The 115,343-nt window shown below is 65.5% G+C and carries 95 protein-coding genes, 5 tRNA genes, 1 pseudogene and 1 riboswitch (2 of these 102 only partly in view); of the genes and pseudogenes, 36 read left to right on the forward strand and 65 right to left on the reverse strand.

Annotation, left to right across the window (positions count from 1 at the left end; genetic code table 11):
• Window positions 1-671, forward strand: the 3' portion of a protein-coding gene (locus QPC17_RS07635; protein WP_068538587.1) for an inorganic phosphate transporter. 334 nt of this gene lie to the left of the window's left edge; only the last 671 of its 1,005 coding nucleotides appear in the window; its start codon lies beyond the left edge, outside the window; it ends in the stop codon at window positions 669-671.
• A 221-nt stretch (window positions 672-892) separates the two neighbouring features.
• On the opposite strand, the gene pstB is transcribed toward QPC17_RS07635, so the two are convergent.
• From pstB to QPC17_RS07700, 13 genes are all read right to left on the reverse strand, one after another.
• A complete protein-coding gene (gene pstB / locus QPC17_RS07640) occupies window positions 893-1,672 on the reverse strand; it encodes a phosphate ABC transporter ATP-binding protein PstB (protein WP_062613203.1) in 780 nt (259 codons plus the stop codon).
• Between the two features lie 23 nt (window positions 1,673-1,695).
• The gene (gene pstA / locus QPC17_RS07645) at window positions 1,696-2,739 is read right to left on the reverse strand and encodes a phosphate ABC transporter permease PstA (RefSeq protein WP_068538586.1); all 1,044 of its coding nucleotides are present in this window, start codon (window positions 2,737-2,739) and stop codon (window positions 1,696-1,698) included.
• Complete coding sequence (gene pstC / locus QPC17_RS07650) at window positions 2,736-3,848, reverse strand: phosphate ABC transporter permease subunit PstC (RefSeq protein WP_068538727.1); 1,113 nt, start codon at window positions 3,846-3,848, stop codon at window positions 2,736-2,738. Before pstC ends, pstA begins: the two co-directional genes overlap by 4 nt.
• Window positions 3,849-3,907: 59 nt before the next feature.
• Window positions 3,908-5,044: a phosphate ABC transporter substrate-binding protein PstS gene (locus tag QPC17_RS07655; RefSeq protein ID WP_062613199.1), complete on the reverse strand. Its 1,137-nt coding sequence runs from the start codon at window positions 5,042-5,044 to the stop codon at window positions 3,908-3,910.
• A 120-nt stretch (window positions 5,045-5,164) separates the two neighbouring features.
• Complete coding sequence (locus QPC17_RS07660; protein WP_070446210.1) at window positions 5,165-6,121, reverse strand: NUDIX hydrolase; 957 nt, start codon at window positions 6,119-6,121, stop codon at window positions 5,165-5,167.
• Between the two features lie 9 nt (window positions 6,122-6,130).
• Window positions 6,131-8,560, reverse strand: coding sequence for an RNA degradosome polyphosphate kinase (locus QPC17_RS07665; RefSeq protein ID WP_210382979.1), 2,430 nt, complete (start codon window positions 8,558-8,560; stop codon window positions 6,131-6,133).
• A gap of 215 nt (window positions 8,561-8,775) precedes the next feature.
• Window positions 8,776-9,390, reverse strand: a complete 615-nt coding sequence (locus QPC17_RS07670) for a hypothetical protein (protein WP_285347190.1) — start codon at window positions 9,388-9,390, stop codon at window positions 8,776-8,778.
• Window positions 9,391-9,573: 183 nt separating this feature from the next.
• Window positions 9,574-9,650 (reverse strand) — tRNA-Lys (locus QPC17_RS07675).
• 213 nt (window positions 9,651-9,863) lie between these two features.
• Window positions 9,864-10,901: an EamA family transporter gene (locus tag QPC17_RS07680; RefSeq protein WP_285347191.1), complete on the reverse strand. Its 1,038-nt coding sequence runs from the start codon at window positions 10,899-10,901 to the stop codon at window positions 9,864-9,866.
• Window positions 10,894-11,403, reverse strand: a complete 510-nt coding sequence (locus QPC17_RS07685) for an AEC family transporter (RefSeq protein WP_068538583.1) — start codon at window positions 11,401-11,403, stop codon at window positions 10,894-10,896. The genes QPC17_RS07680 and QPC17_RS07685 overlap by 8 nt, the downstream gene beginning before the upstream one ends.
• A gap of 9 nt (window positions 11,404-11,412) precedes the next feature.
• On the reverse strand, window positions 11,413-12,378 hold the full coding sequence (locus tag QPC17_RS07690; RefSeq protein ID WP_285347192.1) for an endonuclease/exonuclease/phosphatase family protein: 966 nt from the start codon (window positions 12,376-12,378) through the stop codon (window positions 11,413-11,415).
• On the reverse strand, window positions 12,362-12,763 hold the full coding sequence (gene msrB, locus QPC17_RS07695; RefSeq protein WP_101923540.1) for a peptide-methionine (R)-S-oxide reductase MsrB: 402 nt from the start codon (window positions 12,761-12,763) through the stop codon (window positions 12,362-12,364). The genes QPC17_RS07690 and msrB overlap by 17 nt, the downstream gene beginning before the upstream one ends.
• On the reverse strand, window positions 12,760-14,286 hold the full coding sequence (locus QPC17_RS07700) for a mechanosensitive ion channel family protein (RefSeq protein ID WP_276787517.1): 1,527 nt from the start codon (window positions 14,284-14,286) through the stop codon (window positions 12,760-12,762). Before QPC17_RS07700 ends, msrB begins: the two co-directional genes overlap by 4 nt.
• A 260-nt stretch (window positions 14,287-14,546) precedes the next feature.
• On the opposite strand from QPC17_RS07700, the gene QPC17_RS07705 reads away from it, so the two are divergent.
• The 4 genes from QPC17_RS07705 (at window position 14,547) to QPC17_RS07720 (ending at window position 18,988) form a co-directional block, all read left to right on the forward strand.
• Window positions 14,547-14,619: transfer RNA gene (locus QPC17_RS07705), tRNA-Glu, on the forward strand.
• Between the two features lie 35 nt (window positions 14,620-14,654).
• A tRNA-Asp gene (locus QPC17_RS07710) sits at window positions 14,655-14,728 on the forward strand.
• A gap of 35 nt (window positions 14,729-14,763) precedes the next feature.
• Window positions 14,764-14,839 (forward strand) — tRNA-Phe (locus QPC17_RS07715).
• A 396-nt stretch (window positions 14,840-15,235) separates the two neighbouring features.
• Entirely contained in the window at window positions 15,236-18,988 is a 3,753-nt protein-coding gene (locus tag QPC17_RS07720) for an exo-alpha-sialidase (RefSeq protein WP_285347193.1), read from the forward strand.
• Between the two features lie 142 nt (window positions 18,989-19,130).
• On the opposite strand, the gene QPC17_RS07725 is transcribed toward QPC17_RS07720, so the two are convergent.
• Entirely contained in the window at window positions 19,131-20,468 is a 1,338-nt protein-coding gene (locus QPC17_RS07725; RefSeq protein ID WP_083281095.1) for a carboxylate--amine ligase, read from the reverse strand.
• A 12-nt stretch (window positions 20,469-20,480) separates the two neighbouring features.
• Window positions 20,481-22,031 carry a murein biosynthesis integral membrane protein MurJ gene (gene murJ / locus QPC17_RS07730; protein ID WP_285347194.1) on the reverse strand — a complete coding sequence of 517 codons (1,551 nt, stop codon included), beginning with the start codon at window positions 22,029-22,031 and terminating at the stop codon, window positions 20,481-20,483.
• A gap of 280 nt (window positions 22,032-22,311) precedes the next feature.
• Here murJ and QPC17_RS07735 point away from each other — a divergent pair, with 280 nt between their 5' ends.
• Both QPC17_RS07735 and QPC17_RS07740 read left to right on the forward strand, forming a co-directional pair.
• Window positions 22,312-23,574, forward strand: coding sequence for a lipid II:glycine glycyltransferase FemX (locus tag QPC17_RS07735; RefSeq protein WP_068538579.1), 1,263 nt, complete (start codon window positions 22,312-22,314; stop codon window positions 23,572-23,574).
• Between the two features lie 77 nt (window positions 23,575-23,651).
• Window positions 23,652-24,602, forward strand: a complete 951-nt coding sequence (locus tag QPC17_RS07740; RefSeq protein ID WP_068538578.1) for an L-lactate dehydrogenase — start codon at window positions 23,652-23,654, stop codon at window positions 24,600-24,602.
• 45 nt (window positions 24,603-24,647) lie between these two features.
• Here the strand turns inward: QPC17_RS07740 and QPC17_RS07745 are convergent, their stop codons facing one another.
• A complete protein-coding gene (locus tag QPC17_RS07745; RefSeq protein WP_285347195.1) occupies window positions 24,648-26,279 on the reverse strand; it encodes a BCCT family transporter in 1,632 nt (543 codons plus the stop codon).
• A gap of 162 nt (window positions 26,280-26,441) precedes the next feature.
• Here QPC17_RS07745 and QPC17_RS07750 point away from each other — a divergent pair, with 162 nt between their 5' ends.
• Both QPC17_RS07750 and QPC17_RS07755 read left to right on the forward strand, forming a co-directional pair.
• Complete coding sequence (locus QPC17_RS07750; RefSeq protein ID WP_062614039.1) at window positions 26,442-26,888, forward strand: phage holin family protein; 447 nt, start codon at window positions 26,442-26,444, stop codon at window positions 26,886-26,888.
• Window positions 26,885-27,211, forward strand: coding sequence for a DUF3618 domain-containing protein (locus QPC17_RS07755; RefSeq protein ID WP_062614040.1), 327 nt, complete (start codon window positions 26,885-26,887; stop codon window positions 27,209-27,211). Before QPC17_RS07750 ends, QPC17_RS07755 begins: the two co-directional genes overlap by 4 nt.
• 63 nt (window positions 27,212-27,274) lie before the next feature.
• Here QPC17_RS07755 and QPC17_RS07760 read toward each other — a convergent pair whose 3' ends face one another.
• Window positions 27,275-27,463, reverse strand: coding sequence for a BldC family transcriptional regulator (locus QPC17_RS07760; protein ID WP_062614041.1), 189 nt, complete (start codon window positions 27,461-27,463; stop codon window positions 27,275-27,277).
• 409 nt (window positions 27,464-27,872) lie between these two features.
• Between QPC17_RS07760 and QPC17_RS07765 the strand changes: the two genes are divergently transcribed.
• Window positions 27,873-28,070 carry a DUF3073 domain-containing protein gene (locus QPC17_RS07765; RefSeq protein ID WP_062614042.1) on the forward strand — a complete coding sequence of 66 codons (198 nt, stop codon included), beginning with the start codon at window positions 27,873-27,875 and terminating at the stop codon, window positions 28,068-28,070.
• Window positions 28,071-28,169: 99 nt separating this feature from the next.
• Here QPC17_RS07765 and QPC17_RS07770 read toward each other — a convergent pair whose 3' ends face one another.
• The 7 genes from QPC17_RS07770 to QPC17_RS07800 all read right to left on the reverse strand — a co-directional run bounded on the left by QPC17_RS07770 (window position 28,170) and on the right by QPC17_RS07800 (window position 39,370).
• Complete coding sequence (locus tag QPC17_RS07770) at window positions 28,170-29,711, reverse strand: RNB domain-containing ribonuclease (protein WP_101923536.1); 1,542 nt, start codon at window positions 29,709-29,711, stop codon at window positions 28,170-28,172.
• Between the two features lie 10 nt (window positions 29,712-29,721).
• Window positions 29,722-30,162, reverse strand: a complete 441-nt coding sequence (locus QPC17_RS07775) for a sterol carrier family protein (protein WP_070446006.1) — start codon at window positions 30,160-30,162, stop codon at window positions 29,722-29,724.
• 70 nt (window positions 30,163-30,232) lie between these two features.
• Window positions 30,233-33,067, reverse strand: a complete 2,835-nt coding sequence (locus tag QPC17_RS07780; protein ID WP_285347196.1) for a bifunctional metallophosphatase/5'-nucleotidase — start codon at window positions 33,065-33,067, stop codon at window positions 30,233-30,235.
• A 246-nt stretch (window positions 33,068-33,313) separates the two neighbouring features.
• The gene (gene gdhA / locus QPC17_RS07785; RefSeq protein ID WP_062614045.1) at window positions 33,314-34,651 is read right to left on the reverse strand and encodes an NADP-specific glutamate dehydrogenase; all 1,338 of its coding nucleotides are present in this window, start codon (window positions 34,649-34,651) and stop codon (window positions 33,314-33,316) included.
• 146 nt (window positions 34,652-34,797) lie between these two features.
• Window positions 34,798-35,697, reverse strand: coding sequence for a phosphoribosylaminoimidazolesuccinocarboxamide synthase (locus QPC17_RS07790; protein ID WP_083281099.1), 900 nt, complete (start codon window positions 35,695-35,697; stop codon window positions 34,798-34,800).
• Window positions 35,698-35,985: 288 nt separating this feature from the next.
• Complete coding sequence (locus tag QPC17_RS07795) at window positions 35,986-37,851, reverse strand: phosphoenolpyruvate carboxykinase (GTP) (RefSeq protein ID WP_285347197.1); 1,866 nt, start codon at window positions 37,849-37,851, stop codon at window positions 35,986-35,988.
• A 235-nt stretch (window positions 37,852-38,086) separates the two neighbouring features.
• Window positions 38,087-39,370 (reverse strand): adenylosuccinate synthase, encoded by a 1,284-nt coding sequence (locus QPC17_RS07800; protein WP_062614048.1) that lies wholly within the window; start codon window positions 39,368-39,370, stop codon window positions 38,087-38,089.
• Window positions 39,371-39,752: 382 nt separating this feature from the next.
• On the opposite strand from QPC17_RS07800, the gene QPC17_RS07805 reads away from it, so the two are divergent.
• The gene (locus QPC17_RS07805) at window positions 39,753-40,355 is read left to right on the forward strand and encodes a hypothetical protein (protein WP_285347198.1); all 603 of its coding nucleotides are present in this window, start codon (window positions 39,753-39,755) and stop codon (window positions 40,353-40,355) included.
• 106 nt (window positions 40,356-40,461) lie between these two features.
• On the opposite strand, the gene fbaA is transcribed toward QPC17_RS07805, so the two are convergent.
• A complete protein-coding gene (gene fbaA, locus QPC17_RS07810; RefSeq protein ID WP_062614050.1) occupies window positions 40,462-41,484 on the reverse strand; it encodes a class II fructose-bisphosphate aldolase in 1,023 nt (340 codons plus the stop codon).
• 224 nt (window positions 41,485-41,708) lie between these two features.
• Between fbaA and QPC17_RS07815 the strand changes: the two genes are divergently transcribed.
• The 3 genes from QPC17_RS07815 (at window position 41,709) to QPC17_RS07825 (ending at window position 45,674) form a co-directional block, all read left to right on the forward strand.
• On the forward strand, window positions 41,709-42,533 hold the full coding sequence (locus QPC17_RS07815) for a Sir2 family NAD-dependent protein deacetylase (protein WP_143601969.1): 825 nt from the start codon (window positions 41,709-41,711) through the stop codon (window positions 42,531-42,533).
• Between the two features lie 224 nt (window positions 42,534-42,757).
• On the forward strand, window positions 42,758-44,407 hold the full coding sequence (locus QPC17_RS07820) for an inorganic phosphate transporter (RefSeq protein WP_236698694.1): 1,650 nt from the start codon (window positions 42,758-42,760) through the stop codon (window positions 44,405-44,407).
• A 259-nt stretch (window positions 44,408-44,666) separates the two neighbouring features.
• Window positions 44,667-45,674: a type IV toxin-antitoxin system AbiEi family antitoxin domain-containing protein gene (locus QPC17_RS07825; RefSeq protein WP_285347199.1), complete on the forward strand. Its 1,008-nt coding sequence runs from the start codon at window positions 44,667-44,669 to the stop codon at window positions 45,672-45,674.
• 128 nt (window positions 45,675-45,802) lie between these two features.
• On the opposite strand, the gene QPC17_RS07830 is transcribed toward QPC17_RS07825, so the two are convergent.
• From QPC17_RS07830 to QPC17_RS07845, 4 genes are all read right to left on the reverse strand, one after another.
• A complete protein-coding gene (locus tag QPC17_RS07830; protein ID WP_082661227.1) occupies window positions 45,803-46,267 on the reverse strand; it encodes a (deoxy)nucleoside triphosphate pyrophosphohydrolase in 465 nt (154 codons plus the stop codon).
• 10 nt (window positions 46,268-46,277) lie between these two features.
• Entirely contained in the window at window positions 46,278-46,964 is a 687-nt protein-coding gene (locus tag QPC17_RS07835) for a TrmH family RNA methyltransferase (protein ID WP_070448005.1), read from the reverse strand.
• Complete coding sequence (locus QPC17_RS07840; protein WP_285347200.1) at window positions 46,961-47,443, reverse strand: orotate phosphoribosyltransferase; 483 nt, start codon at window positions 47,441-47,443, stop codon at window positions 46,961-46,963. The genes QPC17_RS07835 and QPC17_RS07840 overlap by 4 nt, the downstream gene beginning before the upstream one ends.
• A 580-nt stretch (window positions 47,444-48,023) precedes the next feature.
• Entirely contained in the window at window positions 48,024-48,791 is a 768-nt protein-coding gene (locus tag QPC17_RS07845; RefSeq protein ID WP_062614056.1) for an SDR family NAD(P)-dependent oxidoreductase, read from the reverse strand.
• A 54-nt stretch (window positions 48,792-48,845) separates the two neighbouring features.
• On the opposite strand from QPC17_RS07845, the gene QPC17_RS07850 reads away from it, so the two are divergent.
• Entirely contained in the window at window positions 48,846-49,670 is an 825-nt protein-coding gene (locus QPC17_RS07850; protein WP_070446029.1) for an exodeoxyribonuclease III, read from the forward strand.
• Window positions 49,671-49,695: 25 nt separating this feature from the next.
• Here the strand turns inward: QPC17_RS07850 and QPC17_RS07855 are convergent, their stop codons facing one another.
• Window positions 49,696-50,499 (reverse strand): serine hydrolase domain-containing protein, encoded by an 804-nt coding sequence (locus QPC17_RS07855; RefSeq protein ID WP_276787586.1) that lies wholly within the window; start codon window positions 50,497-50,499, stop codon window positions 49,696-49,698.
• An 84-nt stretch (window positions 50,500-50,583) separates the two neighbouring features.
• Between QPC17_RS07855 and QPC17_RS07860 the strand changes: the two genes are divergently transcribed.
• Both QPC17_RS07860 and QPC17_RS07865 read left to right on the forward strand, forming a co-directional pair.
• Window positions 50,584-51,084, forward strand: a complete 501-nt coding sequence (locus tag QPC17_RS07860; protein ID WP_062614058.1) for a TM2 domain-containing protein — start codon at window positions 50,584-50,586, stop codon at window positions 51,082-51,084.
• 67 nt (window positions 51,085-51,151) lie between these two features.
• Complete coding sequence (locus QPC17_RS07865) at window positions 51,152-52,582, forward strand: mycothione reductase (protein ID WP_285347201.1); 1,431 nt, start codon at window positions 51,152-51,154, stop codon at window positions 52,580-52,582.
• Here the strand turns inward: QPC17_RS07865 and clpB are convergent.
• Entirely contained in the window at window positions 52,579-55,212 is a 2,634-nt protein-coding gene (gene clpB, locus QPC17_RS07870) for an ATP-dependent chaperone ClpB (RefSeq protein WP_285347202.1), read from the reverse strand. The genes QPC17_RS07865 and clpB overlap by 4 nt on opposite strands.
• 166 nt (window positions 55,213-55,378) lie before the next feature.
• On the opposite strand from clpB, the gene QPC17_RS07875 reads away from it, so the two are divergent.
• Both QPC17_RS07875 and QPC17_RS07880 read left to right on the forward strand, forming a co-directional pair.
• On the forward strand, window positions 55,379-56,377 hold the full coding sequence (locus tag QPC17_RS07875; protein ID WP_285347203.1) for an Fpg/Nei family DNA glycosylase: 999 nt from the start codon (window positions 55,379-55,381) through the stop codon (window positions 56,375-56,377).
• A gap of 108 nt (window positions 56,378-56,485) precedes the next feature.
• Window positions 56,486-56,698 carry an antitoxin gene (locus tag QPC17_RS07880; protein WP_062614062.1) on the forward strand — a complete coding sequence of 71 codons (213 nt, stop codon included), beginning with the start codon at window positions 56,486-56,488 and terminating at the stop codon, window positions 56,696-56,698.
• A 78-nt stretch (window positions 56,699-56,776) separates the two neighbouring features.
• Here the strand turns inward: QPC17_RS07880 and gluQRS are convergent, their stop codons facing one another.
• Window positions 56,777-57,685: a tRNA glutamyl-Q(34) synthetase GluQRS gene (gene gluQRS / locus QPC17_RS07885; RefSeq protein WP_062614063.1), complete on the reverse strand. Its 909-nt coding sequence runs from the start codon at window positions 57,683-57,685 to the stop codon at window positions 56,777-56,779.
• A gap of 250 nt (window positions 57,686-57,935) precedes the next feature.
• Complete coding sequence (locus QPC17_RS07890) at window positions 57,936-61,526, reverse strand: ExeM/NucH family extracellular endonuclease (RefSeq protein WP_285347204.1); 3,591 nt, start codon at window positions 61,524-61,526, stop codon at window positions 57,936-57,938.
• A 169-nt stretch (window positions 61,527-61,695) separates the two neighbouring features.
• On the opposite strand from QPC17_RS07890, the gene QPC17_RS07895 reads away from it, so the two are divergent.
• From QPC17_RS07895 to QPC17_RS07905, 3 genes are all read left to right on the forward strand, one after another.
• On the forward strand, window positions 61,696-62,367 hold the full coding sequence (locus tag QPC17_RS07895) for an NADPH-dependent F420 reductase (RefSeq protein ID WP_101923526.1): 672 nt from the start codon (window positions 61,696-61,698) through the stop codon (window positions 62,365-62,367).
• 55 nt (window positions 62,368-62,422) lie between these two features.
• The gene (locus tag QPC17_RS07900; protein WP_285347205.1) at window positions 62,423-64,531 is read left to right on the forward strand and encodes an alpha/beta hydrolase family protein; all 2,109 of its coding nucleotides are present in this window, start codon (window positions 62,423-62,425) and stop codon (window positions 64,529-64,531) included.
• Between the two features lie 123 nt (window positions 64,532-64,654).
• Window positions 64,655-65,419, forward strand: a complete 765-nt coding sequence (locus tag QPC17_RS07905) for a glycerophosphoryl diester phosphodiesterase (protein ID WP_062614111.1) — start codon at window positions 64,655-64,657, stop codon at window positions 65,417-65,419.
• Between the two features lie 138 nt (window positions 65,420-65,557).
• On the opposite strand, the gene QPC17_RS07910 is transcribed toward QPC17_RS07905, so the two are convergent.
• From QPC17_RS07910 to dnaK, 5 genes are all read right to left on the reverse strand, one after another.
• Window positions 65,558-66,319, reverse strand: a complete 762-nt coding sequence (locus QPC17_RS07910; RefSeq protein ID WP_246783064.1) for an NUDIX hydrolase — start codon at window positions 66,317-66,319, stop codon at window positions 65,558-65,560.
• A gap of 12 nt (window positions 66,320-66,331) precedes the next feature.
• Window positions 66,332-66,850: a heat shock protein transcriptional repressor HspR gene (locus QPC17_RS07915; protein ID WP_062614068.1), complete on the reverse strand. Its 519-nt coding sequence runs from the start codon at window positions 66,848-66,850 to the stop codon at window positions 66,332-66,334.
• Between the two features lie 48 nt (window positions 66,851-66,898).
• Window positions 66,899-67,885 (reverse strand): DnaJ C-terminal domain-containing protein, encoded by a 987-nt coding sequence (locus QPC17_RS07920; RefSeq protein ID WP_068538556.1) that lies wholly within the window; start codon window positions 67,883-67,885, stop codon window positions 66,899-66,901.
• Between the two features lie 35 nt (window positions 67,886-67,920).
• Window positions 67,921-68,529 (reverse strand): nucleotide exchange factor GrpE, encoded by a 609-nt coding sequence (locus QPC17_RS07925; protein WP_168160562.1) that lies wholly within the window; start codon window positions 68,527-68,529, stop codon window positions 67,921-67,923.
• Window positions 68,530-68,598: 69 nt separating this feature from the next.
• A complete protein-coding gene (gene dnaK / locus QPC17_RS07930) occupies window positions 68,599-70,470 on the reverse strand; it encodes a molecular chaperone DnaK (RefSeq protein WP_062614071.1) in 1,872 nt (623 codons plus the stop codon).
• A 379-nt stretch (window positions 70,471-70,849) separates the two neighbouring features.
• On the opposite strand from dnaK, the gene QPC17_RS07935 reads away from it, so the two are divergent.
• Window positions 70,850-71,941, forward strand: a complete 1,092-nt coding sequence (locus QPC17_RS07935) for a quinone-dependent dihydroorotate dehydrogenase (protein ID WP_251769581.1) — start codon at window positions 70,850-70,852, stop codon at window positions 71,939-71,941.
• Window positions 71,942-72,111: 170 nt separating this feature from the next.
• Here the strand turns inward: QPC17_RS07935 and pyrE are convergent, their stop codons facing one another.
• The 6 genes from pyrE to QPC17_RS07965 form a co-directional block, all read right to left on the reverse strand.
• Window positions 72,112-72,681 (reverse strand): orotate phosphoribosyltransferase, encoded by a 570-nt coding sequence (gene pyrE / locus QPC17_RS07940; protein WP_062614072.1) that lies wholly within the window; start codon window positions 72,679-72,681, stop codon window positions 72,112-72,114.
• Entirely contained in the window at window positions 72,671-73,417 is a 747-nt protein-coding gene (gene pyrF / locus QPC17_RS07945) for an orotidine-5'-phosphate decarboxylase (protein ID WP_285347536.1), read from the reverse strand. The genes pyrE and pyrF overlap by 11 nt, the downstream gene beginning before the upstream one ends.
• 5 nt (window positions 73,418-73,422) lie before the next feature.
• Window positions 73,423-74,790 carry a dihydroorotase gene (locus tag QPC17_RS07950; RefSeq protein WP_070448146.1) on the reverse strand — a complete coding sequence of 456 codons (1,368 nt, stop codon included), beginning with the start codon at window positions 74,788-74,790 and terminating at the stop codon, window positions 73,423-73,425.
• Window positions 74,783-75,760 carry an aspartate carbamoyltransferase catalytic subunit gene (locus tag QPC17_RS07955; protein WP_201783176.1) on the reverse strand — a complete coding sequence of 326 codons (978 nt, stop codon included), beginning with the start codon at window positions 75,758-75,760 and terminating at the stop codon, window positions 74,783-74,785. The genes QPC17_RS07950 and QPC17_RS07955 overlap by 8 nt, the downstream gene beginning before the upstream one ends.
• Entirely contained in the window at window positions 75,757-76,329 is a 573-nt protein-coding gene (gene pyrR / locus QPC17_RS07960; RefSeq protein WP_062614075.1) for a bifunctional pyr operon transcriptional regulator/uracil phosphoribosyltransferase PyrR, read from the reverse strand. The genes QPC17_RS07955 and pyrR overlap by 4 nt, the downstream gene beginning before the upstream one ends.
• Window positions 76,330-76,543: 214 nt before the next feature.
• Complete coding sequence (locus tag QPC17_RS07965) at window positions 76,544-77,215, reverse strand: TetR/AcrR family transcriptional regulator (RefSeq protein ID WP_062614076.1); 672 nt, start codon at window positions 77,213-77,215, stop codon at window positions 76,544-76,546.
• A gap of 284 nt (window positions 77,216-77,499) precedes the next feature.
• On the opposite strand from QPC17_RS07965, the pseudogene QPC17_RS07970 reads away from it, so the two are divergent.
• The 3 genes and pseudogenes from QPC17_RS07970 to QPC17_RS07985 form a co-directional block, all read left to right on the forward strand.
• Window positions 77,500-79,902: pseudogene (locus QPC17_RS07970) on the forward strand (molybdopterin-dependent oxidoreductase); the annotation flags it as partial.
• A 17-nt stretch (window positions 79,903-79,919) separates the two neighbouring features.
• Window positions 79,920-80,570, forward strand: coding sequence for a DMSO/selenate family reductase complex B subunit (locus tag QPC17_RS07980; RefSeq protein ID WP_062614114.1), 651 nt, complete (start codon window positions 79,920-79,922; stop codon window positions 80,568-80,570).
• Complete coding sequence (locus QPC17_RS07985) at window positions 80,570-81,595, forward strand: dimethyl sulfoxide reductase anchor subunit family protein (RefSeq protein ID WP_062614078.1); 1,026 nt, start codon at window positions 80,570-80,572, stop codon at window positions 81,593-81,595. Before QPC17_RS07980 ends, QPC17_RS07985 begins: the two co-directional genes overlap by 1 nt.
• Before the next feature lie 125 nt (window positions 81,596-81,720).
• On the opposite strand, the gene QPC17_RS07990 is transcribed toward QPC17_RS07985, so the two are convergent.
• Complete coding sequence (locus QPC17_RS07990; protein ID WP_162839030.1) at window positions 81,721-81,876, reverse strand: DUF8730 family Cys-rich protein; 156 nt, start codon at window positions 81,874-81,876, stop codon at window positions 81,721-81,723.
• Between the two features lie 94 nt (window positions 81,877-81,970).
• Window positions 81,971-83,632 (reverse strand): FAD-dependent oxidoreductase, encoded by a 1,662-nt coding sequence (locus tag QPC17_RS07995; protein ID WP_285347206.1) that lies wholly within the window; start codon window positions 83,630-83,632, stop codon window positions 81,971-81,973.
• A gap of 113 nt (window positions 83,633-83,745) precedes the next feature.
• Here QPC17_RS07995 and QPC17_RS08000 point away from each other — a divergent pair, with 113 nt between their 5' ends.
• The 8 genes from QPC17_RS08000 to QPC17_RS08035 all read left to right on the forward strand — a co-directional run bounded on the left by QPC17_RS08000 (window position 83,746) and on the right by QPC17_RS08035 (window position 93,606).
• Window positions 83,746-84,009 (forward strand): metal-sensitive transcriptional regulator, encoded by a 264-nt coding sequence (locus QPC17_RS08000; RefSeq protein WP_062614080.1) that lies wholly within the window; start codon window positions 83,746-83,748, stop codon window positions 84,007-84,009.
• 164 nt (window positions 84,010-84,173) lie between these two features.
• Window positions 84,174-86,831 carry a DMSO/selenate family reductase complex A subunit gene (locus QPC17_RS08005; RefSeq protein ID WP_285347207.1) on the forward strand — a complete coding sequence of 886 codons (2,658 nt, stop codon included), beginning with the start codon at window positions 84,174-84,176 and terminating at the stop codon, window positions 86,829-86,831.
• Window positions 86,831-87,469 carry a DMSO/selenate family reductase complex B subunit gene (locus QPC17_RS08010; RefSeq protein WP_285347208.1) on the forward strand — a complete coding sequence of 213 codons (639 nt, stop codon included), beginning with the start codon at window positions 86,831-86,833 and terminating at the stop codon, window positions 87,467-87,469. Before QPC17_RS08005 ends, QPC17_RS08010 begins: the two co-directional genes overlap by 1 nt.
• Window positions 87,469-88,500 carry a dimethyl sulfoxide reductase anchor subunit family protein gene (locus tag QPC17_RS08015; RefSeq protein ID WP_285347209.1) on the forward strand — a complete coding sequence of 344 codons (1,032 nt, stop codon included), beginning with the start codon at window positions 87,469-87,471 and terminating at the stop codon, window positions 88,498-88,500. The genes QPC17_RS08010 and QPC17_RS08015 overlap by 1 nt, the downstream gene beginning before the upstream one ends.
• 162 nt (window positions 88,501-88,662) lie before the next feature.
• Window positions 88,663-90,810, forward strand: coding sequence for a prolyl oligopeptidase family serine peptidase (locus QPC17_RS08020; RefSeq protein WP_285347210.1), 2,148 nt, complete (start codon window positions 88,663-88,665; stop codon window positions 90,808-90,810).
• Between the two features lie 33 nt (window positions 90,811-90,843).
• Window positions 90,844-91,485: a TorD/DmsD family molecular chaperone gene (locus tag QPC17_RS08025; RefSeq protein ID WP_062614084.1), complete on the forward strand. Its 642-nt coding sequence runs from the start codon at window positions 90,844-90,846 to the stop codon at window positions 91,483-91,485.
• A gap of 69 nt (window positions 91,486-91,554) precedes the next feature.
• On the forward strand, window positions 91,555-92,610 hold the full coding sequence (locus QPC17_RS08030) for an ABC transporter permease (RefSeq protein WP_285347211.1): 1,056 nt from the start codon (window positions 91,555-91,557) through the stop codon (window positions 92,608-92,610).
• Window positions 92,611-92,667: 57 nt separating this feature from the next.
• A complete protein-coding gene (locus tag QPC17_RS08035; RefSeq protein ID WP_276787076.1) occupies window positions 92,668-93,606 on the forward strand; it encodes an ROK family glucokinase in 939 nt (312 codons plus the stop codon).
• Window positions 93,607-93,898: 292 nt separating this feature from the next.
• On the opposite strand, the gene mobA is transcribed toward QPC17_RS08035, so the two are convergent.
• The 3 genes from mobA to QPC17_RS08050 all read right to left on the reverse strand — a co-directional run bounded on the left by mobA (window position 93,899) and on the right by QPC17_RS08050 (window position 96,508).
• The gene (mobA, locus tag QPC17_RS08040; RefSeq protein WP_062614086.1) at window positions 93,899-94,471 is read right to left on the reverse strand and encodes a molybdenum cofactor guanylyltransferase; all 573 of its coding nucleotides are present in this window, start codon (window positions 94,469-94,471) and stop codon (window positions 93,899-93,901) included.
• Between the two features lie 237 nt (window positions 94,472-94,708).
• Window positions 94,709-95,137 carry a cupin domain-containing protein gene (locus QPC17_RS08045; RefSeq protein ID WP_251769590.1) on the reverse strand — a complete coding sequence of 143 codons (429 nt, stop codon included), beginning with the start codon at window positions 95,135-95,137 and terminating at the stop codon, window positions 94,709-94,711.
• Between the two features lie 90 nt (window positions 95,138-95,227).
• On the reverse strand, window positions 95,228-96,508 hold the full coding sequence (locus QPC17_RS08050; RefSeq protein WP_062614088.1) for an MFS transporter: 1,281 nt from the start codon (window positions 96,506-96,508) through the stop codon (window positions 95,228-95,230).
• A 95-nt stretch (window positions 96,509-96,603) separates the two neighbouring features.
• On the opposite strand from QPC17_RS08050, the gene QPC17_RS08055 reads away from it, so the two are divergent.
• A complete protein-coding gene (locus QPC17_RS08055) occupies window positions 96,604-97,929 on the forward strand; it encodes a DUF4921 family protein (RefSeq protein WP_285347212.1) in 1,326 nt (441 codons plus the stop codon).
• Window positions 97,930-98,025: 96 nt separating this feature from the next.
• Here QPC17_RS08055 and QPC17_RS08060 read toward each other — a convergent pair whose 3' ends face one another.
• From QPC17_RS08060 to dcd, 13 genes are all read right to left on the reverse strand, one after another.
• Complete coding sequence (locus QPC17_RS08060) at window positions 98,026-99,594, reverse strand: isopeptide-forming domain-containing fimbrial protein (RefSeq protein ID WP_285347538.1); 1,569 nt, start codon at window positions 99,592-99,594, stop codon at window positions 98,026-98,028.
• Complete coding sequence (locus QPC17_RS08065; RefSeq protein WP_285347213.1) at window positions 99,594-100,772, reverse strand: hypothetical protein; 1,179 nt, start codon at window positions 100,770-100,772, stop codon at window positions 99,594-99,596. The genes QPC17_RS08060 and QPC17_RS08065 overlap by 1 nt, the downstream gene beginning before the upstream one ends.
• A 228-nt stretch (window positions 100,773-101,000) precedes the next feature.
• The gene (locus QPC17_RS08070) at window positions 101,001-101,705 is read right to left on the reverse strand and encodes an ABC transporter ATP-binding protein (RefSeq protein WP_062614094.1); all 705 of its coding nucleotides are present in this window, start codon (window positions 101,703-101,705) and stop codon (window positions 101,001-101,003) included.
• Window positions 101,706-101,742: 37 nt separating this feature from the next.
• Window positions 101,743-103,365 carry an ABC transporter permease gene (locus QPC17_RS08075; RefSeq protein ID WP_070446368.1) on the reverse strand — a complete coding sequence of 541 codons (1,623 nt, stop codon included), beginning with the start codon at window positions 103,363-103,365 and terminating at the stop codon, window positions 101,743-101,745.
• Between the two features lie 3 nt (window positions 103,366-103,368).
• A complete protein-coding gene (locus tag QPC17_RS08080; protein ID WP_062614096.1) occupies window positions 103,369-104,382 on the reverse strand; it encodes a thiamine ABC transporter substrate-binding protein in 1,014 nt (337 codons plus the stop codon).
• A gap of 35 nt (window positions 104,383-104,417) precedes the next feature.
• A riboswitch (TPP riboswitch) is annotated at window positions 104,418-104,518 on the reverse strand.
• 211 nt (window positions 104,519-104,729) lie between these two features.
• On the reverse strand, window positions 104,730-104,969 hold the full coding sequence (locus QPC17_RS08085) for a DUF4235 domain-containing protein (RefSeq protein WP_062614097.1): 240 nt from the start codon (window positions 104,967-104,969) through the stop codon (window positions 104,730-104,732).
• A 144-nt stretch (window positions 104,970-105,113) separates the two neighbouring features.
• The gene (gene mnhG, locus QPC17_RS08090; RefSeq protein ID WP_068538540.1) at window positions 105,114-105,473 is read right to left on the reverse strand and encodes a monovalent cation/H(+) antiporter subunit G; all 360 of its coding nucleotides are present in this window, start codon (window positions 105,471-105,473) and stop codon (window positions 105,114-105,116) included.
• A complete protein-coding gene (locus QPC17_RS08095) occupies window positions 105,470-105,907 on the reverse strand; it encodes an MrpF/PhaF family protein (protein ID WP_083200525.1) in 438 nt (145 codons plus the stop codon). Before QPC17_RS08095 ends, mnhG begins: the two co-directional genes overlap by 4 nt.
• Window positions 105,904-106,569: a Na+/H+ antiporter subunit E gene (locus tag QPC17_RS08100; protein WP_062614099.1), complete on the reverse strand. Its 666-nt coding sequence runs from the start codon at window positions 106,567-106,569 to the stop codon at window positions 105,904-105,906. Before QPC17_RS08100 ends, QPC17_RS08095 begins: the two co-directional genes overlap by 4 nt.
• Window positions 106,562-108,142: a Na+/H+ antiporter subunit D gene (locus tag QPC17_RS08105; RefSeq protein WP_062614100.1), complete on the reverse strand. Its 1,581-nt coding sequence runs from the start codon at window positions 108,140-108,142 to the stop codon at window positions 106,562-106,564. Before QPC17_RS08105 ends, QPC17_RS08100 begins: the two co-directional genes overlap by 8 nt.
• Window positions 108,139-108,666: a Na(+)/H(+) antiporter subunit C gene (locus QPC17_RS08110; protein WP_062614101.1), complete on the reverse strand. Its 528-nt coding sequence runs from the start codon at window positions 108,664-108,666 to the stop codon at window positions 108,139-108,141. The genes QPC17_RS08105 and QPC17_RS08110 overlap by 4 nt, the downstream gene beginning before the upstream one ends.
• Window positions 108,663-111,929 carry a Na+/H+ antiporter subunit A gene (locus QPC17_RS08115; protein WP_285347214.1) on the reverse strand — a complete coding sequence of 1,089 codons (3,267 nt, stop codon included), beginning with the start codon at window positions 111,927-111,929 and terminating at the stop codon, window positions 108,663-108,665. The genes QPC17_RS08110 and QPC17_RS08115 overlap by 4 nt, the downstream gene beginning before the upstream one ends.
• A gap of 177 nt (window positions 111,930-112,106) precedes the next feature.
• The gene (gene dcd / locus QPC17_RS08120) at window positions 112,107-112,697 is read right to left on the reverse strand and encodes a dCTP deaminase (RefSeq protein ID WP_070448193.1); all 591 of its coding nucleotides are present in this window, start codon (window positions 112,695-112,697) and stop codon (window positions 112,107-112,109) included.
• Between the two features lie 199 nt (window positions 112,698-112,896).
• On the opposite strand from dcd, the gene QPC17_RS08125 reads away from it, so the two are divergent.
• Window positions 112,897-112,970 (forward strand) — tRNA-Gly (locus QPC17_RS08125).
• Between the two features lie 138 nt (window positions 112,971-113,108).
• On the opposite strand, the gene QPC17_RS08130 is transcribed toward QPC17_RS08125, so the two are convergent.
• The 3 genes in view from QPC17_RS08130 to QPC17_RS08140 are tightly spaced (each overlapping or abutting the next) and all read right to left on the reverse strand, a layout consistent with a single transcriptional unit that may run on beyond the window.
• Window positions 113,109-114,500, reverse strand: a complete 1,392-nt coding sequence (locus QPC17_RS08130; protein WP_285347215.1) for an ABC transporter ATP-binding protein — start codon at window positions 114,498-114,500, stop codon at window positions 113,109-113,111.
• Window positions 114,497-115,183, reverse strand: a complete 687-nt coding sequence (locus QPC17_RS08135; protein WP_070448233.1) for an energy-coupling factor transporter transmembrane component T family protein — start codon at window positions 115,181-115,183, stop codon at window positions 114,497-114,499. Before QPC17_RS08135 ends, QPC17_RS08130 begins: the two co-directional genes overlap by 4 nt.
• Window positions 115,176-115,343: the end of an MptD family putative ECF transporter S component gene (locus QPC17_RS08140; protein WP_016444300.1), read on the reverse strand. It continues 429 nt past the right edge of the window; the window shows 168 of its 597 coding nt (coding positions 430-597); its start codon lies beyond the right edge, outside the window — the gene reads right to left on this strand; its stop codon occupies window positions 115,176-115,178. Before QPC17_RS08140 ends, QPC17_RS08135 begins: the two co-directional genes overlap by 8 nt.

Here is a 115,343-nt window from a genome sequence, read left to right on the forward strand (position 1 = left end):
CGCTTATCGGCGGCCTGGCCGGCGCAGGCTTGGCGGCCGCGTTTACAGTGCACTGGTCGGTGATCGGCATGAAGGTCATCGTGCCGATGTTCGTCTCACCGTTCGTCGGATTTGGGCTGGCCTACCTGCTGATGTCGCTCATCCGGCGTACCTTCCAGAATGCCACCTACAAGACCACGATGAAGCGCTTCCGCGTGGCCCAGACCGTGTCCGCGGCAGCCGTGGCGCTCGGTCATGGCCTACAGGATGCACAAAAGACCATGGGCGTCATCGTCATCGCGCTCGTGGCCGGCGGGTACCACGAGGGCAGCTCGGTGCCGCTGTGGGTCAAGCTCGGCGCGGCCACCGCGATCTCGCTCGGCACGTACTCGGGCGGGTGGCGCATCATGAAGACGCTCGGCACCAAGATCGCCGACCTCAACCCCGCCCAGGGCTTCGCCGCCGAGGCCGTGGCCGCCTCGGTTCTATACACCACCGCGTACTTCTGGCACGCGCCTATTTCCACCACGCACACTATCACGTCCTCAGTCATGGGCGTGGGGGCCACCACACGCCGGTCGGCCGTTCGCTGGTCCACTGCCGGCAACATCGTGGGGGCCTGGTTCATCACCTTCCCCGCGGCCGGCCTGGTGGCGGCGGCCGTCAGCTACGTGCTGCACCTCTTCGTTTAGGTCCGCGGCCTGGTGCCGCCAGGCGCGGCCAGGCCGCTGCCGATTTGAAAACACTGGACGAATCCGGGCCGATCTCCTCATATACGAAGACCGGCCCGAAAACGTCCAAAGAATTTCAATCCGCGGGGCCCGCCCGGCCCGCCTGGCCAGGTTGGCCCGCCTCCGGGGCCCATAAAAAGGCGGCGCCACCCGAAGGTAGCGCCGCCTTTCGCCGCCGGTCGTCACCCGAAACGACCGGACACATAGTCTTCCGTCTCCTTGTGAGTCGGATTGGAGAAGATCTTTTCCGTGTCATCAAACTCGACGAGGTGGCCGGGCTTGCCCGTCCCCTCAATGTTGAAGAAGCCCGTCTTTTGCGAGACGCGGGCCGCCTGCTGCATGTTGTGCGTGACGATCACGATCGTGTAATCGGAGCGCAGTTCCTGCATGAGGTCCTCGATCGCGAGCGTGGAGATCGGGTCGAGCGCGGAGCAGGGCTCGTCCATGAGGAGCACCTCGGGCTTGACGGCGATCGCGCGGGCGATGCACAGGCGCTGCTGCTGGCCGCCCGATAGCGAGGAGCCGGGCCGGTCGAGCCGGTCCTTGACTTCTTCCCACAGGTTCGCGCCGCGTAGGGACTCCTCCACGATGCGCTCGCCCTCGGCCTTCGGCAGCTTCTTGTTGTTGAGGTGCATGCCGGCCAGCACGTTGTCGGCAATCGACATCGTGGGGAACGGGTTGGGGCGCTGGAACACCATGCCCACATGCTGGCGCACCTGCACCGGGTCCACGCCCGGCCCGTAGATGTTCTGGTTGTCGATCTCCACCAGGCCCTTGACGTGGGCGCCCTGGATGACCTCATGCATGCGGTTGAGGGAGCGCAGGAAGGTGGACTTGCCACAGCCCGACGGGCCGATGAGGGCGGTGATGGAACGGGGCTCAATATCGACGTTGACGTTCTCCACGGCGAGGAAGTCGCCGTAGTAGATATTGAGGTCACGCACCTTGATGCCTTCAGACATAAGAATCCTTTCTTTCCCAGCGGCTACTTTTCGCCCTTGGGGGCGAACCGCTTTGCGATCCAGCGAGCCAACAGGTTGAGGATGAGAACCACCAGGATGAGCAGGAGGGCTCCGGCCCATGCTTCAGCCGAGTTACCAGAAACGTACTGGTTATAGACGTAAACCGGCAGGGTGTACATCTGGTTCTGGAAGATATTGTAGTTGTAGAAGTCGGTGGTTCCGGCGGTGATCATGAGCGGTGCGGACTCGCCAATGATGCGGGCGATGGCGATGAAGATGCCGGAGATAATGCCCGACACGGCGGTGCGGAGCACCACGCGGATGATCGTGCCCGCCTTGGTGACGCCGAGCGCGTAGGAGGCCTCGCGTAGCTCGTTGGGCACCAGGCGGAGCATTTCTTCGGTGTTGCGCACGACGATCGGGGTCATGAGCACCACCAGGGCGATCGCGCCGGCGAAGCCGTTTTTGAACTGGGCCTGGCCGAAGAGTGCCTGGTTGATCATGGGGATCATGGCGGCGGCGAAGAGGCCGGCCACGATCGAGGGGATGCCGGTCATGATGTCCACCATGAAGGTGATGAAGCGCTTGAGCTTCCCCTTGCCGTATTCGACTAGGTAGACTGCGGTGAGCACACCGAGAGGCACGGAGATGAGCGCGGCGAAGCCCGTGATCAGCAGGGTGCCGACCACGGCGTGGCCCGCACCCGTCACCGAGTCGGCCATCGACTGGCCGAAGGTGGTGGAGGTGAAGAAGCCGGCGGCTGACATGCGCGACCAGCCCTGTGCGAGCACGGTCCACAGCAGCGACAGGAGCGGGATGACGGCGGCGACGAACGCGCCGATGATCATCGACGTCATCACCCGGTCGGTGCCGTAGCGGCGGCCCTCGACACCGAATCCGGCGCCGGCCACGATGGCCAGGTAGAGGAAGAGGAAAACGATGACGCCCACCGCGCCAGAATCGAAGATCTGGGCGCCGACGACACCGATAACCACGGACGCGACCAGGGCCGCGGCGGTGAACCATGCGGGCAGGCGCTTTTGAGTGGTGGCAACAGCGGTACTCATGCGTTCGCTCCTGAGAACTCGGCGTAGCGGGCAACGATCGCGCGGGCGATGAAGTTGACCACGAACGTGATGACGAACAGGATCAGGCCGAGCGCAATGAGGAAGTCAGACTCGATGCCGGAGGCTTCGGGGAAGCGCAGGGCGATCTGCGAGGCGATCGTGGAGTGCTGGCCGGGGCTCATGAGCTTGAAGTTGATCATCATGCCGGGCGAGAGCACCATGAGCAGGGCCATGGTTTCACCGAGTGCGCGGCCGAGGCCCAGCATGGAGGCCGACACGATGCCGGAGCGCCCGTGCGGGAGCACCACCATCTTGATCATTTCCCAGCGGGTGGCGCCAAGCGCCAGGGAGGCTTCCTCCTGCAGGCGCGGGGTCTGCACGAAGACCTCGCGGGCCAGGGAGGTGATGATCGGGAGGATCATGATGGCGAGGATGATCCCGCCCATGAGGATGTTACGTGCCGGCGGGACGAAAGCCGCGGCGGTGCCGTCGGGAAACCACTCGTAGTGCTCGGCGAGCCAGGACAGGCCGGGAAGGCCGCCCTCCCAAGCGCCGTCGGCACCGGGCTTGCCGTTGAGGAAGGTGAAGATCGGGGTGAGCACGTCGGAGATCCAGCTGAAGACCGGGCGCATGAGCGGCTCCAGCGTCCACATACCCCACAGGCCGAACACCACGGAGGGGATGGCTGCAAGGAGATCGATGACGTAGCCGAAGGCGGCGGCGAGCTTGCGCGGGGCGTAGTGCGAGATGAAGAGTGCGATCCCCACGGCGAAAGGCACGGCGATCACCAGCGCGATAATGGCGGCGAGTAGCGTGCCAAAAACGGTCGTGCCGGCGAACTGCCAGAAGTTCTGGCCCCGGGCGAAGCCGACCTGCTCCACGATCTCATCGTTCGGCGTGATGAGCACGTTGCCGGACGACAGCAAGAGGAATATGAAGACGGCGGCCAGCAGGGCAAGGATGCTGATGCCGGAAAGGTTAGAGATTCCGCGGAAGACGCGGTCGCCGTACCGGGCACGGCCCGACGCCGGAGCCCAGGCTCCCGGCGCCGCGACTGCTTTCTCCGTCTGGTCAGCCGGCTCGGCCGCCGGCTCAGAGGTTTGTAACACCACAGCTCCGATCCTGGCGTGGGCCAGCCCCCGAGGGGCTGGCCCACGCTGGTCAACTCTTAGTTAGTCTTGATCTGGTCGACCGCGGCCATGACCTGCTCGCGCAGGGCGTCCGAGATCGGGGCGTTACCGCCGTTAGCCTTCGCCGCGACGTCCTGACCTTCCTTCGAGGCCATGTAGGTGAAGTACTCCTTGACGATGTTCGCGGTGTCCGCGTTGTCGTACTGGGTGCAGGCCACCAGGTAGGAGACCAGGACCACCGGGTAGGCGCCCGCGACCGTGCCGTCACGCTTGAGGTCAACCGTCAGGATGCGGTCGGTGGCGTTAGAAGCCGGGGCCGAATTGTCAACGATGGCGGCAGCGGCCTCGGGCGAGTAGGCGAGGAACTCACCAGCAACCTCGACGGCGACGGTCCCAAGATCACCGATCTGGGAGGCGTCGGCGTAGGTGATGGCGCCCGGGGTGGAGCTGACCAGGTTGACCACACCGGAGGTCTTCTCAGCGGACTGGGTGCCGGTGATCGGCCAGGTGTCCTCGGGCTTGAAGTCCCACTCACCGGAGGACTCCACGAGGTACTGCTGGAAGTTCTTCGACGTGCCGGAATCATCAGCGCGGTTGACCGGGATGATCGGCATGTCGGGCAGCTCGACGCCCTCGTTGAGGGAGGCGATCGCCGGGTCGTTCCACTTGGTGATCTCCTGCTTGAAGATCTTGGCGATCACGTCGGCCGACATGTTGACCGAGTCGATGCCATCAAGGTTGAAGGCGATGGCGATCGGGGAGATGTAGAGCGGCACCTCGATCGGGCTCTCGCCGCCGCAACGCTCGGTGGCAGCGGTGAGCTCTTCTTCCTTGAGGGCCGAGTCGGTGCCGGCGTAGTCAACCTTGCCAGCGATGAACTGCTCGCGGCCGGTGCCGGAACCGGTGGCGTCGTAGTTCACGATCGCGCCGGTGTTGGCGGTGAAGTTGTCGCGCCACGCCTGCTGGGCGTTTACCTGCGACGAGGCACCAGAACCGTTGATGGTGCCGGAAAGCGAGCCAGAGCCGGTCTTATCGGCGCTCGTGGAGTCGGAAGCGCTGGGGGAATCTGTCGCCCCGTTGGTCTCCGAATCGCTGCCGCCGTTCGAGCAGGCGGCGAGAACGAGCGAAAGCGAAAGGGCAAGGCCGGCGGCTGCGCGGTGACGTGCAATCTTCACAGTATTCCATCCTTTGATGTAGAACTTGAGGGAGAACTCCCTTAAGTTCAACGCTAAGAGGGACACCTTTCTGCACAGCACACGTCCGGTTAACGCGAGGTGAACTGGCTGTCAAGTATTTCACATCGCTGGGCGGATCTTTTCAAAGGCGATGACGACGGCCTTGTCCTTCTTCTTCGCAACGTGCACCACCATGATTTCCCCGGTCTTCAGCCACGGGTCCTTCCCCGGCAGCTGGCGGCGAAGGTGGTGCGGGGTCACGCCCTTGAGCACGTCCAGCACGGTGGGCAGCGTGGGCCGGTGCACGCACACCGCGGTAGCCCTTCCCTTGCCCAGCACCTGGCTCAGCACGGCGGCCATCTTCTTCGGTTTCTTCACGTGCGCGGCCTCGGTCAGCGCCTCGCGGGTCTCGAGCTCCAGACCGGTGGCCTTCGCGTACGGGGCCACGGTGTCCAGGCACCGCTTCCACGGCGACGTCACCACCCTGTCCACCCCGTACACCGACAGCAGGGGCACCAACCTCTTGGCTCTCACCACCCCGGTAGTCGTCAGCGGCCGGGTCTGCTCCGGACCGTTGTAAACCGAGCGCTTGGTCGCCCGCGCATGACGCGTGACGAGCACCGGCGTCGCGCAAAGCACGCCCGCCTCCTCCAGATCCATCAGGCGCTGAAGCATCTTGCGGTCGCCCTTGTGGGTGAGCATCTTGTGGGCGTCCTTGACGGTGACCCACCGCGCGTCGTCGATCTCCTTCTTCGACGCCGGCTGCACCTTCCCCCGCGCCGCGAGCGCCGGATGCCCCTTATCCGCCACGGTGGCCGCCCAGTAGCGCACCTCCTTGCTCTTCCCGCTACTGACCGTGTAGTGCTGCCAGCCGAGCGGGACGCCGAGCACGACGTCGTGGCCCGTCTCCTCCTTCATCTCACGGATGCAACACTCATGCAACGTCTCCTCGCCCTTGACCTTGCCCTTCGGCAACGACCAATCCTTCCACGTGGGACGGTGGACAATGAGCACTTCAAGCGTGCGGGAACGCCGGCGCCACACAACGGCGCCGGCGGCCCGAATATCAACCGACACGCGCGGCCCCTAGCGACGATCCGCCACGGTGGCGCGGGCGCGCGCCATCAACTCCTCCTGGGTGTCGGCCAGCAGGTTGCCCTCGGCATCCCGGATAGTGTGCACCCAGCCGTCGGCCGTCATACGCCAGGAGCGCACGTCGTCCGACGTCGCCCGGCGCACCATCTCGATGAGGAACTCCTTCTGGTCCGGCTCCACGATCTTGATGAGCGCCTCGATGCGGCGGTCGAGGTTGCGGTGCATGAGGTCCGCCGAACCGATCCAAACCTCCGGGTCGTCGTCGTTGCAGAAAGCGTAGACGCGCGAGTGCTCCAGGTAGCGGCCCAAGATCGAACGGACGTTGATGTTCTCCGACATGCCCGGGATCCCCGCGCGAAGGCAACAAATCCCGCGCACCTGGATGTCGATCGGTACGCCGGCCTGCGAGGCGCGGTAAAGGGCGTCGATCACGCGCTCGTCCACCAGCGAGTTCGCCTTGAAACGGATCCACGCGTTGCGGCCCGCCTGCTTGTTCGCGATCTCGCGCTCGATGCGCTCGATCAGGCCCGAGCGGATGCCCGTGGGCGCCACCAGCAAGCGGTGGAACTTCACCTTCGGCGCGTAACCCGAGAGCTGGTTGAACAGGCGGGTGGCGTCCTGGCCTACATCGCGGTCGCACGTAAACAGGCCCAGGTCCTCATACCCGCGGGCGGTCTTCGGGTTGTAGTTACCCGTGCCCACGTGCACATAGCGGCGCAGCCCGTCCGACTCCTGGCGCACGACGAGCGACAGCTTGCAGTGCGTCTTCAGGCCCACGATTCCGTAGACCACGTGCACGCCCGCCTGCTCCAGCTTGCGCGCCCACTCGATGTTGTTCTCCTCGTCGAAGCGGGCCTTGATCTCCACGACCGCCAGCACCTGCTTGCCCGAGTTCGCCGCCCGGATGAGGGCATCGACGATCGGGGAATCGCCCGACGTACGGTAGAGGGTCTGTTTGATCGCCAACACCTTCGGATCGTCCGCCGCCTGGCGGATGAAGTGCTGGACCGACGTCGAGAACGACTCGTACGGGTGATGGACCAAGATCTCGCGGCGGCGGATCGCGGCGAAGATGTCGGCGGCACGGGAGGATTCGACGTCGGAAATCCCACGGGCCGTGACGGGCACGAACTTCTTGAACTTCAGCTGCGGGCGGTCCAAGTCATGGATGACGTTGAGACCCGTGAGGTCCAGCGGGGCCGGCAAGTGCAGCACGTTCTCCTCGCGCACGCCCAGCTCGCGGGTGAGCATCTGGAGAACGCGCTTCGAGATGTCGTTTTCCACCTCCAGGCGCACGGCCGGGCCGAAGCGGCGGCGCAGGAGCTCCTTCTCCAGGGCCTTGAGGAGGTTCTCGGCGTCGTCCTCCTCCACCTCCAGGTCCTCGTTACGGGTGACGCGGAACGTGGAGTACTCCACGATCTCCATGCCCGGGAACAGCGCATCCAGGTGGACGCCGATCACTTCTTCCAGCGGGATGTAGGAGGTCTTGCCCTGCTCGTCCGCCGGAACGTCCTCCGGGCGGTACGGGCGGCCCTCCGAATCCACCGCGATGAAACGCGGCAGCAACTGCGGGACCTTGACGCGGGCGAAGAGCTCCTTGTCATTCTTCGGGTTGCGCACCAACACCGCGAGGTTCAGCGACAGGCCCGAAATGTACGGGAACGGGTGCGCCGGGTCCACCGCCAGCGGGGTGAGCACCGGGAAGATCTGCTTGCGGAAGAACTTCGACAGGCGATCCTTCTCCGTCTCACCCAGGTCCGACCAGTGCTGGATCACGATGCCGACCTCCGCCAGCTTCGGCTGGACGTCCTCCGCGAACACGCGGGCGTGGCGCTCCTGCAGCTCCTTCGTGCGGACCGTGATGCCTTCCAACACCTGGCGCGGGGTCAGGCCCGACGCCTTCGTGACCGCCATGCCCGTGGCAATACGGCGCATGAGGCCGGCCACGCGGACCATATAGAACTCATCCAGGTTCGAGGCGAAGATCGCCAGGAACCACGCGCGCTCGAGCACCGGCAGTGTCTGATCCTCCGCCTGCTCCAGCACGCGCTCATTGAACGCGAGCCAGGACAGCTCGCGGTCAAGGAAGCGGCCCTCGGGGAGCATGCCCAGCGCTGAGTTGGAAGGATCGCCGGGCTCGCCGTCGGGCTGGTTGTGGCGCGCCTCCTCGGCAGCCTCGGTCTCGCGCACCAAGCGCTCGGCCTCCTCCACCAACGCGGCCGTGGACACCGACGCGCCCAGGCGCATCTCCTGAACGCGGGCGCGCAAGTTCGCCATTTCCTGGGAGGTCAGCTCGCTCACGTCCTCATCCTCGTCGAGGAATTCTTGGATGGCGGGCTCGGGAACGTCGTCAAAATCAAGGTGGTCACTCGGGGTGGATTCCACGAGAGCGGAATCGTCAGCAAGGTGTTCGTCGCTCATATCCGAATCGTCTCAGATCTCATGTGGGAGTATCAATACCCCCGCACAGAGCAAGCCGCGCGAGGCAGGGTGGGCCCGCGAATGCAGGTTAGCTCCGCGGATGGGGTTGGCCCCGTGGGGGCAGATTGGGCCGAGCGGGCGCCGGCCGGCCCGCTGGTGCGGGCGTCGTCGTGAAGTGGACGGACGGCGTCGTTGGACTGGCGGAGGCCGGCGGGCTAGTCGAGGCCGCCGCGGAGGAGGCGCTCGCCGGCAAGGCGGAAGTCGTCGGCGGTGCGAAGCATCGCGGTGTCGCGGCGGGTGACTTCGGTGGCCATCGGGTGGTCGTCCGAGGAGATCCACGTGGGCTGCACGCGGCCGAGGAAGTCCGTGAGGCGGGCGGATGCGCGCAGAACGCCGGCGAAGTCGCCGGTGAAGCTACCCTTGAACACCTCGTCCCACAGGGCGCGGACCTCACGTGGCGCCGCCACCTGTTCAGCCTTCTCGGGCTCATCATCCGCGAGCGCGAGACGAGCCGCGGCGAAGCGCTCCTCCGCCTCCTGCGGATACCGGCGAATCCACTCAGACAGCAAGAACCCACGCCAGAGCACACCCGGCAACGACTCCTCTGGCGAACTCACCCACGACTCCGCAATCGTATCCACCCCCTCGTCCGCAATGAGGGCAAGCACGCGTTCGCGCACCTCCGGATCCTCCTCATGGGTGCGCCCCAACGGCACAATCGCCTGCGCCGACGTATGGGCGAGCTCGGAGGTCGCGGCCGTGTCCGCGCCACCTTCAATCATTTCGACTTGCTCAGGCTTCAACTGGGCCGGCCTGCGTGGTGTTGACATGACTACCTCCTAGCGTTGTGCTCCCATTGTCTCGCAGATCAGGGGCGATGTGGGCAGATAGAGGAAAGTCGCCGCAGGGCGCGGCGGGAGGCTGTCGTCACCAAAAGGGCTTTCTCGTCACTCAAATCGTTGATTCTGGTGACGAACAAATTCGTTTGGTGACGAGAAACCTGTAGGAGCTAGTGGTAGGCCCCGTGGGACTCGAACCCACAACCAACGGATTAAAAGTCCGCTGCTCTAACCAATTGAGCTAGAGGCCCGCGCGAGTGCGCGGTTGGTACGCCTGAGTCGGCGGCGTCCAACCCGGAAAGTCTACCCCGCTTGGCGCCCACGGAAAAATCGCAAGCAGTGGGAATTCGCGGTTCGGACCAAATCTCCGACCGCGCCGCACCCCAGGTGAAGGGAGGCAACAAGCAACCACGAAGCGGTGACGGGCCGGAGGCAAGCATCACCGGCCGAGGCGACGCGGCACCCTATCGGTGCGGTTTGCGGCCCTGGCCGGGCTCGCCGTGCTGGCCGGGTTTGCGAGACTCGCCCGGCTTGCGCCCCTGCCCAGACCTGCCGGCCCGGCCGGGGACGGCGCGGCGAAGTCGCGGCGTCCAGGTCACCAGCATGACGGCCACGGTGATCAACACGAGTCCCCCGAGTTCGCCCAGGGTGGGGATCTGGCGCAGGATGATCATGCCGACCAGCAACGACGTGGCGGGGTACAGCGCCCCGAGGAGTGCGAACGTGCCGGCCGGGATCTTCGACAGCACGAAGACTTCCAACCCGTAGGGCACCACCGACGAGAACACGCCCACGGCAATCATCAGGGCGAGAAGCTTGGGGCTAGTCGCGATCACGGCGAAGCCTGGGATAGCCAGCCACACGAACGCGAGCGCTCCGATCGCCATGCCGAGGGCAAGGGAATCCGCACCTAGCCCGGCACGCGCCACCTTCGACCCGACCCACATATACACGGCCCACGCCCCGCCCGCCGCGATGGCGAGCACGACGCCGGCGAGCACTCCCGGCGCGGCCAAATCCACCCCGACCCACGAGATCGCAAACACCCCGCCGAACGCGAACACGATCCCGGTCCAGATCCGCCAGCCGCGCCCGGTCACGGCCGCGAGGAGCACGGGCCCCAGGTATTCGAGCGCAACGGCCGTCCCCAGCGGGATCCTCGCGATGGACTGGTAGAACAGCAGGTTCATCGTCACGAGCGCCAGGCCGTAGATCGCGGTAAGTCCGAGCCGGCGCCGGCCGAGCTCGCTGCGGAAGTCGACCTTCGGCCGTCGCCAGATCATCATAAAAACCGCGGCTACGGCAACGCGCCCCCAGGCCACGGCGCCCACGGCCGCCACCGCGAACAGGGTGACCGCGATCGACGCGCCCAAGTACTGGATGAGTCCGGCCGCGATGAGGATTCCGGGCGCGGCGGAGCGCATGGAGGTCTCGGTGAAGTTGAGGCTCCCTGTGAGGTGTCTGCTGTCTCGGCCGCCCCACCGGCCGTCGGCCCTAGCCATAGAAAATCGCCGCCACGACAACAAGCATAGGCATGGATGCGAGCGCGCTGATAACGACGGCGTCACGGACCAGCCCCACGCCCACCTCGTAGCGGTGGGCGATGGCGAAGAGGTTGTTGGCGGTGGGGAACACGGCCACGACCATCGTTGCCAGCAGTTGTTTTCCTTCCAGGCCCAGGGCCATGGCCAGGGCAAATGTGACGATGGGCGAAAGCAACACGCGGAATCCGACCGACGCGGCTAGCGGCAGGGCGTCCCTCCCCCGCCGCAGCTGGGCCGACGCGAGAGAGACTCCCATCGCGATCATCATGACGGGCACGGTGGCGTCGGCGAGGTCGGCCGAGCCGACCGTGCGCATGAGCAGTGCCGGCATGGTCACGAAGAAGACGATCCTGGATAGCCCCCGGTCCGCGCCCGGCCCGACCACGCGGAACTTTACGAGCGCGAAGCCGATCGCCGTGTAGACCAGGAGCGTCCAAATGCTTAAGAGAACGTCACCCACGCGCCCAGCCTACTCGGTGGGCCGGCGGGTTTCGGGGCCGTCCACGTCGAGGACGCCCGCGGTTTCGGGGCAGGGCCTTGACGACGACGCCCGGGCTGTCACGTCCACGACGACGGCCGCGTGGTCCGAGACCGGCAGGCACACCGTGCGGTCTTGATGGGCGTGGAGTCCGCGGCCGAGCACGTGGTCGATCTGGATGCGGGGCGCCCAGCTGGGCGTGCCGTTGCCGCGGTGGAGGATCTCGAAGACTGGCTGGCCGGGCGCGGTGGGCGTGGCTGCCGCGAAGCGGGCGAGCTCCTGCTCCACGTGGTTGATGCGCAGGTTGAGGTCGCCGATGAGGAGGGCCGGCATGCCGGGCGCGAAGTGGTCGAATCCACGCAGGGCTACCTGGAGTTGCTCGCGGGCGGTGGAGCGAACCGTTGACAAATGGGCTACGCCCACCACCACCCGACCCTCCGGGGTGTCGATGAGCGCATACAGGCAGGCCCGGCGGTCGGGCCATTTCACACGCCAGGAGGTTTGCCGCCCGCGCAGGGAGGCGCGGGCGGCCGATAGGCCACCGACCAGATCCACCATGCCGCGCCCGATATCCCGCCACCGGGCCGGATCCTCCCCGCGGACGAGAGGCGTGTGCCGCCCGGGCAGGCGGAGCACCCGCGCGCGAACCAATGGCCACCGCGTGAGTAGTCCCATGCCATACCGGCGGCGTGTTGGCGCGAACAGCGCCCGCAACCCGGCTGCCTCCGCCACCAAGGCCAGCTGGTCTACGCCACCCGAGCGCCACTTCCCGCGGTCGACCTCCTGCAGGCCCACCACGTCAGCGCCCATGCGCGCGACCTCATCGGCCAGCACTCGCGCCGATTCCCGTCCGGCGCGCTTCCCCACCTCCACCGACGCCGTGGGCTGGCCGGCCGGCACGGGCGTCGCATATTCGATGTTGAAGGTGAGGACTCGCACGTTAGGCGTCCGGTTCAAAGCGGAGCGCCACCGAGTTCATGCAGTAACGCTGGCCCGTGGGGGTGTGCGGCGCATCGGGGAACACGTGGCCGAGGTGCGATCCGCAGCTGGCGCACTGGACCTCTGTGCGGACCATCCCGTGCGAGCGGTCCTCCACGTAGATCACCGCGCCCTTCTCATTCGGGTCGTAGAACGATGGCCACCCACAGTGGGAGTCGAACTTCGTGGTGGAGCGGAACAGTTCGGCATCGCACGCGCGGCAGTGGTACATGCCATGCCGGTCCTCGTTGAGGAGCTCGCCCGTGCCGGGGCGCTCGGTGCCCGCGAGACGGAGCACGTTGAATTCCATGGGAGTGAGGATGTCACGCCACTCGTCGTCGGTCTTGTTCACTCGGAAGGTCATATATTCTCCTTCGTTTCCGTATCCGTGACAGGGAGTTTTTGAGTTTCGGCGCTTAGCTTACGCTCTTCGTAGACCTTCTCGCCCGGACCCGCGAACTCCTTCGCCCGTTCCTCCGCCTCCGTCGACCCGGTAAAAATCGCCGACTTCGCGGCCGTGGTGGGCGTTTCGACCGTGGGCTCCCCGCCCTCGGCACCACCGTCTGCGCCGCCCCCAGCGCCCTTCCCCGCGGCCAGCTCAGCCTCCCGCTCCGCGAGCGGCACGCGCAAGAACTTCGCCACGTCCTTCGTCGAGATGACCTCGGTCTCCTGCGTGTCGTCCACGCTCCCGCCCTCCGGCTCGAACGCCGGCGGCTGCCCCTCGCCGCGTTCCTGCACCAGTGCGAGCGTCTCCTCATTCCGCGCAGCCATGTCGCCCATCTGACCCGAGTAGTAGCGTTCGTGCGGGATCGACTGCGGCGCCTCCTCCTGGATCCAGCGCACCATTTCCTCGCGCACGTGGTTGCGCAGGTCGGTGAGCGTGGGCGAGTTCTTCGCCGACACCAGGCAACGCAAGTTGATCCGATCCATCGACGCCGCATCAGCCACCAGCAGCACGCCCGTGCGCCCGTCCCACAGGTCGGTGTTACGCAAGATCTGCTCGAAACGCATGCGGGCGGCGTCGATCGGCACGGCCCAATCGACCGTGATGATCACATCCCCCATCATGTCCGGCGCCCGGCGCGTCCAGTTCTCGAACGACTTCGTGGTCATGATCGTGGACGGCACAATGATCCGCCGCCCGTCCCACACCGCCAGCACCACGTAGGTGAGCGTGATCTCCTCCACCTTCGTATAGTTGCCCTCGTACAGCACCACGTCATCCACCCGGATCGAATCGGTAAACGCCAGCTGCAGCCCGGCGAACACATTCCCGAGCGTGGTCTGCGCCGCGAGGCCGGCTACCACGGAGATAATTCCCGCCGACGCGAAAATCGACGCCCCCGCCGCCCGCGCCCCCGGGAACGTCAGCAGCGCCACCGCCACGCCCAGGATCCACACACTGGCCTTGATCACGCGTCGCAGAATCTGGGTCTGGGTTTTCACCCGCGCCGCGCGCCCCTCCGAGGTCTCCGCCATCCGGTCATTAATCGCCCGCGTGACCCCATCCACCAGGCCCGACAACACCCATGTCACCGCGCCAATAATCGCCAACACGAAGCCGTGCCCCACCCAATTCAGCCAATCCGGCGGCGTTGCCGGCATGACCGTCAGCCGATAATGGAAGCCCAGCCACGCGCCCACCAGCGCGAGCAGCACCTCCAGCCGCCGACTGACCGCGCGGTACACCCTGTCCATATGCACGCTACGTCGCGTGAGGATCCGCAACCCCGCGATCAGCAGCAGCCCCGCGACAATTCCCACGAGCATGCCCGCACCGATCGTCAGGATCATCTTGACCACGTCAAAAGTCACCTCAACGGCGGCCTCCACGGTATCCTCACCGTTGGCCTCCACAAACACTGGCAGCGCACCAAACATATCCATGCCTCAAGGCTAAACCACCCCTCCGACAAACACTCACCGCGTTTCGCTGACAACTCACGGCGCCCCTCCCGCGCGCCCGGCCCCGGTACCCCCGCCCCTCCCCTCGCGTCCGCCTCACCTCCACGAGGGCCCGGCTGACAGCGCAAAAACCTCGCCGCGGCACACACCTATGGTAGAGTGGCGCATAACACGTCCGACCAATTTGGCAAGATCGCGAAATCCGCATAAGCTTGTCGACGTTCCCCGGTAAGACGGAACGAGCCCCTATCGTCTAGTGGCCTAGGACGCTGGCCTTTCACGCCGGTAGCACGGGTTCGAATCCCGTTGGGGGTACGGCTTCACCAGAAGCAGGAAGAAATTCCACATCTGGCCCTGTAGCGCAGTTGGTTAGCGCGCCGCCCTGTCACGGCGGAGGTCGCGGGTTCAAGTCCCGTCAGGGTCGCAAGGAAACGCCCGGCAATCCGGGCTTTTTCTTAAGGCTCTGTAGCTCAGTTGGTAGAGCGTTCGACTGAAAATCGAAAGGTCACCGGATCGACGCCGGTCGGAGCCACCACCAAGACCCCCGCGGGGGTCTTTTTCTTTGCCTGGCCTGGCACAGGCCCAGTCCGCGCAGACCCGGCCCGGCATAGACCCAACCCGGCATAGACCCAACCCTGCACCACAAAACCGAACCCCGGAGGTCTGACCGGAGATCCGGCCAAAACAACTCGTGAAAATACCGGCTACCGATTCGCATACCGTCCTGCCCCACCCCAGATTCACGACTTCCGCCGGCGCCCCCGGCAGCCCGGCCTCAAAGCCGGCCTTTTTGACCACTCCATCGCGTCAAATCCATTGCGCCCGGCGCCGACCTCACCTAAGGTTGACGGTACGGTTGTCAGACAACTGACCTCCGTCGTGCCCGCACCGATGCGGCCACACCATCGCAATGACGCGAAAGGACAATCGAATGAAGAAAGCCGGAGCCTGGCGGAGGAAATGGACACTCGCCGCCACAGCCATCGGGGCGCTCGCTCTGACGCCCCTCGCCCCACTAACACCGGTGGCGGTCGCCGACTCGGGCGCCCCCGCCGATACTCACATCTCCTATTATTCCTTCGATGAATCCGCCACGAAGGATCAGTGGGGTAGCCGCGATGGCACCCCCACGGGCGACCTGCCGCTCGTCGAGGGCAAGGTCGGCAAGGCGGTAGAAATCAAGGACGGCGCCAAGATCACCTACCCGGAGCTCAACCTCCCCCACGACTGGTCAATCGGCTTTTGGGTGAAGGCGCCCACGGCCACAGGTCGTGCGTCGATCATCCAGTCCGCTGACGGCGTCCGCGCGGTTTCCCAGCGCCTCGCCGAGAATCGGGAGGACAAGATCGGCTTCCACGTGCTGCCGGGGGCGGGCGGGGTGCTGACCTACAATTACACCCTCGCCAACAACACGTGGACGCACATCACCGCCACGAATTCCTCCACGAAGGGCATCGCCTTCTACGTCAACGGCAGCCTTCTTGAGCTGAAGTCCTGGGGAATCACCAACCCGGTGGCGGCCCCGCTCGATATCCTGGGCGGCGAGGGCTTCACCGGCGTCGTGGATGAGCTGAAGATTTATAACCGCGCACTCACGGCGGACGAGGTCCGCGCCGAGATCGACGGCCTCGAGCCCGAGCCCGAGCCGCAGGTCCCCACGCTGAAGGCCACGTTCGCGGTGACGAACCCGAACCCGGATGGCGCCCCGTTCCAGGTGGGCGACGTGATCCGCTACACCATCAACGTCACGAATGACACGGGCAAGACCCGCTCCTTCGAGGCCACCGACTCCAACCTTGATAACTGGTCGGGCTGTAAGTGGAACACCTTCGAGGCGGGCGCCACTAAGGCCTGTCCGTTCCCCACGTACACGGTGACGGCCGAGGACGTCGAGCGCGGCTCGTTTACCCCGTCGATCACGTTCCAGTACTACGAGAACACGGGCTACTCGGGTGCCACGACGCCGTTCGCCCCGTTTACGGGTGAGCCCACGGAGGTCGTGGCGAAGCTTGCGGAGGTGACCTCCTTCGAGTTCACGGCCGGCACGGGCAAGGGCAACTACCAGGTGGGCGACGAGCTGACCGCCACGCTGACCGTGGAAAATCCCACCGACGCCGACATCTCGATTTCGGCTGGCGACTGCCAGGCCACCATCGCCCCCGGCCAGAGCCACAGCTGCGAGTTGCCGTACGCCGTCACCGACGATGACCTGGAGCGTGGGGAGGCGCAGGCCGACGTCGTCGTGAACGCGACCCAAGGTGACCGGACGAGCGTCGAGACCGCGCGCGCGACGACGCCGACCCCCACCATCCGCCCGGCCGCGACGGCGTTCACCCCGCCAAACGCGGATCCGCGACTGGAGGCGAATCTGACCGACCTGCAGATCCTGGAGTCGAACACGTCGGCTTACAACATCCGCATCCCCGCGATCGCAGTGGCCTCCAACGGCGACATTCTCGCTTCCTACGACCTGCGCCCCACCAACGGCGCGTGGAACGGCGGCGATTCGCCGAATGAGAACTCGATCGTGCAGCGCCGCTCCACCGACGGCGGCAAGACCTGGGGCCCGATGACGGTCATCGCCGAGGGCAAGGTTGCGCCGGCGGGTGAGCGTTATGGCTGGTCGGACCCGTCGTACGTGGTTGACTACACGACGGGCGAGATCTTCAACTTCCACGTCGGCTCGCTGGACGCGGGTCTGCCGAACGGCCCGGGCTACCGCGTGGACGAGAACGGCAATGTGGATGAAACCTACCGCAAGACGATGAACTTCGCGCTCACGTCTTCCACCGATAACGGCTACACGTGGTCCTCGCGCATCATCACGAACGAGGTGCTCGGGGCGCGCGCGGCGCAGCTGGACGGCTGTTTCGCGACGTCGGGCGCGGGCATCCAGAAGATGCACGAACCGTACAAGGGCCGCCTGCTGCAGCAGGCCGCGTGCCGTGTCAAGGGATCAACGTTCCAGGCGATCACGATCTACTCGGACGACCACGGCAAGACCTGGCACGGTGGCGAGTTCGCCTCGGCCACGGAGGGCGCGCCGACGAACGGCCGCTGGCAGTACGACGAGAACAAGATTGTCGAGCTGTCCGACGGCCGGCTCATGCTGAACTCGCGCGTGTCGGGTGGGACAGCGTCGGGCTACCGTATCGTCGCAACCTCCGACGACGGCGGCGTGACCTGGCAGGACATCCACGTGGACAAGAACCTCGTGGACGCCACGAACAACGCCCAGATCATCCGCGCGTTCCCGACGGCCGAGAAGGGCACGCTGCGCTCGAAGGTGCTGTTGTTCTCGAACACGGAGTCTGGGCGCACGAACGGCACGGTCAAGATGAGCTATGACGACGGCACCACCTGGCCGATTTCCCGCCAGGTGCGCCAGGGCGGAACAGGCTACACCACGATGGCGGTGCAGCCCGACGGCGCGATCGGCCTGCTCATGGAGCCGGATGTGTTCAACAAGATCGGCTACGTGAACTTCACCCTGAAGTACCTGACGAAGAAGCTACCGTTCGAGCTGGAGCTGAACCAGGTGCGCAACGTGAAGGCGACAGATGGCACGCAGATCGCGCCGATCCAGCTGAAGACCACCGGTAATGACCCGGCGCTGGCCGACACGTTCACGGCCGAAGGTCTGCCCGCGGGCCTGGAGATCGATGCCGCGACCGGCGTCATTTCGGGCACGCCGGCGGTGGATAATGCCGCGCAAGAGGCCTTCGAGGTGACGGTGACTGTCACGGAGGCCGACGACGGCACGGGCATCCCGCGCACGTCCTCCAAGACCTTCACGATCACGGTGTCGCCGAAGGTTGTTGAGCCGGAGCCGGGGCCTGACCCCGAGCCGGGGCCTGACCCCGAGCCGGGCCCTGGGCCGGTTCAGTGTGATGTGATGGATCGTCCGGCCGCCCCGTCGCGTGCGACGGGCGTGTTGGGTGATGCGACTGGCGATAAGCTGGCTGACCTGTGGTCGGTTGACGAGTCCGGCGCGATTCACTTCTACGCTAATAATGGTAAGGGTGGCTTCTACCATAAGGGTATTGTGGGGTGTGCTGAGCAGCCGATCACGGCGCTGACGGTTATCCGGGATCTCGACGGCGACGCCCGCGCTGACCTCCTTGTCCGCTATGACAACGGGGACCTGTACTACTTCCACTCCGAGGGCGATGGGTTCCTGAGCAAGGGTATGCAGGCTGGCCATGGCTGGGATGGCATGGATAATGTCGTCTTCGCAGGCAAGCTGGGCTCCTCGAGTGCGGATTATGTGGTGGCGCGTCATGTGGCAACCGGTGATCTGTACCGGTACCAGGTGGGAGTGAACGGCCTGTTTGGTGGGACCAAGATTGGTCACGGCTGGTCGAATATGACCTCGATTCTGGCTCCGGGCCAGTTCGTGGGTAGCTCCTACAGCGATCTGGTGGCGATTGCGGCTGATGGTTCGATGTATGCCTACGCTGGGGCTGCCGACGGTGGTGTGTATGGTGCGGGCAAGATCGGTCACGGCTGGGATTCCTTCGTCCAGGCCACCATCCCCGGTGATGTGGATGGGGACGGCAGGCTTGACCTGGTCGGTATCCGCGAGGATGGTGCCATGTTCGCCTACAAGAACCAGGCCAATGGCTGGTGGGGCGCTGCCCGCCAGGTCGGACATGGCTGGCAGGCGATGATCGCCATTAGCTAGACACGGTGGGTGGTAGCCTAGGCTGCCACCCACCGGCACGCCGGCCTATCAGTGCGGGCCCCGGAATCTCCGGGGCCCGCACTGATAGTTTGAGAACCCTGCCAATCGCCACTAGGAGCCAGACACCGCTCTTATGATGTTTTTATAGTCGGTATGGGTCAGGTTGTCGATAATAAGCACGCATCCGCCGGTAGTGATTGATCGAATTGCCAAGCACATAAACATAACGCCCCAGACTACGATCAGCGCGATATAGCAACGGGTTGACCGCACGACGTTGCCTTTTGACCTGCCGGACACGCTTGAGCAGCTGTGGATCGGTTACATAACAAGAATTGGCAAGATATGAAGGCACCAAGCAAAACAGTCCCAGCTCGCTATTGGTTTGATAGGCCTTTGATCGCGCCGGCACTGAATAGGCCGCACCTTCTCCAGATCGCGCTCCATTTCCAGATCGGCCCTCTCGGGGCTCTTCCTCCGCTGTCAAATCATTGCTTAGATCGGCCAATAGCGCTGCGGCGAGGTCCACACCGGCAAGCTTCATATAGTAATGGCCGCGCCCGATCCGGGGATTGAGATCAAGCCAATACGTCTTGCCGTTACGCGGGTCAATCTTGACATCCATGGAGAAGTATCCGCGAATTCCCACCGCTGTCACGATTCGCGTGGCTTGCTCGATCAGCTTAGGATGATGCTCTGTCAAAACGATTCCCGCATTGCCGATATATTCTGGCTGGTGTAGCCCTAGGATTAGGCGCCCGCTGCCGCATGCGGTGACCTGCCCTTGGCGATTGACATAGCCGTTGACCAGCCATTGCGTCGTGTCATCGCCGGGGATAAACTCCTGGATAATCACCCGCACTTCCACCCCATTGGTGCGAAGTATTTCGCAAGCCTTTAGCGCTTCACTCCGAGTTTTCCATAGTTCGACCTTGCGTAACCCCCGACCCCAGTTCTGCGCCAAATCGGCTCCACTTTCGGGTTTGACAACAGCGGGAAAACACACCTCGTCCAGCTCTGGCCACTGCTGAGCGCTGAGGTCGACCACAACTCGTTTTGGGGCATTGAGTCCCATATCGGTCAATAGTTCAGCCATTGCCCCCTTAGAATTTGCTCGTTGCACTGCGCCCAGCGGCGAGTAGGGCAAGAACCAATTGGCCCCAAAATGTTCGCGATTGCGAGCCACGAATTCGACATGCTCATCAGCGTTAACGAGCAAAATAAGCGTGCACCCAACAAACTCGCATTCGAGATCCGCTAAGGCCGCCAGGAAACGCTCGTCATCGTCAAAGGTGCCGCGCTCAAAGAGGCGAACATCAAGGATGCGCGAGTCATTAATCGGGCCACGTGGAGCGGTGGTGAGTACAACCGACTTATACCCGCCTGCTTCATGAAAGATGCGCGCAAAACTGTAGGCTCCTACATCGTAGCCAACAATTACGGGCACAATTGCTCTGCCAGCCCTACTTTTCTTGTTCATCTGCGCCTTCCCTCACCGTGCCAACTTCGCACGCACAGAGCCAATGAGTCGTGAAAAAGCCTCAATTTCAGGCATCTTCGCCAGCATCATTCCGCCAACGTAGCATCCCACCATCACCGGGCCGACCACAACAATTCTCAATACTGCCCCAGCAACTGTAATCGGCGCGTAGAGGGGACCAAAAAGTAGCAAAAGGGCAAAGCCCACACCGATCGTCACGAGGGTAATCACTGCGAGTTTCGCGATAGCGCCAACCACGCGATCTTTCTCAAGTCCCCCGTAACGGCGCGCCAGGCAAGTAAACATGACAACGGCAGCGGCGGTATTGGTCAAGCTCATAACCAAACCGATTCCGATCACTGTCCACTGCGGGGGAAGCCAGCCACACAGCAGATAGCCGATCATGCCACATACTTGGAATGGCAGATTTATCCAAAAGGCGCCGCGCGTATCACCAAAGGCGTAGTAGACACGATCCAATGTAGTAACGATGCCGATCGATACCAAACCTATGCACATGGCTGTCAGGACGCGCGCCAACGTCACGCTTTCCTCAGCACTGACGGTAAAGGAGAAAATGCGCATCACTGGCACAGATAACACGATAAGCCCAGCTGCGCTAAGGAAAGTCAGCGTAGAGATTGCCCGGATAGCCAGCGATGCATAGGCGGAAATGGAGTGCAAGTCGGCATCTGCAGCGGCTTTGGCTAGCCGGGTGAATATCGCTGTTGCGATGGAGACAGTGATGAGCGAAGTAGGGATGGAATAGACCGAATAGGCTGCCGTGTAGATAGCATTTCCGGCTACGGACTGAAGAGCGATACCTGCGTCTTCAGCGCGCTGAGTGGCACCGGCAGCCACATTGGACAGCACCAGGGTTGGCACGATGCCGGTCACCATCATCAGTAGCATCCACCACGACGCCCGCCCGGCTTCACCCAAGCCGGAATTGCGCCATGCGAAGTCAGGACGAAAACGAATTCCGAGCGCGCGTAGCGGCACCACTAATATCAGCGCTTGAAGCGCGATTCCTAGGGTGGAAAAGCCGCCGATCATGGCAACGCGGCCCGCAGACCACCGGCTAATATCGGTCACATCAGCTGGCACCGCCGCACCGAAAGTAGCTAACACCACCAGGAATCCACCGATTGCCACCACATTGTTTAGCGCCGGCGCCCACATATATGGGCCGAAGTTCTCCCGCGCGTTGAGAATCTGCCCCAACACTGTGTACATGCCATAGAAGAAAATCTGCGGTAAGCACCAGTAGGCGAAGGCAACCGTTAGCCGGTACCAGTCGTCCTGCATTGTCGCCGCAAAGCCCTTGACGATCAGCGGTGCACTTAGAGTGATAAGCGCGGTCGCTATCCCCAAAGTGACGATTGCCACCGTCAGGAGTTTATTGATGAACGCTATCCCGCCATCGGTTGACCGCTTTGTTGCCCGCACGATAGCTGGCACTAGAACCGCGTTGACCAGTCCGCCTACGACGACCATGTAAATGAGATTGGGCAGCTTGTTGGCGATATCAAAACCGTTGGCCGCCGGCGCGGAGATGCCCACTACAGCTCCGAGCAGGATGGGCGAACGCACCAGGCCGAGCACCCGCGAGACGAGGGTGCCGGCAAACATAATCGCCGAGCTACGCGCCAGGTTGGGGCTAGCGGCACCCTGGGTAGACTCAACACGCCCGGATTGCTCGGTTCGTTCTTCCGACGCCGCAGGCAGCCCTCCCTCAGTGCTTGGGCGAAATGGAAGTCGGCGATGGCGGGGCCTGTCGCTATATCTCAATGGCATGTGACGATTGTAGCGAAGGCATACGAGGTCAACTAGACTCGGCCTCATGACACTAGTACTTGAGGAAGTCTCACTTTCCACCTACGAGCGTTTCATAGCCGATCATCATCCCCGAGTGTTTCTTCCCCAAACACCGGAGTACGTGCGTTCCCGGCAAGCAAAAGATAGCCGTATCGAGACGGTGGCTTTGCGTACTGCGACCGGGCAAATCCGTGGTGTTGCGGCTATCTATTTTCAACCGTGGCGGCGAGTGTTCTACCGCGCCCATGTGACCTATGGCCCGCTCCTGGACACGAATGACGACCCGCAGCTATTAGGTCAATTCGCCGCGCAGCTCGAAGCCTATGTCAAGCGGGATAAGCGCGTGCTCTCGTTGCGAATTAACCCACTCATTGCCCGCGCTTTCTATCGCGATATTGAGCTAGTGGAAGAAAACCCGCATGCCAAGGCCGCCGATGAAGTGTTAAAGAGCGCCGGTTTTACGCGGATTACTGAGGAGTTTTACCAACGTTCTGATGTGCAGATTCGTTTTATCTACACCAAGGACATCGCACACTTAGACTTTGAAGAGGCTTTAGCGAGCCTGGCTAAGGGGTTGCGCCGGCGCTTTCGGGCTCCTGCCCGCTATGGGATCGAGGTTCGTTTCGTTGGCCCAGAACAATTCGGGGACTTTCTCTCCCTCTATGAACTTACCGCTGAACGCAATGATATGAGCGCATTGTCTGGATCGTCTATCACCCTCTATAAGGATTTGATGGAAGAGTTCGATTCAGATCATTCGGTGTTGTGTATTGCCTACTATTCCCCACAGCGTCACCGCGACCATATTGACCAAGAGCTTGCCGAGATTCAGGCCCGTCAACGCGAGGTCAGCGCCCGGAAAGAAACCAAAGCACAGCTACGCGAACTGGCTGACCTGGCCACACGTACAGCAGGATTGGAAACCCAGCGTGAACTTGCCGCCCAGTTCGAGCAACTCGCTGGTCACAGCGGCGATGTGCCGGTTAATTCCGCACTCGGCTACGCTATTGGCGATGAATTGCTCTTGTTGTTGGGCGCAATGAACAAGGAATACCACCCTGTCTTGCGCGACTATCCGGTCGAAGCAGCGTTGTTTAAGTGGGCAGTCGAGCACAATATCGCTACCTACAATACTTTTGGAATATCGGGCGTCTTTGATGAAAGCGCCCCCGATGCCAACATTCTCCGTTTCAAGCAGTGGCTGAACGGCAACGTCGAGGAATTCATCGGCTCCTACGAAAAGGTATTGCACCGCAATATGGGCAAATTGGCTGGAGTGGAAGTGTAAAGCAAATCGATTGGTGAGATTAGCCTAATAATCTCAATTCTCTTCCCTCTGACGGGCACACTTGACACACTGGGGGTATGAGCATTTCTACCTCGAAATTGTCTGTCATTGGCGCTGGTTCGGTTGGAACCGCCCTCGCGTATGCTGCGATGATCCGTGGTTCGGCCAAGATCGTCGCCCTCCAGGATCTTAATGAAGCCAAGGTGGAAGCCGAGGTCCTCGACCTCGCCCACGGTACCCAGTTCATGCAGTCCTCTTCGATTATCGGCGGCGCGTCGCAGGACGTGACGGCGGATTCCGACGTCGTGGTCATCACCGCGGGCGCGAAGCAGAACCCGGGGCAGACGCGCCTGGACCTGGCCGCGAAGAACGTCTCCATCCTGGAGTCGATGTTGCCGGGCCTGGTGGAGCGCTCCCCGAACGCGGTGTTCATCCTGGTGACGAACCCGGTGGACGTGCTGACCTACGTGGCCACGAAGATCACGGGCCTGCCGTCGGGTCGCGTGTTCGGCTCGGGCACGGTGCTTGATTCCTCGCGTCTGCGCTGGCTGCTCGGTCAGCGGCTTGGCGTGTCGGCACGCTCGGTGCACTCGATGATTATTGGCGAGCACGGAGATTCGGAGTTCGCGATGTGGTCCACGGCCACGGTCGGCCAGATCCCACTGCACGACATCATGACCCCCGAAGGCGCACCCTTCACCCCGGCCCAGCTGGACGAGATCGAGCACGAGGTCCGCAGCGCGGCCTACAAGATCATCGAGGGTAAGGGTGCCACGAACTACGCCATCGGCGTCTCCGGTGCGCGCATCGTGGAGGCCGTGCTCGGCAACCAGAAGGCCGTGCTCCCGGTGAGCTCGCCCCTGCACGGAATTGACGGCGCGTCCGACGTGGCACTGTCGGTACCGTCGATCGTGGGCAGTGCGGGCGTGGAGCGGGCGCTCCCGCTGTCGCTCAACGACGCCGAGGCGGCCCGCCTGACGTCCTCGATCGAGGCCCTGCGGCAGACCATCAAGGTGGTCGGCTACTAGAACGCCAACCTGTTAGCGGGCTCGCCGGGCGGCGAGCCCGTTTTCTTATTCCTCGGCACGCCTCTCCGCGGCCCCATCTTGCCCAGGGCCAGGATAGCTTTCCGGTGACGGCTGGCCGGCACAGTCGACGTCGTCGTGAATCGTCCGATAAAAGCCCATCATCGCCACCACCATGACAATCGCGAACGGCAAACCCATGATGACCGTGGCCGACTGCAAGGCCGGGATGCCGCCAACCACCAGCATGCCGATCGTGAGCACGCCGGTAGTGGCCGCCCAAAAGATCCGTAGCCACGGGCGGGCGTCCGTGCGCGGGGTGGGGAGGTCGCTGGAAAGGTTCGCCATGACCAGCGAGCCCGAGTCCGCCGACGTCACGTAGAACAAGAACGCCACCACCGTGGCGATCATCATGACCACCCGGGCCGCCGGCATGCCCTCCAAGAGCGAGTAGAAGCCGAACTCGGGGACCTCGAGGGTGGCGTGGGCGAAGGCGAGGTCGTCGTCGTGAATGACGCGGTCAAGCGCGGCGTTGCCGAAAATCGAGATCCACACGGCCACGTACAGGAACGGGACGGTCAGGCAACCGATGATGAACTGGCGCAGCGTCCGCCCGCGCGAGATGCGCGCTAGGAACATGCCCACAAACGACGCCCACGCCACCCACCAGGCCCAGAAGAACAGCGTCCACGCCGCCTTCCATGCGTCGGCGTCCGAGAACGCCATCGTGTCCAGGGTCATGCCCGGGAACATCGCCAACACGTCGCCTACGTTCATCACGATCGCGTTGAGGAGGAAGGACGTGCGCCCGCCGACCAGCACCCAGACCACGGTAAGGATCGCGAGGAACACGTTGAGCTGGGACAAGATCTTGATCCCGCGCGCTACGCCCGACACCGCCGAGATCCCCGCCATCACCACCGCCACCACGATGAGGGCCACCTGCGCCGGCAACCCCTTGCCAACGCCGAAAATGATCTCCAGCCCCACGTTGATTTGCACGACGCCGATGCCGAGCGTCGTCGCCACACCGAACACCGTGCCGAGGATCGCGGCGATGTCGACGACGTCACCCAACACCCCGTACACGCGCGGGCCGAACACCGGCTCAAGGGCCGAGCGGACAGCCAGGCGGCGGCCGTGGCGATAGGAGAAGTAGCCCAAGATCATGCCCATCAGTGCATACATCCCCCAGCCGGTCAGGCCGTAGTGGAAAATCGTCCACACGGGCGCCTGCTCGGCCGCCTCCAGCGACTGGGCGGCCACGCGCGGCGGGGCCATGTACTGGGCAATCGGCTCGGCCACCGAGAAAAAGATGATGTCCGTGCCGATGCCCGCCGCGAACAGCATCGAGCCCCAGGCGAACGTGGAAAACTCCGGGCGGGAGTCGGACGGGCCGAGGCGGAGGTGGCCGTAACGAGAGAACGCCACCACCAGCACGAAAATGACCACCACCGTTGCCATGAGAATGTAGAACCAGCCAAACCACTGGCCGATCCACCCCGTGGCAGCCCCGAGCGCATCCGCCGCCGAACCGGTGTCCACAAACGCCCACGCCGCAATCGCCAAGATGATCGCCGCTGACCCGACGAAGACCGTGCGCTTTACACGCTGGGCCGGTGCGGGGTGTGCGGGTGCGGAGTGTGCCGGCTTGTCGCGGGTGGCACGCTGAGGCATCATTCGTTCCTTCGATCAAGGCGGCCGCGCGCGGGCATTGCGCGGGGCCGCAGACTCACTGCGTCGATTATGCCAAAGCCGGCCGCGGTGCGTTGCAGATCCATATTACCGGTCGAGAAACACAGGTGTTCCGTGCGAAAATAGATCGAAAGCAAAGGAGTTCTCGTGACTGAACAAGTACCACTGACGCCGCAAGGCCCCGAAACGCTTGCGGGCAAGGGCCCCAAGGCCGCGAGCGGCCAATCGGTTGGCGAACTCGTCGCAAAGATCACCGCCCAGTTCTCGGCGTTGGTACGCGACGAGATCCGCTACACCAAGTTGCAAGCCACCTCCAAGGTAAAGAAGCTCGGCATCGGGGGCGTGCTACTCGCCGTCGCCGGTGTGCTCGCCCTCTACATGCTCGGCACCCTGCTGCTGGCCGCAGGCTACGGACTGTCCACCGTTATGCCGCTGTGGGCGGCGTTCCTGGTGGTCTCCGGCGGGTTGCTCCTCATCATCCTCATCCTCGCGCTCATAGCCGTCTCGCGCTTCAAGGCGGCGAACAAGCACACCGTGGACCCGAAGGGCGGCCTGGAGAAGGACATCGAAGCGGTGAAGAAGGGAATCCAATGACGAACGTGAGCCAGAAGAAGGCAGTTGACTACGAAGCCCCCAAGGGCATCGAGGACACCCGCACCGCTGACGAGGTGGACGCGGACATGCAGCGCGTCCGCGAGGAGCTGACCGCCACCGTCAACGAACTGGCCGGCAAGCTCCACCCGGACAACCTCAAGGAAGAAGCCCGCGCCTACGCCGAAGAGCGCCTCAGCCAGGGCAAGGAGCAGGCCATGGGGTTGGTGGATGACGCGAAGGCTGGCGACAAGAAGGCGCTGGCCATCATCGGCACCACGCTCGCCGTGGTCGCACTGTTCGTCATCCGCAAGATCATCAAGTAATCAGCATGCAAGCGTAGATATGAGTGTGGGGCGGCTTTCGGGCCGCCCCACACTTTTGGTTGTCTAGTTGTCTTCGGTCGCGGGTCTGCTTGCCCTCTCCATGACTTCCTTGCGCGGGAAGCGCCGGTGGCCCCCGAGCGTGCGGATCGACGGCAACTTGCCGCTGTCTGCCCAGCGCGCCACCGTCTTCGGGTCCACCCGGAACAGGGCCGCAACCTCCGCCGGGGTCATCAAGTCAGTGTCATAATCCATTGTTTTCCTCGCAAATTGTGGGTTCCACCCACGTTGTGGTGAGCGATGTTCAGGTCCGCTCCCTCTCCTCTCCACCGCAGTCGAAGGAGCCCAGACAGATCGCAAAAACCTCTGCCCATCCTATTGCCGTAAACGCTCATCTCACAAGCGAAAACACATTTACTCACAGCTTAAACCGCAGGTCAGGGCGTTATTGCGCCATTTATTGCACCTTTGGTGGCGCAGTTCGCAACGAGCCGAGCCGGCCGGGCGCCGTACCATCGAGGGCGTATACCTCCGCACACACGTCACTTCACGTAGAGATTCCTACCCACTTCGGGGTAAAGTATGTGCCACGAACCATTATTGAGATAAATCGGAGCCGCACGCGGTGCCTGCTCCAAGACGAGTTGAGGGGGGTCGAGCCAATATGGGGCGCGGCCGTCAAAGAGCCAAACAGCGCAAAGTCGCACGGAACCTGAAGTACTTCAGCCCGGAGACCGACTACGAGGCCCTTGAGAGGGAACTCGCGGGTCGCTCCGAGATGAAGGACGAACCGGACGACTACGATTCCTGGGACGAATACGATCCCGACTCCTACGAGATTCCTCCGGCAACCGACGATTGAGGCACTAGCCTCGCATCACCTTTCAGAGCCAGCTTCACGGCTGGCTCTTTGGTGTGCCCGCGGGCGGCGGGCGCCACAGGCTTATCGGCTGCGGGGCGGCTAGACGAGTTCGAAGCTGGGCTTGAGGTCCTCCGACAGGCCCGTGAGCCGCACGCGCACCCGCTCCCCCACGGGCATGTGATCGCCGGTGGCCACGGCCTCCATGGCGGGCTCCGCGATGGAGATCAACCCGCGCTTGCGATCCCCGTCGCTGGACTTCTCTTCAACGACGACGGCCGCGAACTCCTCCCCCACGCGCCCGCGCAGGGTCAGCCCCTCGAGGGCGTCGAGCGCACGACCCTGGAGCGCGTTCGCCCGGCGCGTGCCGGCGCCCATGAGGGAGGGTAGCTCGGGCAGCGCCTCGGTTACCCAGGTGGGGACCACGTCACCAGCGAGCAGGCAACGGCAAAGCTCCAGCCCAAAGCGGTCGACCAGCCGGCGCAGCGGCGCGGTCACATGGGCGTAGGGTGCAGCGATGGCGTGATGGCGGAGGACGGCGTCGTCGGCGCGCTCGGGCTGGTTGGCACGGGCGGCCTCGCTGTCACCCATTGCGCCGTCGGAACCCTTGGGCCCAGCGGCAGTCTCAGCCTCGGCGGAACCCTCGGCCCTACCGGCGGCGATGGGGAGGGCGAGGTAGCCGGCGCCCCGAAAGAGGTGCACGGCCTCGTAGAGGAAGGCAAGGGAGGCGGGGCGGGCTGGGTCGAGCCCGCGGACAAACGCGGCGTAGTCCTGGGTGTTGGGCCAGTCGTGGCCGAGGCTGCGGGCCACCTGGCGCAGGCGCTCCATGTCGGAGCTGCGGGCAGCGGGAAGCGTGCGCAGCACCCCGAGATTCGCCGCGATCATGATCCTGGCGGCCTCCATGCCGGTCATGAGCGAGATCTGGGAGTTCCACTCCTCCACGCCCGTAACCTCGCGCAACTTGAGCAGGTAGCCGTCCTCGCCGTGCTCCACCCACTGCTCGGGCAGGTTGAGCGACACGCCGCCCCGCTCCGCTTCCAGGCGTTGACGCTGGCGGCCCACCCGCGCCAGGTCCTCCGGCAGGGTGGGCGGGACGTTAACGGGGAGCTGGCCGTCGCCGTCGTAGGCGGCCTGGACCTGCTGATAGGTGAGCTGGGCGCGGGAGCGCACCCGCGCCAACTCCAGGCCGGTACGGACCACTTGGCCAGCGTCGAGCTCGAAACGCCACACGTACGCCGGGCGGACCTGGCCCGGCAGCAGGGAGGCGGCGTCGGTGGAGAGCACCTCAGGGTGGAGGGGGATCGAGCGGTCGGGTAGGTAGATGGTGGTGGCGCGCTCGCGGGTCTCGGCGTCGAGGGCGCCACCCGGCCGGACGAAGAGGCTGACGGCGGCGATCGCGTAGTAGAGGACGTCGCCGTCGATGAACATGGCCTGGTCGAGGTCTCGAGAGCCCTCGGGGTCGATCGTGACAAAGGGAAGATCCGTGCGGTCGGGCAGCTCCGGGAACTCCCGCCTGGCCGACTCCGCCTCCGCGAGCGCCTCCGGCGAGAACGCGGCCGGCGCACCCGCCTCCGCCAGCTTCGTGATCGTCGACGAAATCTGCTGCGCCGGGACCACATTCGGGTTGATGAAGCGTTGCCGCACGGGCTACCTCCTACTCGGTCGCGCCGGTTGGCTCGGCGTGGTCGGCCGGCTGGGCTTGGTCTGCCTGCTCGGCCGCGGCCACGGCACCTGCCGGGCCGGCCAACTGCGCCGGGCCGAACAGCGGGAAATACGAGCTCAGGTCGGCGCGCGTGCCAGAATGAGAAATCTTCGACTCATCCACCGGGCGGCCGAGGGCCACATCCAGCCAGGCGGGCCCATCCATCTCCACCACATTGGGTGGGGTCCCACGCGTGTGGACCGGGCCGGCGATCGCCTGCACGGCCCCTACCCACGGCACCCGGATCTCCACGCTGCGCCCCGGGTGGCGCGTGGCGAACTCCTCGAGCGCGAAGCGCACGGCCGCCGTCAGCTCCGTGCGGCCCAACTCGCTGCCGGCCGCATAGGCCCGCACCAGCTCCATGCCCCGCGCCTCGTCAATTCGCCGTCTCATGAATCGATCCTATCGCCTGCTATGAGAATCCCGGGGAGCGGCAGTGCCGCTCCCCGGGACCACATCACCTTTAGCGAACGATGGTCATGGCGTCCCAGCCGTGGCCAACCTCGACCGGCAAGGCAAACCAGCCGCGGCCCGTCTGCTCGTAGAGGAACAGGATCCCGGCGCGAACGCCCACCAGGTCGAACGCGCCGTCGCCCGTCATGTCACCGGGCGAGAACACCTGCGTGAAACCCTCCCCGCCGTGGCCCTTCTGGGTGTCCGTGCGCAGGCCGCCCGCCGGCGTCGTCTCGTACGCGATCAGCGCGCCGTCGGCCGTGGTAGCCAACAGGTCCCAATCCGCCGATCCCGAGGTGTTACCCACCGACACGATGTTCGTGATCGCGCCCCAGCCGTGGCCCACCTTGCCCAGGCCCTCGACGCCGGCCGCGCTCACTGCGTAACGGTACAGGTCGCCCGTCGCGCCCTGACGCGCCACCACCGAGTCCATGCCGTCCACCTTGCCGGCGTAGGCCACCAGATCCATACCGGACCAGCCGTGACCCACCTTGGCGCCCTTGGTCAGGTGGCCGTTGCCGGTGGAGTAGTAGAAGAACATGTCGCCGGCCGCGTCCGTCACCAGGAAGTCCGCGCGCTTGTCGCCGTTCACATCGTTGACCTTCACCACGGCCGCAGCCTCGAAGCCATCGGCAACCAAGCCCACCGTCTTCAGCGCCTTGCCGCCCTGGTAGAAGAACAGCTCGCCAGCGCCATTCAGGCCCCAGATGTCCGCGAGCTTATCGCCCGAGGCCTCGCCGTACACGTTCTGGGCGTAGGTGGCCACGTTCGGCGCGGTCGACTTCGCCGCACGGATGGTCACCGGCAAGTCGACCGTCGAGCCGTCATCCGTGGCGATGGTCAGCGTGGCGGCACCCAGCTCGGCGTCGGCAGGAACCATGAACGACACGGCCGCCCGGCCCGTCTCGTCCACCTTCGGGGTGACGGTCGTATCGACGTCGGCAGTAGCCACCTCGACACCGTTGAGGTTGACCATGGCCTTCGTGGGCAGGGGCTCCGTGGACGTCATCGCCAGCGAGGACAGCTGGACGTCGACAGTTTGGCCCGGCACGAAGGTCAGCGGGCCGGTGTAGCCGAAGGAACGCTGCGTGTAATCCGGCGTGAACGCGCCGTTCGCCGCCCAACCCTGAGCAACTTGGTTGAAGACCTCGTGGTCGATGATGCCCGTGTCTACCACCGGGTTGCCGGCGTTGGCGAAGGCGTTGAAGCTGTCACCCGCGTCGAGCAGGAAGGACGAGGAGGCAACCGTGATTTCCGCGTTGTCCTTCCCCAGCAGCTTGCCGTTGAGGTAAACCGCGAGGATGTGCTTGCCGTACTCGGCGGTCGGATCGTAGACGTACTTGATGTTGTTCGACAGGCCCAGGCGCAGGATCGGGCGCGACTCGCCCGGCTTCCATTGCTGCTCGAGCAGCTCGTAGACGTCCTTCGCCTGGATCACGCGCGTGCCGTAGGAGTTACCGAAGGGCTGGACGTTGAAGGACTCCTGGAAGGTCACCACGCCGTCCTTGTTCGCGTCGAAATCAGCGCGGATGCCGCCCGAGTTCATGACGCCGAAGTCCGCCGGCTTGGCCAGAGTCTGGCCGTACTCGTAAAAGGCCTGGGCGATGAGGTTACCCGCCGACGACTCGGTGCCGCGGTTCGCGCCCTCATCCCCGTTGCGCGCGCCGGTGCCACGGTTGGCCGGCCCCGCGATGGGGAACAGCTCCTCGGCGCCGAGCTTCGCCGACTCCTCGAGCTTCTGGTTCACCAGCGCCTGGATCTCGTCGTTGACGGGGGCGTCGGCGCCCGTCGCCACGGTCTCGTTCTCACACGAGCTGGTCACCTTGCCGTCAGCCGCAACAGCCAACTGAGCGAAGACCACCGTGCTGCCCGAAGCGCCCGGCTGGCACACAGCCGCACCCGACGCCGTGGTCGATGCACCAGCAATGTGCGTGTGGCCACCGAACGCCAGATCGATGTCCGCACCCAGGGTCTCAACCTTGGCCAGGCCATCATGCATGAGCGCCACGACCGCGTCCGCCTCGCCGCTTTCCTTGATCTTCTTTGCGAGCTGGTCCGTCACCGCCACCGGATCGTTGAAGGTGAGCCCCTCAACCGCGGAGGCCGATGTTAGCTGTGGGGTCTCATCCGTGACCGTGCCAATGAAGGCCACTTTCACGTCCCCGTACGTCTTTACCACGTAGCCCGGATCCGCGATCTCCTTCGCGCCCGCCACGTTCGCGCCCAAATTGGTGTACGACGACAGGTCAAGAATCCGGTCACGCAGATCCGCGTACCCCTGGTCGAATTCGTGGTTGCCCACCGCCGAGACGGTCAGACCCATCGCGTTCAGCACATCGATCGTGGGCACGTCCTTCGCAATCGCCGACTCGAAGGTAGAACCACCCACCGAATCGCCAACCGCGAGGAAGTCAAAGCTAGCGGCCTTGGCGCGGCGCTCATCGAGCATCGCAGCCATCGCCGGGGCCTTCTGGATCGCGCCATGGAAATCGGAGATCACGCCGAAGTCAATCACCGCAGCATCACCCGACTCGGCCGCCTCAGCAGCCTCGGCCGCGTCGGACAGGACCGCGGCGTCGTCAGCGGCCTGGGCGGCGTCGTTAGCAACGTCGGAGTCGCCTGCGGCGTCAGCTTCCTCAGCGTCCGCAGCCTCGGCGCCATCAACGGCGGCATCGTCAACCGCTTCCTCCGCCTTATCGCCCACGGCCTCCGACTCAAGTTCAGCCACAGCGGAGGACTCACCCTCCGGGACTGCCGACGCGGGAACGGCAAGCGCCGCCGTCCCCAGCAGGATCGCCGTCACCATGCTCACCGAGCGCAGTGCCGACCTGTTCGTTTTCGACATGGAAAACTCCTCTTCTCGTCTGATGATCAACAACATCATTCTGGGCATCAACCACCGACAAGTTTTCCCGATCTCCGTGGCCACACAGTTAACGGAGCGAAAACGCTACCCCGACACGCGGGGGCGCGGACCAGGCGCAGGCCAGGGCGCAGGCGCCCTACGCGGGACGATTTGGGCCGTATCTTCACATATACGAAGATACGGCCCAAATCGTCCCGCGAAAATCGCGAACAGCTAGCTGACCCCTTAGATCACGCCCTGCTGGAGCATTGCGTCGGCCACCTTCATGAAGCCGGCCGCGTTCGCGCCCACCATGTAGTTACCCGGCTGGCCCAGCTCCTCGGCCGTGTCCAGCGAGGTCTTGTGGATGTTGTGCATGATCGCCTCAAGGCGCGCCATCACGTCGTCGAACGACCACGACTGCAACGCCGCATTCTGCTGCATCTCCAGCGCCGACGTCGCCACACCACCCGCGTTCGCCGCCTTACCTGGCGCGTAAATGATGCCCGAATCCTGCGCCACCTCGATCGCACCCGGGGTCAGCGGCATATTCGCGCCCTCGGCGATCAGGCGGATGCCGCCCATCTCCATCGCCCGCACGTCGTTCGCATCCACCTCGTTCTGGGTGGCACACGGCAGCGCGATATCGGCGTCGATACCCCACACCTTGCCGCCCGCATGGTACACCGCGTTCGGGCGGGCCTCCGCGTACTCCGAGACGCGCCCGCGGCGCACCTCCTTCACTTCCTTCAGCAACGCCACGTCGATCCCGTCCGGGTCATACACCGCACCCGACGAATCCGAAATCGACACGGGCTTCGCGCCCTGCGCCAGCAGCTTCTCAATCGCGTACGTGGCCACGTTGCCCGAGCCGGACACGATCGCCGTCTTGCCCTCCAGGCTGTCCCCCACCTCGGCCAGCATCTCATTCGCGAACATCACCAGGCCGTAACCCGTGGCCTCCGTGCGGCCCAGCGAACCACCCCAGCCGACGCCCTTGCCCGTCAGCACGCCCGCCTCATTCCGGCGAGCCAACCGCTTGTACTGGCCAAACATGTAGCCGATCTCGCGCGCACCCACGCCAATATCGCCCGCCGGCACGTCAATATCCGCGCCAATATGCGAGGACAGCTCATTCATGAAGGCCTGACAAAAACGCATGACCTCGTTATCCGACTTACCGTGCGGATCAAAATCCGATCCGCCCTTGCCGCCGCCAATCCCCTGGCCCGTCAGCGCATTCTTGAAGATCTGCTCAAAGCCCAGGAACTTAATAATCGACAGCGTCACCGACGGGTGGAAACGCAGGCCGCCCTTGTACGGGCCGAGCGTCGAATTGAACTGAATACGGTAGCCGCGATTCACACGCACCTTATTGTTATCATCCTGCCAGGCCACGCGGAACATGATCTGGCGCTCCGGCTCAATAATGCGCTCCAGGATCGCCGCCTCCTGGTAGTCCTTGCGTTCCAGCAACAGAGGCTCCAAGCTCTCCATCACCTCACGAACGGCCTGCTGAAACTCAGGCTGAGTGGGATTACGCTTCAGTGCCTCCTCATAGACACGTTCCAGCTGTGCATCCATTCCTACTCCTCACATCAAACGGCGGGATCCGACAAATTCGGTCGCTTGCCAGAATAATTGACTCCAAAAAGATGGCATAGAGATTCTCATCAATTGGCCAGTGTTTTCGACCTCAGTTTTACCCAACGAGGACCAACAGCGGAAACCTAGTGCGCAGATCCCTCGCCCAGCAACTTCTTCTCCACCAGCCGGTAACGCGAGCCCATCTCATCCACGACCTCCGGCTCCAACACCGGTGCCGGCCCGCAACCCTTGACCCACTCCACGGCTTTCTTCCGCACCGCGTTACGCACGTACTCCTTGCCAAACGCCCGGGGCAGGCCGTCCGCCGCCTCCGACTCCAACCAGTACGTGGCCGAATCCGGCGTAAACGCCTGATCGGCCAACACGAAGTCGTTATCGCCCGAATCGTAGGACGCCCCGAACTCGAGCTTGCACTCGGCAATAATCAGGCCCTTCGCCTTCGCGATCCCGAACGCCCGCTCGTACAGCTCCAGCGAAATCTCCCGCAACTGCTCAGCCTGCTCGTGACCCACCAGATCACACATCTGCGCGAAGCTGATCGTCTCGTCGTCGTGCCCGGCCTCGCCCTTCCGCGACGGCACGAACAGCGCCTCCGGCAGCCGATCACCCACGCTGAGTCCCGCCGGCAACTCATGCCCGCCGACCGTCCCCGCCCGTGCGTACTCCTCAAACGCCCGCACCGTCATGTACCCGACCACCGTGCACTCAATCGGGTACATCCGCAGCCGCTGCACCAGCATCGCCCGGCCCGCCGCCTCCGGCGGCACGTCCGTGGACAGGAAATGGTTCGGCACCACATCCTCCAGCCTGTCAAACCACCAGGCCGCAATCCGCGTGAGCACCTGGCCCTTCCCCGGGATCACACTCGGCAACACCCGGTCAAGCACCGCAATACGATCCGACGCCACGAGGATCATTGTGTCCCCAGCCGTATGGGCCAGGGTGTGGACGGGCTGATACACGTCATGAACCTTGCCCGTATACACGCGGGTCCAGTTCGGAATGATAGGCGGCAACTGCACTGGGCCTCCTTCCGGCCTCTGCGTCTTCCCATTCTATCCCAGTCTCCACCCCAAACAACATCCCCGTCTGCCGCCGTCCAGCTTGTGGAAGCCGTGGTAGAGCCGCGCTCACGACGCCGTCGCCGCAACTTGCGCCCGACGCCCAGCTTGCTCACGACGCCGGCCGGGCGCGTCGTCGTCGTTGGCCCCGCCACCGCGGTCACAACGCCACTACCCGGGCTCCCGCCAACGGCAGCCGGAACGCGAAGAGGGAGGGCCGGAGCCCTCCCTCCCCTAGGCGTCTAGCGCTTAGCGAGCCGCAGCGATACGCTCACGGAACTTGCCCAGCTGCTCGATGATCGGAGCCGGAACCTTGTCGCCGAACTGAGCGAAGTACTCCTCGGTCGAATCGATCTCGGCAGCCCAGGCGTCCGGATCGGTAGCGAAGAGCTTATCCCAGACCTCATCGGTGATCTCATCGAGACCATCGAGGTTGAAGTCCTCCTTGTGCGGGTAGTTGCCGGTCATGCCATCAATGGCGTCGACCTCGCCCGCAACACGGCGGATCACCCAGTCAAGGACGCGGGAGTTCTCGCCGAAGCCCGGCCACATGAAGTGACCCTCTTCGTCCTTGCGGAACCAGTTGACCTGGAACACGCGCGGGAACTTGTCGCCCAACTTGTCCTGCATCTCGAGCCAGTGGCCCCAGTAGTCAGCCATGTTGTAGCCGCAGAACGGGAGCATGGCGAACGGATCGTGACGCAGCGAGCCAGCCTTCACGTCGGTAGCGGCAGCGGTGACCTCGGACGCAACCGAAGCGCCCATGAACACGCCGTGCGCCGGATCCTTCTGCTCGGCAACGAGCGGCACGTTCGTGGCGCGGCGGCCACCGAACAGGATCGCGTCGATCGGAACGCCAGCGGGGGCCTCCCAATCGGGGCAGATGATCGGACACTGCGAAGCCGGCACCGTGAAACGCGAGTTCGCGTGAGCGGCCGGGGTGCCGGACTCCGGGGTCCAGTCATTGCCGTGCCAGTCGATGAGGTGATCCGGGGTCTCGCCGTCGATGCCCTCCCACCACACGTCGCCGTCGTCGGTCAGAGCAACGTTGGTGAAGATGGAGTTCGCGCGAGCGGTGTCCATCGCCATCGGGTTCGTCTTGTACGACGTACCCGGGGCGACGCCGAAGAAGCCGGCCTCCGGGTTGATCGCGTAGAGGCGGCCGTCCTCGCCCGGGCGGAGCCAAGCGATGTCGTCACCAATGGTCTCAACCTTCCAGCCCGGGATAGTGGGCTGGAGCATGGCGAGGTTGGTCTTACCACATGCCGACGGGAACGCCGCGGTCACGTGGTACTGCTTGCCGGTCTCTTCGTTCGTGAAGCGGAGGATGAGCATGTGCTCGGCCATCCAGCCGTCACGGCGAGCCATGGTCGACGCAATACGCAGCGCGTAGCACTTCTTGCCGAGCAGGGCGTTTCCGCCGTAGCCGGAGCCGTAGGACCAGATCTCGTTGGTCTCCGGGAAGTGGGTGATGTACTTTTCGTCATTGCACGGCCAGTTCGTGTCCGGGCGCTCGTTGCCATCGGCGTCGACCAGCGGGTAGCCCACCGAGTGAACAGCCGGAACCCACACGTTACCCTCGCCGATCAGCTTAAGGGCCGCGGAACCCATGCGGGTCATGATGCGCATGTTGACAACGACGTACGGCGAATCCGTCAGCTCAATGCCGAGCTGCGAAATCGGGCCGCCCAGCGGACCCATCGAGAACGGGATGACGTACATCGTACGGCCACGCATCGAGCCACGGAACACACCGTTGGCACCGATGAGGGTCTCCTTCATCTCCTTCGGATCGGCCCAGTGGTTGGTGGGGCCAGCATCCTCTTCCTTCTCGGAGCAGATGAAGGTACGGGACTCAACACGAGCCACGTCAGACGGGAGCGAGCGAGCCAGGAACGAGTTGGGGCGCTTCTCCGGGTTCAGGCGGGTGAACATACCGGCCTCAACCATTTCAGTGGTGAGACGATCCCACTCTTCCTCAGAGCCATCTACCCAGTAGATGTCCTTCGGCAGAGTGATGTTGGCGACCTCAGCCACCCACTCAACGAGATTATCAGGCGCAAACTCCGGCGCGCCTGCGCGGACGTCCTCAACGGTGAACGCGGTTTCAGTCATCGCATTTCCTCCTAGAAATCGGCGACGTTGGATAACTTCCACATCCCATTATTGTTAAAGAAACGGTATTTCCTATAGGACTAACGGGCATTGAGCGGTTAGCGCAATCCCCTTGTCACACTCTATCGTGGGCCACCCACAATTTGCCTGGACAACGGGGGCGCGGCCCCGCAACGGATGCGGGGCTGCGCCCACCATGCCAGCCACTGCCAGCTCCACCTTCATGCACAGATTCTTAATCGAGAAGCCGATGACGCACGATCGTCTGCGCCCGCTCCGGGCCCACCCCGATCGACGAAATCCGACACCCCGACAGCTCCTCCAGCCGCAAGATGTACGCCTGCGCGTTCTCCGGCAAATCCTCAAAATCCTGGCAGTCCGAAATACCCTCCGACCACCCCGGCAAGTACTCGTAAATCGGCTTCGCGTGATGCATATCCGACTGATTCTCCGGCATATCCTCCACACGCGCCCCATCAATCTCGTAGGCCACGCACACCGGGATCTGCTCAATCCCCGTCAACACATCCAGCTTCGTCACCACGATATCCGTCAGCGAATTGACCCTCACCGCATAACGCGCGACCACGGCGTCGTACCAGCCGCACCTGCGCGGCCGCCCCGTCGTCGTGCCATACTCTCCGCCAACCTTACGCAGCCGCTCCCCCGCCTCATCAAACAGCTCCGTGGGGAACGGCCCCTCGCCCACGCGCGTAATGTACGCCTTCGCGACGCCCACCACCCGGTCCAGCCGCAGCGGGCCCACGCCCGAGCCCGTGCAAGCGCCGGCCGCCGTCGTCGACGACGACGTCACATACGGGTACGTCCCATGGTCAATATCCAGCATGACCGCCTGACCCGCCTCAAACACCACCGTCTTCCCCTCATCGAGCGCGCGGTTAAGCTCCGCCGACGAATTGAACAGCATCGGGCGCACCCGATCCGCGTAGGCAAGCAGCTCGTTGGTCACCACATCCACGTCAAACGTGTCCTCATCGAGCGAGGCCAACTGCGCATTCTTCTGATGCAGCGCGCCCTCCACCTTCTGGCGCAGAATCGAGGGGTCAAACAGGTCCTGGACGCGGATGCCGATGCGGTTCATTTTGTCGGCGTAGGTGGGACCAATGCCGCGGCCGGTTGTGCCAATCTTCCGCTTGCCGAGCAAACGCTCGTTCGCGCCGTCGATCTTCTTGTTGTACGAGGGGATAATGTGCGCGTTCGAGGAAATCCGCAGGCCCGACGTATCCACGCCACGCCCCTCCAACTCCTCAATCTCCTCAAACAACACATTCAGATCGACCACCACACCATTGCCGATCACCGCTGTACACCCCGGAGACAAGATCCCCGCCGGCAGCAAGTGCAGGGCGAACTTCTCCTCGCCCACAATCACCGTATGGCCGGCATTATTACCGCCATTAAACTTGACGACGTAGTCGACCTCCGCGCCGAGCTGGTCCGACGCCTTGCCCTTACCCTCGTCTCCCCACTGGGCCCCGACGATCACGATTGCTGGCATGCTGTCCTCACTTGTCTAGGCTTGCCGCCTAAGTCTAATGCGTACCACCATCCGGGAGGCGGGCGTCCACATGTTGAGGCCGAGTGTTCCGACGCGCGGACATCCCGCATCCTGGTGGGCCGAGCCGGCACCCTCCTCACAGATGCGATACTTCCCGGCAAGATGCGGTACTAAATAACCGTTATCTAGTGCCGCATCTTGCAGTCTTGTATAGCATTTGCGGCTGGCGGAGGCGCCGGCACGCGAGCGCAGGGGCAGGTGCGGAACTCGGCGCGGCCGCCATCATCTGGGGCCGGCCAACCCGCAGGGATAGTCCCGCCAAATCGTGAGTGGCCGGGCTCGGGTAGACTCTCACCAACCAACCCCGAACCGAGGATCCCCCATGACCCTGGCCACGCCACTTGCCACATTCGTCTACTACGCGGCGCCCGACGTCGTGCGACGGCCGACTCTGCGGCGGCTCGTCCGCACGGGTGCGCTTGCCGTCATAGCGACAGTAGAGGTGGCCAGAGCTGAGTTCGGCGCACACGAGTCAACCGCCGATCCGACCGCTGAGACCCCCACGAGCTCTGCCGTCACAGACCACGCAAGCTTCACGGTGGCCAATCAGGCAGACCACACTCCAATTGGCCAGACAGACCAAGCCGACCAGGCGGACCAAGCCGACCAGGCCGAGCCCGCCACCTCGGCAAACACCGCAAACACCACCGCGCCCGAGGATGACGTGCCCTCCGATATGCTGTCGCTCGCCAAGGGCGCCTTCGCCGCCCAGCCGGGCGTGACCGCGCTCATCGGAGCTGCGATCGTTGCGGCGACAGCCGCGACCACGGCGGCCAGCGTCTACACCGAGCGCGCCCTCTTCCGCGGCGCCGAGAAGCGCCGCGCCACTGGCGACCGCCTCGCCCACACCAAGCAGGCCGCCATCCTCGCACTGGCCATGGCCGGGCTCGACCACCTATCCTCCAAGCTCGTCCTGGACGACTAACCCGCTCGCGCCCCGCCCCAGCCGCGGTCATCCGCACCCCACCAGGCCGCACCCCGCGGGCATGAAAATGGGACGGCCCCAGCCGCCCCATCCCCACGTGCAGGAATTACTTCATGCGCTTGCCGGCCGAGCCCAGTCGCTCAGCGGCCTCGACCACGCGGGCGGCCATGCCGGCTTCGGCCAGCTTGCCCCAGGTGCGCGGGTCGTACATCTTCTTGTTGCCGACCTCCTGGTCGACCTTGAGGACGCCGTCGTAGTTGCGGAACATGTGGTCCACGACCGGGCGGGTGAAGGCGTACTGCGTGTCGGTGTCAACGTTCATCTTGATGACGCCGTTGCGGACAGCGGTGGCGATCTCCTCAGCGGAGGATCCGGAGCCGCCATGCATGACCAGGTCAAACGGGGACTCCTTGCCGACCTTTGCGCCGACCTCAGCCTGGATCTCACCCAGCAGCTCGGGGCGGAGCTTCACGTGGCCGGGCTTGTACACGCCGTGGACGTTACCAAAGGTGAGGGCGGTGAGGTAGCGGCCGTTCTCGCCAAGGCCGAGGGCCTCGACGGTCTTGAGGCCGTCCTCAGCGGTGGTGTACAGCTTCTCGTTGATCTCGCCAACGACGCCGTCTTCCTCGCCACCCACAACGCCGATCTCGATCTCGAGGATGGTGTTGGACTTCTGCGACAGGGCGAGCAGTTCCTTCGCGATCTCGAGGTTCTCATCGAGCGGCACGGCGGAGCCGTCCCACATGTGCGACTGGAAGAATGGCTCACGGCCAGCGGCGACTTCCTGCGCGGACAGCTCCATGATGGGGCGGATCCACGAGTCGATGTTCTGCTTGGCACAGTGGTCGGTATGCAGGGCGATCGTCACGTCGTAATTCTTGGCGACCTCACGAGCGTACGCGGCCAGGCCGAGCGAACCAGCCACGCGATCCTTGATCGTGGAGCCGGAGGCGTACTCGGCGCCGCCAACGGAAACCTGGATAATGCCGTCCGACTCAGCCTCAGCGAAGCCGCGGATGGCTGCCGTGAGGGTCTGCGAGGACGTCACGTTAATTGCCGGGTAGGCGAACTTGTTGGCCTTCGCCCGATCCAGCATCTCGTCATAAACTTCACGCGTTGCGATACCCACGTGTGCTCCTTTTGCGTTGGAAATCTAACGCCCCAATTATCTCACGGATTTGGTAAAGCGTATAGCCAATTGGTCCCCGGCTTAATCATTTCCGACGACGTCGTGGCCCGCCTTTCGTCCGTTTCCGCGCGTCGTCGTTGTTTGACGACGGCCCGGCCCGTCGCACCTGTAACACCTCCCACCGGGGCGAGGCGTGCGCGTAGGATCGGGGCGAGGGGATGGTCATGGTTATTTCTGATCCGGTCGAGGCGGCTGAGGAGCTTGCGCGGGCGATGCGCGGGAGGCGCACGCTCGCAATCACGGGCGCGGGGGTGTCCACCGATTCCGGGCTGCCGGACTATCGGGGGCAGGGCACCACGGAGAAGCCGTCGATTACCTACGACATGTTCGTGGCCGACCCCATGTGGCAACGCTGGGTGTGGCAGCGCAATCACGAGACGTGGCGCCAGTTCGAGGCGCTAAAGCCCTCCGGTGCTCACGTTGCCATCGCCCGGTTGGAGGAGGCGGGGGCGGTGACCGGGGTTGCCACGCAAAACATCGACGGCCTGCACACCAAAGCCGGGAGCAGGAGCGTGTGGGAGCTACACGGGTCGTTCGCGCGGGTGCACTGCCTCGACTGCGGCGCCCGCTTCCCGCGCGGCGAATACGCCGCCGACCTCGAGGCACTCAACCCCGGCTGGCCGCAGTACGACCGCGACCCCGCCGTGCTCGCCACCGCCGACCGCGCCGAGGCCGAGGCCTCTACTTTCCGCGTGGCGCCCTGCCCGGTGTGCGGAGGGCTGGTCAAGCCGGATGTCGTCTTCTTCGGGGAGTCCCTGCCCGCCTCGATGGGCGACGCGATGGGCGCCGCCCGCGACTGCGAGGTTGCGCTCGTGGCCGGTTCCTCGCTCGTGGTCAGCACGGGCATGTGGATCGTACGCCAGGCCTACGCGGCCGGCGCCACGCTCGCCATCATCAACTACGGCCCCACCGCCGCCGATCCCCTCGCCGACATCCGCATCGACGCCGGAGTCTCACCCACACTAAGCGCCCTCGCCGACCTGTTGTAAACGGCGGGCGGAGGGGGACCGGCCCCTCCGCCCGCCTCCCGGCCAACCGGCACCAGCTCCCCCAGCGGGCCGGCACCCGAGCCGCTTCGAGGACCGACGTCCCAGCGTGGGCCAGCGTCGTCGTCGTGAAAACAAACAGCAGGTAAACAACACGCAACAAGGCCGAGAGGGGTTTTGGCGCATAGCGAACCGCCAATTAGTCTTGAACCGTCAGTCGTTTGCGCATGAAAGGCATGATGATGGCCGACCCCAAGGGCGCCCAAGCAAAAATCGAGCTCCCCAGTCTTCCACAAGGCGTCAGCCCCGCCACCCAACAGGAAAACAACACCCCCTGGCATCTCTTCTTCGGTGGAATGCTCGCCATCACCCTGGTCGTCTTCGCCCTGTGGTCCAAAGACTACGTAGGCAACGCCAGCTGGCTCATCCTCGGCGCCACCATCATCTTCGCCTTTTTCATGGCGTTTAACATCGGCGGCAACGACGTCGCCAACTCGTTCGGCACCTCCGTGGGCGCCGGCACACTCTCCCTCAAGCAGGCGCTCGTCATCGCCGCGATCTTCGAAGTGTCCGGCGCGGTCATCGCCGGCGGCGAGGTGACCGATACGGTCCGCTCCGGGATCGTCGACCTCAACGCGATCAGCGGACTCGACCCCCTCGAATTCGCCTACATCATGATGGCCTCCCTCCTCGGTGCCGCCACCTGGCTCCTCCTCGCCACCCGCATGGGCTGGCCCGTCTCCACCACCCACTCGATCGTGGGCGGCATCGTCGGCGCTGCCCTCGCGGTCGGCTTCATCACCGGCAAGGGCGGCTGGTCCATGGTACAATGGGGACAGGTCGGCCAAATTGCCATCTCCTGGGTGCTCTCACCCGTACTCGGCGGCATCGTCTCCTACATCCTCTTCCGTGGCATCAAGAGCTCCATCCTGAGCTACAATGAAGCCGCCGAAATTCAGCTCGAAGCCGTCCGTGCTCAAAAGAAGGAACTCAAGGCCCGCCACCGCGAACTTTTCGAGCAGATGAGCGAAAAGGATCAAAAGAGCTACACCAACGCCCTCACCCGCGACCTCGCCGCCATGCGCGAAGAAGATTGGGAAGTCGAAGACCTCGAATCCTCCTACTTCAAGGAACTCCACCAAATCCAGGTGGAGAAGGAACTCATCGAACCGCGCCGCGCCATCGAAACCTGGATCCCACTACTCGCCGCCGGCGGCTCCCTGATCATCTCCGGCATGATGCTCTTCAAGGGCCTCAAGAACCTCCACCTCGGCATGACCAACGTGGGCAACCTGCTCATCATGGGCATGATCGCGGCCGTGGTCTACATGTCGGTCTACATCTTCTCCCGCACCATGAAGAAGAAGAACCTCGAGCGCTCCACCTTCCTCCTCTTCTCCTGGATGCAGGTATTCACCGCGTCGGCCTTCGCGTTCTCGCACGGCTCGAACGACATCGCCAACGCGCTCGGCCCGTTCGTGGCCGTGCTCGACGTGCTCAAGACCGGAGCAATCGTGGAGAAGTCGACCGTGCCCGTGGCCGTCATGGTCTCGATGGGCATCGCGCTCATCGCCGGCCTGTGGTTCATCGGCCGCTACGTCATACGGACCGTCGGCTCCGGCCTCACGGAGATGCACCCGGCGTCCGGCTTCTCCGCCGAGCTGTCCGCCGCGGCCGTCGTCATGGGCGCCTCCCTGCTGGGCCTGCCCGTGTCCTCCACACACATCCTCATCGGCGCGGTGCTCGGCATCGGCATGGTCAACCGCAACACCGACTGGGGTCTCATGAAACCGATTGGCCTGGCGTGGGTGCTCACGCTGCCGGTGTCGGCGGCCATTGCGGCGGCCACGGTGTCCGTGATCCGGCTGATTTTCTAGGCCGGCAAGGGGCAACCCCATCCCTTCGTGGCCCTGCCCGGCCCGGTTGAGTGACCGCGTTTGAATTTACTGGACGAATCCGGGGCGATCTTCTTATATGAGGAGATCGCCCCGGATTCGTCCAAAATTTTTTAATGGGGCCTCTGGGAACGCGGCCGGTCGGGGGAAAAGCTATCCACGGCCAGCCCAAGAGCGCGCTGTATCCACATTTCGCCCAATCGGCGGAATCGGATTTACCGCAACAGTCCACACTTGAAGGATGTTGAACAATACCCCATCTGAACGGGGCGGGGCGCTCCGGCGGGCCGCCCCGCCCGCAACCGACGAACCCGCCTGGCTGACAAACCCGCCAAAGATCTTCGACCCGCCGGACTGGCACGTGCCGCCCGAGGACTGGTACCCCGAGCAGGAGAACAAGTCACCGCTGTGGACACCGCAGTCCGCTCGCAAAGAGTTTGGCCTGGTCACGCAGGCCGATCTCAAGACCATGGGCTACACCTCCCACTACGCCATTTCCAAAGCAGTCAAGGCCGGCCGGTTTCAACGCCTCAGACATGGAGTCTATGCCCTGCCACGCGCGGATCCCGACGCGATCCGCGCGGTCAAACTCGGCGGGGCCATCGCGTGCGAAAGTGCCTGCAGGCGCTACGGCATATGGGTACCACACCAGGGCTTGCACATGGCAGTTCAGCGCAATCAGACAACATCCCGCCCGCAAGGCGTCACCATTCACAGCCAGCGCGACGCGCCCAGTCTCATCCCCACTCCTCGGGAGGCGGTGGCACAAGTGCTGCGTTTTCACGATGCGGAGACCGGCCTTATGGCACTGGAGTCGGCGCTCAACAAGGGGCTGATCGAGATGGTGGAGGTGGGCAACCTGATCCAAGACCTCTCCGTCAACAAGCAGGCTGTCCTGCGGCGGGCGTCGCCATTCTCCGAGTCCGGCCTCGAGACCCGGGTGAGGCTCTTCCTCCTCTCGAACCGGGTGCACGTGCAACCACAGGTCTACATCCCGTCGGTGGGCCGAGTGGATATGGTAGCCGGCAGCTCCCTGATCCTGGAATGCAACGGCGACCTCGCCCACTCGACCAAGGAACAGCGCAACCGCGACTACATCCGGATCCAGAACGCCCGGCTACTCGGGTATGACACGGTTTCGCTCAGCTACGCCCAGATTTTCTGGCAATGGGAGGAGACACAGGGCTATTTGCTGGCCCTCATCCGCCAACGGAGGCATCTCAAGCCGCCGATCCCACTGAGGCGTTGAAATTATCTGGACGAATCCGGGGCGATCTCCTTATATGAGGAGATCGCCCCGAATTCGTCCAAAAGTTTTTAATCGGCCGGGGCGGGTGAGGCCTCAGCAGGGGCGGGCGCCGGCTCGGCGGCGCCGGATCAGCCGGCCGAGAGGCGGCGACGCAGCTCCTCCAGGATGGGCAGGTCGGCCGGTGCCCACTCCACATCCATCAGCTCGTCGGCCCCGAGCCAGCGCACCTGCGCGTGCTCCGTCAGCCGCGGCTGACCCTCCAACCTGCACAAATACGCGTCCAGGATGACCCGGCCGAAGGAGTAGTCGTAGACTCCGCGGCCCACAAATTCCCCGACCTCCACCTCCGCCAGCAGCTCTTCGCGCACCTCGCGCGCCAGCGCCTCCCGCGGGGTCTCCCCCGGCTCGACCTTCCCGCCCGGGAACTCCCAGTACCCGGCCATGTTCTTCCCCGGCCCGCGCTGGGCCGCCAGAATCTGGGCACCGCGCCTAGCCTCGCGCCCAGCCCCCTTTCCGGCTCCCGTGCCCGCCGGGTCGGCCTCCGGGTCAGCCTCCCGCCAGAACACAGCCCCGACCACGTGAATCTCTTTCACCGTCTCCCTCTCATTCTCCGGCCCCAGCCCCCAACGGCCGGTGTCGCCGCACCCACTCGTGCTGAGCGATGGCCGCGGCGGCGGCCACGTTGAGCGAGCGCGTGGACCCAAACTGTGGGATGTACACTGCCCGCGGGCACACGGCCCGCAGCTCATCGGAGATGCCCACGGATTCTTGCCCGAACACCAGCACGGCCTTCTCGGGCAGGTCGGCGGTTTCGATGGGTTCGGTGTCGCCGGTGTTGTCCACGGCCACGAGCGTGTAGCCGACCTCCCGCGCCCAGTCCGCGAGCGCGGCCGCGTTGGGCCGGTGGTAGATGTTGAGGTACCGGTCGGTGACAAGCGCCCCGCGCCGGTTCCATTTTCTGCGCCCGACGATGTGGACGCCACCCACGTTGAATGCATTGCCGGTGCGCACGATCGACCCGATGTTGAGGTCGTGCTCGAGGTTTTCGATCGCCACATGCAGCGCCGATCTGCTCTTCTCCAGCTCGGCGCGGATCGTCTCCACGCGCCAGTAGCGGAAGCGGTCGGTGACGTTGCGCCGGTCGCCGGCGGCGAGCAACTCGGGGTCGTAGCGGGGGTCGTCGGGTACCGGTTCGCCGGGGTGCTCCTCGGCCCACGGCCCGACCCCCACGATTCCCCCGATCTTCTCTCCGTTTCCCCAGGTCAGGAAGCCGTGTGGATCGTCGGTCATTTGGCCTCCCCCAGGTCAGGGGCCTCAAAGAGTGCCAGTTCCACGACGCCGTCCCCGCCCGCCGCGCCCACGTCTTCCGCTCCGGCCGCCCCAACGACGACGGCCACACCCGCCACCTTCGGTCCCTCATCCGGCCCACCAGCAGCCAGCTCCCCCGGCACCCGGGCCGAGTCAACTCCCACCACGACAACCGGCCCGTCGATCGCGGGCCGCGCCACGGCGTCGTCGATCAGGAAAGCGTCGAGGTATTGGCCGCGCGCGGCGGCGGCGTGGAGGATGGCGGTGGCGATGGCGAGCGCGAGCGGCCCCTCGCCACCGACGGCTTCGATGTTGCCGGGGCCGAGCCCGGCTTCTTCGAGTAGGTCGAGCATGGCGTGGCCGAGGAGGGGCGCGGCTTCGCGGTGGAGTGTGGCGGTGAGGGGGTCGAGTTCGCGCAGGTGGTCGGCAAGGCGCGCTTTGGGTGCGTCGTTAATGTCCATGCTCACAGCATACGACTACGGGGTGCGGAGCACGGCAACGGGGTCGCGGCGGGAGGCCCACACGGCGGGGAGGAGTCGCTTGGCTAACATGTCACTGGCCGTAATAGTACTGGGCGAGCGGCAACGCCGGGCACGCAGCGTACAGATTCCGCGCAGTCTCGCTTCCATCCACGAATCGGTTGCGGGCCGCGGGCGACCACGCGTCGCCGCTGTGCGCATCATCGAAACTGGCGATTCAGGCCTCCGTGCTGGGCGGCTCCTGGAGGAACTCCACTCCCTGAGCCTTCGCACATGGGACGAAGAAGCTGGTGTAGCACTCGTACTTGACGGCGCGTTGCTCGGGCGTTTCCTCGGGGTAGGCACGGGGTCGGGAGCGTATTCGGCGTAGCAGATCCAGAACTGCGTCCGAGTGGCGTCGCTGAGGTCTTCCCAGTGAATGCCCGGCCATCGGCCGACAGCTCGGCGGGGTATCCGGCCTCGTCAGCCCCTCGTTGCGCTGGTGGCCGGCGAGTTCCAGCTCTGAAGTCAACATTGGCACATCTGTGCCGCAGGCCACAGAGAATTTTGGGAGGCCCCGCGGTCAGGCCCCGTCACGGCCGGATAGGCCCGGCCCGGCCACCTTCCGCACGAGCGCGCGCGGCATCAGCTTCACGACGCCGGCCGCCGCCTTATAGAGAGGAGTGGGCGTGACGAGCACCCGGCCACGCCGGGCCGCCGCGAGCGCCGCGCCGACCACCTGGGCGGGCTGGGCGAAGACGACGTCGGGCCACTGGCTGGAGTCGACGTGGGAGCGTTCGTGGAACTCGGTGCGGATGAGGCCGGGGGTGACGGCGGTGGCAGTGACGCCGGTGCCGGCGAGCTCGGCGGCGAGCCCCTCGGTGAACGTGCGCACCCAGGCTTTGTGCGCCGAGTAGGTGCCTTGCGCGGTGAGGGCTGTCATGGAGGAGACGTTGATGATGGCACCGCGGCCGCGGGCCTTCATGGACGCGGCCGCGGCGTGCGACAGGACGAGCACGGCCCTCACCATGACGTCCAGCCCGGCGAGCTCCCGCTCGAGCGAGCCGCCCACGAAGTCCTGCCCGAGCCCGAATCCCGCGTTGTTGACCACCAGCGCCACCGACGACGACGTTATCCGCGCCGCGACCCGACCCACGGCGTCGTGATCGGCGAGGTCGGCGGGGAGGACCTCCACGCGTACCCCGAACTCGGCGCGCAGCTGCCCCGCCACGTCCTCGAGGCAGGAGGCGTTGCGGGCGACGAGGATGAGGTCGTGGCCGGAGGCGGCGAGCTGGCGGGCGAATTCGCGGCCGAGGCCGGCGGAGGCGCCGGTGATGAGTGCGGTGGTCATGGGTTGAGTCTAGCGGGAGAAAAACTTGTCGGAGGCTCACTGTAGGCTGGGGTCATGAAGTTAGCGACATGGAATATCAACTCGGTTCGCGCCCGCGCGGACCGCGCCGTGGAGGTGCTCGCGCGCCATGACCTGGACGTGCTCGCCCTGCAGGAAATCAAGTGCAAGCCTGAGCAGTTCCCCCTCGAACCCTTCCGCGAGGCGGGCTACGAGGTGGCGTTGCACGGCCTCAATCAGTGGAACGGCGTGGCAATCGTGTCGCGGGTGGGGCTGGAGGGCGTGCGCACGGCGTTCCCCGGCCAACCCGGCTTTGCCAAGGGCGCGCCCAGCGAAGGGCTGTTCATTGCCGGCGACGTCGAAGCCCGGGCTCTCGGCACCACCTGCGGCAGCACTGGGCTCAGCTCAGGCGTGGAGGTCTGGAGCCTGTACGTTCCCAACGGGCGGGCTGTTGGAGACCCTCACTATCACTACAAGCTGGCATGGCTGGCTGCGCTGAAAGACGCGATGGCCGCCCGGCTGGTGGAGGATCCGGAGGCGAAGATCGCCCTGGTCGGGGACTGGAACGTCATTCCCACCGATGCGGATGTGTGGGACACGAGCGCCACCGGCGGCCTGTACCTGAGTGAGCCGGAGCGGGAGGCGTTCTTCGCGTTCGAGCAGGCGGGATTCGTGGAGGTCACGCGGGGTCGGGTCACGAATTACACGTTCTGGGACTACCAGCAACTGCGCTTCCCCAAGAACGAGGGGATGCGGATCGACTACATCTATGCCTCACCGACCTTGGCGGGCACCGTCACCTCCGCCGCGATCGACCGGGATGAACGCAAGGGAAAGGGGGCCTCGGACCACGTGCCCGTCATCGTAGAGTTCGCGCTGTAGCGGACGTAGCTGCGCGGCCAGCGCGCTACAGCTGCACCATTTCGTCGGTGAGGACCGGCCAGTATTGGATATGCTCTTTGTCGAAGTCTTTGACGCCGAGGAAGGCGCCACCCTTGCCCTGGGACAGGTCCATATAGAAGAACGAACCAGACATTCCGAAGTGTCCCACCACGTGATGGGAGAAGTGGGGGCCGGTCCAGTGCGGCTCGAGGGGGTTACGGATGGAAAAGCCGAGCCCCCACGGGCGGTTCTGTGAGCGCCCGTACCCGGGCGTGATCCCGCCGATCCCTGGGAACTGCACCTGGAAGGCTTTTTCGGCGAGGTCGCGGGGGATGAGCGTGGGGCGCAGGATCTCGCGCCCGAAGCGGACCAGGCAGTTCGCCGCGCCCGTGCCGGAGTGGGCTATTGAGCCGACGATCCGGGCGGAGGTCATCCCGAGCGGGTCGAGTACCTCGGCCTGGATCCAGTCCTGGATCGACATGCCGATGTACTTCTCGGCCTCCTCGCCCATGACGTCGAAGCCGTAGTTGGAGTAGATGCGGCGTCGGCCGGGCTTGGCGATGGGCTCGCCGGGTTCGGCGGGCAGGCCGGAGGCGTGTGCGAGCAGGTGGCGGAACGTTGAGCCCTCTGGGCCGGCGGGGGTGTCGAGCTCGAACTTGCCCTGCGCGATCGCCACCAGGATCCCCCACGCGGCAATCGGTTTGGTCACCGACATGTATCGGTAGATCTTCGTCGGGTCGCCCACGGCAAGCTTGACGTCGTGGACGTCGAAGGCCACGTACGTGTGCTCGAAATCGAACTTGTCTGCGGGAAGAGGCTCGGTGATCATGCTTCCACTCTGGCACAAAGCCGGCCGCACTGCAGGCGGCAGGTGAGTTTCGGCGTCGTGAACGAAAGTGGTTACTATGGACACATGGACGAGACATCGCGGTTGAGCTCCTTGGCGGACGGCGTTCGTTTTGAACGCTCGCCCGATCCACTTCTTTCCTTGCGCACGGCCCCTGGCCCCGATTTGTACGCGCCGGGTAACCTGGGCGAGTTCGCGCGCGGCTTCAGCCCGGCCGAGGCCCGCCTTCGTCACGATGCCGCCCTGCGGGCTCACCCGTCTTTCGGCGCCGGCATCCTCCTCGCCCCTCAAGCCCCGAGCGATCACAAGAGCCACCACACGGCGATCCTGTCGCGTAACCGTTGGGTGGCGATCGTCCTCGCTCTCCTGTTTGGCACGCTCGGCGCCCACAACTTCTACCTGGGCCGCACGAGCCGCGCGGCGGTGAACGTTCTGGTGTGGTTTGCTGGCACGCTGGGCATGACCGCCACCGGGTCGATTTTCATGATGCTACCGATCATTGCCCTCGTGTTGGTCGAGTGCTGGCAGATCGCGCGCCGCACGGGTGACTACGCCGATCTTCCCTAACCACTGACACCCCGCCCCTCCGCACCCCGCCGCGCACCGGCGCCTGCCCGGGCGCTAGGCTGGGGGCATGCATTACGACCTCCTGATCCTTGGTTCCGGTTCGGCCAACACCATCCCCGGCCCTGAATTCGCAGGCCAGCGCATCGCGCTCGTGGAAGAAGGAGTGTTCGGTGGCACGTGCCTGAACGTGGGATGCATCCCCACCAAAATGTTCGTCCACACCGCCAACGTGGCGCGCCAAGCCGCCGACGCGGGGCGCCTCGGCGTCGACCTCCGCCTCGATGGCGTGGACTGGCCCGCCATCCGCGAACGCATCTTCGGCCGTATCGACCCGATCTCCGCCGCTGGCAAGGACTACCGGGAGAATAATCCGGATAACGCCAACCTCACGCTCTACACAGGGCATGCCACGTTCGTCGCGCCAAAGACCGTGCAGATCACCCTGGCCGAGGGCTCCGAGAGCCCGGCAGGCGCAGAGGGCCAGCCCGGCGCCCGCACGGTGACCGTGAGCGCGGACCGAGTGGTCGTCGCCACCGGATCGCGGCCCGCCATGCCGGACGTGGCCGGGTTGGACGGCGTCGGCGCGCTCGATAACGCGAGCATCATGCGCCTGGAGGAGCTACCCGCGTCGTTGCTCGTGCTCGGCTCGGGCTACATCGCGGCCGAGATGGCGGACGTGTTCAGCGCGCTGGGCGTGGACGTGACCGCGGTGGCGCGCGGGCAGCGGATGCTGCGCCAGCTCGACTTCGACATCTCCCGCGCCTACACCAATTCGGTCGGCTACCGGCTTGTCACCGGCTTCCAGGCCACGTCCGCCGCGCGCGAGGACGGGATGGTCCGCCTCACTGGCACGCGCGGGGGCGAGGAGATCACGCTCGAGGCCGAGCAGATCCTCGTGGCCACCGGCCGCATCCCCAACGCCGACACCCTCAACCCCGCCGCCGCAGGCATCGCCGTGGAGGGTGGGCGGATCTGCGCCGACTCCTACCAGCGCGCCCTCGGCCACGACGGCCGGCCGCTCGACGGGGTCTTCACCCTCGGTGACGTCTCCTCCCCCTACATGCTCAAGCACGTCGCCAACCACGAGGCCCGCGTGGTGCGGCACAACCTGCTCCACCCCGACGCGATGATCGAGTCCGTTCACGACGCCGTACCCGCCGCCGTCTTCTCCCACCCGCAGATCGCGACCGTGGGGATGACGGAGGAGGAGGCCCGGAAGTCGGGCAAGGATTACGTGGTGGGCGTGCAGAAGTACGCGGACATCGCCTACGGGTGGGCCATGGAGGACACCACGAACTTCTGCAAGATCATCGCCGAACGCGGCAGCACTCGGATCCTCGGCTGCCACATCATCGGCCCGCAGGCGCCCACCCTCATCCAGGTGATCGTGCAGGCGATGGCCACCGGCCAGAGTGCCGCCGACATCGCCCGCACCCAGTACTGGATCCACCCGGCGATGCCGGAGCTGGTGGAAAACGCGCTGCTGCAGGTCGTCTAGGGGCGGGCGGCCGGCTTCGGCGTCAACACCAGGCGGTGGACGGGCGTGCCCTCAACCATGGAGGTGTCGAGGTCGGCGGAATCGACCAGCACGGTGTCGCCGTCCTGCACCTGCCCGGACAGCATGAGTCGGGCCAGCTGGTCGCCGATCTCGCGCTGGATGAGCCGGCGTAGTGGGCGGGCGCCGTAGGCCGGGTCGTAGCCCTCCATGGCGAGCACCGACTTCGCCGCCTCCGTCACCTCCAGCGTGATCCGGCGCGAGGCCAGGCGTGCCATCATCTGCCCGATCTGCAGGTCCACGATCTGCGCGATCTCGGTGATGGTCAGCGGGTCGAACACGATGATGTCGTCCAGACGGTTGAGGAACTCGGGCTTGAAGTGCGCCCGCACCCCCGCCAACACCGACTCCTTGCGCGCCTGCTCATCGAGCGATTCGTCCATGAGGAACTGCGAGCCGATGTTCGAGGTGAGGATGAGGATCGTGTTGCGGAAATCCACCGTGCGGCCCTGGCCGTCAGTCAGCCGGCCGTCGTCGAGCACCTGAAGCAGGATGTCGAAGACCTCCGGGTGTGCCTTTTCCACCTCGTCCAGGAGCACCACACCGTAGGGCCGGCGCCGCACCGCCTCCGTCAGCTGGCCGCCCTCCTCGTAGCCGACGTATCCCGGAGGGGCGCCCACCAGGCGCGCCACCGAGTGCTTCTCCGAGTACTCCGACATGTCGATACGGACCATCGCCCGCTCGTCGTCGAAAAGGAAGTCCGCGAGTGCCTTCGCCAGCTCCGTCTTGCCCACGCCCGTGGGGCCGAGGAACATGAAGGAACCCGTGGGCCGGTTCGGGTCCGCGACCCCTGCCCGCGAGCGGCGCACCGCGTCCGAGATCGACACGACGGCGGCCCGCTGGCCGATCAGGCGCTCGCCGATGTGGTCCTCCATGGTGAGGAGCTTTTCGGTTTCGCCCTGCATGAGCCGGCCCACCGGGATGCCCGTCCAGGCGGCCACCACCTCAGCGATCCCGTCCGCGTCCACGCGCTCCGCGATCATCGGGGCGCTACGATCCTCGCTGCGCTCTGCCGCCTCGCCGGCCTCGATCTGCTCCATGACCTGCGGGATATCGCCGTTTTGGATGCGGCCGGCCTCCTCGTAGCGGCCCTCGCGGATCGCCTTCTCCAGCTCGGTGCGCAGCTCGTCCAGGCGCACGCGCAGCTCGCCCACCTTGTTCCGACCGGCCTTCTCCGACTCCCAGCGGGCGTTGAGCGCGGCGAGCTCCTCCGACTTGTCGGCCAGCTCCGCCTCGATGCGATCAAGGCGATCGGCGGCCGCGGCGTCGTCGTCCTCCTCCGTATCCTCGAGGTAAGACTTTTCCATCGTAAGTCGATCCACCTGGCGCTGAAGCACGTCGATCTCCTCCGGTGAGGAGTCGAGCTCCATGCGCAAGCGGGAGGCCGCCTCGTCGACCAGGTCGATCGCCTTGTCCGGCAGCTGGCGGCCCGAGATGTAGCGGTCCGAAAGCGTAGCCGCGGCCACGAGGGCGCCGTCGGAAATCGTCACCTTGTGATGCGCCTCGTACTTGGGCGCAATGCCGCGCAGGATCGCCACCGTGTCCTCCACCGACGGCTCACCCACGTAGATCTGCTGGAAGCGGCGCTCGAGCGCCGGGTCCTTCTCGATGTGCTCGCGGTACTCGTCCAGCGTGGTGGCACCCACCAGGCGCAGCTCGCCACGGGCCAGCATCGGCTTGAGCATGTTTCCGGCATCCATCGAAGAATCCCCGCCCGCGCCGGCGCCGACCACCGTGTGGAGCTCGTCGATGAACGTGACCACCTCGCCGTCGGAATCCTTGATCTCCGCCAGCACTGCCTTGAAACGCTCCTCGAACTCGCCGCGGTACTTCGCGCCCGCGAGCATGCCCGCGATGTCCAGCGAGATGAGGCGCTTGCCGCGCAGGGATTCGGGCACGTCGCCGTCCACGATCCGCTGGGCCAGGCCCTCGACGACGGCGGTCTTGCCCACGCCCGGTTCTCCGATGAGGACGGGGTTATTCTTCGTACGGCGAGAGAGGACTTGGACGACGCGGCGGATTTCGGCGTCGCGGCCGATCACCGGGTCAAGCTTGCCGTCGCGCGCCGCGGCCGTCAGGTCCGTGCCGTACTTTTCGAGCGCCTGGAAGGTGCCCTCCGGGTCCGGGGAATCCACCTTGCGGTTGCCGCGTACCGTGGGCAGGGCGGCCATGAGCTGGTCATGCCCCGCGCCCGCAGCGCGCAGGATCTCCCCCGCCGAGCTCTGGTTCGCGGAGAGCGCGAGCAGCAGGTGCTCGGTGGAAATGTAGGAATCGCCGAGCGCGGCCGCCTCCTTGCCAGCGTCCGCCAGCACGAGCGACGTGTTGCGCGAGGCCTGCGGCTGAGCGTTCGAGCCCGTCACCCCCGGGAGAGTGGCAAGCTGGGCGCGCGTGCGCTCCGCGATGTCCGCCGGGCTGGCGCCCACCGCCTCCAAGAGCAGGTTCGCGATGCCTCCCTTCTGCGCGAGCAGGGCGGCCAAGATGTGGGTTGGTTCGAGTTGCGGGTTACCCGCCTGAGTGGCAGAAGTGAGCGCGTCCGCGATCGCTTCCTGCGACTTGGTCGTGAGCTTGTCCATGAGACCTCCAAATATTCCTTCGGTTGTTGGCGGGATTCCGGGGTCTTTAACCGGCTCCGGTAGCCACCTCCAACATCAACTAAGTTGAGTGTATCGCGCTCAAGTTCGTGCGTCTAGAGGGAGGTGTCCTTTTCCCTGCCGCTTACGTCACCCCTAGACTGGAGTCATGCCAGAAGGACATTCCATCCACCGCCTCGCACTCGTGCTAACCGAGCTCTTCGCCGGGAAGGTCGTGCGCGCGAGTTCCCCGCAGGGGCGATTCGCCGCCGGCGCCGAGATCCTCGACCGCGCCCTCATCCTCCCCGCCCAAGCTTGGGGCAAGCACCTTTTCGTGCCGTTCGTGCCCGAGGACTGCGCCAACGCCACCGTCCCTTCCCTCACCGAACCAGCCCCCAACTCCCTCTGGCTCCACGTTCACCTCGGGCTGTACGGCCGGTGGGTGTTCAACGGCGATCCCGACTTCCTCTCCTCGAAGCTCCTCGGCGCTCCCCACATCCTCATCGGTGAGGCGGTGACCGAGCTTCCGGCGGCCGCGGATGTGGCCGGTACCGGATGTCCCACGGCTGGCGAGTCGGACCCGTCCGCGGCGTCCGAACCCTGGCGCCCGCCAGCTCCCCGCGGCGCGGTCCGGCTTCGCCTCCTCACCAACCGAGGTTCGGCCGACCTGTCGGGCCCGAACCAGTGCGCCATCAAGACGGGAGCCGAGGTGGCCGCCGTCGTCGGCAAGCTCGGGCCGGACCCGCTACGTAACGCGCCCGGGGACCGCGACCTCTTCATTGAGCTCGTGCGCCGACGGCGATCGCCGGTGGGAGCGCTGGTCATGGATCAGTCAGTGGCGGCCGGACCGGGCAATATCTACCGCGCCGAGTCCCTGTTCCGCACGGGGATCCACCCGTACCGCGTGGGCGCAAGGGTCGGGGCGGGCAGGCTCGCCGACCTCTGGGACGACCTCGTGGTTCTCATGGACGACGGCCTGGTGCGCGGGACGATCCACACCGTCGATCCCGAGCTCGCACCCGCCGAGCCCCTCCCCGGCGACCCCGAGGCCTCCCGTTTCGCGGTCTACCACCGGCAGGGGCGGGCCTGCCTGCGCTGCGGGGCCACCGTGCGCGAGGCGGACATGCAGGGCCGGCGCCTGTTCTGGTGCCCGGGCTGCCAGCGCTAGCCGGGGCTCTTCACCGTGGGCGCAATTCTCCCTTTTCCTCGCTCCGACCATCCGATAAACTGCGGGTAGCCGGGGAAGCCGGCGTCACCGAAGAGAGGGGAGGACCACATGGGTATTTTTGATAAGGCCAAGGAAATGCTCAATAGCGACCAGGCAGAGGAGTACTCGGACAAGGCCCTCGACCAGGCAGAGAAGTTTGCCAAGGACAAGGCTGGCGCCGAGCACGCCAACAAGATTGAGAAGGTCCGTGACGAGCTCGATGCCCGCGTGGGCAACGAGAGCTCGAGTGCGGCTCAGTCCCCGGTTGTGGATGAGTCATAAAACCCCTTAGCCGGGTGGGGCGCTGACCAGCGGGTCAGCGCCCCACTTTTATGCCCGGGACTTTATGCGCGGGTACTCTTATGCCCGCGGGCCGAGCTCGAGTGCGGCCACGTCCAGAAGCCAGGGCTCGCGTGGGATGACCTCGGGGGCGATGTCGGCGAGGTCGGCGTCGGCGGGCAGACCCAACGATTCGAGGAGCAGCGCGCGGACCGATCGGGGGTCCCAGCCGAAGGCGGCGAGGTCGGTGAGGGTAACGGCGCCGTCGCGCTTGGCCAGCCGCACCCCGTCGAGGTTGAGCACGAGGGGCACGTGAATGTACTCGGGGGTCTCGTAGCCGAGTAGGCGCTGAAGGTAGACCTGGCGCGGGGTGGAGGGAAGGAGATCGTCGGCGCGGACGATCTGCGTGACGCCGAAGTCCCCGTCATCCACCACAGAGACGAAGTTATAGGAGTAGGCGCCGTCGCCGCGGCGAATCACGAAGTCGTCAACGGCGCCGGTGTAGCGGCCGGCCAGCCGGTCGATGACCTCGAGCTCGTCTACCTCGGCGCGGAGTCGGTAGGCCGGGCCGCGGTTCATTCCGGCGAGCTTGGCACGGCCCTCCTCACGCTCGGCCTCGGTGAGGTCACGGCACGTGCCGGCGTAGCAGCCGGGCGGCCGGTGAGGAGCGGAGGCCACGTCGGCCAGTTCGCGGCGGGTGCAATAGCACTCGTAGAGCAGGCCGCGCGCGATGAGCTCGGCGAAGATCTGCTCGTATCGGTCGATGCGGGTGGACTGGTGGAGGACGTCACCGTCCCAGTCGACGCCGATCGCGTCGAGGTCTGCGAGCTGGCGATCATAATACTGCGGCCGTGACCGATCGTCGAGGTCCTCCATGCGCATGTGAAAGCCCAGCCCCTCGCGGCGGGCAAAAGCCCAGGCCAGAAGAGCGGTTCGCAGGTTTCCCAGATGGAGATCGCCCGTGGGCGAGGGTGCATAGCGGCCGGTCACGGCGACAGTCTACCCTGCTCACACTCGGCCCGGCGCCGGGTGGGATCCCCTCCCCCAGGCGGATTGTTGACACAACTCGTGAATCTGGGGCCACCCGGGTTCCTCTAGGGATCGGTAGCCGGTATATTCACGAGTTCTGTCGGACCGGGCGCAGGGGCATGGGGTGGGCCCCGGAAGAGCAGTTCTTCCGGGGCCCACCGCTGACTGGTGTCAGCTTGTCAGCCAGCTAACTAGCCAGGAGTGCTCATGCCTAGCTGATGGCGACCATCGCCTGCCAGCCATGCCCGACCTGGCGGGCAGCGCCCCACCAGCCATTGGCCTGGTTCTTGTAGGCAAACATCTTCCCATCCTCGCGAATACCGATCAGGTCAAGCCTGCCGTCCCCATCCACATCACCGGGGATGGTGGCCTGGACGAAGGAATCCCAGCCGTGACCGATCTTGCCCGCGCCATACACACCACCGTCGGCGGCACCGGCGTAGGCATACATCGAACCATCAGCCGCAATCGCCACCAAATCGCTGTAGGAGCTACCCACGAACTGGCCCGGAGCCAGAATCGAGGTCATATTCGACCAGCCGTGACCAATCTTGGTCCCACCAAACAGGCCGTTCACTCCCACCTGGTAGCGGTACAGATCACCGGTTGCCACATGACGCGCCACCACATAATCAGTGTTGGCAGCGCCAAGCTTGCCTGCGAAGACGACATTATCCATGCCATCCCAGCCATGGCCAGCCTGCATACCCTCCACCAGGAAGCCGTCGCCCTGCGAGTAGTAGTAGAACAGGGAACCGTCAGCGTACTTGACCAGCACATCCGCCCGACGATCACCGTTGACATCACCCATCGCGGCAATATCAACGATCTGGTTCTGGCCGCACATCACAATGCCCTTGTGGTAGAAGCCGCCCTTGCCATCATTAGCGTAGAAACGCACCGCGCCGACCTCATCCACCGACCACAGATCAGCCAGCTTATCGCCAGTCGCATCACCCAACACGCCCGTCGCACGCGACGGGGCGGCCGGACGATCCATCACCACGCACTGCCCAGGCTCAGGCTCCGGCTCGGGATCAGGTCCGGGCTCCGGCGCCTTCACCGTGAAGTCCCACGACTTTTCCGCACCCGCGGCCAGCTCAAAGCCCTCCGCGGGCTCGGCCGTCACCGTCACAGTCTGGCCAGGCTTCACCTCAACAGTTCCGGTGACCTCCCGATCGCCGACCTTGTAAACCACACCCTCAACGGTCGGGATCGTGACCATACCGGCGCCATCCATAGTCGGCGCCTTCGGGGTTACCGGCGCCTCGGGCTCGACATTCTCAAGAACCTTGAGGCTGATCTTGATCGGGTCGTGATCCGACGAGCGGAACGCCGTGGTGTCGTAGAGCTCCTTGTACTTGACGTTGTAGTTGTAGCGCGAGTACTCAAAGGCGAGCGGCTCGTCCGCGTTGATGTCCCAGATGTCGCCGCCGACCACAAGGTCAAGAGCCATCTGGTTCGCCAGCACGTGATCGAGCGAGCCCTGGTAAGCCGAGAACTGGTAGGTCTGCTTCTCCGGAGCGAACTTAGGAGCAAGATCGGTGTAACCCTTATCGGCCATCGCAAGGATCGGATCCTCAGCCGAATAGGCGTTGAAGTCTCCGAGCAGGAAGATCGGCTTGCCAGCGAACTCCTTCTCCACCCACGCAAGTAGGGCCTGGGCCTGCTTCACGCGCAACTTGTTGTTGTTGCCCTGGTAGACATCGGTATCGGACTTATCCGAGAGGCTGCCCTTCGACTTGAAGTGGTTCGCGACAGCCACGAAAGACTTGCCCGATGCCTTGCCATTGGCATCGAGAGCCTGGAACTCCTGCGCGAGCGGCTCACGGGCCTTACCGGTGAAGTCCGCGCTCCCGATCAGGATCTTGGACGCGCCCACCGGCTCAACCTTCGCAGGCTGGTAGATGAACGCCAGACGGATTGCGTCCTCGCTAGCCGGAACCTGCTCCGGCGACTTCACGGCCGCCCACTTATCCGTGCCTGCGCCCTTGTTCAACTCGGCAACCAGGGTATCGAGCGCGGCGTCGCGATCCTTGTTGAACTTCTTGGAATTCTCAATCTCCTCGAGGCCAACCACGCTCGCGTCGAGCTGGTTGATCGCGGTGACAATCTTGTCCTGCTGGCGCTTGAGGTTCACGGCATCGGCCGCGCCGCGGGCATCACAGCCGTTAGCGGTAATGAGATTGCCCGCGCGATCCTGGTAACCCTTGCAATTCAGCTGGTCGCCCGTGGTGATGAAGTAGTTCAGCACGTTGAAGGTGGCCAGCGACACGTCGCCCAGGTTCTCCGGCGCAGAGGGCCGTTCGTTGTTGGAGAAGGACACCCAGTTGACCGAGTTGTCCTTGAAGCTATCCTCCGCACCCTCAACGTTGACCGGCTCGGTGGGCTGAATCTTCCAGGTGTTGTCGCGGTAATCGATGATCATCGGCTGCAGGAAGTTCACCTGCGCGCCGGCGCGTGCCGGGTTCTTCACATCGAGGTACGCCACCGGGATGCGGTGGTTCGCGTACTTGAAGTTAACCAGATCGAAGGAGATGCCGTCGTCGAGGTTGATCAGCTTAGACTCGTTGTCCTCATTGAGAGCAGCGATCTCAGTCGGGTTCTTCGCCGGGTTGTAAAGATCCGAGGGCTGACGCAGAGGTTTATCCCCCGGGGTCAGGCCGAGCTCGCCCCAACGCGCCGTGAAGATCGTCTTGTTCTTGCTCGTATTGTTCTGCAGGTAGTTGTTCGTGATCGTCATCGGGGCCTTGATATCAACCAGCATGCCCTCGTACTTCTCACGAGCCTCATTCCCCACAGGGAACTCGTTCAGCACCACCGGCTTCGGATCCACGACGCCGTCCTTCGCCATCTTCTCCACGGCGGTGAGGTCCTTGAGCTGCGTCAGACCATAGTACTCGGCGGCCGTGCCCGTCACGCGCACGAAGTCGCCCTTGGCCAGGGTCTTGGAGAACTTCAAGCCGGCGTCGAACACGAAAATACCGTGCGAGGCGTTGCCGTCATGGGTGCCACCCGTACCCTGCGTCTGCATGTAGAAGCCACTGAAGCCGCCCGTGGTGTAGAGCGCCGTAACGACGCCCTCCGTGGTCACGGTCTTACCCTCCAGCGGGGTCTTGTCACCCGTGCCCTGGATGTCCGCAATCGCTACGACGTTGCCAGGTTGTGGCTCAGGCTGCGGATCCGGGTCGGGTTCAGGATCCGGGTCCGGATCAGGATCGAGCGCGCCCGAGCCGTTCATAGTGTGCTTGCCCAGGTCGGAGATGTCGTCAATCCCCTTCGCGTTCCATTCGACGGTCACGTCGAAGGCGTCGTTCGGGTTCGTGTCTCCAGCAGTCACATTCGGCTTGCGGATCAGAGTCTTGTTCTCGCCGAACTTCGCGGTGTCACCAATCTGGCCGAGCGAGTCGACCACCTGGTCGCCCTTCTTGAGCACGAGCACGTCATCGCCGTTGAAGTTAGTGACGCTGCTCGTCAGCACGGCCATCGAGCCATGGATCTTGGCCTGCGAGTTGGCGAGGATGAACGTGGCACCCGGCGCAAGCGTGGAGGACAGCGCTTGCGGGTTCTTCGTGGTGGTGGCACCGTTCGTGTACAGCTCCATGGTGTACTGGCTGAGGTCAATCTCGGCATCCGTGCCGTTGTACAGCTCGATGTACTTGTTGTTGCTTGACCCCTCAACATATTCACTGATGATGAGGTCGGTCGCGCCCGTGGAGTCCGCCTGCGCTGGCAGCGTGGCCAGCGGCAGGGCAAGCACAGTAGCGGCGAGGGCCGCGACTAGAGTGTTTCTGCGTTTCACAGTTTTCCCTTCGTGTGATGTTCAAACGTAATTGCACGCCTTAATCGCAACAATACTTGCCGGGTCCGACAAAAAAGTGTCCGCTTGGTTAACATCCTTGTTTACCTTGGCGTCTAACAACCATACATCCTCACACACGAACTATAAGATGGAATAAGGGAGGGCTTTTATGGAAGAATTCCGGCGCGGCGCCATCATCATTGGTGCAGGTCTCATGGGTATTTCGCTCGCTGAGCGTTTTTTCGAAATCGGCACGACGCCGTGGGTCGCCGCGCGTCGTCCGGCCACCGAGCTCGCCGCCACGCTGGGGGCGCAGGCCCGCGCGATCGACGTCGTTGACATCAAAAATCTTCCCGCCAAGGCGCCCATTTTCCTCGCCGTGCCACTGTCCGCACTGGAGACGATCCCGGCCGAGGCGCTGGACGGGAGGCTGGCGATCGACGTCGGGAACTATTGGCCGCGCCTCGACGCCGCCAGCCGGTTTGCGCGCGAGCCGCGGGCGTCGAGCCTGATCACGCAGGAGTTATTCCCCGCCGCGCGCGTGGTCAAGACGCTCAACCACCTAGCGTATTCGGACCTCGCCTTCGACGCGCGCCCTCACTCCACCGGCTACCGCCGCGGGCAGTGTGTTGCCGCCGACGACGCCGAAGCCCGGCTTGCGGCCGCACGGATCGTTGACGCGCTGGGATTTGCGCCGGTAGACGCCGGGCCGTTGGCGAACGGGCGGCTGTTTGGGCCGGGCACGCAGATTTTCAACGGCGGATGGCGAACGGCCGAGCAACTAGCGCGCATTGTGCGCAGGCTCGGGGACTACCCGGCCGAACCGTTTGCCTTGGATTAGTGCGGGAAAAGGGGGCGGCAGAAAAAGTGTCGGAGGGGCGTTTTAGGATGAGGGCATGACGATTTTTGATTCGATGGAACAGTTCATTGCGCAGCCTCGCGTGACCTCGCTTGCCACGCGGCACGGGCGCACGGTCGCCACCGTGGCGCGGCTGGCGAAAAAGAAGGATAAGTATGTCTCCACGTTGGTGGAGATCACGGGCGGCGCGCCGCGTACGCTCACCCGCTCGGTCAAGGGCGAGGTCCTGATGGCGATCGGCGAGCGCGGGGAGGTGTACTTCACCTCCGGCCGGGATGATGCTCGCGGCGAGGGCGAATCGAACGCGCTGTGGATGCTACCGCCAAGCGGCGAGGCGCGTGTGGTGCTGCGCACGCCCGGCTCGATCGGCTCGGTGACGGCCGAGGGCGGCAAACTGCTGCTGACGGTCAACGTGTTTCCGGGGCGCTCGCTGGAGGAGGATGCGAAGCTCGTGGCCGAGCGCAAGGAACGCGGGGTCAGCGCCATCCTGCATGAGGGCTTCCCCGTACGATTCTGGGATCACGACCTCGGGCCGGCCTACCCCAAGCTGTTCGTGGCGGACGCGCCGGAACTGGAGGACTTCTCGGTGGAGGTCCCGAAGGGCGGCGTGCCGGATGGCGCCGCGGCTGAGGGCGTGTCCGGAGATCACGGTGCGAGTGGTGAACACGGCGCGGCTGGTGAGGCCGGAGACGCGGCCGGTGGCGAGTCGAAGCTGCCCACCTCGGAGGTGAAGCTTCGGCACGTACCCACGCCGGCGGGCCGGCTGGCGGGCGTGGCGTTCTCGCCTGATGGTGCGCGGGCGCTGGTAACGATCAGTCAGACGGTGAAGGATTCCACCGAGCAGGTCTTCTCGGTGTGGGAGGTGGAGCTGGCCTCGGGTGAGGCGCGGGAGGTGGCGATTGCCCCGCGCGAGCGGGAGGACGTGCCCGATTACCGCTCCTATTCGGCGGGCAGCTACTCGCCGGAGGGGACGCGGGCCGTGGTTTTCGTGGAGTCGGGAAACGTGGACGGTCAGCCGTTGCAATCCTGGGCAGAGGTCTGGGACCGGGGCAGCGGCCAGCGCACCCGGGTTGAGTTCGGCGACTGGCCGAGCGAGGTGGCGTGGCTGAGCGAGTCCGCCTTCGTGCTCGGCGCCCCGCGCAGGGGCCGGCAGTCGTTGTACGTGGTGGATCTGGAGAAGGGCACGGCCTCGCTCCTGACGCATGACGACTTCGCGTACACGAACGTGGGCGTGCGGGAGGGCACGATCTACGCGCTGCGTTCGGCGATCAACCAGCCGCCCTGCCCGGTTAGCGTGGCACTCGACAGCACGGTTAAGGAGCTCGCGCCGCTGACGCCGGCGGTCCAGGCGCCGGGCCGGCTCGATGAGGTGACGGCCCACGGCGAGGACGGCACGGAAGTGCGCGCCTGGCTCTGGTTGCCGGAGGGCGCCAGTGCGGAGGCGCCGGCTCCCCTGCTCGTCTTCGTGCATGGTGGCCCATGGGGCACGTGGAATGACTGGACGTGGCGCTGGAACCCGGGCCCATTCGCGGCGAAGGGCTACGCGGTGCTCCTGCCGGACCCGGCGATTTCCACGGGGTATGGCCAGCACATGATCGACCGCGGCAACGACGCAATCGGCGACGCACCCTACACCGACATCCTCGCACTCGTGGATGCCGCCGAGGCCCGGGCGGATATCTCGGGTGAGCGCACGGCGCTACTCGGCGGCTCATACGGCGGATACATGGCCAACTGGATGGCCGGGCAGACAGGCACCCGCTTCTCTTGCATCGTCAGCCACGCCTCGCTGTGGAATGTGGGCCAGATGGCCGGCACCACCGATAACGGCGGATGGTACGAGTGGATGATGCCCACACAGGAGGCGATCTACTCCCCGCACCGCTTCGCGGAGCAAATCGAGGTGCCGATGCTCGTCATCCACGGGGATCGCGACTACCGCGTGCCGATCGGGCAGAGCCACGCCCTGTGGCAGGCGCTGAACCGGGTGGCGAAGGTGCGCGGGCACAAGTTCCTCTACTTCCCGGATGAGAACCACTGGGTGCTCAAGCCTTCCAACTCGCTGGTGTGGTACCAGACCGTGATGGCGTTCGTGGATCAGCACGTGCTCGGCAAGGAGTGGCACGCACCCGAGCTGCTCGGGTAGGTCAGGCGCGACTTGTCGGCGCCGGCTCTGGCGCGGGTAGCATGCCCGGCCTGAGTTGGAGTCCCGCACGGGCACGGCTGGTGCCACTAAGATAAGAGGGGTGGAAGGAATGGGTGATTGAACGTGGAAAGGCGAATCTTCGCACACCGTGGGTTGAGCGGGCTCGCGCCCGAGAACACGATGGCGGCGTTCAAGGCGGCCGCCGATCGGGGGTTGACCTGGCTCGAGACCGATGTGGACATCCTTGGGGACGGCACGCCGATCCTCATTCATGACACAGCGCTGGATCGGACAACCAACCGCTCCGGCTCGTACTACGGGCTCGCCAAGGCCGACCTTGCCGAGGTCGACGCCGGCTCCTGGTTCTCCCCCGAGTTCGCCAGGGAGCCGATCCCCACGCTGCGCGAACTGGTCGACTTCATGAACGGCACCGGCATAAACGCCAACATCGAGCTGAAGTCGAACGAGGCCGGCGCCCAGATGAGCCACCTGCTGGTGGACAACGTGCTTGCGGAGCTCGATCGACTCGACGGCCCGAAGCTCATCATCTCGTCCTTCAACCACCTGCTGTTGCGGGAGGTCAAGACGAAGGCGCCCCACCTCTCCATCGGCGCACTGTTCGTGAGAGAGAACCTCTGGCCGGACTGGCGCTCGGTGCTCGAGCTCCTCGAGGCCGACCACATCCACCCCGACTCCCGCGGCCTCACCCGCGAGATGGTCCGCGCCTTCCGTGACGCTGGCTACGGGGTGAACGTGTGGACGGTCAACAGCCCGGCCCGCGCCAACGAACTGTTCAACTGGGGAGTCACAGGCGTGTTCTCGGACGTCCCGCACACCCTCCCCGCCGGGCAAGTTCCCCGGGCGCCCCAGGCGGCCCAGGCCAATTAAGATTTCTTGGACGCATTCGGGGCGATCTTGTCATATGCGAAGATAGGCCCAGAATCGTCCAGATATCTTTAATCGCTGGCGGGCCCAGCACCAAAGGTTGGCGGGCCCGGAACCCAGGGCCGGCGCCCAAGGCCCGCACTAGTCCCAGCCGCCGAAGCGCCGGGGCACGGCGATGCGGCGCTCGGTGTCCCACGGGCGTGACCACCCGGCCACGACCAGCAGGCCATCCAGCAGCATGGCGGTGAAGCCCCAGATCACGAGGTCGCCCACCTGGAAGGCCGCCCCGCCATACTCGCGGCCGGCCGCCGCCCGGTGCCAGCTACCGCGGTTGGCGGGGTCGGCAAGGTCGGCCACCTTCACCAGGTGGATCGCCTCCACCTCGGCAGGGCTCGCCACCGGCTCAAGCGTCAGCGCCGAGTCCCACACGCCTACCACGGGCGTTACCGAGAAAGAGGTCACGGGCAGGGAGCTCGCCGGCAGCTGGCCCCACACCTGCACGCCCTCGCCAGGGATCGCACACTCCTCCCAGGCCTCGCGCAGCGCGGCCTGCACCTCGCTCTCCCCCGGGTCCATGCTCCCGCCCGGGAAGCTCACTTGACCTGCGTGTTTGCGCATGTGGGCGGCGCGTTGAGTGAGAAGAACGGCCGGGTCGTCCGCCGCGTCGAGCAGGATGAGCACGGCCGCCCGGCGCATGCCCTTCCCGGGTAGCGGGTGCCCCGCGTCCACAATCGGATCCAGCTCAGCCGCGAGCGCCGACCGCAGCCGGCCGGCCGTCAGTATCTCGCGCCCGGCCGCACGGCCAAGTTCGCGCCCACGCGCTTGCACAATTGCGTCGCCAGGTTTGCGCCCCGGCTCACGCCCAGCCTCCCCCGGCATTCCGGCCAGCCAACCCACGGGCATCTCGCCCACGGGTTAGAACAGCCCCTGCGGGACGAGGTAGCGCGGGCGCCAGAGCACCACGTCGTTGCCGGCGACCATTCGCTCGCGCTCCATCTGCTCGCGCAGCGCCGAGCGCAGGTCTTCGAAGCGTTCGGCCATGAGCACGTCGCCGGACGGGTCCGCGGCGAACACCCTGTTCAGGCGGGAGTCGCGGCGGGTCAGCTCGTCGCGCAGCAGCTCGAGGGCGGCCCGCATCCGGGCGTTCTCTCGCTCGAGCCGCTCCCGCGCCCGCTCCGCCTTCTCCAGCCGTGCCTGCAACTCAAAAATCTTCGCGATGCCGGCCAGGCTCACGCCCTCCTCCTGGGACAGGCGCTGAATCTCGACCAGCTTCTCGACGTCGGCCAGCGAGTATCGCCGGCCCCCGCCTCGCGTGCGGTGAGCGGTGACAAGCCCCATCCGGTCATACTGGCGCACCGTCTGGGCGTGCATTCCCGCCAGCTCCGCAGCCACCGTCACCGACAAAATGGGTGCCGACTTCGATACCTTCGCCATCACTCACCTCCTTGGCTCTCGGCCCGCCGACCTCCCGGCAGGCCTCCCTTAAATCCTAGCCATCTGATCGAACTCGCGCCGCGGATCGGCGTCGGCGGTCACGTCGCGGAACTGTTCCACGGCGGCCCGCGCTTCGTCCGAGAGCCGCTTCGGCACCACGACCTTCAGGCGCACGTACATGTCGCCCTTCGCCCCGTGGTGGGAGGCGAGCCCCTTCCCGCGCACGCGCATCACCTTGTCCGAGCTGGAGCCGGCCGGCACCTTGACCTTGACCTGCTTGCCCTCGAGCGTGGGCACCTCGATCGTGGCGCCCAGCGCCGCCTCATCGAACGAGACAGGCACGTTGACGTACACGTCCCGCCCGTCCAGATCGTAGACCGGGTGCGGCTCCACGGTGACCTTGACCAGCACGTCCCCGCGCTCGCCACCGTTTTGCCCCTGGCCGCCCTTGCCCTTGATGCGGATCTTTTGGCCGTTCGCGATCCCCGCGGGGATCTTCGCGGTCACCTTCTCCCCGCCGCTCGTCACGGTGACGGTGGTGCCGTCTACCGCATGACGTAACGGGATCGAAATCGACGTCTCCACGTCGGCGCCACGCTCCGGGCGGCGTCGTGAACCGAAGAACCCGAAGCCTCCCTGGCCGTTTGCCTGCGGCGCGCCCTGGCCGAACATCTGCGACAGGATGTCCTCAAAGCCCGGATTCGCCCCATTCGCGGTGAACCGCACGTTGCCGCCGCCGAAGTTCGAAAAGATGTCCTCGAACCCGCCGGCGCCCGGTGAGAATCGCGCGCCGCCGCCGGCCATCGAACGGATCGCGTCATACTGCTTGCGGTCCTCCGCATTCGACAGCACCTGGTACGCCTCGGAGGCGGCCTTGAACTTCTCCTCCGCCGCCTTGTCGCCCGGGTTGCGATCCGGGTGGTACTTGCGTGCGTACGTGTTGTAGGCCTTCTTGATTTCGGCTTCGGTCGCGTCCTTCTTCAGCCCCAGCGCCGCGTAAAAATCCTTCGACATCCAATCCTGACTAGCTGCCATTCTTCACCTCCTTGCCTTCCGTCACTGTTCGTCTTCTACTCCGGGCTCACGACGCCGACCCGCGCCGGCCGCACAACCTTCTCGCCCTGCTTGTAGCCGGGTTGGATGATGTGGGCGACCTGCTGGACCTCCACATCCGCCGACGTGGTGTTCATCAGCGCCTCGTGATGCTCGGGGTCGAACTCGTCGCCCGGTTCGCCGTAGCGTTCGAGCCCAAAGTTCGTCTGTAGCGTCTGCTCGAGCTTGTCCACCACCGCGCCGGCGGGCCCCGTGAGGTCCCCGTGCTGGCGGGCGAGGGCGGCGTCGTCGAGCACGGACAGCAGCGTGTCGATCACCTTCGTGATCCCCGCCTCGTACTGCACGCGCGCCTCCGCCTTCGAGCGCTTGACGTACCCGTTGTATTCCTGGCCGAGGTTGTACAGGTCGGCCTTGCGGCGCGCCAGCTCCTCCTCCAGTTCGGCCACGCGCAGCAGCGCCTGGTCCAGTTCGGACAGCTCGCCAACGACGTCGGTCTGCCCGGTTGCGTCCTCGCCCGCGTCCGTGGCGGGCTGGGTGGTGTCCTGCTCGGGCGCCGCCTGATCGGGGGCCTGGGCGACGTCGTTCATCTGCTCATCGGGCTGGCCACCGAAATCCTCGTTCGTCATGCCCATTCCTTTCTCCGAATGCCTGTACGGACAAGGGGCGGCGTAACACGCCGCCCCCTTCAGCCCGCGTTAGTTCTTGGAATCCTCGTCGTCAACGATCTCGGCGTCGACCACGTCATCCTCGGCATCACGAGCCGCGTTCGCCGCATCCGTCCAGCCCTCAGCGCCGGGGGCGCCTTCCTGCTGGGCCTGGGCGTAGAGCGCCTCGCCGATCTTCTGAGCCTTCGTGTTCAGCTCCTCCTGGGCGGACTTGATCGCCTCGACGTCGTCACCCTTGAGGGCCTCCTTGACCGCCTCGGCAGCGGCGCGGACCTCGCTGGTCACGGAATCGTCGAGCTTGTCCTTGTTCTCATCGAGGAGCTTCTCGATCGAGTAGGACTGCTGCTCCGCGGAGTTGCGGACCTCGGCCTCCTCCTTGCGCTTGGCGTCCTCGGCCGCGTTCTCCTCGGCCTCCTTCACCATGCGCTCGATGTCCTCCTTCGACAGGGCCGAGCCGCCCGTGATCGTGACGGACTGTTCCTTGCCCGTGCCGCGATCCTTCGCGGAGACGTGGACAATGCCGTTCGCGTCAATATCGAAGGTGACCTCGATCTGCGGGATGCCGCGCGGGGCCGGCGCAATGCCGGACAGCTCGAACGTGCCAAGCAGCTTGTTGTCACGCGCGAAGGTGCGCTCGCCCTGGTAGACCTGGATGAGCACCGACGGCTGGTTGTCCTCAGCGGTGGAGAAGACCTCCGAACGCTTGGTGGGGATCGCCGTGTTGCGCTCGATGAGCTTGGTCATCACGCCACCCTTGGTCTCGATGCCGAGCGACAGCGGGGTGACGTCGATGAGCAGGACGTCCGTGCGGTCGCCCGTGATGACGCCGGCCTGCAGGGCAGCGCCCACGGCCACGACCTCGTCCGGATTCACGCTCTTGTTCGGCTCGCGCCCGCCCGTCAGCTCCTTGACCACCTCGGTCACGGCCGGCATACGGGTAGAACCGCCGACCATCACCACGTGATCGATCTCCGACAGCTTGATGCCCGCATCCTCGATGACCTTCTTGAACGGTGCCTTCGTGCGCTCGAGCAGATCGCGCGTCATGTCCTCAAACTTGGCGCGGGTGAGCGTCTCATCCAGGTGGATCGGGCCGTTCTCAGACATCGACAGGTACTGCAGCGAAATGTTCGTGGAGGTTGCCGACGACAGCTCCTTCTTCGCCTGCTCAGCGGCCTCCTTGAGACGCTGGACTGCCACCTTGTCCTTCGACAGGTCCACGCCGTAAGCGTTCTTCGTCTGCGACACCAGCCAGTCCACAATGCGCTGATCCCAGTCATCGCCACCGAGCTTGTTGTCGCCCGAGGTGGCGCGGACCTGGATGATCGAGAAATCGTCGTCATCCTTGCCGACCTCCAGCAGCGACACGTCGAACGTACCGCCGCCCAGGTCGAAGACGAGGATCATCTCATCTTCCTTGCCCTTCTCCAGGCCGTAGGCGAGCGCCGCCGCCGTGGGCTCATTGACAATGCGCTGGACGTTGAGGCCGGCGATCTGGCCCGCGTCCTTCGTGGCCTGACGCTGCGCGTCATTGAAGTAGGCCGGGACCGTGATAACGGCGTCCGTGACCGGCTCGCCCAAGTACGTCTCCGCATCCTTCTTCAGCTTCTGCAGGATGTAGGCCGAGATCTGCTGGGGGGTGTAGGACTTGTCGTCAATTGCGACCTTCCACGACGAATCGCCCATGTGGCGCTTGACCGACAAAACCGTGCGGTCCGGGTTAGCGACAGCCTGGCGCTTGGCGATCTCACCAACCAGCACCTCGCCCGTCTTCGAAAAACCCACCACCGACGGGGTGGTCCGCATGCCCTCCGCGTTCGCGATAACCGTGGGCTCGCCACCCTCAAGGACAGCGACCACGGAATTGGTGGTACCAAGATCAATACCAACTGCACGTGCCATGTGTAACTCCTTCTTTCGGATTCGGGCCCGCGGCCCGCAACCCCTTCTATGTTTTGTTCCGAATACAGGATAAGGCGCTCGAGAAAGTTTCGTCAATACCTGTGACTATTTCTTGAGTCACTTCCGCTCAACTTTGGGGAGCGGGGCAAGGGTGGGTTCCGACGACGCCGGAACCGCGACTTCGCGCCAACCTTGCGTCGATCCTGGAGCGGCTGGGCAGGGTGGGGCGAGGCGTGACTGGAAGGCGCGGCGGCGAGTGCGCGGACGGCGTCGTCCGAAAACTGAGATCTCGCCGGCCAGGGGATGAGAAGGAGCGGGGAGCGCGGGCATTGCCGGTAAACTGAGGTGAACAGGCTGAACCACGCCGAAAGGTGCGCACATGGACTTCACACTCGACAACGCGGCGAAGATGGCGAGGGCCGCGGTGACGGCGTCGTCGGCGTTTGGCTATGAGCGGATCGCGCGGCCACTCCTGTTTCGCAAGGACCCCGAGGAGATCCATGACCTCATGATGCGGGCGCTGGGGGCGTCGGGCGGGCTGCTTGGGAGCTTCGGCGCGCAGATCTCCGCCAACCTGCCCGTGCTACGCGTGCCGACCAAGCCCGTGCGCGCAGGCGGTGTGGAGTTCCGCCACCCCGTGCTACTCGCCGCCGGCCTGGACAAGACGGGCGAGGCGGCGCGGATGTGGTCGGCGCTCGGGTTCGCCGGCGCGGAGCTCGGCACCTTCACACCGCACCCACAGCCCGGCAACCCCGAACCGCGCATGTTCCGCATGCCACAAGACCAGGCAATCATCAACCGGATGGGCTTCAACAACCCGGGCGCAGCGGCCGGCGCCGGGCGGCTGCGCGCGTGGGGCGTGAAGCGCGGGAACTACGCGCTCGGCCTGCGGATCGGCATGAGCATCGGCAAGAACAAGACCACGCCGAACGAGGACTTCATCACCGACTACGTCGACTGCCTGCGCGAAGTGGCCGACGTGGCTGACTACGTGGCGATCAATGTCTCCAGCCCCAACACCCCCGGGCTGCGCGACCTGCAGGACCCGGCCGCACTACGCGACCTACTCCAGGCACTCAACGAGGTGCGGGCCGGCGACCGGCTGCCGCTGTGGCTCAAGATCGCCCCCGACATGGGGTGGCTCGAGATCGATGGCGTGCTAGGCGTGGCCGAGGAGATGGGCGTGGACGCGCTCATCGCCACCAACACCACCAACGCCCGGCCCGCCGGCCTACGCTCCTCCGCGGCCGCCGAGACGGGCGGACTGTCCGGCGCGCCGCTCACCCGGCGCTCCCTGCAGGTGATCCGGTACGTGGCTGAGCACTCGGGCGTCGACGTCGTGGGATCGGGCGGAATCATGACCGCCGCCGACGCAGCCGCCGCCCTCGACGCCGGCGCCAAAGCCATCCAGCTCTACACCGGGTTCATCTACCGCGGACCGGCCCTCATCAGGGAGATCGCGGCGCTCTAAGGCCGGGCGCACTGGGCCGGCGGACCGGGGCGCCGCCGGGCCGGATTTGAATTCACTGGACGATTCCGGGCCGATCTTCTTATATGAGGAGATCGGCCCGGAATCGTCCAAAATATTACAATCGTCCCGCGAAGGGACGTTTTCGGCAGGTACAACCGGGTACCGGCCGGCTACAGCCGGCGGCTGCCCGGCGAATCCAGCTCCTCGCCCGCCGCGCACAGCCCGCACTCCTCCGGCGCCCACGATTCCGTGGGTAGGGAGAGCAGCGGGTAGAAGGGCGCGGTAAACTTGCGTTCGGTCTTGCGGTCGATGAGCGCGACCACGCCCACCACCTCGGCGCCCGCGGCCTCCACGAGCGCCACGACCTCAGCCACGGACCCGCCGGTGGTGACCACGTCCTCCACCACGAGCACGCGCGCCCCGCGCGGGATCTCGAAGGAGCGCCGAAGCTGCATCGCGCCGTCCACCCGCTCGGTGAACACGAAGCGCTTGTGCAGGGCGAGCGCCACCGCGAAGCCGAACAGCATGCCGCCCACGGCCGGCGAGGCCACTATGTCGACCTCCACGTCCAGCCGCCGCACCGCCTCCTGCGCGAGCGCGGCCGTCACGTCCGGCGATTCGAGCACCCGCGCACACTGAATGTACGTGTCGGAGTGCCGTCCGCTCGTCAGCGCGAAGTGCCCGTGCCGGATCGCTTCGGTTTCGCGCACGCGCGCCAGAATCTCATCGTTAGTGAGCATTGTTCCCCCTGATATCTGCGGCGATTGCCTCAAATGCCGCCGCCGGGTCCGCGGCCTGCGTGATCGGCCTTCCGACCACCACGTGGCTCGCCCCATCCTTGACCGCCGCGCCGGGCGTAGCCACGCGCGACTGATCGCCGACGTCCGCGCCAGCCGGCCGCACCCCGGGCGTGACGATAAGCGCCTCGGGGCCGAGCACGCCGCGCAGGTCGCCCGCTTCCAGCGGTGAGCAGATGACGCCGTCCGCCCCCGCCGCATAAGAGGCTCGCGCGAGTTCGCGCACCTGGTCCGGCAGGGCCCGCCCCACGCCGATCTGTTCCAAACCGGCGGCGTCCATCGAAGTCAGCACGGTGACAGCCAGAATCTTCGTGGGGGCACCCACGCGGGTCAGGCCTTCGCGGGCGGCGGCGACCATGTCGGCGCCGCCCGCGCCGTGCACGGTGAGCAGGTCCGCGCCGAGCTCCCCGAGCACGGCGCTGGCCTCGCGCACCTGGTGTGGGATGTCGTGGAGCTTGAGGTCCAGGAAAACGTGGAATCCGCGTGCCTTCAGCTCGGTCACAATGCGCGGCCCGGCCGCGTAGAACAGGGTCATGCCCACCTTGAGCCACGCCCCGCGCGGGAGCATGTCCGCGAGCGCGAGCGCCTCGCCTTCAGGCAGGTCGAGGGCCACGATGACGCGCCCGGACGCCCCGGCCATATCCCCGTCTCCCGCAGCCCCAGCCACGCCGCCAGCCATCTCGCTCACTTGGCCACCGCCCCCTCGCGGTAGGTGAACTCCCCACGGAGCATGGTGCCCCACACCTCGCCGTGGAGCACGCGCCCCCAGAACCCGGAGTTCGCCGACTTTGAGGCCAAATGCTCCCGGTCCACCGGCGTGGTCCCTTCGGGGTCGAACACGCACAGGTTGGCTTCGGCCCCGGCTTCGATCTTTTGGGGTGCGAGCCGCAGGATCTCGCGCGGGCGCGCCACCATGAGCTCGACCACGCGGTCCCACCCGATCCGCCCGGGCTGCACGAGCCCGGTGAACACGGCCGGAAGCGAGGTCTCCAGCCCGATCATCCCGAAGGGCGCGTTTTCGAACTCGAGGTCCTTCTCATGCGCAGCATGCGGGGCATGGTCGGTGGCGATCACGTCGATCGTCCCGTCCACCACGGCCTGGGCCAGCGCCTCCGCGTCAGCGTGGGCGCGCAGCGGCGGGTTGACCTTCAGGTACGTTTCGTATTCGGTGGTGATGTCGTCCTCGGTGAGGAATAGGTGGTGCGGTGTCGCCTCGGCGGTCACATCCAGCCCGGTGGCCTTCGCCTCACGCACGACCTCCACCCCGGGCGCCGTGGAGATGTGGGCCACGTGCATGCGCCCGCCGGTCAGCCTCACCAGCTCGACGTCGCGCAAGATCTGCACCACTTCCCCTTGGGCAGGCCAGCCGGCGAGCCCCAGCCGCGTAGAGACCACGCCCTCGTTCACGACGCCGCTACCGACCACCGCATCATCCTGCGAGTGCGTGATGATCGGCCGGTCCCACACCTTGGCGTAGTCGAGCGCGAGCCGCATGAGCCCGCCGTGCTGGATGCCGTGCCCGTCGTCGGAGAAGGCGACCGCGCCGGCCTCGGCCATCTCGCCCATCTCGGCGAGCTCCTTGCCTTCGAGCCCCTTCGTCACGGCACCGATCGGGAAGATGTCCACGAGCCCGACCTCCTCGCCACGCTCGATCTGTCTCTCGATCAGCTTGCCGTTGTCCACCACCGGCGTCGTGTTCGCCATGGTCGCCACCCCGGTGAAGCCGCCGCGGGCCGCCGCGCGCGAGCCGGTGAGGATATCTTCCTTGTGCTCCTGCCCGGGCTCGCGGAAGTGCACGTGCATGTCGAACAGTCCCGGCAGCACCACCTTGCCGCGCAGGTCCACCCGCTCGACTTCCGCCCATTCGCCAACGACGCCGACCGCGTCCGCCGCGTCCGAAGCTCCCGCCGCGTCCGATCCCTCGGCGTTCGCCGGCCCGTCGACGTCAACAACAATCGCCACGATCCGGCCGTCCCGGACGTAAATGTCGGCCACGGCGTCGAGCCCCACCTGGGGGTCCACGACCCGCGCACCCTGCAGAATCTTACGCATTGACCAGCTCCTTCGCGGCGATGGGGGACAGATCCTCGGCACAGTTCGCGAGGAGAAGTTCCATGATGGCCATCCGCACGGCCACGCCCGAGTTGACCTGGTTGAGCACGCGGGCCGGGATCGAGTCGGCCACCTCCTGCGTGATTTCCACGCCGCGGTTCATAGGGCCGGGGTGCATGATGACTGTGTGTGGGGCGAGCGCGGCCAGGCGCTGCGAGTTCATACCCCAGAAGCGGGCGTATTCGCGTAACGAGGGTAGGAGTTGCAGGCTGCCGAGCCGCTCAAGCTGGATGCGCAGGAGGTAGACGACGTCGGCGCCGTAGATCGCCTCGTCCACGCTAGCGGCCACTTCCACACCGAGCACGTCGGGGCGGGCGGGCAGGAAGGCGGGCGGGCCGGCAACCACCACGCTCGCGCCGAGCCGGCCGAGCACGCGGGCGAGCGAGCCGACCACGCGCGAGTGCGCGATGTCGCCCACGATCGCCACGCGCAGACCCGCGATCCGGCCGAAGTTGGCGCGCATGGTGTGCAGGTCGAGGAGGGCCTGGGTGGGGTGTTCGTGCTTGCCGTCGCCGGCGTTGATAACCGAGCCGCGGATGTTGCGGCGCACGATTTGGGGGCTGCCGGCGGCGCGCGCCCGGATGACCACCATGTCGGTGTCCATCGCGTCGAGGGTCTGCGCGGTGTCCACCAGCGACTCCCCCTTCGCGATCGAGGACGCCGAGCCGGAGATGTTGATGACGTCCGCGCCGAGCCGCTTGCCCGCGATCTCGAAGGAGGTGCGGGTGCGAGTGGAGGGCTCCAGGAAGAGGTTGACGATCGTCTGCCCGCGCAGGCTGCCGTGCTTCTTGGTGCCCGGCCCGGAGGCGTTGGCGGCGGCATGCAGGTCGGCGCGGTCGAGGATCGTTTCGATGTCGGCGATGGACAGGTCGTCCATCGTCATCAGGTGGCGGGTAGACAGGATACTCATCGGGAAACCTCCACAACCTCAACCGAGGTCTGCTTGTCTGTGGGTTCGATCTTGACCACGACCTTGTCGGCCGCGTGCGTGGGCACGTTCTTGCCCACGAAGTCTGCGCGGATGGGTAGTTCGCGGTGCCCGCGATCCACCAGGACGGCCAGCCAGATGCGCGACGGGCGGCCGGCCGAGAGCAGCGCGTCCATCGCGGCGCGCGCGGTGCGGCCCGTGTAGAGGACGTCGTCGACCAGCACCGCCTTCTTTCCCGTTAGGTCCGGGATCACAACGCCGGCACCGCGGCCCGCGTCGTCACCTTCAGCCGCTCCGGGCGCGGGGCGCGCGGGCTGGGCGCTGGCCGGGCGGGCGTCGTCACGAAAATCGGTGATATCGAGGTGGACGACCGGGACCTCCACGCCCTCGATGCGCTTGATCATGGTGGCGAGGTGGCGGGCAATGGTGTCGCCGCGGTTGATGATGCCCACCAGCACCAGGCCGTCGGTGCCGCGCGTGGATTCGAGGATTTCGTGGGCGATGCGGATGAGGGAGCGGCCGATTGCCGGCGCGTCGAGCACGGTGGTCATTCCTTCTCCTTCCCTCGCGGAAAGAGAGCGCGGTGCCGCGCGTCGCTCAGGCACGCGTTGCCGCGGTGCCGCGCCCGTACCCCTGGCAGAAAAAAGCCCCGCCAGAAGGCAGGGCAGAAGCGAGGCGTCTTGCCGGTTCTCTGACCGCCTTAAAGACTACCCACAGCCTAGCCCGCCCCGCGGCACGTGTCGAGCCGCCGCGCCGTGGCACCACTTACAGCTTGCGGCCCCGGGCGCCGGCGGCGATGTCGGAAATGGCGCGCAGGCGGCGTAGCGACACCGTGCCATCATCCTGGAAGCGTGCCAGCTGCCAGGGCGGCGCGAGAGAGAGGTAGGTGTTGACCACCACGTCCGGGCTCTCCTTCATGTCCGTGCCAAGCCACGCCACCAGCACCGCGATGAGGTTGTACACCTGCTGGGTGGTGGCCATCGCCGTCCACAGGTTCGACACGGTTTCCTCGCGCAGGTGGGAGGTGAACTCGTCCACGTAGGCGTCGAAGATGAGGGCCAGACGGCGGGTAATGTGCCCGACCACCACCGGCTGATTCGGGGCGAACAGCGCGCTCAGGAACTCCCGGTGCTCGCGCAGCTCGGTTAGCATCCGCACGTAGGTCTCCCGCCAGCGCAGGAGGTAGTTCTCGTTCGGGGTGGCAACGGCGTCGATCAGCTCGTCAAGGTAGGGCTGCAGCACGTCGACCACCATGTCCGCAACGAACTGCGCCGGCGAATCCCCGTGCTGGTAGAAGGTAGTGCGCGACACCCCGGCCTCGCGCGTTAGCTCCGCCACCGTGATGGAATCCGCCGGCTTGGTCAGGGCAAGCCGGCGCGCCGCGTCACACAGCTGCCCGCGCACGCGCACGTACCGCGGGTCGTTGTTCATCTCCATCGCGCCTCCTGGCAGGAATTATACCGACGACGACACCCTGCCGCCCCGTCCCTTCGGCCCTGCCGCCCCGGCGCAGCCGCATATTAGAAACCAAACTATCACCTATTCATTTTTGGGCAAATCAGACATTTGGCCACAAAAATCCTGGTAGGCGGGTCGTCACTGTTAAACACCTGTCTTTTAGCAGATAGATTCGGAACATGACCCCGGCACCCCGGGGCGGACCGACTCGATAAGGAGAACCGGCATGACTCAGACTCTGCCCCCGAAGCTAGACGGGACGACTGGCCCGTCTCGCCGAACATTTCTCAAGTGGTCAGGCGTGGCTGCCGGAGTAGCTGGCCTCGCTGCGACCACCTCTCATCTCCCCACTCCTGCCGTGGCCGCTCAGACCGACGGCATGGAAGGCGTGGATAAGACGGTGTGGAACGCCTGCCTGGCCAACTGCCAGTCCCGCTGCCCGCTGCGCCTCCAGGTCAAGGACGGCGCCGTGGTTCGCGTGCTCGCGGACAACACGGGCTCGGACGAATTTGGCGACTTCCAGATCCGGGCGTGCGTGCGCGGTCGCAACCAGCGCGAGCGCATCTACTCCCCCGATCGCATCAAGAAGCCGATGAAGCGCGTGGGCCAGCGCGGCGAGGGCAAGTGGGAGGAGATCACGTGGGAGGAGGCCTTCGACACGATCGCCTCCGAACTCAAGCGCGTGAAGGAAACCTACGGCAACGAAGCCCTGTGGTATCACTACGGCTCCGGCTCCACCGGCGGCAACATCACGAAGCGCGGCACCTGGCCGCGCCTGCTCAACACCTACGGTGGTTACCTCGGCCAGTACGGCGACTACTCCACGGCCCAGCTCACGGCCGGCACTTTGTTCCACTATGGCGGCTGGATCCCGTCCAATTCGCTCGAGGACGTGAAGAACTCCAAGCTTCAGGTCATGTTCGCCAATAACCCGCTGGAGACCCGCATGTCGGGCGGCGGCGAGCTCGCCGTCGTGCAAAAGACGAAGTCCGAGTACGGGATCCGGACGATCATCATCGACCCGCGCTACTCAGAGACTGCGCTGGCCGTGGGCGACGAGTGGGTGCCCATCAAGCCCGGCACCGACGCCGCGCTCGTGGCCGGCATGATCCACGTGATCCTCTCCGAGAACCTCCAGGACCAGGACTTCCTCGACAAGTACTGCGTCGGCTTCGACGAGGACCACATGCCTGAGGGCATCCCGCCGCACAACTCCTACCGCTCCTACATCGAGGGCAAGGGGGCCGACGGCATCGAGAAGACCCCCGAGTGGGCGCAGGACATCACCGGCGTTCCGGCGACGACCATCCGCCGCCTCGCCCGCGAGATCGCGAACGCCAAGCCGTGCGCGATCACCCAGGGCTGGGGCCTGCAGCGCCACGCGAACGGGGAGAACGGCGCGCGCGGTCTTCACCCTCGCCGCCGTGACCGGCAACATCGGCATCCCGGGCGGCGGCAACGGCGCCCGCGAGGGCAACACCACTTTGCCCGTCAAGGAATTCCCGCTCTTCGACGGCGAAAAGCCGCCCGTGAGCACGCAGATCTCCTGCTTCAACTGGCCCGACGCCATCATGGACGGACCGTCGATGACGGCCGAAAAGGACGGCGTGCGCGGCAAGAAGAAGCTGGACGTGGGCATCAAGCTCATGGTGGTCAACGCCTCCAACACCCTCATCAACCAGCACAACGACATCCACTACACCCAAGAGGCGTTGCGGGATGACACGAAATGCGAGTTCATCGTGGTGATTGACCACCAGTGGACCGCCAGCTGCGACTGGGGCGACATCGTCCTTCCCTCCACCACGAACTTCGAGGAGATCGACATCATCCCCGGCGCCTCGTGTGGCGACATGGGCTGGGCGATCTGGGGCGACAAGGCGATCGAGCCGCTGTACGACGCGAAGACCGGCTACGAAATGTGCACCGAGATCGCGCGCCGGCTTGGCATCGAGCAGGAGTTCACCCAGGGCCGCACCCAGGAGGAGTGGCGCCGGTGGCTCATCGATGAGACCCGCGCCAACGTGGAGGGCTTCCCCACCGAGGAGGATTGGCCCGAGGTCGGCGTCTTCCGCGCTTACTCCGGCAAGCACCGGGTGGCCATGAAGGACTTCCGCGAGGATCCCGAGGCGAACCCGCTGGAGACGACGTCGGGCAAGATCGACATCTTCTCCGCGCCGCTGTACGAATACTCCAAGACGTGGGTCTTCGAGGGCGAGCGCGCGGGCGACCGCGTCACCGCGATCCCCGAGTACCTCGAGACGTGGGAGGGCCAGGCCGAGGCCCGTACGAACGATAAGTACCCGCTGCAGTGCATCGCTCACCACTACAAGGGCCGCACCCACTCCAGCTACGCGAACCTCGAAAAGGGTCTGGAGTTGCACCCGCAGATGCTGTGGATCAACCCCGCAGACGCGGAGGCTCGCGGCATCGCCAACGGCGACACGATCTACGTGTTCAATGACCGCGGCAAGGTCAAGACCGAGGCGCGCGTGACTCCGCGCATCGTGCCCGGCGTCGTGTCCCTGCCGCAGGGCGCGTGGTACAAGCCGAACGCCGACGGCGTCGACGAAGGCGGCTGTATCAACACGCTCATGAAGTACCACCCCTCCCCCCTCGCCAAGGGGAACCCGGGGCACACGGCGCTCGTTCAAGTTGAGAAGGCGTGATCTCGATGGGAATCATGACTGACAAGGACTCGGCAAGCTACGCCGTTGCCGGGGGTAACTACGGCTTCCACTTCGACCAGGAGCTCTGCACGGGCTGCAAGGCCTGCCAGATCGCCTGCAAGGACAAGCACGACCTGCCGATCGGCGTCAATTGGCGCCGCGTGGTGGAGTACGCGGGCGGCACCACCACGATGAGTGACGGGGCGTTCTCGATGAACGTGTTCGCCTACTACACGTCGATCTCGTGCAACCACTGTGAGGACGCGATCTGCATGCAGGTCTGCCCCACCACGGCGATGAGCCGGCGCGAGGACGGCACGGTCTACGTGGACTCCTCCAAGTGCGTGGGCTGCCGCTACTGCGAGTGGGCCTGCGCCTATGGCGCCCCGCAGTTCAACGCGGAGGAAGGCCACATGTCCAAGTGCGACCTGTGCTACGACTACCGCTCCACCGGCCAGGAGCCCGCGTGCGTCACGGCGTGCCCGTCGCGCGCACTGGACTGGGGCCCGATCGACGACCTGCGCGCGCAGTTCGGCACCGAGGATGGCATCGCCCCGCTCCCCGACCCCTCGATCACCAAGCCGCGCCTGGTCATCCACCCGCACAAGGACGCCCAGCCGTGGAACTCCGCCAACGGCGAGATCCTCAACCCCAAGGAGATCTGATGAACCTCCACGAATTACCCATGATTATCTTCACCGTGGTGGCCCAGCTGTGCGTGGGAATGTTCCTCGTGCTCGGTGCGATCCAGCTCTGGCTCACCGCCACCACCGACGAGCGCACCACCGACCGCCTCACCACCCCGATCCTGTATGTGATCGGCCCGGTGATGGTGTTCGGCCTGGTCGCCTCCATGTTCCACATGAACGACGTCACCCACACCCTCAACGTTTTCCGCCACGTGGGCTCATCGTGGCTGAGCCGCGAGATCGTGTTCGGCGTCGGCTTCGCCGGGCTGGGCTTCCTCTTTGCCCTCCTGCAGTGGTTCCGGGTCGGCCCGGCCAAGGCGCGCATTGCGCTCGGCATGGTGACGGGCCTGGTCGGTATCGGGCTCGTGTGGTCGATGTCGATGATCTACTCCTCGCTCGTCACCGTCCCGGCGTGGAACACCTGGGTTGTCCCGTTCCAGTTCTTCGCCACCACGTTGATGTTGGGCGCGGCCGCCGTCGTCGTGTCCCTCGTTGCAATGACGGCGATCCGGCAGCGCACGCCCGCCACCGAGCGCGGCCCGGTTGCGGTTCCGTCTCGCACGACGACGCCGCCCGCCTGGCAGACCCGCCTCGGCATCGACCGCAACCTGGCCGAGATTCATGCTCCCGCCACGGACAAGGAATGGAAGCTCACCACCCAGATCGTCAAAGCCTGCATGGCCCTGGTCGCCCTGGTGGCGGTGGGGATCCTCATCTCCTACGTGGCACACGTGCAGCACTTGGCCACCCACCCCGAGCCGGCGGCGGCCATCTCCGCGGCGGCGTTCTCCGGCGCGTTCTTCTGGATGCGCCTGGTGCTGCTCGGCCTGGGCGCCGTGGGCGTGGGCTTCGCGGCGTTCAAGTACGCCTCCTCGGCCACGCTTGAGAAGCCGGCCACGCTGACCTGGGTGGTGAGCGCGGCGTTCGTGCTCATCCTCGCCGCCGAGTTCATGGGCAGGTCGCTGCACTATGACTCGATGCAGCTGATCGGCATCGGCTAAGGCACCCCGGCGCGAAGCCGGAGTGAAATTTTTTGGACGATTCCGGGGCGATCTTCTTATTTGAGGAGATCGCCCCGGAATCGTCCAGTGTTTTTAAACTGCCCGGACTTCTATCGCGCCCCGGCTTAGCCAAAGAGCCTCGACAGGAAGGAGCCGCCCTCCTTCGCGTGGCCCTGGCAGCGCTCCGATTCGGGAACGCCGGCGAGGGCCTGCTCGATGTGGTTGCCGCAGCCGGCCCAGGTGGGCTTGCCGCACTTGGGGCAGGTAACGCGCTGGCACATGGTTCTTCCTTCTTTCTTCCCGGGCCTTCACCCCAGGATTTTTCCTGAGAGCGGCTGTGCTCCCAGCTGTTCATGGTGACGGCCAGGGCCGCCTTTACTTGACGACGCCGTCCGCGCTGTCGCCGAGTTCGGCCAGCATGGTGATCATGCCGCCGGAGTGGTTGACGCACGTGTTGCCGGCCTGGACCAGCTGGCGGTGTGCGAGGTAGGAGCGCATGCCGGACTCGCAGTGTACGGCGATAGGGCGCCCGGCCGCAGAGGCGCGAACCTCGTCCATCCGATCGCGGATCTCGAGGTGGGGGATGTTGAGGGCGCCGTCGATGTGGCCCTCGCCCTCGTATTCGGCGCGGCTGCGCACGTCGAGGATGAGGTGGGTCTGGCGCAGGCGCGCCAGGTCGGCGGTGTGCCACACGTCCATCGTGCGGTCGAGCACGTTGGAGGCCATCATGCCGGCCATGTTGACCGGGTCCTTCGCCGAGCCGTACGGCGGGGAGTAGGCCAAGTCGAGGTCGATGAGGTCGGCCACGGTCATGCCGGCCTTGATCGCGGTGGCGAGCACGTCGATGCGCTTGTCCACGCCCCCGCGGCCCACGATCTGCGCGCCGAGCACCTTGCCATCCTCGGCGAAGTGGAGGCGCATGTGCATCTGGGTGGCGCCGGGGAAGTAGCCGGCGTGGTCGGCCGGGTGGAGGGAGATCGTGTGGTGCGCGATCCCCTCGAGCGCGCGCTCGTTCGCGCCGGTCATCGCGGCGGTCAGCTTGCCCACGCGCACGATCGCCGTGCCCGCGGCCGCCGGGATCGGGTGGGACAGGTTGCCGGAGATCGCGTCTGCCACGAGCCGGCCGGCACGGTTGGCCGGGCCCGCGAGCGCCACGGGCCGCCGCGCCCCGGTCACCAGGTCCGTGGAGACCACGGCGTCGCCCACGGCCCACACGCCTTCGAGGTTGGTGCGTCCGTGTTCGTCGACGACGATGGCCCCGCGCTCGCACTCCACTCCCGCATCCTCCCAGATGCTGGTGCGGGGGCGGACGCCGGCGGCAAGCACCACCACGTCTGCCTTCACGCGCGAGCCGTCGGAGAGCACCACGTCGGCCGGCCCACCCGCGCCCGGCTCCTCGATCGCCGTGACGGCGGTGGAGGTGCGCACATCCATCCCGAGCTCGGCCAGCTCTTGGGCCACGTAGTAAGCGCTCTCGGTGTCGAGCGGGGGCAGCACGTGGTCGGCGAACTCGACCACGGTGGTCTTCACCCCGCGCATGGCCAGTGCTTCAGCGGCTTCAAGCCCGATGAAGCCGGCGCCGATCACCACGGCGGACGACGCACCGGCCGCGGCGTCGTGAAGCGCGTGGGCGTCAGAGACGGTGCGCAAGGTGGTGACGCGCGGAGAGTCGATGCCGGGCACGTCAGGGCGGAAGGCCTCGGCGCCGGGCGAGAGGACGAGGACGTCGTAGGTGAGCTCGTAGTCCGCGTCGGGACCATTCACGCGGACGGTGCGCGCGGCGGGGTCGAGCGCGGTAACGGCGCTGTTGACCCGCACGTCGAGGTTGCGTGAGGCCTTGAGCGAGGCCGGGGTCTGGACGAGGAGCGCGCCCGGGTCGGTGATTTCGCCGGACACGAAGTAGGGCAGGCCACAATTGGCGAACGACACCTCGGGGCCCGCCTCGAGCACAATGATCTCGGCGCCCTCCTGCAACCTGCGCAAACGCGCCGCGGCCGACATCCCTCCGGCAACTCCACCAACAACAACGATCCTCATTGGGTGACCTCCATCCCCTTCGATACCCCCTGGGGTATAGGGTAGTGTCGACGACAACGTCGCGCAACCACTCCCCGCCGCGTAGGATGGGCCCGAACAGAAGAGGTAGCATCATGGGCATCGAAGAGCTCCAGGCCGAGCAGCGCAAGGCGCTCAACCGACTCAAGCGCGCCCGCGGGCAACTCAACGCCGTCATCGAGAATTTTGAAAACGGCGGGGAGTGCGTGGACGTCATCCACCAACTCGCCGCCGTGACGTCCGCGCTCAACCGGGCAGGGTTTACGATCGTGGCCGCCGCGATGAAGAATTGCGCTTTTTCTGACGAGCCGCTGACCACGCCCGAGGAGCTGGAAAAGGCCTTCACCTCGCTCGCCTAGGCATTATGAAACTTTATTATCACGTAACTTTTCCCGTGTCAGAGGCGGTTTTCCCGCTTTTGAGATCATCTGGGACCTTGGTCTAACGAACACTCGTCGTTTAGCTCGAATACTGGCATTGACAGCCGGAAATTCCGGCATTCTTTGTTCAGTTTTTGGGGGCGATGATGACTCAGACTCTCTCACCCGGCACGACCGCGCAGCCGCACGGCCCTTCGCGCCGCACATTCCTCAAGTGGTCCGGGGTCGCCGCGGGAGTTGCCGGCCTGGCGGCCACCACCACTAGCCTCGGCACGCCGAAGGTCGCGGCCGCAGACGCGGAGGGGATCGCCGACGCCGACCGCACCGTGTGGTCGGCCTGCACCGTCAACTGCGGCTCGCGTTGCCCGCTACGCCTGCAGGTCAAGGATGGCACCGTGGTCCGGGTCCTGCCGGACAACACCGGCACCGACGAGCTCGGCAACCAGCAGGTGCGCGCGTGTGTGCGCGGGCGCTCGATCCGCCAGCGCATCTACAACCCCGACCGTCTCAAGAAGCCGATGAAGCGCAAGGAAGGCACCAAGCGCGGCGAGGAGCAGTGGGAGGAAATCTCCTGGGATCAGGCGCTGACCGAGATCGCGGAGAAGATGAAGGACATCAAGAACCGCTACGGTAACGAGGCCTTCTACATCCAGTACGGCACCGGCACGCTCGGCGCGGTCATGTCCTGCTCGTGGCCCCCGAACAACACGCCGATGGCTCGCCTGCTCAACGCGTTCGGCGGCTACCTCGACCATTACTCGGATTACTCCACCACGGCCATCACGCAGGCCTATCCCTACTTCTACGGCACGTGGGTCAACTCCAATTCGTTCGACGACGTCGCCAACTCCAAGCTGCAGGTCATGTTCGGCAACAACCCGATCGAGACCCGCATGTCGGGCGGCGGGCACACGTTCGTCACCCAGAACATCAAGCGCGAGCACGGCGTGCGCACGATCATCATCGACCCGCGCTACTCGGAGACCTCCGTGGCGCTCGGAGATGAGTGGGTGCCGGTTCGCCCCGGTACCGACGCCGCGCTGATCGCCGGCATGATCTACGTAATGGTTGAGGAGAACCTGCACGACCAGGCGTTCCTCGACAAGTACTGCCTCGGCTTCGACGAGGACCACATGCCCGAGGGCGCCCCGAAGAACGCCTCCTACCGCGCCTACCTTGAGGGTAAGGGCGCGGACGGGGTCGCGAAGACCCCCGAGTGGGCCTCTGACATCTGCGGCGTCCCGGCAGCCGACATCCGGCGCCTGGCCCGCGAAATCGCCAACGCCAAGCCCGCCGCGATCACCCAGGGCTGGGGGCCGCAGCGCCACGCGAACGGCGAGAACACCGCCCGCGCGATCTTCCTCCTCGCCTGCGTGACCGGCAACCCCGGCATCCCCGGCGGCGGCACGGGCGCGCGCGAGGGTGCGAGGGGCCTGGGGGTCGGCACGTCGTTCTACTCGGAGTTCGTCAACCCCTCGAACAAGATCATCTCCTGCTTCTCCTGGCTCGATGCGATCGACCACGGCCCGGAGATGAATACGTTCAACGCGGGCGTGGGCGTCAAGCCCGAACCCGGGGTGCGCGACTTGAAGATCCCGGTGGATGAGAACATGCAGCCCGAAAACACCTCGCTAGAGGTGCCGATCAAGGCGGTCTTCCAGTACGCGAGTAACTCGCTCGTCAACCAGACCGGTGACAACAACGAATCGGTGCGCATCCTCGAGGACGAGTCCAAGTGCGAGCTCATCGTCACCACGGACATCATGTACACGGTCTCGGCCCGCTACTCCGACTACGTGCTGCCCGGTACCTCCACCTCGGAGGAGTTCGACTACCACGCCGGTGCGAACGGCGGCCCCATGGCCTACGGCATCGTCTCCCAGCAGGCGATCGAGCCGATGTATGAGACGAAGTCGATCTTCGACATCTGCACCGAGCTCGCCGCGAAGCTGGACCTCGAGCAGGAGTTCACCGGCGGCAAGAGCCGCGAGGACTGGCTGCGTGAGGCGATCAACGGCTCACGCGAGGACGACCCGGCCCTGCCCACGTGGGACGAGTGGAAGGAGATGGGGATCTACCGCCGTAACGACGGCCCCGTCATCACCATGAAGGACTTCCGCGAGGACCCGGAGGCGAACCCGGTGCCCACGCCGTCGGGCAAGATCGAGATCTACTCCGAGCGCCTGGCAAACCTGGCAAAGGCCTGGGAGTTCGGCGTCTTCCGCCCGGCCCTTGCCGGCGACGTCCTCACCCCGCTGCCCGAGTTCGTGGCCACCTGGGAGGGTGCGCTCGAGGCCCGCGAGAACGCTGAGCACCCGCTGCAGGTGATCGGCCACCATTTCAAGGGCCGCACACACTCCAGCTACGGCAACGTCAACCTCCTCAAGGAGGCACACACCCAGACCGCGTGGCTCAACCCGATCGACGCCGAGGCGCGCGGGATCGCCAACGGGGACGCCGTCTACGTGTTCAACGAGCGCGGCACGGTCCAGCTGCGCGCGCTCGTCACGCCGAGGATCATCCCCGGCACCGTGTCGATCCCGCAGGGCGCGTGGTACAAGCCGCTGCCCTCGGCCGATTTCTCGCTACCGGCGGGGGCGAACGGGGAGCGGCCGGTCGACGTCGGCGGCTCGGTCAACACCCTCACCTCCCTCCACCCGACCCCGCTTGCCAAGGGCCTGCCCAGCCACACGGTGCTGGCACAGGTTGAGAAGGCGGAAAAGGGTGCGCTGGAGCGGATCGAGGCGGCCTACTACCAGCCCTATAACGCGGATACCGCGGGCGTGAGCAAGGAGGACTAATGAGCGAGATGCTAACCCAAGCGGGTGCCAACTACGGATTCTTCTTTGACCAGGAGCTCTGCACGGGCTGCAAGGCCTGCCAGATCGCCTGCAAGGACAAGCACGACCTGCCGATCGGCGTCAATTGGCGCCGCGTGGTGGAGTATTCGGGCGGCACGTGGACGGCACAGGGCAACGCCCTCACCCAGAACGTGTTCACCTACTACACGTCGATCGCGTGCAACCACTGTGAGGACGCGATCTGCATGCAGGTCTGCCCCACCACGGCAATGAGCCGGCGCGAGGACGGCACGGTGTACGTCGATTCGTCCAAGTGCGTGGGCTGCCGCTACTGCGAGTGGGCCTGCGCCTATGGCGCCCCGCAGTTCAACGCGGAGCAAGGCCACATGTCCAAGTGCGACCTGTGCTACGACTACCGCTCCACCGGGCAAGACCCGGCGTGCGTGGCGGCCTGCCCATCGCGCGCGCTCGGCTGGGGCCCGATCGACGACCTGCGCGCGCAGTTCGGCACCGAGGATGGCATCGCCCCGCTCCCCGACCCCTCGATCACCAAGCCGCGCCTGGTCATCCACCCGCACAAGGACGCCCAGCCGTGGACCTCCACCGCCGGCTCGATCGCTAACCCGAAGGAGATCTGATGAATCTTCACGAACTGCCGATGATCATCTTCACGGTCATCGCCCAGATGTGCGTGGGCATGTTTATCATCCTGGGTCTTGTGCAGATGTGGCTCGCTGCCCGCACCGACGATCGCACGGCCGACCGGCTGACCACCCCGATCGTCTACCTCATCGGCCCGGTGATGGTGTTCGGCCTGGTCGCCTCCATGTTCCACATGAACGACGTCACCCACACCCTCAACGTGATCCGCAACGTGGCCACGTCATGGCTGAGCCGCGAGATCGTGTTCGGCGTGGGCTTTGCGGGCCTGGGCTTCGTGTTTGCCTTCATGCAATGGTTCAAGATCGCCTCGTTCCGGCTGCGCCAGGGCGTGGCGGCGCTGGCCGCGCTATTCGGCGTCGCGCTCATCATGTCGATGTCGATGATCTACGCGAGCCTGCCCACCGTGCCCGCCTGGTACACGTGGGTGGTGCCGTTCCAGTTCTTCGCCACCGCGATCGTGCTGGGCAGCGCCGGGGTGACCATGGCGCTCGTGCTCATGACGCTCGTGCGTCAGCGGCCCGCTAAGGACGCGCCCGTGGAGGTGCCGGTGCGCAATACCACCGACCCCGCCGCCGGCAAGACCTGGAAGGAGACCCTCGGGTTCACCCCCAACAAGCGCGAGATCAACGCCGCGCCCACCGCCGAGGAGTGGCGTTGGACCGTGTCGATCATCCGGCTGTGTGCCGCGCTCGCCGCGCTGGCGGCCGTGGGCGTGCTCATCTCCTACGTCGCTCACCTGCAGAACCTCGCGATGCACCCCGAGCCGGCCGCGGCAATCTCCGCCGCCGCGTTCACGGGCGCGTTCTTCTGGACCCGGCTAATCCTGCTGGGCGTGGGCGCCGTGGCCGTCGGTTTCGTTGCCTACAAGATGGCCGACGACGCCGCCCTCGCTCGTCTCACACCCCTCGCGGCCTGGGTGACACTCGGGTTCGTGGTACTGCTCGCCGCCGAGTTCATGGGGCGCTCGCTCCACTATGACTCCCAGCAGCTGATCGGTATCGGATAAGGCTGAGCGGCCGCGCGCAGTCGGACGCTGGCCGAGCGGTCGTGAGTCGACTGGGCGGTCGTCGTCGGCAAAACGGCAAGACGTCAGCAGAGGTGCCCCCGGTTTTTCGCCGGGGGCACCGTGCGTTCGAAAACTGTCGGAGGGCGCTCGTAGGATGGAAGCATGAAGATGCCACAGGCTACGGCCACAGATTTTTCGGACCCTTACCTGCACTTGGAGTACATCGATGCCTCGCTGGAGTGGGTGAGCGAACAGTCCGATCGCACCCTCGCCGAGTTTGACGGCGGGGCGTTTTCCGCGTACCGCGATGAGGTCGCGGGCATTCTCTCTGCCACGGACAAGCTCGATACCGGCACCAAGCGCGGGGAATGGATTTACAACTTTTATACGGACGGGGATCACCCACGCGGCCTGTGGCGGCGCGCCCGGCTTGAGGAGTACCTGAGCAAGGAGCAGGCGGAGATCGCGTGGGAGGTGTTGCTCGACATCGGGGCGCTCGGCGAGGCCGAGGGCGAATCGTGGGTGTTCGGCGGGGCCTCGTTGCTCTACCCCAGTTATGACAGGGCGCTGATCACGATGTCGAAGGGCGGGTCGGATGCGAACGTCGTGCGGGAGTTTGACGTGGAGGCCCATGCCTTTGTGGAGGGCGGCTTTGAGAAGTCGGAGTCGAAGGGCTCAATGAGCTGGGTGGATCGGGACACGGTGGTGATCGGCGCGGACTTCGGACCGGGCACGCTGACCGACTCGGGCTACCCCAAGAGCGCCCGGCTGTGGCGGCGCGGGCAGGATTTGGCCAGCGCGCCCGTCATCATCGAGGGTGCTGCTACCGACGTGCTGTCGGGGGCGTACTTCGACCACACGCCGGGGCATGAGCGGCTGGTTGCCTTCCGCTACCCGGACTTCCGCAGCACGATCTCGTTTGTTGCAGACCTGGAGGGCGTGCTGGCCGGTGGTGGCGGGGCCGTGGTGGGGCCGGAGGGCGAGGCGCTCGGGGCGGGCCTGCCGAGTGCCCTGACGCAGGTCAACATGCCGCTGTCGGCCGAGGTCGGCTTCGTACGGGACTGGCTGCTGGCCACCCTCCGCCATGATTGGGAGCTCGATGGGGCCACCTTCCCTGCGGGGGCTGTGGTGGTGATGCCAGCATCGTCGCTCACGGAGCCGCGGGCGCAGGACGTGCAAGTGCTGTACTCGCCCTCCCCCACGTCGTCGTTCCTGGACCTCACCGTCACCCGCACGGGCCTGGTGATGACCATCCTCGACAACGTCAAAACCAAGCTGTTCTTCTGTGCTGAGGGGCGGGCGGCCGCAGGCGTCGTCGAGCCGTGGCAGATCGCGGAAGTCACGCCGAAGGCGGCGGAGTTCGCCGCGGTGGGAATCGCGGCGGTGGATCGGCTGGAGTCGGACGAGGTGTGGCTGACGGTCGCGGATTTCGTCACGCCCACCACGTTGTATATGGGTGAGATCGGGCGTGAGGAGCTGGCGGTGCGCAAGCTACGCTCGGCACCGGCGCGCTTTGAGGCCGCGGGGCTGGGGATCCGGCAGCTGTGGGCCACGTCGGCGGACGGCACGGAGATTCCCTACTTCGTGGTGGGGCCGGAGGAGGCGCTGCGGGGCGGGCGTCCCACCCGCACGTTGCTTGACGGGTACGGAGGGTTCGAGGTCTCGCGCCTGCCGTCCTACCTGGCCACCTACGGAAAGGTGTGGTTGGAGCGGGGCGGGGTGTACGTCGTCGCGAACATCCGTGGCGGCGGCGAATTCGGGCCGGCCTGGCATCAGGCGGCGCTCAAGGAGCGCCGTCACAAGGCGTATGAGGACTTCGCGGCGGTGGCGGCGGACCTGGTGGAGCGCGGCATCACCACGGTGGCGCAGCTCGCGGCGATCGGCGGCTCGAACGGCGGGTTGCTCATGGGCAACATGTACACCACGTACCCTCACCTGTTCGGGGCGATCGTGTGTCGGGTGCCGCTGCTGGACATGAAACGCTACTCGCACCTGCTGGCGGGGGCGTCATGGATGGGGGAATACGGCGATCCGGACACGGAGGACTGGGCCTACATGGAGCAGTACTCGGCCTACCACAACGTAGGCGAAGAGCCGCACCCGCCAATCCTGCTCACCACCTCCACGCGCGATGACCGGGTGCACCCGGGCCACGCCCGCAAGTTCCACGCGCTGCTGAGCGCCATGGGCCACGAATCGTGGCTATACGAAAACACCGAGGGCGGGCACGCGGGTGCCGCTGACATCGAACAGGTGGCGCTCATGACCGCCCTCATCTTCTCCTTCCTTGACCACAAGCTCGCCAAGTAGAGCACAAAACACCAATAGAGCGGAAAGACCATCATGATGAACGAAGATCGTATCGACGCCCTCGCGGCCGCCTTCCTCACCCTGGGGCGCCTGCACCTCGACGCGCCGGATGAGGCCACACTCGGCCAGTTGCGCCAGATGTACACCGAGTGGCCGCTGGCCGGCACAAAGTCGCCGCACACGGCGGCCGGCCTGCTCGACTGGGCCGAGTCGTTCGAGAAAGGGGAGAGCACCGACCAGCTGCGCTCGGACATCAACGCCCTCTACGGCCGTACGGCCACCGCGCTGGTGCCGCCATTCGAATCAGTGCACCGCGGCAAGGACGGGCTGGTGTTCGACGAGGAGACGCTTCAGGTCCGCGCCGAATACCGCCAGCTGGGGCTCGAAGCCCCCTACCTGCACAAGGAGCCGGACGATCACGTGGGCCTCGAGTTCGACTTCGTAGCCCAGGGGCTCGTTCGCACGCTCGGTGCGCTCGAGGTCAGTGCGCTGACGGACGCGAACCGGTACATCGACGTCGTGGGCAGGTTCTACCGGGAGCACCTGGAGCTGTGGGCGCCGCAGATGCTCGCCGCCGCACGGGAGCACGCCGCCACGGCCTTCTACCGCGGGGTGCTGGCGCTCTCGCTCGGGGCGCTCGAAGAGCTCGGCGCGCTGCTGGCCGATCAGGAGTAGCAGCGATTTGTGGTGTGAAGGCGCGCGTCGGCGCGGCTGGCGTGGACTAGTGGGTGCGGGGAGGTCAGTGTGAACGAAACGACGTGGCTGTTCGTCACCACCGGCATCGGGCTGGTGGTGACGGTGGCGGCGATCCTTGGCCTACAGCGATGGGCCGGTGTGAGGGCCGGGTGGCAGCCGATGGTGGCAACCATCCGAGCCGTGGTCCAGCTCGCGGTGCTCGCACTGGTGTTGCACGGGGTGTTCACGTATGCGTGGACAGCCGCGCTCATGCTGGCCGTGATGATGACCGTGGCCTCACTGACCGCCGGGAAGCGACTCCACGAGCTGCCCTATGGCAGGCGGGCGGCGGCGATCGGGATCGTCGCCGCCGCGGGTACCACCATCGCCCTGGTGTTCGGGGTGCGGATGATGGAGTTGACGGTCTCGAACTTCATTGCCGTGGGTGGGATCATCACGGGCAATTCGATGTCGGCGGCCACGTTGACCGGGCGGCGCTTCCTTGCGAGCTCGCAGGCGCAACGCGGGGAGGTTGAGGGCTGGTTCGCACTCGGGGCGCCGTCGAGCACGGCGTTTGGGCGGGTCAGCCGCACGGCGATCGAGGAGATGTTGCTACCCACAATCGACCAAACCAAGGCCACCGGCCTGGTGACCATGCCGGGCGCCTTCGTGGGCGCGCTAATCGGCGGGGCCTCGCCGCTGGAGGCCGCGCGCTTCCAGGTGGTGGTGCTGGTTTCCATCATCCTGGCGCAGACGATCTGCGGCATCATCGTCACGCGCGTGCTCTCGCGCGCCACGGTGATCGTCTCGGACGAGCAGCCGGCGGCTCCCACATCCGACCACAAGCGGGACAAGGCCACGCACGCGAAAGGCGAGGCGCCGAGGCAGGCCGATGCTGCCAACTCCGGGGCCGAGCCAGAGAAGTCCGGGGCCGAGTCGGACACCTCCGGGGCGTCCGTAGAGCCAGATTCCGGCGATTCCGACCCCGCCGGCCCTGCCGGCTCTCCTACGTCCGACACTCCCGAATCTCCCGAGCCGGCCGAGGCCGAGGGGGACGCGGAAGACGACGATCGTCGTCGTGCGGAGGACGCACTCCCGCGCCGGAAACGCAACCTGGGAAAGTAGCCCTTCCATCCGTCGTACTCGCCTGAATTCCGTGAATGATCATGCCAAAATAGAGGTATGAGCGAGATTATTGGCGTAGATGTTGGCGGCACGAAGATTGCTGCCGGTGTAGTCGACCAGGATGGCAACATCCTCAAGATGGCCCGCAAACCTACGGATACGCGCACGGCCGACTCCGTGGTTGCCACAATCCTAGAAGTGATTGAGGAGCTCGGCGCCCACGACGCCGACGCGATCGGCATCGGCGCTGCCGGCTTCATCGAGGAAGATCGCTCAACAGTCACGTTTGCGCCGAACGTCAACTGGCGAAACGAGCCGCTTGGCCAGCGTGTGGAGGAGGCGACCGGCCTACACACAGTGGTTGAGAACGACGCGAACGCGGCCGCCTGGGGCGAGTTCCGCTTCGGCGCGGCGCGAGAGTACAACTCGGCGGTGGTGGTCACGGTCGGCACCGGCATCGGCGGTGGCATCATTCTTGACGGCAAGCTGGTGCGCGGCTCGCGCGGGTTCGCGGGCGAGATCGGGCACATCAACATGGTCGAGGGTGGCATCCCGTGTGGCTGTGGCTTGCGCGGATGCTGGGAGGTTTACTCGTCGGGCGGTGCGCTGCTGCGTGCGGCACGCAAGATTGCCCGCCAGGATCGCGAGCGCTCCGCCGGCATGCTCGAGCTCGCCGCCGGGGACCCGGAGGCGATCACCGGCCTCATCATCACCGAGGCCGCACAGAAGGGCTGCAAGGGAGCGAACGACGCGTTCGCGGAGATCGGGCGCTGGCTCGGCCAGGGCATGGCCGACCTGTCCGCGTTGCTCGACCCGGAGGTGTTCGTTCTGGCTGGCGGCGTGTCGGAGGCGGGCGGGGTCCTGCTTCGCCCGGCGCGTGAGGCCTTCCTTGAGCGCCTCACGGCCCGCGAGTACCGCCCCGAGCCCGCCGTGCTCCTGGCTTCCCTCGGCAACGACGCCGGCATTATCGGCGCGGCCGACCTGGCGCGGGAGTAGTTCGGGCCGCGCGAGCGGGTGGGCTCGTGCGCATTTGAATTTCCTGGACGTTTTCGGGGCGATCTTCTATGTGGGAAGCTCGCCCCGAAAACCTCCAATCTCTTTTAATCTCCGGGTGCAAGGGAGCCGATAATCCGGACTTCCATGGTTCCAGTATCAGTATGCGCCAACTGGTCACTGCCCCGAGCGCCGACACAACTCGTGAACCTAAGCCCTACCGGGCCCCTCTAGCAACCGGCAGCCAGCATATTCACGACTTCCGCCCACGCCTCGCCACGCTCGCCTTGCACTCTCACAGTCGTGCCAGTGTTGCCGCGAGCGCCTCCGCATCCTCGGGGGTGTCAACATCGATGCACCAGCCCTCGCGGTCCTCGACCCGCGCCACGTCAAGCCCGCCGAACGCGCCCCGGATCGAACCGTGCCGCTCGAAGGTCAGCGCGCGCAGGGCACTCAGCCGGTACACGCCATGCAGGTATTGCGGCCAACCCTCGCAGTTCGCGGGAACCACACCGTCACACTCGACGCGCTCGAGCAACCACGGGTAGAGCCGCGGCGCGAGGGGAGCATCGCACGTGGCCAGCCCGACCACGGCGTCGTCGCCGAGATCTAGTTCGGCAAGGCCGGCGGCGACTCCCGGTAGGGGGCCGCCGCCGGGCGGATCCTCCAACGTGCGCACGACTCCCTCCGGGACTTTCACGCCGTCCGGCGCGATCACCACCGCTTTGCCTGAGAAGCCGATTCCGGCGAGCTCGTCAAAAAAGATGTCAAGCAAGCGCCGGCCGCCCACCACATAGTCAGGTTTGGAAGCACCCCCGAGGCGCGCCCCCGTTCCCCCAGCTTGAACGATGACTGCGGCTAGTTCCATACCCTCCAGCCTACCCGGCCGCCGGGCTATCGGCGCCACCCCCGACACAATTCGTGAACCTAAGACCCACCACGCGCCTATAGCAATCGCCAGCCGATATATTCACGACTTCCGTCGGCCAGGCCGGCCGGAACAGGTACCGGCGCCCGCGGGCACACAAATGGCGGGGAGCGCCCGCTCCCCGTCATTGCCATGCCTATGCGCTAAGGCGTACCCTAAGCCCTCGGTCTGTGAGTCTTAGTCCTCGTTCGGATCGGCCTCGGCATCGGCCTGAGTCTGGTGGACCGTGCCCGGTTCGTGGTCCGGCACCGCGTAGATGGTGTACAGCTTCAGCGGCTCGTCACCAATGTTGGTGACGTTGTGCCACACGCCGTCGGGCACGAAGATCGCGTCGTCATCCTCCACGATGCGCTCGAAGTTGAGGTCATCCTCCGCGGGACCCATCTGGCATTTGCCCTTGCCCTGCTCGATGCGCAGGAACTGGTCAATGCCGTGGTGGACCTCCAGGCCGATGTCACCACCCACCGGGATGGACATCACGGTCATCTGGAGGTGCTTGCCGGTCCACATGGTGGTGCGGAAGGTGTCGTTATTGAGGGTCTCGCCCTCCATGTCGATCACCCATGGCTTCTTACCCTGATCGTCGTAAATGCCTGCGTACTGCATTGTGCCCTCCTTAAAGGCTTGATTGCTTCCATTATCCCGCAGGCGCCGCTCCCCGGCCGCGCACTTCGCTAGCAAAGTAATTAGGTGAGCCTAAGGCTTCCGCCGCCCGACTTCCCTCACGCCCATGACCCACACCAACGCCACCACCAGCAAAATCGCCCCCGAAAAAGCGTAGGCGAGCAGGTATCCGGAGTGATCGATCATCACCCCGGCGGCGATCGGCCCGAGGATCTGCCCCAGGTCCGAGGACTGCTGGAAGAAGGACACCACCTTCGACCCCGGCCGCTCCCCAATAATGTCGGCAACGGCTCCCTGCTGCGAGGGCTGGATCGCCCCGGACCCGAAGCCTCCCATGAACGACGCCACCAGGATCAGCGCCGCCGAATCCCACACGCCCATGAGCACGGTGAACACGCCCGAGATCGTCAGCCCGGCCACCACCAGGTACTTGCGCCCGTACAGGTCAGACAGGTAGCCGGACCTGGTGAGGGCGAGCCCGTTGCCCGCCGCGAACGCCATGAGCGCGGCGCCCGGCAGCCACGTCGGCGCGCCGGGGATCGCGGCCGCCAGCAGCGGCACCACCGCCACCCGCACCCCGAAGTTCGTCCACCCCTGCGCGAACGCGGTCAGTAGCACGATCTTAAACCGCCGCAGTTGCAGCGCTTCGGCGATCGTCATCGGCTCCGGCGCACGCACGTTTTCTCCGACGACGCCGTCGCCCGGCTCGCGCAACACATCCCCGGCTGCGTCCGCCGCGGCTCCCGCGAGCGCCGCCCGCGCCTCGCCCTCAGACCCGCCAGCCCCTCGCTGCCCTTCCCTCGGGATCAGCACGAACACGATCGTTGCCGCGATCAACAACAGGACCGCGTAGATGGCGAACGGCCAGCGAAACCCGAGCGGTGCGAGCACCCCGCCCACAGCCGGCCCTAGGATCGAACCGAGCAAGAACCCGGAGCCATACGCCGCCGAGGCCCGCCCCCGTGCATGCACCGGCGAAAGCTTGATGATGAGCGACATCGCCGCCACACTGAACATCACCGAGCCAACACCGCCCGCCGCCCGCACTACCAGCAACTGCCAGTAATTCTGCGCCAACGCACTCGCCGCCGAAGACGCTGCCACAATCACGATCCCCACCATGTACATCGACCGCTCGCCGAACCGGGCCGCGAGCGCACCAGACACCGGCGCAAAACTGAGCCGCATGAAAGCGAAGGCGGACACGACAACGGTGGCGAGCGTCGTCGTGACACCAAAGCTCTTTGCGAACTGGGGAAGGACGGGGGCCACAATGCCGTATCCAAGCGAGACGACCACCGCGGCCGCCACCAAAACCCAGATTTCGCGGGGAAGTTGAACGCGCTCACTCACTCCGCCTTTCTACCACCTACCCGGGTAGGGTCAAGCCCGATGTGAAGACCGCCACCGCGCTGATAGAATAGGGCGGACGCTGAAAGGATATATGGATGCAGCCGTACGAAACCTTCGCTGAACCGCTGACCATCATGGCCGATGGCACAATCAAGCAGCTGAACCCATTTTCTGGGACGGAGGTATGGACTGTACCTGGGCGCGGCAACCGCCCGCTCGGGATCAAGTATCCGGACCCTCAACCGCTCGACCCGGCACACGACGGCCTCCACTGCGCCTTTTGCACCCAGCGCGTGCTCGAGACCCCGCCGGAAAAGTCACGCCTGATCCGCAAGGGCGACGACGCCGAGATCGTCCAGACCGACTCCGTGGACATGCTGTCGAAGCAGTGGGAGTTTCGGCGGGTGCCGAACCTGTTCGAGATCCTGTCCTTCGACTATTGGGCCGCGAACTACGACTACAAGCTGTCGCCGGCGGCCCAGCGCCGGATGGACCACTACATTGCCGACCCGGCCGGGCGCGCGCACGTCATGCGCGTGCTACGCAACAAGTATTGCTCGAGCATGACCCCGGAAGAGTTTGAGGAGCTACCGGAGGCCGACAAGATCAAGGGCGCCTACTCCTTCTTCGGGGGCGGCCACGACCTCATCCTCAGCCGTCGCCACTTCGTGGACGGGGCGACGGACGACACGCAGCTTGCGACGTCGGGAACACTGACCCCGCAAGAACACGAGTGGTACATGCGCATGACCGTGGAGGCGATGCGCGACCTGTATGAGACGAACCGGTACGTTCGCTACGTGCAGGTGTTCCAAAACTGGCTCAAGCCCGCAGGCGCGTCCTTCGACCACTTGCACAAGCAGCTCGTGGCGATCGACCAGCGCACGGTCAATGGCCGGATGGAAGTGGCGAAGGTTCGCCGAAACCCGAACCTGTACAACGAGGCCGGGGTCAACTACGCCAGCTACCACAACCTGGTGATCGCGGAGAACAAGCACGCGGTGGCGATCGCAGGCTTCGGCCACCGCTACCCCACGCTGGAGATCTGGTCGAAGTCGCCGCGAATCCAGCCGTGGGAGCACACGCGCGAGGAGCAGCGCGCCATGTCGGACCTGGTCCACGCAATGCACGCCGCCACCGGCGCGCACGTGCCCACCAACGAAGAGTGGTACACGAAGCCCTTGGATTCCGACGTCAACATGCCGTGGCGGATCCTCCTCAAGTGGCGCGTGTCCACCCTGGCCGGCTTCGAGGGCGGCTCGAAGATCTACGTCAACACGATCGACCCGTGGACCTTGCGCGACCGCGTGGTCCCCCGTCTGCTCGAACTTCGCGCGGAGGGCAAGCTCGCCGGCGGCATCTCGGTGGCTACCGAATGCTCCTGCGAGGTCAACTGCCTCAAGTACAACCCGACGCTGTAGCCACCGGGGCGCCCGGCGTGGCATGGACCCAGGCTGCACCTGTAGCAGTGGGCCCGGTTCTGCCGAACCGGGCCCACTATTTCTTGCTACCGCGTGCTACCGCCTGCGCGCGTAGCGCAGGAACGTCACACCGAGTGCCATCGCTCCCGCAGCAACGACCATGAGCGCGGACGTCTGCGCACCTGTCAGAGGAAGGGGCTTATCCGGCTTGGGTGTCGGCGTGGGAGTGGGCGTCGGGTCAGGCGTCGGGTCAGGCGTCGGGTCCAGCTCGGCCGTGTTCGTCACGATAACCGAGTAGTTCTCGCCAACCTTATCCACAGCCACCTCCGAGGTGAAGTCCTCCACCTCGTCCTCGGCATCCTTCCACACCTTCTTCACGGTGAGCTCGACCGGGGTGAGCACCACGAACTGGGCGGACGTGCGCATGCGCATCTTCGTATGGTCGGCGCGCCCCACGGCCTTGTTCACGAGGACGTCTCCCGACTTCGCGTCCTTCAGCTCCGTCTTCACCGTGATGGTCTGGGCGTCGCCGTATGGGAAGTCGGCCTTCGTGACCACGCGGATCGCGGTCGCGTTCTCCTGCACGCCCTTGGTCCACATGTCCGAGGGCTCGCCGGTCTTGCCGTTCACCTTGGCGTTCGGGTCCTCATCGATCGTGAAGGCCTCGGCCGTCGTGCTGTAGACGGTCGCGCCTTCCCCTGCCTCGACACCCTTCACTACCAGCGTGCCGCTGAACTTCAAGCCCTTGTCGTCGCCGTCGTAGGGCAGCACATCGATGACGTCGGTGACGGTCGACTTCTCCGGGTCCTTTGAGGTCAGATCAACGGTCCAGGTGTTCACCGCGACACCGTTGGTCAGGGTGTCGACAACCGGCTTCTCCACATGCTTCTTGATGGAAGTGTAGCCGGCTCGCGGCACCGTCACCTTGACCTCAGCGCGGCGCGAGTTGCCCTGGCTCGAAGCGACCACGGTGTTGGTGAACACGGCACCCGCCTTGGCGTCCTTCGGCATCGTGGCCTTGTAGTTGATGGTGTACGGGTTGTTCTTGAGCACGTCAATATTGGGCACGACGTCCTCAACCGTCCAGGTCAGCACCTGGCGACCCTCCGCGTCCTTCGAGACCGTCGGCTCGGTGGCGGCACTACCTTCCACATAGGTCATGCCGGGCGCGAGGGTATCTTCGATCACCACGGTATCGTTCGGCATGTTCGCGATCTCGGACTCAAGGCCAAAGCGGATGGTGTAGTCCGCCTCGTCGCCGATCTGGACGTCATCGTGAATACGCTGCTCGACCACCAGGTAGAAAAACGACTGCGGCAGACTCGACAGATAACCATTCTCACGGGAAACACGGACTTTGACGGCTTTCACCGTCGACAGATCAGCGGGCCTTGTATAGGTCCACCCGTCCTTCTCATCCGTACCCTCGTCGCGTCTCGTCTCGACGGTACCGCATTCAAACAGGTTAGGATCTTTGACCTCGCCCGTGTAGTAGAGGATCTTGAGCTCCTCTACCGGATCACCGTAATACACATTCGGCTTGGCATCTACATCGGCCACGACGTGCGCATCCACGAAGTCGACACGCTCCGTATCGAGGGTGTTGCACACCCAGGCGTCCGCCGCTGCCTCGGTGCGTTGCGGCACAATGCCAGACACCGACATCACGGTCGCACACTTGGGGCCCGCGAAGTATCCGACCAACCGATGCCGGGGTAGGCCTTCGGGTACTGCGAGGCTACCACCCAGGCGCCTGTCCAGTTACCGCGGACGATCGGAGCGCGGTTCTGATTGTTCGACGCGTCCTCAACCGACTCGGAGTCATCTGTAGCGACGTAGGTGGGTGACGACGCTTTCAGCGTCACATTCGTGTTGTCATTCGCGTTATTACCGCTCCGCACATAGGGCACCTTCACGCGAAGCTCGCCGGCGGCGATCACCGAGTTCGGATAGTTCGGCTTCACCTGCGGCAGGCGCACACCGTTCGAGTCGAAGTAAGGACGATCACCGGAGTAATCGAGGTCCGAGAGCGTCAGGCGGAAGGTATTGGTATCCGGGTCCACCAGTTCGAACTTACAGGTGGGGAAACGCGCGGTCTGATTCGCGGGGAAGCCGTCGGCCGAGTAGGGGTAGCCGGAGTGCACGCGGTCGATCGGAGCACACGCAACATCCTGCAGCGTCACGCGCTCGTTGCGCACACCGTTAATCGTGATGTCGTAGCTGACCTCCGACGGGCCCTTGGAGGACCCCGCCGAGTGCACCAGCGAGAAGGGGAAGTTCAGGTCCTGGAAGTTGGGGTCCACGACCGTCAACGACGACGGGCCACCGCCGTCAAACTTCGCATCCATGATGAAAGGCGCGATGATCGGGATCTCGGGCAGTGTAGCCTCAAGGCCACGGAACTGCGCCTTGGCCTTCACGTTTGATCCTGCCGGGCCGTCCATCTCGACACCCGAGAGGACCATTTGGGCGGTGCCCTGGTCGCGCGTGCCGATGTCGCAGGTCAACGTGCAGGCGTCTTCAGACAGCGCCGACTTACCGGCATCGCCACTCAGACACTGGCTCGGGATCTCGCCAAAATGAGCATTCTCCACTGTCACAACCAGCAGGTTGTCGGTGGTCGGTTCGTTTCCAGGGGCGGGGGCAGAATCGTTGATGTCCATCCACCAGATCATCGACAACACGTCGAGCCCGGAGGTCACCTGTTCCGGTTGGTTTTTCCATTGGACTTCGATTTCGTAGGCCTTCGTGCCGCCAGCGCTCTCTTCCTCGCCGTCGAGCGCGAAGCTCACCCGCGGGAACACCAGGAGCATACTGACCGTGAAGGCAAACAGGGCGAGCACTCATAGACGCACATGCGACTTCAACCAAGCTAGATCCATCACGACGATGACAAGTCCTTCCTTTTCCAACAATCAGAAACGCAAGCACTCATCGGTGACCTCATCGTCTCACCGGGGCAATCCTACAGGCGCTCGCCACGTGCACGAAGCACAAGCCTATTAAACCAAAGACTACCCCCGCGACGTTTCACACTAGCCAAACCGGACCTCACATTCGGCAGTTCCGGCCTAGGAAATCAGCCGGCGGACCGTGTCCGACGCCGGGCTCTCGCGTAGCTCGTCGGCCGTGCCGAGCTGGATGAGGCGGCCGTCCTCCATGACACCGATGAGGTCGGCGACGTTGAAGGCCTCGTCGCGGTCGTGGGTCACGTAGATCGCAGTGGCCCCCACGGCGGACAGGATCTCCCGCAGTTGGGTGGATAGGCGTGTGCGTAGGATGCGGTCGAGCGCGGAGAGCGGCTCGTCGAGCAAAATTAGGTCGGGGCGCGGGGCAAGCGAACGGGCGAGCGCCACGCGCTGGGCTTGGCCACCAGACAGTGTGGAGATCGGGCGGCCGCCATAGTCGGGCAGGCCCACCAGCTCGAGTAGCTCGGCCACGCGCTCGTGCCGCTCGGCCTTAGCCACCTTTTGCACTTCGAGCCCGTAGGCGATGTTGCCCTCAACCGACCGGTGCGGGAAAAGCTGGCCGTCTTGGAACACCATCCCGATGTTACGCAGATGGACCGGCACCCCGGCCAAATCGCGCCCGCCGAGCGACACCTCGCCCGTCGCCGGCTCCAGGCCCGCCACGGCGCGCAGCAACGAGGACTTCCCCGAGCCAGACTCACCCAGCAACGCCAGGATCTGGCCGGTCTGCAGCGTCAGCGACACGCCGTTGACCGCGTGCACCGGCGGCTGATCGTAGGACAGGTCAAGGTTGACGAGTCTCAGCATTCTCTCTCCTTCACTCGCACCTAGAAGGCACTTGCACCTAGAACGCACCCCGGGTGCCGCTTGGCCGCACCAGGTCGGTGACGAACATGATCACGCCCGTGAGCCCTGCCAGGATCACGGACCCGGCTAGCGCCATCCCATAGTTGTCGACGCCCGGCCGGCCCAGCAGCTTCGAAATGAGCACGGGCAGCGTCTGGTAGTCGGGGCTGGCCAGGAAGGATGTGGCCCCGAACTCCCCCAGCGAGATCGCGAACGCGAACCCGAAGGCGATCCCCAGCCCGCGCGCCATGATGGGCAGGTCGATGGTGGCGAGCACGCGCGCCGGGCTCGCGCCCAGCGTGGCGGCGGCCTCCCGCATCCGCGGGTCGATCGCGCGCAGGATCGGCACGAGCGAGCGCACCACCAGCGGCAACGCCACCACGGCCTGGGCTAGCGGCACGATCAGCCCGGTCGGCACGGACTGCACGCGCCCCCAGGTGACGAGGAAGCCAAAGCCCACGGTCACGGCCGAGATCCCGAGCGGCAGGAGCACGACGCCGTCCAGCACCCGCTGCCCCGTACGGACGAGGCGCGTGCGAGGCCGGCGTGACAGCGCGAAGGCGAGGATCACGCCGACCACCAGCGACAGCGTCGCCGCATCGAGCGCAATTTTCACCGAGTGGTCGAGCGCGTCAAGAATAGAGGTGCCACCGGCGAAGCCGGCGCCGGGCTGAGCCAACACCCGGTAGTTGTGCAGGGACCACTGGCCCTGCGAGCGCAACGACCCGGCCAACAAGCCCAGCAGCGGCGCCGCCAGGAAAACCAACACGGCCGCGGTCACCACCATCGCCGGAATAGCCGCGCGCGTGGGCCGCTTCGCCGGCCGTTGCGTCACGTCCAACGCGCGCTCCGTCCGCGCCGACAGCGCAGTGGACACGATCAGCGCCACCACCACAATCACCAGCTGCAACACGGATAGAACGGCCGCGTGCCCCAGGTCGAGGTAGGCGGTGGACTGGACGTAGATCTCCGACTCCAACGTGCCGTACCCGGGCCGGCCCAGGGTCTGGACGATACCGAAACTCGTGGAGCAAAACAGGAAGACGAGCCCACCACCCGCCGCGATCGACGGCCCAAGCTGTGGGAGCGTCACCGTGAAGAATGCGCGCGCAGGGCTCGCGCCGAGGGTGCGGGCGGCGTCGGTGAGATCGGCGATCCCCGCCCACATCGACCCCACCGTCCGCACCACCACGGCGTAATTGAAGAAGACCATCGCGGCCACCACGGCCGCCGTCGTCTGGCCAAGCCCAAGAAAGCCGAGCGGGCCGGCGTCGTCGAGCAGCGCACGGAAGGCCACGCCCACCACCACGGTCGGCAGCGCGAAGGGAGCCGTGGCGAACGCGCGCGCCACCCGCGCCCCCGGGATCTTCAGCCGGTAGAGCACGTAGGCGCCCGGCACGCCCAACACCACGGAGATCGCGGTAGCCGCGAGCGCCATGCCGAGCGTCTGCCCGACAATCCGCCACGTCCGCCCCTGGCCGAGGACCTCGCCAAACATGGCCGCGTCTCCCAGGCCCATGCTGAGCATGCGCCCCACGGGCCAGAGGAAAAAGAGGATGAGGAAGAGCGCTGGCACTGCCAGCGCTGCACCCCACCCCAGGTGGGCGACTCTTCCTCTCACGCGTTAGCGGCCTTCGCGCAACGCAGACCATTCCTTCTGCCAGGTCTCACGGTTCTCCGCCACTTTCTTCGGGTCGGGCGTGAGCGAGTTCGCGGGGCGCTGGGCGTAGGTCTCCCACTCGGCCGGCAAGGCGACGTCGGCCACGGGGTACATGTACATCGTCTCCGGGATCTCGGACTGGACCTGTTCGGAGAGCATGAAGTCGATGAACTTCTCTGCGCCCTCGGCATTCTTCGCGCCCTTCACGACGCCGGCGTACTCGGTCTGCGCCACGCAGGTGCCGGGCACGTTGACGAAGGCGCCCTCACCGTAAGCGGGCGAAGAGGCGTAGGACAGCACGAGCGGGAAGGCACCCTTGCCGTCGGCAGCGGAGAAGTCGGTGTAGAAGGCGTCCGACCAGGAGTCAACCACCTTGGTGCCGTTGTCGAGTAGGTCGGTCCAGTACTGCTTCCAGTCATTGCCCGCCTCCTCGATCGTGCCCACGAGGAACGCCAGGCCCGGGCTAGAGGTGACCGGGTTCGTCACCACCAGCAGGTCCTTGTACTCCGGCTTGGTCAGGTCCGCGAACGACGTCGGCAGCTCCAGTCCGTGCTCCTCGAAGTAGGCCGCGTCCGCATTGAGGCAGACGTCGCCGTAGTCGATCGCGGTGAAGTCGCCAATGCGGCGGTCCGCGCCCGGGTCCGAGGCCGGGGTATACGGCGCGATGACGCCCGCGTCCAGCGCGCTCTGCGCGGAGAAGTTATCGATGCCGAACACGGCGTCGACAGTGGGGTTGTCCTTGTTGAGGATGAGCTGGTTGAGCACCATGCCGGCGTCACCGGGGGCGGTGGTCTTCAGCGTCATGCCCGTCTCCTTCTCGAAGGCCGCCTTGGCCTCGTCGGAGATCGAGAACGAGTCGTGGGTGAGCACGGTGACCGTGTCGCCCGTCGTCTTTGCCTGGTCAACGGCCGAGCATGCGGCCATCGTCGCGGTGAGCGTGGCGCCAAGCGCCACAACGAAAAGGCTCTTCGTCTTCATTTTTCCTCCCATGTGTTCGGGAGGGCCCGGGCGCACCCGGGGAGAGCTCGACTTCCTTCGCCGGTGCTAACCGGAGCAGGTTCGAGGGTCTGCGTTTCCGCACTCTCAGCGCATGTGCGCTCCCCTGTCGTACGCCTTACCGTACCAAATCGCCCACGACGACGTCGACCACGCCCGCGCCGCTCCCGCGGGCGCCTGCTATCGCAAATGCGGCACTAAACTGACAGATGCGGCACTAAATAACGGTAAAGTAGTGCCGCATCTTGCCGAGTAGTGGCGCATCTTGCCGAGTAGTGCAGCATTTGCGTCCGAAGGCCCGAGAGGGCGAGGGCGCGAGAAGGGGAACGTTACGCCCCGTACCACTCCGCGGCTTTGCGCTTGAGCGCAGTGGACACCACGGCCGACACCACGGCGGTGACGGCGGTGAAGACCACGACGTCGCGCATCGGCATCTGCATCATCTCCGCCTCGTCAGTGGGACGCTGCTTGCCCAGTCCCTTCTCCCACACCTGGTTGACCACCAAGTTCGACGCCGCGCCGGCCGCGCCAGCGATTCCGACCGTGATCAGTTTCCAGCCGATGTTCATTGTTCCTCCAAAAACCTAGTTGGTCTCATCTTAGTCTCTGGCCAGCGCGTTCGCCCGGGCAGGCGGAATTGTCTGCGGCCAGGACCATTCCAGCCACCAGATCCTGCGGTCAGATCCGGCAGCCAGATCCGTCGGGCGGCGGGCTCAGCCGTGGTCGTCGCCAACAGTCATGTCCTCGCCGAGCTCGTCGATGATCAGCGCGCTCTTGTCGATCCGGTCCGTGCGATACCCCGCCCGCGACATCATGTGCGCCGAGATCGGCGCCGTAATCAGCTGGAAGCCGATCACCAGCATCATCGTCCACGTCATGGTCGCACTGCGCACGATGAGCGAGACCCCCACCATCAGCATGATGAGCGAGAACGTCTGCGGCTTGGTGGCCACGTGCTGGATCGCCAGCAGGTCGCGGAAGCGGAACACTCCGATCGCGGCGATGAGGGTAAACAGTGAGCCTGTGACGATGAGAGTGATCCCCACCCAGTCGGCGATTTGTGCCCAGTTCACGGCTGCCTCCCCTCTTCGACGACGCCCGAGCCGCCAGCCGCGCCATTTCGCCCAGTAGCGCCCTGCGCGGCGTCATTCAGCCCACCGACGCCGCTCGGCCCAGCCACGCCGCTCTGCCCGGGGGCGTTCGGGGCGGCACCCCGCCGGGCGTCGTCGCGGCGCTCGGGGTAGCGCTTGGCCACCCCGGGGGTGATGAAGCGGGCGAGCGTGGTCGAGCCGACGAAGCCGACCAGGGCCAGGGCCACGAACAGGGCGAGTAGGTCCTCGCGGCGGGTGAGCGCGGCGAGAAGGGCCACCGCGCCGATGACCACCGAGGTCATGACGTCAAGCGCCACCATCCGCTCCAGGGCCGTGGGCCCGCGGAAGATCCGCATGAGCACCAGCAGCGACGCGATAAATAGCAGCGCCATGCAGAATCCGAGAACGTACGTCATGAGCTCCCCTCCCGGACCTCGCGCGGCTCACCCGTGGCCGGCGCGTAGGGGACGGGCAGGCGCCCGTAGCGGCGGGTGGGGCCGGGCACGTAGCCGGCGTCGACAAGCTCGTCGTGCGAAGCGAAAGCCCGCAGCACCCGTTCCTCGAGCTCGAGCACGGTGCGGTGCACGCCCTCCACACCGCCAGCCAGCTCGGTGTCGAACACGTGGACGTAGAGCGTGCCGCTCACGCGGTGCGCCTCGACCACCACAGAACCCGGCACTAGCGCCGTCATGCCGGCGATCGTGGCGAGGTAGACGTCGGAGTGGGAGCGCAGGTGGACGCGAATGATCGCGGCCTGCGGGTGCTTGCCGCGCAGGATGAACGCGGCGATCTGCGCGGAGGAAATGACGATGTCGATGAGGAAGCGCGCGACCAGCACGACGACGGCGATGGGCCGTGACCGCCCGTCGAACGGCGTGTAGGGGAAGGGCGCAACGGTGGTGATCCCGAGCGCCACAATGAGGCCGGCCAGTACGTTGCCCGCCGAGAACTCGCCCCACAGCAACACCCACACCGCAGTCAGCCAGGCGAGCATGCCCACCGAGGCATGCGGGAAGCGGCCAGGGCGGCGGGCGACGCGGTAAATGGCGCGCGCGGATGGCGTGTAGTCGTTAGCCACGACGGCCTCCTTCCTCGGTGCTCGCGGGCGCGGGCTGCCTCACGGCTTCGGGAACCTTCGACTCCCCGCTGCCGCGCCCGCCCTCGGGCAGGACGGCCACGATGTAGGGCGAGCGGGCCTTGAGCTCGGTGGCGGCGCCTTCGGTGAAGTTGTAGATCGGGCCGGCGAAGAAGGAGATGATGAGCGAGAACGTCACGAGCGCGCCGGCGGCGCCGGTCATCCCCCACGGGATCGGCTTGGCGGAGAGCGGTTCGGGGGCGGTCTGCCAGAAGGCCATGTTCCACGCGCGCGACACGGCGTAGAGGGTGAGCAGCGAGCAGACGATGCCCGTGATGATGAGCCCCCAGTCGATGATCGCGCCGCGGTCGACGGAGGCCTGAATGAGCCCCACCTTGCCGAAGAATCCCGACCCCGGCGGGATGCCCGCCAGGTTCAGGGCCGGCACGATGTAGAGCGCGGAGATGATCGGGGAGAGCTTGGCAAGCGAGCCGAGGCGGATGAGCGAGGTGGTGCCGCCGCGTCGTTCGACCAGGCCCACCACCAGGAACAGGGCGGTCTGGACGGTGATGTGGTGGACGGCGTAGTAGATCGTGGCGCCCAGCCCGTGCACGGAGTACAGCGAGATGCCCCAGATCATGAAGCCGATGTGGGACACGAGGGTGAAGGACAACAGGCGCTTGATGTCCTGCTGGGCCACCGCGCCGAGGATGCCCATGAGCATCGTGAGGATCGCGACGACGCCGATCACCAGCGTGAGCCGGTTGTAGGGGAAGAGGAGGGTCTGGGTGCGGATGATCGCATACACGCCCACCTTCGTGAGCAGGCCGGCGAACACGGCGGTGACAGGCGCGGGGGCGGTGGGGTAGGAGTCGGGCAGCCAAGCCGACAGCGGAAAGACCGCCGCCTTGATACCGAAACCGACCAGCAGCATCACCTGGATCGCGATCCGTACGCCCGGGTCGATCTCGGGTAGGCGCAGCGCCAGCTGGGCGAGGTTGACCGTGCCCGCCGCGGCGTACGTCATCGCGATGGCAATGAGGAAGACCACCGAAGAAATGAGCGAGACCACCACGTACACCGTGCCTGAACGGATGCGGTCGCGCGTACCGCCCAGGGTGATGAGCACGAACGATGCCGTCAGTAGCAGCTCGAATCCCACGTAAATGTTGAACAGGTCCCCGCTGAGGAACGCGTTCGACACGCCCGCCGAGAGCAGGAGAAAGGCGGGGTGATAGACCGCGATGGGGGCGGCGTCGTCGCCGTCGGCCGCGCCCTGGGCCAGCGAATACAGCAGAACCGTGAGCGTGACCGTGACCGAGGTGAAGAGCATGATGGCGCTCAGGCGGTCGGCCACCAGCGAGATGCCGACGGGGGCCGCCCAGTTCGCGACGTCGAGCACAACCGGGCCCGACGCGGACATCACCAGTAGCGTGCCTGCGACCAGCCACACGATGCCAAGGATGCCGGCCGAGAGGATGCCCTGGAGGCGGCGCACAGAGGCAAACGCCAACGACAGGCCCGCGCCGAACAACGGCAGCACCACGGGCAGGGCCACGAGGAAGTCCCAGGTCATGAGCGCCTCCCCTCGTGAGGGCCGGGGTGGGCCGCGGGGGCGGCGTCGACGACGGCCGGGCCAGGCTCGTCGGGAGAGGCCGGGTCGTCGTCGGTCTCGTCGCGGATGTCGGGGGCGTCGAGCTCGAGGTCGGCGGGCTTGTCGGTGCGGGCCTCGAACTTGGCGTCCTCGGTGCGGTCGGCGATGCGGCGATCCTCGAGGTCGTCTTGGACCTCGTCGGAGGCGTTGAGCTGCCAGGAGCGGTAAGCGAGCGCGAGGAGGAAGCCGGTGAGGGCAAGGGAGATGACGATCGCGGTGAGCATCATGGCTTGGACCAGCGGGTCGGCCATGTCTTCTTGCGCGGCCTCCCCCACCATGGCCGGCGCGCCAGAGGGGCCGCCCGCGATGAGCATGAGGATATTGACCCCGTTGGTGAGGGCCGCGAGGCCCAGCACGATGCGCGACAGGGAGCGCTCAAGCACCAGATAAATACCGACGGCGACGAGCACGCCGGACACTATCGCGAGCGCAAGGGAGGAACTCATCGGGTTTCCTCCCGTCCGGTCAGGGCCGTGGAGGTGGTGGCCGGGTCGGAAGCGATGGTGGTCAGGCCCGTGGTGTCGATGTCGAACTCGCTCTCTGTGTGGGGCGGGTGTGCGGGGCCAGGCGCCGGGGCATACTGGGCCACAGCAGATTGGGCTGGGCCGGCCGTGGTGGGCTGGGCCGCGGGTGCCACTACCGGCGCACCCGCGGGAATCGGCGCGTCGGGCGCAACGCCTGGGACGGCGTCGTAGGAGCGGGCCTGCTCCGCGTCGGAGGTGTCCCGGCGGGAATCGGCGGAGGGGCGTAGCTGGTAGTGCGGCTCGTCGGCGGCTTCGACCTCGCCGTGGCGGTCGATTTCGGCGCCGAGGGAGCGCAAGACGTCGAGCACGAGGCCGACCACCACCAGGTAGACGCCGATGTCGAAGAAGATCGCGGTAGCGATTTTGACGTCACCGAAACCCCAGAGCATCAGCTCGATCTTCGCCGACTGTAGGATCGTGCCGCCGAGCGCCACCGGCACCAGCGCGGCCACGCCGGCGGTGGCTAGGCCCGCGCCCATGAGGTGACCCGGGTGGAGGGGGACGGCCGCGCCCAGCTCGTAGCGCCCGCCCGCCACGTAGCGCAGTACCAGCGCGATGCCCGCGAGCAGGCCGCCCGCGAATCCGCCGCCGGGGGCGTTGTGGCCTGCGAAGAGGAAGAAGACCGACACGGCCACGATCGTGTGGAAGACCAGGCGCGTGCCCACCTCTAAGATCACCGAGCGGCGCCCGAAGGGCACCTGGTCCGTGCCGACCAGCCAACGCCGGTTGCGGGCCGGCGCCACCACCGACGACTCGATCACTCGTGCCCGGGTCCGGCGCCAGGTGGGGCCGGCGTCGTCGCGCGCGGGGGCGATGAGCTGGCCGGCCACGTTCGTGCGCGGAGCTTGGAGGTTGCGGAAGCGGTCGATGCGCCCGCCGCGGTCGCGGATAAAGAGGAGGGAGGAAATGCCGATCGCGCAGGCCACTACCACGGCGATCTCGCTGAAGGTGTCCCACGCGCGGATGTCCACAAGCGTCACGTTGACGATGTTTTTGCCGTACCCGTAAGTGTAGGCCTCGTCGTGGAAGTTTACCGAGATCGGGGTGTGGATGCGGGCGCCGGCGGCGACGACGCCGAGGACCGCCGTCATCGCGCCAAACGCGGTGGCCACGATGATGCGCCACGTGCGCGAAAAGCGCAACGGGCGGTGGGAGAAATAAGCGGGCAGTCGGCGCAACACGAGGATGAACACCACCAACGACATGGTCTCCACCAGCACCTGGGTAAGCGCAAGATCCGGCGCGCCGTAGAGCTCGTAGAGGAGGGCCACCCCGTAGCCCGACGCGCCGATCAGCAGCACGGCCTTCATGCGGTAGCGGGCGCGGGCGCCGAGGATCGCGGCCACGATTGTCACGACGCCGACCAGGGCCTGGGACACCGAGTCGTACGAGCGCAAGCTGATGCTTCCCTGCCAGTCGCCCACACTGAAGGCGAGCAGGACCGCGAAAGCGGTGAAGGTGAAGATCGTGGAAAGGTAAGCCGGGAGCGAGCCACGCTGGGTGAAGGCCGTGACCGAGCCCGACAGGTCCTCCAGGCCGGAAACGATCCTGTGGTAGACCCGGTCGGCTGAGACGGGGAAGTCGTGGGCGCGAAGGCTCGGCTCGATCGTGGTGCGCGCAGCAAACAGCACGACGCCGGCCGCGAGGATCACGGTCGTGACCAGGAACGGCGCGCCGATCCCCGGCCAGGACGCGAGGTGGCCCGAATCTCCCGGGAGGGCGCGGACGTAGGGCTGGAAGACGGCGTCGAGAAGCCCGCCCGCCAGGCCGAAAACGAGGCCGGCGAGGGAGAGGACCACGATGGGCGCGGTAAGCATGGGCGAGCGGCGCTTGACCGGGGTGCGGGCGCCGGGCTTGTCCGCGAAGGCGCCCCACCAGAAGCGCAGGGTGTAGGCGACCGTGAAGATCGAGCCGGCGGCGATCGCGAGCCAGGTGAGGGTATCGGCAGTGGTGCCGCCGATGAGCGCGTGGAGGGCGGCCTCCTTCGCCACGAAGCCCGCGAACCCGGGCACGCCCGCCATCGACAGGCCCGCGAGCGCGGCGGCCGACGCCGTGACCGGCATCTGGCGGCCGACCCCGGAGAGCTCGCGAAGGTCGCGGGTGCCGGTGGCCCAGTCGACCTGGCCGACCGCGAGGAAGAGCGTGGACTTGAACATCGCGTGGGCGACCAGCATGCCGAGACCCGCGAGCAGCATCGCCGGGGTGCCGTAGCCGACCATGAGGAGGATGAGGCCCAGCTGGGAGACGGTGCCGAAGGCGAGGACGAGTTTGAGGTCGTACTGCTTGAGCGCGCGGTAGCCGCCGAGGACCAGGGTGGCGATCCCGCCGGCAAGGATCATGTAGCGCCAGGCCGCGAGGTCGGAGAAGCCGGGGGCAAGGCGGGCCGCCAGGTAGACGCCGGCCTTCACCATCGCCGCCGCGTGCAGGTAGGCGGAGGTAGGCGTGGGGGCGGCCATCGCGGCGGGAAGCCAGAAGTGGAAGGGGATGATCGCGGATTTGGCCATCGCGCCGATGAGGACTGCCGCGACGGCGACGACGATGACGGCGTGCGGGGTCGACTCCGCGCCGATCGCCGCGACGCCGAGGGTGCCACTGCTGGCGGAGGCCACCAGCTCCGAGATCACATACGAGCCGCCCGGGATGTTACCCAGCGTGATGAGGCCAGCGAGCATGGCGAGGCCGCCCGCAGTGGTCACAATGAACGCCTGCATCGCGGCGCGGCGCGATGCCTGCTTGTCGAACTGGAAGCCAATGAGGAGGAAGGAGAAGACCGAGGTCAGCTCCCAGAAAAGGTAAAGGGCAAGCGTGTTGTCGGTGGTGACCAGGCCCAGCATCGCGCCCGCAAACGCCACGAAGACCCCCGCGAAACGGCCCATGCCGTGGGCCGAGGCGGAAAAATAGCGGGCGCAATAGAAAAGGACGGCTGTACCCACGCCCGTGACGATCAGGGACATCATCCACGAGAGGTGATCGAGGCGGAAGGTCAACTCCAGGCTCACTTGCGGCACCCACGCGTAATTCTCCGACGGGAAGTCACCGCGCATCACCGCCGGGCCCTGGGCGGCAAGGTAGACGAAAGAGAGCGCCGGAATCGCCGCGAGGTACACGTAGCCGCGTCGGCCCGCCTTCATGATCGCGGGCGCCGCGAGCGCACCCATCGCGAAAGCGGCCAACAAAATCAGCATACGTCTCCCCAGACCATGGCAACGAACAGGTGCTTTTCTCCCCTACTAATCCTAGAGAAAGAAATAAGAAATGTCGCGGTGCAGCCTGAGAGCAAAGCCGGAGTAGGGATGTGGGCGGCGGGTGCGGACGGGCGTGAGTCCGCCCGCCGGTGCAGCAGGCCCGCTCTTGGGCTGGCCTTAAAAGTTGTGGTCCGAGACGTCGATCCTGTGGAAATTCAGGTCCGAGCGGGAGGCAGTCGGGCCGCGCTGGCCCTGGTAACGCGAGCCCCTCGCCCCTTGACCGTAGGGAGCCTCCGCCGCCGACAACAGCTGGAAGAAACAGAACTGCCCCACCTTCATCCCCGGCAGCAACATGATCGGCATGGTCGCCGTGTTCGACAGCTCCAGTGTCACGTGACCGGAAAAGCCCGGGTCGATGAACCCCGCCGTCGAGTGCGTCAGCAACCCGAGTCGCCCCAAACTCGACTTGCCCTCGAGCCGGGCGGCGACGTCGTCGGCAAGCGTGATCTGCTCGTAGGTGGAGCCGAGCACGAACTCGCCCGGATGCAGGACCAGGCTGCTGTCCGCCGAGACTTCCACCAGGCGCGTGAGCTCCGGCTGCGCTTGCGACGGGTCGATCATGGGGTACTTGTGGTTGTCGAAGAGGCGGAAGAAGCGGTCCAGGTGGATGTCCACCGACGACGGCTGAACCATCTCCGGATCCCACGGGTCGATGGCGATCCGCCCGTCAGCGACGTAGGCCCGGATGTCACGATCAGAAAGAAGCATGTCCCAATTCTTTCACGGCCCGCGGTGGCGGGCGGCGGATTTCACCAAGTGGGTGGGCGCGGTCTTGGGGCGGGCGACGGTCTGCGGTCCAGGATCGGCCCGTGCGGCGGTAGCAACGCGGCCGGAGGGCTTGGAGGCGGAGACGGGGATGGGCCGATTGGCGTCGGAGGCGATGGATGGATAAGATGGGGTCACCCTCGCGGGCGTAGTTCATCGGTAGAATGGCAGCTTCCCAAGCTGCAGAGGCGGGTTCGATTCCCGTCGCCCGCTCCACTTAGACGTCGGATTTGATAAGTACCCTTTTGCGTTAGCGAGTATCGCTTAGGGGGTCAAAGCGTTAGCGAGTGTATAGCGCGTTTGCCCTGACCTGCGGAAACGCTTTCCTCTCTTTTGGTTGAGCGGGCGTCTGCGTTAGCAGGCGTTGATTTGGTCGAGGCGGACGCTATGGTCGGCGACCTCGGTAACGAGTTCAGCGTCGTGGGTGATGACGATGACGACGGCACCGGTGTCAGCGAGTTTACGCATTACTCGGGAAATCGCGACCAGGTGCTTGTAGCCAACACCGGACGTGGGCTCGTCGAAGATGTAAACTTTCTTGTTCGCAGCCAGTGTTGTAGCAATAACCAGGCGTTGGCGTTGCCCGCCAGAGAGTGCTTGCGGATGGTCAGCCTCGTGGTCGGCAAGGTCGAGTTCTGCAAGGATCGCGTGGGCATCGATGTGTTGCTTTTCGGTTTTGGTCGTGCCGAGCGTGACTTCGTCGATGACGGTATCTGAGAACAACTGTCGGGTAGGGTCTTGCATCACAAGGTAGGCGTCACGGCTGGTGAATTTTTGTCCGCCGAGTGTGATGGATGCATGTTTGGCTTTTTCTAGTCCGCAAACAATGCGTGCCAGTGTTGATTTGCCTGACCCGCACGGGCCGAGGAGTGCCGTGATTTTCCCTGCCGGGAAGAGCAGATGGCTGATGTTGAGAACCGTGTTTCCGTGGCGGTAGGCGAAGGTGAGATTGCTGATCTCAAGCCCATCTTCTGCCGGTTCCGGAAGTTGTGGCATGGGCACGGGCACTAGGGATCGCAGCCCAAGCTGTTTGCGCTCCTCATCCGAGGTAGCGTAGAACTCTTCGCCGGTTGCGGTGAGGGCGATGTTGCCTTTATCGAAGCAGTAGACACGGTCAGCGATCCCGGAAAGGAAACTTAGCCGGTGTTCAGCAATGATGATGGTGTGTCCATCGGCTTTGAGCCTGGCGATGAGTGTGGCGAGTTGGTCGATAACGTCAGCGGACAAGTTCGCGGTTGGCTCGTCAAAGACGATTAGCGACGTGTTGTTGCACATGGCGACGGCGCAGGCCACGCGTTGCATTTGTCCGCCTGATAGTTGTGTGACGCGGGATTCCAACAGGTCGGCGATACCTAACTCGGCTGCGACCTCGTCAATGCGGGCACAGATCTCCTGCGGGTCGCGGCCGAGGTTTTCTGGGCCGAAGGCGAGTTCTTGGCGCACGTGGGTGGTGTAGAACTGGGTGCGCGGGTTTTGAAACACTGTCGAACAGTGGTGGGCAAGCTCTGATAGATCTACTCGTGCCACGTCAATACCGTCAACCGTGACGGTTCCGGTGAGGTCGCCGTCGTGAAAGTGTGGGATCAGCCCGTTAAATAGCCGTAGTGCGGTGGTTTTTCCTGACCCTGACGCGCCACACAGCAAGGTGACGGTTCCGGGTGTGATGGTGATGGTTGCGTCGTTGATTGAGGGGTGGTCTGCTCCTCGATAGGTGAAGGTGACCCCAGTTGCTTGGGCTATTGTCATAGGACGATTCTCCATATCGCGAAGCCGATAACGACGAGCAGAATGACTGCGTCGATCACACGGAATTTCACGACCGTGACTGAGGTGGGCTTTGCGGTTCCGCCCAGTCCGCGCACGAGGGCGGCCGATGCCAGTTCGTCCCCGCTGCGTACCACGGTCGATAGCAGCGGGATTGTGAAGTATTGCGCCGCACGCAGTGAGAGCACGGACATGCCGCGTAGTTTGATGGCATCTGAGATCGCTTTAACCTCGTGGCCGATCACGGGCAGCACACGTAAGGCAACCGAGATTGGGATCGTGAAACAGGTCGGGATCCGTGAGCTGGCGAGTGCTTTTTGCAAGGTGGCGGGTCGGATTACGCCGATCGCGTAGGCTCCCATTCCTGCGCTGACGCTGAATCGCCACATCCACTGCAGAAACAGCACGAGGAACGCGCTGGCCGTTGACTTCCAGACCAGGGGTATCACATAAACGAGTGTGCTGAGGACCGCAAACGTGGCGAGGTAGACGGCCACCCAGCTGGGGCGCACGAGCGTGTTGGGGTTGATCGCAGCGCTCGTCAGCATCACGGCGGCGAATCCGCCCAGAGTACACACGAACCACGGCGAGTAGGCACTGTAGATCGTGGTGGAGACGATGACGAGCGCTGCGATAATGGTGCGCGGGTCGGGAAGTTTAGACAAGACCGGCCCGTTCAAAGTGTTTGCGCGCGACCCTGGTTCCCAACAGACCAGCAAGCCAGCCCACGATGAGCATCACGCCGAAGAAGCCCAGCAGAATCGGAATCGTGACGACCTGTGCCATCTTGGCGGCATACTCGGCACCCATTTGTTCGGCGATTTG

The organism is Trueperella bernardiae (genome assembly GCF_030246965.1).
GTDB classification, from domain to species: domain Bacteria; phylum Actinomycetota; class Actinomycetes; order Actinomycetales; family Actinomycetaceae; genus Trueperella; species Trueperella bernardiae.

Excerpts from the sequence above, each read along its gene's own strand:
- pstB (WP_062613203.1), bottom strand. The coding sequence starts at position 1,672 with ATGTCTGAAGGCATCAAGGTGCGTGACCTCAATATCTACTACGGCGAC.
- msrB (WP_101923540.1), bottom strand. The coding sequence starts at position 12,763 with ATGACCTTCCGAGTGAACAAGACCGACGACGAGTGGCGTGACATCCTC.
- QPC17_RS08015 (WP_285347209.1), top strand. The coding sequence starts at position 87,469 with ATGAATCTTCACGAACTGCCGATGATCATCTTCACGGTCATCGCCCAG.
- QPC17_RS07855 (WP_276787586.1), bottom strand. The coding sequence starts at position 50,499 with ATGATCACCGAGCCTCTTCCCGCAGACAAGTTCGATTTCGAGCACACG.
- QPC17_RS07820 (WP_236698694.1), top strand. The coding sequence starts at position 42,758 with ATGAAAGGCATGATGATGGCCGACCCCAAGGGCGCCCAAGCAAAAATC.
- QPC17_RS07880 (WP_062614062.1), top strand. The coding sequence starts at position 56,486 with ATGGGTATTTTTGATAAGGCCAAGGAAATGCTCAATAGCGACCAGGCA.
- mobA (WP_062614086.1), bottom strand. The coding sequence starts at position 94,471 with ATGGAACTAGCCGCAGTCATCGTTCAAGCTGGGGGAACGGGGGCGCGC.
- QPC17_RS07745 (WP_285347195.1), bottom strand. The coding sequence starts at position 26,279 with ATGATGCCTCAGCGTGCCACCCGCGACAAGCCGGCACACTCCGCACCC.
- gdhA (WP_062614045.1), bottom strand. The coding sequence starts at position 34,651 with ATGGATGCACAGCTGGAACGTGTCTATGAGGAGGCACTGAAGCGTAAT.
- QPC17_RS08110 (WP_062614101.1), bottom strand. The coding sequence starts at position 108,666 with ATGAGTTCCTCCCTTGCGCTCGCGATAGTGTCCGGCGTGCTCGTCGCC.
- QPC17_RS07805 (WP_285347198.1), top strand. The coding sequence starts at position 39,753 with ATGACCCTGGCCACGCCACTTGCCACATTCGTCTACTACGCGGCGCCC.
- QPC17_RS07980 (WP_062614114.1), top strand. The coding sequence starts at position 79,920 with ATGACTGACAAGGACTCGGCAAGCTACGCCGTTGCCGGGGGTAACTAC.
- QPC17_RS08020 (WP_285347210.1), top strand. The coding sequence starts at position 88,663 with ATGAAGATGCCACAGGCTACGGCCACAGATTTTTCGGACCCTTACCTG.
- QPC17_RS07680 (WP_285347191.1), bottom strand. The coding sequence starts at position 10,901 with ATGGCTAGGGCCGACGGCCGGTGGGGCGGCCGAGACAGCAGACACCTC.
- QPC17_RS07990 (WP_162839030.1), bottom strand. The coding sequence starts at position 81,876 with ATGTGCCAGCGCGTTACCTGCCCCAAGTGCGGCAAGCCCACCTGGGCC.
- QPC17_RS07780 (WP_285347196.1), bottom strand. The coding sequence starts at position 33,067 with ATGTCGAAAACGAACAGGTCGGCACTGCGCTCGGTGAGCATGGTGACG.
- QPC17_RS07700 (WP_276787517.1), bottom strand. The coding sequence starts at position 14,286 with ATGGATATGTTTGGTGCGCTGCCAGTGTTTGTGGAGGCCAACGGTGAG.
- QPC17_RS08025 (WP_062614084.1), top strand. The coding sequence starts at position 90,844 with ATGATGAACGAAGATCGTATCGACGCCCTCGCGGCCGCCTTCCTCACC.
- QPC17_RS07915 (WP_062614068.1), bottom strand. The coding sequence starts at position 66,850 with ATGGCGAAGGTATCGAAGTCGGCACCCATTTTGTCGGTGACGGTGGCT.
- QPC17_RS08080 (WP_062614096.1), bottom strand. The coding sequence starts at position 104,382 with ATGAAGACGAAGAGCCTTTTCGTTGTGGCGCTTGGCGCCACGCTCACC.
- QPC17_RS07835 (WP_070448005.1), bottom strand. The coding sequence starts at position 46,964 with ATGACCGACGATCCACACGGCTTCCTGACCTGGGGAAACGGAGAGAAG.
- QPC17_RS07850 (WP_070446029.1), top strand. The coding sequence starts at position 48,846 with ATGAAGTTAGCGACATGGAATATCAACTCGGTTCGCGCCCGCGCGGAC.
- QPC17_RS07860 (WP_062614058.1), top strand. The coding sequence starts at position 50,584 with ATGGACGAGACATCGCGGTTGAGCTCCTTGGCGGACGGCGTTCGTTTT.
- QPC17_RS07925 (WP_168160562.1), bottom strand. The coding sequence starts at position 68,529 with ATGACGAACGAGGATTTCGGTGGCCAGCCCGATGAGCAGATGAACGAC.
- QPC17_RS07935 (WP_251769581.1), top strand. The coding sequence starts at position 70,850 with ATGGACTTCACACTCGACAACGCGGCGAAGATGGCGAGGGCCGCGGTG.
- QPC17_RS07840 (WP_285347200.1), bottom strand. The coding sequence starts at position 47,443 with ATGGACATTAACGACGCACCCAAAGCGCGCCTTGCCGACCACCTGCGC.
- QPC17_RS07895 (WP_101923526.1), top strand. The coding sequence starts at position 61,696 with ATGGAAGAATTCCGGCGCGGCGCCATCATCATTGGTGCAGGTCTCATG.
- QPC17_RS07795 (WP_285347197.1), bottom strand. The coding sequence starts at position 37,851 with ATGACTGAAACCGCGTTCACCGTTGAGGACGTCCGCGCAGGCGCGCCG.
- QPC17_RS08060 (WP_285347538.1), bottom strand. The coding sequence starts at position 99,594 with ATGTCGGTGTCTGGCATTGTGCCGCAACGCACCGAGGCAGCGGCGGAC.
- QPC17_RS07755 (WP_062614040.1), top strand. The coding sequence starts at position 26,885 with ATGACGAACGTGAGCCAGAAGAAGGCAGTTGACTACGAAGCCCCCAAG.
- QPC17_RS07910 (WP_246783064.1), bottom strand. The coding sequence starts at position 66,319 with ATGCCCGTGGGTTGGCTGGCCGGAATGCCGGGGGAGGCTGGGCGTGAG.
- QPC17_RS07900 (WP_285347205.1), top strand. The coding sequence starts at position 62,423 with ATGACGATTTTTGATTCGATGGAACAGTTCATTGCGCAGCCTCGCGTG.
- QPC17_RS07725 (WP_083281095.1), bottom strand. The coding sequence starts at position 20,468 with ATGAACAAGAAAAGTAGGGCTGGCAGAGCAATTGTGCCCGTAATTGTT.
- QPC17_RS07765 (WP_062614042.1), top strand. The coding sequence starts at position 27,873 with ATGGGGCGCGGCCGTCAAAGAGCCAAACAGCGCAAAGTCGCACGGAAC.
- QPC17_RS07670 (WP_285347190.1), bottom strand. The coding sequence starts at position 9,390 with ATGTCAACACCACGCAGGCCGGCCCAGTTGAAGCCTGAGCAAGTCGAA.
- QPC17_RS08095 (WP_083200525.1), bottom strand. The coding sequence starts at position 105,907 with ATGACGTACGTTCTCGGATTCTGCATGGCGCTGCTATTTATCGCGTCG.
- QPC17_RS07760 (WP_062614041.1), bottom strand. The coding sequence starts at position 27,463 with ATGGATTATGACACTGACTTGATGACCCCGGCGGAGGTTGCGGCCCTG.
- QPC17_RS07865 (WP_285347201.1), top strand. The coding sequence starts at position 51,152 with ATGCATTACGACCTCCTGATCCTTGGTTCCGGTTCGGCCAACACCATC.
- QPC17_RS07825 (WP_285347199.1), top strand. The coding sequence starts at position 44,667 with ATGTTGAACAATACCCCATCTGAACGGGGCGGGGCGCTCCGGCGGGCC.
- QPC17_RS07735 (WP_068538579.1), top strand. The coding sequence starts at position 22,312 with ATGACACTAGTACTTGAGGAAGTCTCACTTTCCACCTACGAGCGTTTC.
- dnaK (WP_062614071.1), bottom strand. The coding sequence starts at position 70,470 with ATGGCACGTGCAGTTGGTATTGATCTTGGTACCACCAATTCCGTGGTC.
- QPC17_RS07995 (WP_285347206.1), bottom strand. The coding sequence starts at position 83,632 with ATGAGGATCGTTGTTGTTGGTGGAGTTGCCGGAGGGATGTCGGCCGCG.
- QPC17_RS07740 (WP_068538578.1), top strand. The coding sequence starts at position 23,652 with ATGAGCATTTCTACCTCGAAATTGTCTGTCATTGGCGCTGGTTCGGTT.
- QPC17_RS07920 (WP_068538556.1), bottom strand. The coding sequence starts at position 67,885 with ATGGCAGCTAGTCAGGATTGGATGTCGAAGGATTTTTACGCGGCGCTG.
- QPC17_RS07985 (WP_062614078.1), top strand. The coding sequence starts at position 80,570 with ATGAACCTCCACGAATTACCCATGATTATCTTCACCGTGGTGGCCCAG.
- QPC17_RS08045 (WP_251769590.1), bottom strand. The coding sequence starts at position 95,137 with ATGCAGTACGCAGGCATTTACGACGATCAGGGTAAGAAGCCATGGGTG.
- QPC17_RS08005 (WP_285347207.1), top strand. The coding sequence starts at position 84,174 with ATGATGACTCAGACTCTCTCACCCGGCACGACCGCGCAGCCGCACGGC.
- QPC17_RS07800 (WP_062614048.1), bottom strand. The coding sequence starts at position 39,370 with ATGCCAGCAATCGTGATCGTCGGGGCCCAGTGGGGAGACGAGGGTAAG.
- pyrE (WP_062614072.1), bottom strand. The coding sequence starts at position 72,681 with ATGCTCACTAACGATGAGATTCTGGCGCGCGTGCGCGAAACCGAAGCG.
- QPC17_RS07665 (WP_210382979.1), bottom strand. The coding sequence starts at position 8,560 with ATGAGCGACGAACACCTTGCTGACGATTCCGCTCTCGTGGAATCCACC.
- QPC17_RS07845 (WP_062614056.1), bottom strand. The coding sequence starts at position 48,791 with ATGACCACCGCACTCATCACCGGCGCCTCCGCCGGCCTCGGCCGCGAA.
- dcd (WP_070448193.1), bottom strand. The coding sequence starts at position 112,697 with ATGCTTCTTTCTGATCGTGACATCCGGGCCTACGTCGCTGACGGGCGG.
- QPC17_RS08010 (WP_285347208.1), top strand. The coding sequence starts at position 86,831 with ATGAGCGAGATGCTAACCCAAGCGGGTGCCAACTACGGATTCTTCTTT.
- QPC17_RS07815 (WP_143601969.1), top strand. The coding sequence starts at position 41,709 with ATGGTTATTTCTGATCCGGTCGAGGCGGCTGAGGAGCTTGCGCGGGCG.
- QPC17_RS08130 (WP_285347215.1), bottom strand. The coding sequence starts at position 114,500 with ATGACAATAGCCCAAGCAACTGGGGTCACCTTCACCTATCGAGGAGCA.
- QPC17_RS08055 (WP_285347212.1), top strand. The coding sequence starts at position 96,604 with ATGCAGCCGTACGAAACCTTCGCTGAACCGCTGACCATCATGGCCGAT.
- clpB (WP_285347202.1), bottom strand. The coding sequence starts at position 55,212 with ATGGACAAGCTCACGACCAAGTCGCAGGAAGCGATCGCGGACGCGCTC.
- QPC17_RS07965 (WP_062614076.1), bottom strand. The coding sequence starts at position 77,215 with ATGGAGATGAACAACGACCCGCGGTACGTGCGCGTGCGCGGGCAGCTG.
- pyrF (WP_285347536.1), bottom strand. The coding sequence starts at position 73,417 with ATGGCTGGCGGCGTGGCTGGGGCTGCGGGAGACGGGGATATGGCCGGG.
- QPC17_RS07950 (WP_070448146.1), bottom strand. The coding sequence starts at position 74,790 with ATGCGTAAGATTCTGCAGGGTGCGCGGGTCGTGGACCCCCAGGTGGGG.
- QPC17_RS08085 (WP_062614097.1), bottom strand. The coding sequence starts at position 104,969 with ATGAACATCGGCTGGAAACTGATCACGGTCGGAATCGCTGGCGCGGCC.
- pstA (WP_068538586.1), bottom strand. The coding sequence starts at position 2,739 with ATGAGTACCGCTGTTGCCACCACTCAAAAGCGCCTGCCCGCATGGTTC.
- QPC17_RS07720 (WP_285347193.1), top strand. The coding sequence starts at position 15,236 with ATGAAGAAAGCCGGAGCCTGGCGGAGGAAATGGACACTCGCCGCCACA.
- QPC17_RS08105 (WP_062614100.1), bottom strand. The coding sequence starts at position 108,142 with ATGACCTGGGACTTCCTCGTGGCCCTGCCCGTGGTGCTGCCGTTGTTC.
- QPC17_RS08000 (WP_062614080.1), top strand. The coding sequence starts at position 83,746 with ATGGGCATCGAAGAGCTCCAGGCCGAGCAGCGCAAGGCGCTCAACCGA.
- QPC17_RS07875 (WP_285347203.1), top strand. The coding sequence starts at position 55,379 with ATGCCAGAAGGACATTCCATCCACCGCCTCGCACTCGTGCTAACCGAG.
- QPC17_RS07775 (WP_070446006.1), bottom strand. The coding sequence starts at position 30,162 with ATGAGACGGCGAATTGACGAGGCGCGGGGCATGGAGCTGGTGCGGGCC.
- QPC17_RS08035 (WP_276787076.1), top strand. The coding sequence starts at position 92,668 with ATGAGCGAGATTATTGGCGTAGATGTTGGCGGCACGAAGATTGCTGCC.
- QPC17_RS08070 (WP_062614094.1), bottom strand. The coding sequence starts at position 101,705 with ATGCTGAGACTCGTCAACCTTGACCTGTCCTACGATCAGCCGCCGGTG.
- QPC17_RS08115 (WP_285347214.1), bottom strand. The coding sequence starts at position 111,929 with ATGCTGATTTTGTTGGCCGCTTTCGCGATGGGTGCGCTCGCGGCGCCC.
- QPC17_RS07955 (WP_201783176.1), bottom strand. The coding sequence starts at position 75,760 with ATGAGTATCCTGTCTACCCGCCACCTGATGACGATGGACGACCTGTCC.
- pyrR (WP_062614075.1), bottom strand. The coding sequence starts at position 76,329 with ATGACCACCGTGCTCGACGCGCCGGCAATCGGCCGCTCCCTCATCCGC.